A 93521-nucleotide genomic window follows, 5' to 3' on the forward strand; every position below is an offset into this window, starting at 1 on the left:
ACAAGCGCAGGACGCGACCGGCTCACCACGGCAGCACGCGGCTCAGAGGCCCGCGCAACATACTCCTCGATCACAACATGCGCGTTCGAGCCGCCGAACCCGAACGAGCTGACGCCGGCACGTCGTGGCAGGTCGCGGCCCTCTTCGTCCTGCACCGGCCGCCAGGCCTGTTGCTCCTGAACGACATAGAACGGGCTCTCGTCCAGTTGGAGGTACGGGTTCAACTCCTCCGCGTGCAGGCTCTTCACCAGCGTCTTGTGCTGAAGCTGCAACAACACCTTGATCAGCCCTGCAACCCCGGCAGCAAGCTCCAGGTGACCGATGTTGCTCTTCACCGTACCCAGGCCGCAATACGCACGCCCTGCCGCCGAGCCTCCGCTCGCCTCGAGCAACTCCCCGAACGCACTCTTCAGCCCGTTGATCTCGATCGGATCGCCAAGCTCCGTTCCGGTGCCATGTGTCTCGATATAGCCGACCGTCCGCGGATCGATCCCGGCCTGGCTGTAGACCGCCTTGAGCAGCTCCGCCTGCGCCTTCGGATTCGGCGCCGTCGGCGATTGCGCCCGGCCGCCGTGGTTCTCCGCGCTGCTCCGGATCACCCCATAGATGTGATCCCCGTCCCGCTCCGCTGCGGAGAGCTTCTTCAGCACCAGCATGCCAATGCCTTCCGCTCGCACAAAGCCATTGGCATGCCGTGAGAAAGTCTTGCAGCGGCCGTCGACGCTCAGCATTCCCATCTGGCCGAGACTGATGTGCATGTCCGGCGTCACCAGCGTGTTGACACCGCCGGCAATCGCCATCTCGCAGCTGTCGTTCCTCAGCGCCTGAACCGCGCGGTGCACCGCCACCAGTGAGCTCGAACAGGCAGTCTCGATCGGCTCGCTCGGACCATGCCAATCCAGGAAATAGCTCATCCGGTTCGGACCGAATGACGGCGTCAGCCCTGTCGTGCTATAACTGTCGAGCCCAACACCTGCCCGCGCAACCAGGCGACCATAGGTGCTGTTCCCGGTTGCCACCAGGATCGCCGCCCGGCTACCCGCGAGGCTGGCCGCCGAATAGCCGGCATCCTCGATCGCCTTCCAGATGTAGATCATCAAGAGCCGCTGCTGCGGATCCATCAACTCCGCTTCACGCGGCGAGATGCCGAAGAACAACGGATCAAACTCGTCGATCCCATCGACGAAGCCGCCCCATTTGACATTGGTCTTGCCGGCCTCCATGAGCGGGTCGCCATAAACCTCCCGCCAGTCCCAACGCGCCTTGGGAATCTCGACGATGCAGTCCCGCTCGTCGATCAGGTTACGCCACAGCGCCGCCACGTCCTCCGCCATCGGAAAGCGGCCACTCATCCCGATCACCGCGATGCCATCGACTTCGACCATCGCTGGTTCGGTGTTCTGGTCGGCCACGCGCCTTACCGCAGCCGACCGTTCTCGCCGCATCCGGCGCGGACGCGCTCGCAGCGGGGCGGCATCCACATCCCTCGCTTCGGGCATCGCCGGCTCGGCGCCAGCGGGGGAAAATCTTGCGGCAAAAACTGTGCGATGGTGCTTCACCAAATAGCGGGCGAGATCACCCAGCGTCAGATGCTCGAAGAAGATCGCCGGCGTCAGCTCAAGCCCATAGAACTGGTTGAGCTGATGCGATAGCGCCGTGAAGCTGATCGAATCAAATCCGTACTCGCTCAGCTCGCTGTCGACATCGAGCGCCTCCGCCTTGACCTTGATGAGGTCTGATACAACCCGAAGCAGCGAGGCCTGGACTTTCTTGAGGAGCTCCCCTTCCTCATCGATCGACAGGTTGCGCAAGGTAGAACTTGCGGAATCCGTGCGCTTTGCCGGCACCGGCCGCTCGCCTCCGGTCAGACGCGCACGTGCTTGCGTGGTTCTTTGCCGAACCACCCCGTCGCTTTCCGCTATGACAATCTGCTGCCCAAGCGCACGCCCCGCCATCGCCGGATAGGAGATCGATCGCAACCCCTCCTGCTCCAAAGCCCTGCGCCAACCTTCTTCAGACAGGCACGGACTGCCTGGCAGCCGCAATGTTCCGTCCGTGTACAACCACCATCCGTCCAGGAGCCCAAAGGTTAAATGGGTGAGCAAGCTCTTGCTGGTGATCTCGTTGAGCAACAGCAGCCCGTTGGTCCGGAGTGCCGCTTTGACGTTGCGCAGCGTTCGACGGATGCTCCGCGTCGCATGCAGCACATTCGTCGCAATCACGACATCGTAGCTGCCCGCATCGATGCCTTGTCCCGCGAGCGGCTTCTCGATATCGAAGATGCCATAGTCGAGATAAGGGTGCTCCGGCCCATAGACCTCTCGCGCATGCTTCAGGAATGCCTGCGACAGATCTGTGTAACGATACTCCTCGATGTTCTCCCCATATGGCTTCAACCGCGCCAACACCCGTGCGCTGGTGCCGCCGGTCCCAGCTCCGACCTCGAGAATGCGAAGCCGCGCCGAGGGTTCATGCTTCAACCGCTCCTCGACAAGGGCCACGACCTTCCCGGCAAGCGCCTCGTTGAAGTAGTCCGCAACCGGATTGTCCTTGTAGATCCCCTCCACCAAGGCCAGCGAACCATTCGGGAACATCACGTCCGTCGCACGCACCGCGCCACCGAGAATACCTGCAAGTGCGCGCAGCGTGGTCTCGACCAGCCTCACCTGGGTCGCGATGGCAGGATCCGTCAGCCACTCAACCTTGCGTATCTCCCATTCGCGCCAGCCCGCTTCGGCCGCAGGCGCGGTGCCCCCGACCGGGACGTACCACTCATCGTCCTGCCTGAGATGGCCGTGCGCGGTGAGAATGCTCAAGCTCTCATCCAGCCAGCGATCATAGGAAGCTCGCAGCCCAAGCCCGGCCCTGATCGCTGCGATGTCGGTCCGCGAGCTCAAGGGAAAGCCCGCGGCAATCAGCTGGGTCCATAGCAACCGGCCGGCCAGCACCTCCATCTCCTGCAACGACGCGCGCCCTTCAAACAGCTCGCTCCCTGCTGGCTGCGTCGGGTGCGCCTGCAATTCGGCAGAAATTGACGGCAGCTCCGATCGGTAGACGCGAAGCACTTCATCCGGCACCACGAAGTCTTTCAACAGCCTCGGCGCGCCAACCGTCTTCACAAAGGCCAGCTGGTCTTGCGGCGCGCCAAGCAGCACGTCCAAAGCCGCCATGCCTTCGTCGGTCTCGATCGAACCCAGTCCCGACCGCGCCATCCGCGCCCGATACTCTGCCGTCGCGGCAATCCCGATGTTGCCCCAATAACCCCAGTTCATCACCTTGACCGGGCACGACCAGGCCCGCGCCAGGGCATGAGCAAAAGCGTCCTTGAAGCTACAGCCTGCCGCGTAGTTGCCCTGCCCGGCCGGCATCTCGAAACTCATCGCGGACGAGAAGAACAGCACGAAGTCCGGCTGATCCTCGCGGAACAGCTGTGCCAGCCGAACACTGACATCCACCTTGGCGGAAAGCACCGCGCAGAAGTCCGCCTCCTCCATCCGTGCGAGGCTCCTGTCGCGCAAGACAAGTGCGGAATGAACCACACCGTGGACTTGCGCGTGCTCCCGCTTGATCCGCCCATAGGCTCGCTCCAACGCCCGACGATCGGTCGCATCCGCCTCGATATAGAGGGGAGCGGGGCCAAGCTTCGCCAGTCGATCCTGTTCGGCCTGGATCGACGCGTCGTGCGGCCGCCGGCCGATCCATACGATCCGCGCCTGATAGTGGCGGATCATGGACTCGCTCCATGCCGCGCCGATGCCACCAGCACCACCGATCACCACATAGACGCCTTCCCGCCGGTACAAGGCTCCTTTCGTCCCAGACAGATCGCTCGGCAGCAGAACGCGGCGATGCCATTCTCCACTCCGGTATCCCCAGCCCTTGCCTTGCGCATCCGCCGGCAGCTGCAAGACCTCGTCCAGCGGACAGTCCTCGCCGGATGGGACGTCCACAAGCCGCACCCGCCAGTTCGGATGTTCCTTGGCTAGCGAACCAATCAGGCCATGCACGCTCGCATGCGTGGGATCGATCGCTTCGCCACGATGGATCGCCTGGCTTTGCGTGGTGATCACCGTAAGGCCCAGCACCCTGCCGCCGTAGCCCAGGCCCAGCACCGCCTTGATCAAACGGAAGCACTGCACGACACCGAGCTGCTGGTCCTCAATGATCTTGTCATCCGATATCGATTCCAATCGTCGCTCGGGCGCCAGCCACACGACGTGATCGATCGGGCCCAACGCGCGCAGCTGTTCGCCGATCGTCTCCGCCGTAGCCTCAGGCGCGATCTCCAACTGATGTCCGTCAGGATAATGCTGGCGCAATGCCGCCCGCCGCGCCGGCGTACCGCCGACAATCACCACACCATCCGTTGGCAACGGCCAGCTCGTATCTGCCGCTACCGCAACCGCCTCCCACACCGGCGTCAACGTCACCAAGCGGCTCCCGGCTTCGGCATCCGCTTCCGCCCCGGCCAGCTCGCAGGTCGCAGACCGCGTGCTGAACCCACGCAGTTGGACGCAAACACGCCCCGCTTCGTCGCACACGTCGATGTCCAGCCTGTCGGAGCCCTCATCCTCCCGGCGAACCCAGGCAAAGCCTCGCGCCGGACAAGCCGACACGATCAGAACCTCTTCCAGCGCAAACCGCAGCAATGGCTGCCCAACCGCGGCTTCATCTCTCGCACGCAGGCCCACGCCGGACTGCAGCGCCGCATCCATGATACCGGGATGCAGCACATAGTCGTCCAACGTCTCTTCGAAACTTGGCGGCAGCTCGAGCCGCACCAAAATCTGCGCCCCTCCCGCCTCGTCCAGCCCCGCCAAATCCACATCCGCGATACTGCCGACCGCCTCCACGACGGCGCGACCCTGACTGTGGATCACCCGTTCTTCGCCACCGCCTCGCACCGCTCCGCTGTAAATCTCGTAGTCGATGCTGCCATCTTCTGCCGCGAACAACTCGATATGCAGATCAAGGCCATCCGGCCCCACCACCACAGGCCGCAGCCACGCCACCCGCTGCAGCCGCCTCCCCTGTGGCCCGGCCGCGCCGGCTGCAGCCTCGACCGCCGCTCGCGCCATCTCCAGATGGGCAACTTCCGGCAGAACCAGCGCACCATCCACCATGCGCAGATAGGGTTCATGCCCGATCAGCTTCGTGCTGAATCGCTGCGCCGAGATATCCGACGTGTTCCGGTGCAGCAACGGATGCAGCACCGCTCCGCCTGTGCCATTTGCCGCCCTTGCAGGATTTGTCGACGTTGCAGCCTGCGTCCTCTGCTCGATCCAGTGCCTGTCCTTGGCAAACGGATAGGTCGGCAGCGAGATCCGGCGCGGCCGGGTCTCGCCGTACAGACGTTCCCAGCCGAACGACGGCCCCTTGACCCATAGCTCGAGCAGCTTGGTGTACCGGCCTTGTTCAATCCACGTTGCGGCGATCTGCGCCATGTCCTCGTCGGCAAAGACCGCAAGCGTGTCCTTCTCCCGCCGCACCTTGCCCTGATAAAGCTCCTCGATCCTGCTCTCGCCAGCCAGATAGGCCTTCAGCCTCGACACCAGTTCCGCCATCGAGGCCGCCGTCAGCGCCAGACGGCTATCCATCGCATCGCGCCCCACTTGCAGCGTGTAGGCCACATCGGCGAGGTCATCGTCGCCAAGCGAACGCTGCGCGATATCGGCAAGCAGCTGCTCCGCCTGCGCCTTCAACCGCTCCTCGTCCTTCGCCGACAGCACTATCAGCGCCGGCCGTGATGGACTCACCGCGATGCGAGGACGCTCTTCGGCCCGCGGCAGGTATTCCTCGATCACAACATGTGCGTTCGAGCCGCCAGCCCCAAACGATGACACCCCGGCCCGCCGCGGCAAATCACGGCCCTCTCCATCCTGCAGGGCACGCCAGACCTGCTGCTCCCGCACGATGTAGAACGGGCTTTCCTCCAGCTGGAGGTACGGGTTCAACTCCTCGCAATGCAGGCTCTTCACGAGCGTCTTGTGCTTGAGCTGCAGCAGCACCTTGATCAAGCCAACAACACCGGCCGCGAGCTCGAGATGCCCGATGTTGCTCTTCACTGTTCCGAGGCCGCAATAGGCCGAACTGACCGCAGAACTCCCGCTCGCCGCCAGCAAGTCGCGGAACGCACTGTTCAGCCCGTTAATCTCGATGGGATCGCCCAGCGCCGTCCCGGTGCCGTGCGCCTCGATATAGCCGACCGTCCGCGGATCGATGCCCGCGCGCTCATAGGCCGCTTTCAGCAACTCCGCCTGCGCTTTCGGATTGGGCGCTGTCAGCGATTGGGCCCGGCCGCCATGGTTCTCCGCGCTGCCACGGATCACACCATAAATGTGATCCCCGTCGCGCTCCGCCGCGGAGAGCTTCTTGAGCACCACCATGCCGACGCCTTCGGCGCGCACATAACCGTTGGCATGGCGTGAGAAAGTCTTGCAGCGGCCGTCGACGCTCAGCATTCCCGCCTTGCCAAGGCTGATGTGCATGTCCGGCGTCAGCAGCGTGTTCACCCCGCCGGCAACAGCCAGCCCGCAGCTGTCGTTCGCCAGCGCCTGAACCGCCCTATGCACCGCCACAAGAGAGCTCGAGCAGGCTGTCTCGATCGACTCGCTCGGACCATGCCAATCCAGGAAATAGCTCATCCGGTTCGGACCGAACGACGGCAGCAATCCTGTTACGCCATACTCATCGATCGCCGCACCCGCCCCCGCGATCAGCCGGCCGTAACCGTTATTCCCGATCCCCGCCAGGATCGCGGTCCGGCTGCCCGCGAGGCTCGCCGCCGAGTAGCCGGCATCCTCGATCGCCTTCCAGATGTGGGTCATCATCAGCCGCTGCTGCGGATCCATCAGCTCCGCTTCGCGCGGCGAGATGCCGAAGAACAGCGGATCGAACTCGTCGATCCCATCGATGAAGCCGCCCCATTTGATATTGGTCCTGCCGGCCTCCTTGAGCGGATCGCCATGGAGCGCACGCCAGTCCCAGCGCGCCCTCGGAATCTCGACGATACAGTCGCGCCCCTCGACCAGGTTGCGCCACAGCGCCGCCACGTCGTCCGCCATCGGGAAGCGCCCGCTCATCCCGATCACCGCAACACCGTCGAGGCTGGCCGTCGCCGGCTCTTCGCCCGTCTCGCCGTCCACAAGCCTGACCTCGGCGAACCGCCCTCGCCGCTTGCGGCGCGGCTGCGCTTCTGCCAGGTCCGGGGCATCTGTCTCCCTGGCCTCGATCACAGCCGGTTTCACGGCGGGCGCGAACCTTGCAGAGAGCACCGCGTGCTGCTGTTGCACCAAGTAGCGCGCAAAATCTCCCAGCGTCGGATACTCGAAGAAGATCGTCGGCATCAGCCCGAGCCCGTAAAGCTGGTTCAGCTGATGCGACAGCGCCGTGAAGCTGATCGAATCAAAGCCGTACTCACTCAGCTCACTGTCAAGATCGACATCCTCGACCTTCACCTTGATGAGATCGGATACGGACTGCAGCAGCGACGCCTGTACCTTCCGAAGAAGATCTGCCTTCTCATCGATTGATTGCTTGAGCGGAGTTGAGCGAGCGATCGAAGCCACGCGCGGTGGCGATGCAGCCTGTTCAACTGGCGTCCGCGACGGACGCGGCTGCTCGCTGATTTGCCGAACCACCCCATCGCTTTCCGCGACGATGATCTGCTGTCCCAGCGCATGCGCGTCCGCCGCCGGATAATCGATCGAGCGGAACCCCTCCTGCTCCAAAACCCTGCGCCACATCTCCGCAGTCAGGCACGGGCTGCCCGGAAGCCGAAGCGCCACATCCTCGGACAGCCACCATCCATTCAGAAGCCCGAAGGTCACGTGGGTGAACAGGGTCTTGTCGATGATCTCATTGAGAAACAGCAGACCATTGGTCCGCAGTGTCGCCTTGACGTTGCGCAGCGTGCCGCGGATGTTCCGCGTCGCGTGCAGCACATTCGTCGCAATCGCGACATCGCAGCTGCCCGCCTCGATGCCCTGCCCCGCGATCGGCTTCTCGACATCAAAGATGCCGTAGCCCAGATAGGGATGCTCCGGCCCATAGGTCTCTCGCGCATGCGTCAGAAACGCCTGCGACAGATCCGTGTAACGATACTCTTCGATGTTCTCCCGGTAGGACTTCAACCGCGCCAGCACCCGTGCGCTGGTGCCTCCGGTCCCAGCTCCGACCTCGAGCAGCCGAATCCGCGCCGATGGTGCCTGCTTCAACCGTTCCTCGACAAAGCCCGCCACCTTGCCGGCAAGCGCCTCGTTGAAGTAGTCCGCCACCGGATTGTCCTTGTAGATCCCCTCCACCAAGGCCAGCGAGCCGCTCGGGAACATCACGTCCGTCGCACGCACTGCGCCACCGAGGATGCCGGGAAGCGCGCGCAGCGTCGTCTCAACCAGCTTCACCTGCGCCGCGATGGCAGGATCCATCAGCCATTCACCCTTGCGGACCTCCCACTCCTGCCAGCTCGCCTCTGATGCGGGCACCGCCTCCTCAACCCGGGCATACCATTCACCGTCCTGCCTGAGACAGCCGTGCGCGGTGAGAATGCTCAAACTCTCTTCCAGCCAGCGATCGTAGGAATCTCGCAGCCCCAGCCCGGCCTTGATTGCCGCGATGGTCGTCCGCTCATCTGTTGGAAAGCCCGCGGCCAGCAGCTGAGTCCACAGCAATCGGCCGGCCAGCACCTCCATCTCCTGCAACGCCGCACGCCCGTCCAACAGCTCGCCTCCTGCAGGCGGTGTCAGGTGAAGCCGCAAGGCGGCAGAAATTGACGGAATCTCCGACCCGTGAACGCGAAGTCGCTCTGAGCCCGGGTCTTTCCAAGCGCCAAGCGAGCCCGTCGTCTTGATAAACGCCAGTTGGTTCTGAGGCGCCCCAAGCAGCACGTCCAAAGCCGCCATGCCCTCCTCGGCCTCGATCGAGCCCAGCCCCGATCGCGCCATCCGCGCCCGATAATCCGCCGTCGCGGCAATCCCGATATTGCCCCAGTAACCCCAGTTCATCACCTTGACCGGGCATGGCCAAGCCAGGCCCAGCGCATGCGCAAAGGCGTCCTTGAAAGTGCACCCGGCCGCGTAGTTGCTCTGCCCGGCCGGCGTTTCGAAACCTAGCACGGACGAGAAGAACAGCACGAAATCCAGAGGATCTTCGCAAAACACCTGCGCCAGTCGCACGCTCACGTCCACCTTGGCCGCAAGTGCCGCGCAGAAGGAAGCCTCCTCCATCCGCGCGAGACTCCTGTCGTGCAAAACAAGCGCGGAATGAATCACGCCGTGAACTTGCGCGTGCTGCTGCTTGATCCGCGCATAGGCTCGCTCCAGCGCCCAACGATCGGTCGCATCCGCCTCGATATAAAGGGGCGCGGGACCAAGCTTCGCCAATCGATCCTGCTTGCTCTGGATCTCGGCGTCATGCGGTCGCCGCCCGATCCACACGATCCGCGCCTGATAGCGGCGGATCATGGACTCTGTCCACGCCTCGCCGATGCCGCCAGCACCGCCGATCGCTACATAGACTCCGCCCTTGCGGTATAAAATGCCCTTAGCGTCCGGCAGATCGCTGGACAGCAGAACATGGCGGTACCATTTCCCGTTCCGATAGCCCCATCCCTTGCCTTGCGCATCCGCCGGCAGTTGCAAGACCTCGCCAAGCGGCCAGTCCTGGCCCGATGGCAGGTCCACAAGCCGCACGCGCCAGTTCGGATGTTCCTTGGCAACCGAACCGATCAGGCCATGCACGCCCGCATGTGTCGGATCGATCGCTTCGTCACGATGGATCGCCTGGCTTTGCGTGGTGATCACCGTAAGGCCCAGCACCTTGCCGCCATAACTCAGCCCGAGCAGCGCCTTGACCAGACGGAAGCACTGCAGGACGCCGCGTTGTTGATCCTCGATAATCCGATTGTCTGAGAGAAATTCCGTTTGCGGCTCGGGTCCCAGCCACACCAGGTGGTCGATCGGGCCCAACGCGCTCAGCTGTTCGCCGATCACCTCCGCTACCGCCTCGGGCGCGATCTCGAGCTGATGCGCGTCACGATAATGCCGGCGTAATGCCTCCCGCTGCGTCGCCGTCCCGCCGACAATCACCACACGATGCGTGGACCGCGGCCAGCTTGCATCCGCCTTGACCGCCACCACCTCCCACACCGGCGTCAACGTGACCAGGCTGCTCTCGGCTTCTCCCTCCGCTTCCGCCCCGGCCGGATCACCGGTCGCCGTCCGGCTGCTGAACCCGCGAAGCTGGACGCAGATGCGACCCGCTTCGTCGCACACATCAATGTCCAGCTTGCCAAGCCCTTCGCCTTCTCGGCGTACCCAGGCAAATCCCCGCGCCGGACAGCCTGAGACAATCACCACCTCCTCCAGTGCAAACGGCAGCGAAGGCTGTCCCGGCGCTTCACCTCGCGCGTCCAAGCTCGCACTGGCCTGCAGCGCCGCATCCATCACGCTTGGATGCAACACATAGTCCCCCAGCGTTTCGGCCACGCAGGACGGAAGCGCGAGCCGCGCGAGAACCTGCGCCTGCCCCCCTCCATCCACCCCCGCCGACAAACCAAGGACCCCGTGAAACGACGGACCGTAATTCAATCCCTGCGCAGCAAACCGCGCGTAACAATCCTCTGCGGAAACGCGTTGATCACACCTCGCCTGTACCCGCGCCAGATCAACCTCACCGACACTGCCGATCGCACCGACGACCGCGCGCCCCTGGCTGTGGATCACCCGCGCGGCGTCATCGCCTCCCACGACCCCGCTGAAAATCTCGTAGTCGATGCAGCCGTCATCGTCCGACGTGAACAATTCGATATGCAGATCGAGGCCATCCGGCCCGACCACGACGGGCCGCAACCACACCACCTGCTGCAATCGAATGCCATGCTGCCCGTGCGCACCGACCGCAGCCGCAACCGCCGCTCGCGCCATCTCCAGATGCGCCACGCCCGGCAGAACCCGCGATCCCGATACCACGTGATCCCGCAGGTGCAACTCGTCCCCGCTCAGCCGCGTACTGAACCGCTGTGCCGAAAAATCCGAGGTGTTCCGATGCAACAACGGATGCAGCAGGAAACTGCCGGATCCGCTCGCAGCCGCGGTCGCGGGCGGCCCGCGATCTCCAGGACTCTCCTCGATCCAATACCGCTCCTTCTCGAAAGGATAGGTTGGCAGATTGATCCGGCGTGGCTTCGCTCCCTGGTACAAGCCGTGCCAGTCGAATGACAGTCCCCTGACCCAGAGCTCCAGAAGCTTGCGGTGCTTGCCAAGCACCATCCAGCTCGCCACAACATCCTTGAGCTCTTCATCTTCGGCGAAGATCGCAATGGCATCTCTGTTCTGCTTAACTTGACCCAGATAAAGATCGTCGATCCCGGTGGTGCCAGCCAGATATTCCCGCAGCTTCGCCTGCAGCACCACAATCGAGCTCGCTATCACACCGAGCCGGATCTCCATCGCGTCGCGGCCAACCTGGAGCGTGTAAGCAAGATCCTCGAGATCGGCGTCTTGAAGGCTGTATTGATCGATGGCCGCAACAAGCCGCTCGGCTTGCGCCTTCAAACGGCTCTCATTCCGTGCCGACAACACGACGAGCACAGGATGGGGGACATTCGCGAGGCTCGGCGCATCATGCCGCGGCGCCACGTATTCCTCGACGATGACATGCGCATTGGTACCGCCAGAACCAAAGCTGCTGACACCGGCGCGCCGGACTTGCTGCCCATCCCGCAGCTCCCAGGCGCGCTCCTTTTCGGCTACGTAGAAGGGGCCCGCCGCCAGTGAGATGTGCGGATTCAACTCGCTGAAGTTCAAAGACGCAGGAATCTTCCTGTGTCGAATACAGAGAAGAGCCTTGAGCAGCCCTGCCAGCCCCGCGGCCGCCTCGAGATGACCGATATTGGTCTTGACCGAGCCCAGGCCGCAATACGGCCCTTCATCCTTGTCGCCGCCTGCAATGGAAGATCGAGCAAACGCCTCCATCAAGCCACGCACCTCAATGGGATCTCCCAATGACGTGCCCGTACCATGAGCCTCGACGTAGCCGATTGATCGCGCATCGACGTGTGCCGTCTTGAGCGCCTGTTCAATCAGATCCGCCTGACGGGCAGGATTTGGAACCGTCAGCCCCGCGGCGCGGCCTCCGTGATTGGTTGCAGAGCCTTTTATGATTCCATGGATCCGATTGCCTTCGCGCACGGCGCTATGAAGCGGCTTAAGCAATACTGCGATCGCCCCTTCGCCGCGGACATACCCGTTTGCGGAGCTGTCGAAGGTCTTGCATTTGCCGTCGGGCGCCAGCATTCCCGCCTTGTAATAAGCGATGCTGTTCGCCGGATGGCACATGATGTTGATGCCGGCGACCAAGGCCTGGCTGCATTGCCCAGTCGTGATGGACCTTGCGGCCTCGTGGAGAGCGACCAGCGAACTGGAACAGGCCCCATCAATCTGGATGCTGGGACCGTTCAGGTCATAGAAATAGGAAAGTCGATTGGCCAGGATGGCCATCGACGTCGCCAGGCCGAAATGTCCGTCGATGTGCTCCTGCGCGTTCGACAGCCGGAGCTGATAGTCTGAGCCGCTCGCGCCGACGAAGACTCCCGTCTTCGTGCCCGCGATCGACTGCGGCGCCTGCCCCGCATCCTCCAGACATGCCCAGGATAATTGCAGCAGGACTCGTTGCTGCGGATCCATCAGCGCCGCATCCCGGGGAGAGATCCGGAAGAAAGCAGCATCGAACTTGTCGATATCCTGCGCGAAGCCGCCGATATCGATGCCCTGGTGCGGCCCTTGCGGGTCGATACTCGACGGCCATGTCCAGCGCCAGGAAGGCAGCCGGCTGATCGCGTCGCGTCCCTCGTCCATGAGTTGCCAGAACTGCTCCGGGTCGGTGATGCCGCCGGGCAGCAGGCACGCCATCCCGACCACGGCGATGTCATAGGCTCCATCATCGGTCGAACGATGGTCGAATTGCGCGATCTCAGCCTCGCTTGTCCTGACGAATGCTTCATCCGGCTCTGCGACAATGGCCTGTTTCGCAGCATCCACTCTTTCAGCGTTGCCCGACCGAGCGCGCACGAGCTCATTGACCCGCGAAATGATCCGCTCGCACGTGTTGTGTTCAAAGAAAAACGCAGCGTCCAGCGCGATGCCAAAGCGGGCCCCGATGCGTTCATTGAGATCCAGCAGGTCGGCTGAATCGAGCCCGAGCTCGAACAGCGGCTGAGCCGGTTCGATCTGGTCTGGTGCATCCTTCTGCAGAATTGACGTCACCGCTTTGACGACGAAGGCGCCCACATCCTCGGCGGCCGCGGCCGGGTTCGTGACGTGCTCGACTTTTGCCTCGTTGCGGCGCCGCCGATGGATATCGTAGGTGACCAGGACGCCCGATCCCAGGTTTACGGTGTCCGACGGACGGTAATCCGCGACAACATCCACGATCGTCGCGCCGTGCTGTTCGTGGAATCGCAAGACGGTGTCGACGAGCCGCCCGCGCTCGTTTCTCAGGGCGACGTATTGGTCCAGCGGAACTTCGGCGTGCTTGGCGTAGTCTTTGCACCGCGTGATGCCGACGACCGTGTCGACCCCCGGCAAGACGGCGCAATATTGCAGCATGAACTCAAGCAGCTGATCGCCATAGCTCTGATATTGCGCTTCCGGCAGAACATTGATCGCGAGCAGTTGAACGATCGAGCCGCTCTGCTGGTTGAGACGGTGGACGTCCAAGGCCGTCGTGCCCCTGAAGTCCGTCGTCTGAACACGCTGGGAATAGACGACCCCCAGCACATCGCCATCGGCTTGCAGGGCCAACTGTCCTTCCCGGAACGTCGTCAGACGTCTCCTCAGGATATCGGTCGGCATTTGCAGCCCATGCGGCCAGCATGCCGTCTCGAGCTGAATCAGAGTCGGCAAGTCGCTTTCATCGGCAAACCTCACGCGATAGCCGCGCGCCTTGAACCGACCCAACGTCAGATCGGCAGCCGCCTGAGACTTCGGATAGCGATGAAACGAATCCGGTTCGGGAACCAAACCGCCTTGCGCCAACGACATCAGAAAGCGATCTGCGGGAGGGAGCGCGCGGGAGAGGCCGGCCGACGCTTCCGCAGTCGCGTGCAATCCCGAAATGATCACACCGTGCTTTCGGACCAACCCCAGCCAGTCCCGGGTACGATTGAGCAGGGATTCTACCACGGCGGAAATATCCGCTTCATCGCGGTCGACGTTCGCAAATCTGGCCTCGCCCTCAGTCGGCCACGCGGCGAGGACGTAGAGTGCGTTTTCGGGATCATCGATTGCACACGTCCGTAGCGCCGCGACGATCTGCTCCGGCTCGTGGACTGCGCCTTCCAAGAGCAGCAGGTCGATATCTTGTCCATCGACAGCCGCATCTTCCGGCTGGCCACGGCTCCCGCAGATCCCCACCACCCTTAATGGGGCAGCGTCGAGCATTCGACCGCGCAACGTCTTCTTGACGACATCCTGCCATCTCTTCAGCGCGCGGCCGTCGTCACAGGCGAGATCCACGATATATTTGGGTTGATCAGAGACCGGCCCGGTGTCGAAAATCGACAGGATGACCCGCTCCAGATCAGACAGATAGTCGTCGATTTCCGCAGGATTGATCATCGGCTCCGGTCCCGGAGGCGCGCGCTTGCAGACACGCGAACGCCAATTGCGACCAGCACGACATTCGCGTCATTTCGCGCGGTATCTCGTGCTGACGCTACGCTATTGGTTGGGAGGCTCGCCTGCGTGGCATCAGCCAAGGCCTGCGACGATTGGACGGAAAGGACGCACATGTGGTCGATGGCTCAACCGACTTGGGAACACCAGACATGAGTTGCGTGTGCGAGGCGGTTTAAGGCGGATAGCAGCCACATGGCCCGTCAATGACGGGCCATCGGGGCGCAGCGTGACGCCCGGCGTCGATGAAGTCCCCAAACTTGCGTCCGTTGCGGCATCTTCTGACACCGAAATGAATTGCGGGAGCCGGTTCTGTAGGATCGACTCGCCACCGTGTCCCAGTCGATGTTCGGTCGCCAGACCGGGCCGGCGCGTTCTCATTCCTGGCTTTCTTGCGCAGGATGCATCGAGATGCGCGCGGGCACCATGCGCGAGCCGGGACGAATTCAGGAGGCCGGCTTTCTAACTGACCTTGCACACAACAGCAGCCAACGCGGACCGCTACTAACGGCTCTTGCACAGCCTTGCACGAAACTTCGATCACACGCTTCACCGCAGCCATTTGCGAACATCGATGAATACAACCAATATGTGCAATCTTTCTCTAGGCGTCAATTCGTTTTCATACACGTTTAACGATAGTGTGGCTTTCGCGTTCGGTGCGCACAAACTATGAGCGACGAACTCCGCAAATCATTTGTTCGCGCGCACGACAAATTTCGGCTCTTTCGCGCCGACAGCCTGGCGGCGCGACAGCCGTCAGGCGCAATTCAACACATCCGCGACAGGCGCAGGCGCCGGTTCCCGAACCCAGCGCGACAGCAACCATTAGTTGTATTTAAGTCGACCTAGCTGAGATTCTTTCGGGTCATACGGCACGGCGCTCCATCGACGTCACCCCTGGCAGAATTTCTCGGACACAACGATCAATCGTAGTCGAACCGGTCCACTGGTGCGGATAGCCAAGCGAAACCTCCTCGAACCGAACACCATCGCGATAAGATGTGGAGCGGATATGCAGGTGTCCGGACACGACAACGATCGCATTGAAGCGCAAGTGCCAATCTTCGGTGCGACGAGTTCCGCACCAGAGCGAGAAGCGGGGTATTCGCGGGAGGGTCGCCAGGTCCGCGCGCAACGGGAAGTGATTGATCAACACTGTTGGCAGATCGTTCCTGAAGGCTTGCAGCCGCGCCTCCGTCAACTCGCAGCGTGCATGACACCACTCGACGATCCCGGCATAGGGATCTGGGTGCAAGAACACCTCGTCGGCGCAGACTATTCCGGCTTCGTTGGCCCATTCCAGCGCGGCCTCCCTCGGAACATCGGGTGGACGAAAACTATAGTCATAGAGCAGGAAGAGCGGCGCAATGCGCACCTGCCTCCCGCCAAATGCGACGATGGGATAGGGGTCCTCCGGGGTGAGCACGCGATATGACCGACACAGGCCAACGAGTTCCTCGTATTTGGATCGACCCCGTGCAGTCTCTTTGGGCAGTGTCCACAATTCATGATTGCCCGGAACCCACACCAACTGCGCAAAGCGGGGCCGGAGCGACTTGAAAGCCAATTCAAGCTGGGTGGCGGTTTCACCGACGTCGCCGGCGAGTATGAGCCAATCGTCGGGACGGCTTATGATATTCGACAGTGCTTGTCGGTTGACTGTATGTCCCAGGTGCAGATCGCTTATTGCAAACAACCTCATATCAGCGACAACTCATGCAATGCCGGGCTCATTGGCAAGTCCCGGCACCAAACCGCCCGGCTGTCCATCGCCCGCTAAGCTTGGAACGGTCCAACGCAGACAAACAGAGGGTTCTGTATCGCGCGGTGCGGCGACTGCGATGGCCATCCTGTGTTCGGGCGTTGGGGCATACCGATGGAAACGCCACCGCTCCGGGATGTCGGGACAGCGATCCGTAACGTTGAGGCGCGGAGACAAACCATTGAGGTCAAACCAGAATGCATCGAGCGGAAGGGACAACCCCATGCCTCGCCCTTTGATGTAGGCCTCCTTGAGAGTCCAGTAAGAGTAAAAGCGCTCACGCCGATCTCCCGGCGGGCTCTGACGGACGTCTGCCAATTCCGCAGAAGCAAAGACGGCGGGCGCCAAAGCATCGATGTCCAAGGACCGCATGATATTCTCGACATCGATTCCGATGTCACAGTCTTTTCCGATCGCACACGCGACCAAACCGGTCGTGTTCGACAAATTGAACAGAATGGCGCGCGCCGCCAGCGGCTGCGAAACGTGGGGGCGACCATAGCGGTTGGTTTCAAATTCCCACGCATATTCCGGCACTTCAGCATATCTCGACAGCGTCGTACGGACCAACGCCCGGGAAACGAGATATTGAAGCTGCGCATCCTTTGCGACGAACCGTTTCCACTTCGCTCGCTCCGGTTCGCTTAGCAATTGCAGATACGCCAGCTTCAAGTCCGCGCTGACGCCGTGCAGACTGGTCAGCCAAACATCGATCTGTCCGGCCCCAAGACGAAGGAGCCCACCACTGGTCAATTCCCGTCTCCGACAAAAGTCCGCAGATCTTCGCAGGCAGCAGTCTTGTTGGTTAGACGCCAGCATTAGAGCGATCGGGTGAAATGTTGGCAACAACTATCTTAGGGTGAAACAACAACAGATTGTTTTTTTGCGATAGACTATCTTTCGTGATAGCCTCATAAACGTGGCCGGTTCACGGCAATCGAATGGGACGTTGCAATGCTCGAAGAAAACCCTGCGCAAATCGACCAAAGACAGAGATAAAAAAAGCGCATCCTGGGAAGAGCAGCAGATGTCCAGCCGTCGCGTCGTCTTCATGTTCTCCGGCCAAGGTTCTCAATACTACCAGATGGGCCGGGTCTTCTTTGACGGGAACGCCGCGTTCCGGCGCCGTTTCCTGGAACTGGACGACGTCGCAAAACCGCGACTGGGCCGCTCCATTGTTGATGTCTTGTACAATGACGGTCGAACGAAGGATGAGCTGTTCGACAACATTCAACTGACAAGCGCAGCGATATTCATGGTGGAGTATGCGCTTGCCGGTGCCTTGATCGATGATGGTATCAAGCCCGACCACCTTCTCGCATCCAGCCTGGGGATCTATGCGGCGGCGGTCGTCGCAGCAGCCCTCGATCCAAAAGAGGCTCTCGAGTCCCTCATCGAGTTGGCGAAAAATTACGAGGCGAAATGTCGAAAAGGCTGCATGATTGCCGTTTTGGGTTCTCCCCGGTTGCACCACGACTTGAAAGTGCTGAACAATAATTCGGACATGGCCGCCGTCAATTTTGCATCTCACTTCGTCATTTCGACGACGGAGGAACACTTCGATGAGATACAGGCCGCACTTCTTGATGAAAATGTTGCCTTCCAGAAACTCCCTGTCACGTGGCCGTTCCATTCGCGATGGATTGATCAGGGAAGGGAAGCAGTCTTGGGCGTTCTTGAAAAATTGCGCTACCGGCAGCCCGCCATTCCGCTGATCTGCTGCGCAGAAGCAGGCGCTCTAGAGGCCGTGACGCCCGAAAGCCTTTGGAATTCGGTACGCAAGCCGATCGAATTCGAGCGAACCATTACCGAGTTCGAAACACGCGGGCCCTGGCACTATGTCGACGTGGGTCCGGCCGGTACGCTTGCCACCATGCTGAAATATGCATTGCCTTCCAGGTCTGGCTCCCGGGCATATCCGATACTGACCCCGTTCGGAGGAGAGCTTAGGAATTACCAGAGGCTGGGTTCTGAACCGGGTTTGCGCGGAAATTCGTTCGCGGACACGGAGCAACGGAACTTGCGCGCATGAGCCGCCGCGCGTTTCACGACACGGAGCGGCTGTATCCTCGTCAATGAGATGGTCGGAATCAGACCGACTGCTCAAGCTAGTTGAATACAGTGCAGGGAGAGCATCAGATGCAGGTCTTCGTGTTTCCGGGACAGGGCTCGCAAAGGAAGGGGATGGGCCAGGATCTATTCGACAAGGTTCCGGAGTTTCTCGCCGTCGAACGAGACGCAGACGCCTTGCTGGGCTACTCGGTCCGGGAATTATGCCTGGAAGATGCGAGCAAGCAGCTCAGCCAAACCCAGTACACACAGCCATCCTTGTTCGTGGTCAACGCCCTCCACTACTACAAGGCAAAGGCCGAGGGAAAGCAGCCCAGCTATCTCGCTGGTCACAGTCTCGGGGAATACAATGCGTTGATGGCCGCGGGCGCCTTCGATTTCATCACCGGGCTTCGCCTGGTCCAGAAGCGCGGGGAACTGATGGCGATGGCCAAGAACGGGGCGATGGCCGCCGTCATTGGCCTCACCCCTGAAAAGCTTATGCGGCTTCTCGCCGAGCATCGACTGACGACCTTGGACGTGGCCAACTACAATTCTCCGCTACAGACGGTGATATCGGGCCAGGAAGCAGACATTCAGCGGGCAGGCCCGATCTTCGAGAAGGCGGGAGCCAAACTATACATGCCTCTGCCGGTCAGCGCCGCCTTCCACTCGCGTTATATGGCCGGGGCGGCCGAGGCTTTCGATAAATTCCTCAGCACGTTCAAGTTTGGCAACTTGACGGTGCCGGTGGTCTCGAACGTAACGGGGCAAGCCTATCTGTCCGACGATACGGGCCAGTCTGTCAGATCGCTGCTGGTCAAGCAGATCGTCAGACCCGTCCTATGGACGCATAGTATTCGCTTCCTGCTCGGCAAAGGTGCTTCGCTTTTCACCGAGGTGGGTCCTGGTGATGTGCTGACCCGCCTGGTCGGCCAGATACGGGAAGCCGATAGCAGCGCGCTCCGAGCAAGGGTCTGAGATCGACCATGCGGATGGCGGACCAACCATAGCGCGTCGCCATCGCCTCATTGCGCGCGATGTAGGATCACCAGGGTGACCCATGCTGCAGACTGAAGCCCACCACGAGGCCGCGGCTCAGGTACGGATCAGCGCCGCCCGCCTTGGCAGCGAACAATTCAAAAGCGCGTACGGGATCAAATATGCCTATCTCGCAGGCGCCATGTACAAGGGCATCGCTTCAAAAGAAGTTGTGGTTGCCATGGCAAAAGCCGGCCTGATGGGCTACCTCGGCACCGGCGGACTGCGATTAGACCGGATTGAATCGGACATTCGATCCATTCAATCACAATTGCCGACCGACGGCCGGTACGGCATGAACTTGCTCAGCGACCTCTCGCAGCCTGAGCTCGAGCAGCGCACCGTGGAGCTTCTGCTCAGGTGCGGTGTCCGCTTCGTCGAAGCCGCAGCCTACATGCAGGTCAGTCCCAGCCTCGTTCGATACCGGTCGAAGGGGCTGAAGCGGCGGCCCGATGGTCGTATCGAGGCCCCCCATCGCGTCATGGCAAAAATCTCGCGGCCCGAAGTCGCCACCGCCTTCATGCAGCCGGCGCCGGAAGCGATCATTCGCCAACTGGTGCAAGCCGGCCATCTCAGCGTGGAAGAAGCAGACCTTAGTCGCCTGCTGCCGGTCGCCAGCGAAATCTGCGTCGAAGCCGATTCCGGCGGTCATACGGACCGCGGAGTGGCCCATGTGCTCATGCCGGTCATGTTGTCTCTCAGGGACGAGATGATGGCCCAGCATGGATACGCCGAAACAATTCATGTCGGAGCAGCGGGGGGTATCGGAACCCCGGAGGCCGCCGCAGCCGCCTTCGTCATGGGAGCCGATTTCATTCTGACCGGTTCGATAAACCAATGCACCGTGGAAGCTGGAACGAGCGTTGCCGTAAAGGACATGCTGGAAACGGCCGGCCCGCAAGATACGGCCTATGCCCCGGCGGGCGATATGTTTGAGCTGGGGGCCAAGGTGCAGGTTTTCAAGAAGGGAATCTTCTTTCCGGCGCGGGCGAATAAATTATACGAGCTCTACTCGCGTTACAATTCGCTCGACGAGATCGATCTCAAGACCAGGCGTCAAATCGAGGAGAAGTATTTCAGGCGCTCCTTTGACGACATCTGGCAGGAAACGAAATCGTACTATCTGGATGCCGGCCGCGGCAAGCTGGAAGAGCTGGAGCGCTCGCCGAAGCTGAAGATGGCGCTGATTTTTCGCTGGTACTTTGTTCATACCACCAGACTTGCGATGAACGGCGACGAGCAGCAGAAGCTCGACTATCAAATTCACTGCGGACCGGCTCTCGGGGCGTTCAACCGGTGGGTCAAGGGTACGGCGCTGGAGTCATGGCGCAACAGGCATGTGGCCGATATCGCGGAGCGGCTGCTCAACGCCACCGCCGATCGACTGAATGAACGGTTCGCGCAGCTGACCGGCGGGCTCGCATAGGAGATCGATGCGTGGCGAGCACGACGGGGCTGCAAGTTGCAACCAATCAGGCGGACGTGGTTGCCGCCGCGCCAACAATCGATGCCGCCGCCGCCAGGCGGCAGCGGCTGCTCGAAGGCCCGATCCTTGGCACGATACTCCGCCTGGCGGCCCCGACCCTCGTCGGCTCGCTCGCGCAGATTATCGCCGGCATTGTCCAGATGCACTTCGTGGGCCTCCTTGGCGTTGATGCGCTGGCCGGCGTCACGCTGGTGTTCCCATGCCTCACCTTGATGCAGCTGGTCGCAAGCGGAGGGATCGGCGCCGGTGTTGCCTCTGCGATCGCGCGCAGCCTCGGCGCCGGACGCAAGGCGGACGCGGAAGCGCTGCTGCTGAATGCAGTCTTCCTGGCAATTATTTTCGGCATCGCGTTTACCGCAGTGGAGCTGCTGCTCGGACCGATCCTGTACCGGCTGCTTGGCGGAACTGGCTCCGTCCTCGCTGCGAGCCTCGACTATTCCAACCGGGTCTTTGCCGTATCCATTTTCGTTTGGCTCCTGAGCCTGTTGATCAGCGCACTCGTCGGCTGCGGCAACACGACGATTCCTCAAATCGTCGCGGTGCTGGCCCTCGTCATCGTCGTCCCCCTGTCACCCATGCTGATGTTCGGGTGGGGGCCGATGCCGCCTCTGGGTGTCGCCGGGGCCGGCCTGGCGTTCGCGTGCTATTACCTCATCGGGGCGGCAGCGTTGCTCTGCTATTTTCGCTCACGGCACGCTCCGCTGAGACTATCGCTCGACATTCGGCTCATCGAGCGGCGCCATCTGCGTGATATTCTGAAGGTGGGCGGACTGTCCTCGCTAAGCGCGGCCATTCCCACCCTCAACGTCACGCTGATCACGGCTGCCATCGCGCGCTTCGGTACGGAAACCGTTGCCGGATACGGCCTAGCCGTGCGGGCGGACTATTTGCTGCTGCCGTTGTATATCGGGATCTGTGTCGGCGTCCTGCCCATGGTCGGAGTAAGTGTCGGCGCGGCACAGTTTCGACGCGCCCGACAGATTGCATGGACGGGCGCGCTCGTCGCCGGAAGCATCGGCGCCATCGCCGCGCTGTTCCTGGCATTGGTCCCGTCGGCGTGGGTCGGTCTTTTCAACCATGATCCAGCGGTGGTGGCTTCGAGCTCGCTCTATTTCCGCATTGTCGGGATTCAGTTTCCGCTTTCGGCAGCCGCCGTCGTGCTCGGCGCAGCTGCCCAGGGCGCCGGTCGTCCATTCTGGCCTTTCGTCGCTGTCATCACTCGCCTCATCATCGCCGCCGGCGGCAGCTGGCTCGTCGTGGCAGGCATGGATGGCAGCATTTTGGTGTTGTACGCGGTCCTGGCCATGGGCGGCATCTGCTATTTTGGCGTCATGATCGCTGCGCATCTTTCAGGACGGATCATTCCTCCGCCCTTGCCGGACCCGGGCGAGCGAACGACGGATCGGCCGGCGTCCGCTGGCGGCTCCTGACGTCCGACAGCGCCCGTCAGGACGGGCACAGTCTCGAGCCCGTCCGCTGCTCCACCCATGCCAGATAGTCCTCCGATCGCGCGATCACCTGCGCTCGCGAAAGTCCGAACTGCTCCAGCGTGTAGACGTGCTTGTATTTGCGGGTCGCGGCCCCCGTTGCCAAATGGCTGTGCAAGCTGCTGTCGAATTCAGGCGTGAACGGGTAGCCAAACCTGGTGTAAATTCGTTGGATCGTTGCCATCGGATTTTTGGTCAGGTCATCGAACAAGACGTCGATGAAATGCTCTGAGCTGACCTCCCTGTCGATCTTCATCATGTCCTGCATGGATTCGCAGAACAGATCGAGCATCTGTTTCCCGAGCTGGTGGAAATCGATGCGGGGGGCATACGGTATTTGCAGATGTGCGATGAGACTGGCGAGCGCGGGAATGATCTGGCACGGATCTCTGTGCAGCCGGACGATCCGCGCGTCGGGAAAGATTTGAAACAGCACCGGAAAATAATGTGCATGAGTGAGCGATTTGCTGACCCAGTGTGCTCCGCGATGGAATAGCTGCAGGTGCTGAACCTGTAATTTGTAGTATGCGTAGAGCACATGAAGCTCGGGCGAGCTCAAATTGCGAAACCATCGCCAGTAGGCGGACGATTGGAGCCCAAGCGTGACATGCTGCGCACCATGCCACATCATGTTCTGGCATTCCTCGGGCGCCCGCGCGTCGGACTCGTGGATTCTTCCAAGACCCGGCATCACAACCGTCTGGAAACTGAGTTGCATTTCAAGCCGGCGAATTCGCGGGTCCGTCTCATATGTTTCCGGCCGGGGCGGCGGCGATGATTCCTGCAATTCCCATAGCCGCGGCGCCCGCGCGTTGGGGTCGCGTGCCAGCAGATGATGCAGGAATGTGCTGCCGGTCCTCCCGAAGCCCACGAGAAACAGTGGCTTCGAAACGGGGACACCGGAAATCTCCGGAAAGTTGGCCAGATCCCGCTCGAACTGAACGTATCTCTGGATCCAGTTGTAGACGTAACGGTTGGCCATGCGCCTGCCGACGTCGTCATAGTGAGAACTTTGCCGAACGGATTCGGCCAGGCTCCTCATGCCATCGAGATGAAGCCTGCTGTGAGCGCTCAATGCGACCGGTCCCAATCGATTTTGGGCAAGCTCCAGCAGCTGATCGACATCCAGCTCTCTTGGGCCAAGGTCCCGGTCCAGCGAGATCAGCATGGTCAGATATTTTTCAACCTTGGGCGAACGTTCCTGAGGTGCGACGACCACCGTCTCGTCGCCACCAACACCTGAACCGTTCATGGTCTCCCTTTCCTGGTTACGCAGGACTGCAAGGCTGGTCGGCGACACGGGACCATTTGAGGAACAGATGATCGAGGTCCGCCATCAAGGGCGCGATCGCCGTTTTGAAGGCGTGTCCCTTCTTCACGTTTTCCGCGACGTCGACGATTTGGGATGCGCTCAGGCAGACCCGGAGTGCATCGTGCTGTCCGACTGGAACGGGCTGGCCGACGTGGAAAACGCCCTTCGATATTTCGGCCGCGGGATCGTCGGGCAGCGGCAGCCGCAGCGCGCGATAAATGGCATCACACGCCGGCAGTGCCCCGGACCGGGCCGCTGTGACGATTGGAAATATTGTTGGATACGGTTGAAGGACATCGGCGAGGCCGGGATCAATCAGTTCAAGATCGGCGTGTTCACGAACGTGCCGATCGACCGCACTTCCGAACGCCGTGACCACGCTCTCTCGAAACTGCACCGGCAAGGCAAACAGCGCCTCGAGCTCGGCCAGGGCCGCCTCCCACCTCAGTCCCGCGCCCACATTTTCGGTGACCGCAAATGGCCGGCTGATCTTCCTGCGCAAGGCGGCCGGCCAGTCTTCCGCTGAGGCATAAGCGAGCAAGCCGGGCGGCAGGTCGAGCGTTGCAAGCTGGCCCATGATCAGCGGCGGCAGCAGCATGGCCCCCGCAAATGGCGGTCCCGCGGCAAACTTCGAGCCGGTGATCATCACCATGAAGCCGGCGCGCAGATCGGCCCGGATCTGCTCGGGCGAACAGCGCAATTGACAGCTATCGACGACCACCAGCACCTGGCCGGGGTATCGCTCCAGCAGCGCGGATGCGGTCGATCTCCGAGGTCCGCCACGGCCGGTTTTCGAGCAGTCGAGCAAATGGACCAGGGCACATCGGCCATTCGCGACGCCGGCTTCGACCTTTCGAACGACTTCGGCGTCGACACTCTCGGACGATTTGAGGCCACCGGCTTCGTCGCGGATTTCAATGGTCTCGATACTGGATCTGGAGGTTTCAAATCCTTCGACCCATGAGCCGTGTTCCCTGGTCTCACCGAAGGGGGACGACCCCAGGAAATGCCGACCGGAGGCCGCAAGCAGCACGCCCCTGCCGGTTTCGCCGGGCGCAACCACCACATTCGTCAAGGGGCCATGCAGCGCGTTTCGTGCCAGAAACAGCGCGATAAGCTCCAGCTCCGTGCCGGAGCCTGACAGGATCACCTCTGTGCCGGGGATCCCGAACAGCGCCGACAATCGGGTACGGGTTTGATCGAGCCAGGTGGGAATGGACCTGGCGCGGCCCGGGCGCACCGCAGAAAGATACGCGTCGCGCGCCGCATCATAGCCGCGCGCGGATATTGCGGTGGCGGTGGACGACGAAAACCAGGTCTCGCCATGTGCCAATCCCCGGGGCGTCCCATAGCGATTGCGACCGGTGCGTGGATCAATCGCGATGCGCTCATCGCCGCCGCTGGTGAGCAATCTCTCGAAATCGAGCGTGGCTCCCTCGGGCAGGGTTTCATCGCCTAAGAGCGCCACTCACCACCCCCAGGTGCGCCCTAGCCTCGCGCCGCAGATTTTTCACGCCTGACTTCCAAGCATTACAATGGCAGAGAACCACATTGGTCGTATGACACAGATACAACCTTCGCTAGAATTGCGTCCTCTCGATGGTGGCGTCAAGAAAAATTCGTTTCATGGCAGATCGACGCTGCCCCGTGCACCAACCAGCTGAGCGCGCCGACCCCAGCGCCCGCGAGGTCAAGACGGCCGATCCCGCGAACACGTCGCAGACACGCCTTCGCATTCTCGCGGCTGATTTCGCCCGAGCTTTGCTTCGTCGCTCCACCCTCAAGCCAAGAGGGCGCAGGGAAGGCCGGGTGCCGGCTGGCACCCGCGGTCCGCTGCGCGAAAAGCACACGCAGGAAAACCGCACAGCAGCATACAGGTGTAGCCAATCACTCGGCCCTCCCTGCGCGATGGTCGGACGGCTTATGCCGTGCTCTCCCGGGAGCCGAACTTTCCCTCTGGCCTCCCTCACCCCGCGAATTGACGATGCCGTCTGCCCGGTTGGGCTCGCGCGCATCTTCGCAGACAGCTTGACCGTAGCAACGACGGCCAGGACCACACGGTTTTGCCGTACGCACGGCCCGCCATTTCGCCGCAGTTTTCCCAACCCCGTCGACAGAGCCGGAAACTTACAAACGAGACGAAGCCTGGCAGCGCCGCTCGTCGCACGCGGTTTCGAGCTCACAGGGACTACCCGCCCTGCCCGCACCCTTTCGTGCCGACGCTGCCGCGTCCACCGCATCCCCGGCTCGCGAAAATGACGACCTCACGATCGCCCCTCAAGGATGAGCCGGGATGAGCGAGGTGTACGACATTTCCGAATTTCGGTAAAGTGGAATATTTTTGCGGGGAGGGGTTGACGGGGTGGCGAAACGGCGTCGACTCTCGCACTTAGAGGGAGAGGTGTTCTTCCGGGCCAAAGCCAAGTCACCGCTCGTGCACCGCCAAACGCATTCGACTTGCGGATGCAGAATGCCTGCTATATGTTATTTAGATTGAGTAAATAAATTATTCAGTCGGTAGTTGGCCATGTCGACACTCATCCTTCTTCTCATTGGAGCGATCCTAATTTGGTGGCTGTGTCGCAGCTTGATGATGATCTTCCGCGGAGGATGGGGCATCCTCCTGGGTATCGTTTCGCTCACCGTTGAGATTGGTTCGATTTGGTTCGTTCTGAATGTCGTCGGCACTCCGATAGCAGTAACGGGATGAATTCGTTTTGACCCAACTTCCTAGCGCTGAAATCATAGATGCTCAGCTTAAGGGCTTCGTCCAGATCGGCAGCTGGATCAATACTCTTATTCTTCTCGGTGCCGGACTGTCCCTGACGGTTTCAGTAATGAAGCTCTCAGGCGGCGGTAAATTCAAAGTCGGCCAGCTCGAGTTTCCGTTGGCGCAGTTTGTTTATGTGGCTGCTGCGCTAACCGCTGCGCACGCCTTCTTGACAGTGATCCTTTTTCAGAGAGTCGCGGCAATAAAGTCTCTTGACCAATCTTCGATGCATCTCGCATGGGAGCAACTTGTTAATTCTGGTGGGTTTGTTTTCTACAACATGCGGCCACGTGTCGAAGACCAGAGAGTATGGCATACCTTGCACATCTACCGGGCTGAAATAGCAGATACCGCCATATGGTTTACGATCATCCTCGCTCTATCCTTGGCCGCGTCGGTCATCCTGACTTGGCGGAGCGATGCCCATCTCGATAGTACTGATAAGCAGATCACTGCATGGGGTGATCGCCTCGCGATCGGTCTTGGTTTGGCAGTGGTAAATTGGATCATCGGATCGCAATGGGCAATTGCTGTCTCCGTTCTCAAGCTTGCTTCATGAAGGCCTCTCACGGCGGAAGTTCGTAGGATGGTTCGAGCGAAGCGAAACCAACGATCGAGCGGTGAAGCGTGTCTAACCATCCTAACACTGCCAACGATCCCGACCGTCACAATCAAAATGGGGATTGAGGTGAATGCTGGCGTTTATGAGTTACCAGACTGCCGACCGCGAAATCGCTGCGGGTGTCGCTCAGCTTCTCGACACTCTCGGCGTTCAGTCCTTTATGGCCCACGAGCATATTGAAGTTTCGGTCGAGTGGCGCGGCGAGATTCTTCGGCAGCTTAGCTTGGCCGATCTCTTTGTACCGATATTAAGCCAGCGGTACTACGCGTCGATTTGGTGCAAACAGGAGTCCGGGATAGCGGCCTTTAGGCGGATGACGCTGATCCCGCTCTCCATAGACGGTTCCATCCCGGAAGGCTTTATCAGTCACGTTCAGTCATCGCTCCTTCAAGGCGGCCAAGCCACTTATCATCAACTAATGCGCGGCGTAGCCTCTGCGAACATCGGGTTTGCAATCGATGCGGGTATTCGGCTTATCGCTGGTGCACGCAGCTTCAGACAGGCAGAATATCACTTCGAAGCCGTTCGCTCCCATCTCAACGGCGCGACGGACCAGCAGATCATTCAGCTGCTGACAGTCTCGGCTCAAAATGGACAGGTGTGTCACGCCAGCCTGTGCGCGCGCGAATACTTGCCGCCACTCATGCAATCGCACGGGCACTTATTGCCACCGGATGTGCGCGAGGGGCTTGTCCAGGTTTTGGCTCAATACGCAAACCCTCCCCCGATCCCGCGTTAGCAGGTGCCGATGAGTGATTTTCTCGATGTCGATCCGTACGAAGATTTGCTGGATGATCCGGGAGTTACGGGGCAGCACACTTAGTTGGGCCGCCTCCTTTCTGGGGGCCTCTTAGATGACGGAAACCAGGACCAAACCTCAGAGCTAGAACGACGGCGATGGCGAGCGAGTTAAGTGCAGCAGTGTTACCGTAATTCCAATTATCGGAATCTGCCCAAAAATGAGTAATGATCAGGTCTACACTTGGGAGCAATTCAAACTTGAAGCTGCGCGGCTACGGGAAGAGGCTTTCCCCTTATCGCCAATTCTGTTTCGCGGACAGGCTAACGCCGACTGGGATTTGGATACAACGCTCGAACGAAGCGGCCACAACGAAGCCGTCTCGGACTACTACCGGCTGATATTCCGAATTAAGTCCGAGGTGGAGATAGCTACTCGCAGTAAATGGGATGACGAACCATCAGCATTCGATCTCGATCAACTTTCGCGCGACTACGACGGTTTTAGTCGATCGTTGGCTAACCTCCCGCACTACGCGTATATGGCCTACCTCCGTCATCATGGCTTCCCGAGTCCGCTCTTGGATTGGTCGAGATCGCCATTTGTGGCGGCTTATTTTGCCTTTCGGACTGACCAAGACGCCGATGTTGCGATCTATGCCTATGCGGATCGAACCACGGCAATCAAGACATCGTCTTCAGACGACGCCCAAATCCACCGACTTGGTCCATACGTCGCAGCTCACAAGCGTCATTTTTCACAACAGTCTGAGTACACCGTCTGCGTAAGATACCTTCCGCATCGGTGGAGCTTTGTTCCTCATTCAAGCGTTTTCAGTGTGCACGCTGGAGGCGCGTCCCAGGATGTCCTGAAAAAATTTGTACTAAAGGCGAACGAACGACAAAGAATTCTACGGGAGTTGAACGACTACAATCTCAACGCATACTCGTTGTTCGGCTCCGAAGAAGGCCTCATGGAAAGCTTATCTATTCGGGAAGAGACTAGAACAACCTAGAACCCCAATCTACTTGTCCCAAGTTTACCGATAGTCGTCGTCTTGGAAGCTAAGGACGCCTACCCAGTTCATCATTCATTTCTTTTATCTCCGCCAATTTTGCTTCGATCATTTTGGCGTTAGACTCGAGCAGTTTCTCCACACTCAATCTATCGGTCGTCACCGCACGACCAACCCGCAAATCCTCTGAATACTTCTGGGTGCTAATAATCAGTCGATCTGCAACCTGGATGGCCTCAACCAAATCGGCCTTCGTCATGTTGGAGAATCTGTTGGTCATTTATTTCTCCAAGAGAAAAATGGATGGGCCCTTTGACTACGTCAAATGATGTTTCAGGCGGCGCGGGGAAATTATTTCAGAAGTATTTGGTAGCGGGAGAGGGACTCGAACCCCCGACCCCAGGATTATGATTCCCGTGCTCTAACCAGCTGAGCTACCCCGCCACAGGGTCGCGAACGGCTGTTACGGCCGATCTCGCGAACGCGCGGCATATAAGGAAGGGGGCGGCGGGAAGTCAAGCAAGGTGGGGGCGATTGGCGGGGTGAATTCGGGGTCGGAATCGCGCCTTTTCAGGTGCCAGACTCGCGGATGGTCCCCCTCACCCGAAATCCGCGCTTTGCGCGGATTTCGGCCTCTCCCCGCAGGCGGGGAGAGGCGAAGAAGCGCTATTTCGGGCGCACGGTCGGGTCGCCGCCGGGGCTGCCGGGGGGTGGGATGACCGGGGTGTTGCCGCCGGTGTCGGGGGCCGGGGCGTGCATGTCGGGGTCGACGCCGGAGGGCGGGCAGAGCACGCCGTCGGATTTTGCCAGTCTGTCGCCGAGCGGTTCCCGGGACTGGCCGGTGGTGGTGCCGTCGGGGGTCGTGGTCAACCGGTCCGAGGGGGCGCAGCCGGGGCTGCGTTGCGGCGATGGCGGCGCGGTCGCTTGCGGCGGCGTCGCGGGAGCGGGCGGGGCCTGCGCGATCGCAGTTCCGGAGGCGGCGATCAGGAGGCTGGCCAGGATGATGTTTGATGTGGTGCGCATGGGAGGGAAACGCGCGGGTTGGGGGCGATGTTCCAGGCCAAAATGCGATGTGATCGGGGTTTGGATGGCGCCCGCCCGCGGCGCATCCTTCGAGACGCCCGCCTCTGGCGGGCCCTCAGGATGAGGTCTCGTTTCGCTGCGACAGCGGTAAATCGCGCTTACGATTTATGGTAGCGGATCAGCGAAAAATGGCCCATCGGCGGCATCGGGCGGCGCTCGGCCAGCGTGACGCCGCCGTGTTTGGCGGCCCAGTTGACGAGGCGGGCCCACGGGAATTCCGGGCGCCAGCCGAGGCGGCGGGCCAGCGGCGCGAAGGCCAGCTCGGAGAGTTTGCGGAAGCCGCTTTCCGCGCCGATGTGGTTGACGAGGATCAACTCGCCGCCGGGCTTGAGCACGCGCACGAACTCGTCGAGCGTGCCTTCGGGATCGGGCACGGCGGTGATGACGTATTGCGCAACCACCGCGTCGAAGAAGTTTGCGGGGAAGGCGAGGTTTTTCGCATCCATCACCGAGAGCACTTCGACATTGCTCAAGCGCAAGCTCCGCACGCGCGATTGCGCCTTGCGCAGCATCGGCTCGGAGATGTCGACGCCGCAGATCTTCGTGGTGCGCGAATAGTCGGAGAGCGAGAGCCCGGTGCCGACGCCGACGTCGAGGATGCGGCCGCCGATGCGGTCGGCCTCGGCGATGGTCGACTGCCGTCCGGCGTCGAACACCTTGCCGAACACGAGGTCATAGACCGGCGCCCAGCGGCCATAGGCCTTCTCGACCCCGGCCCGCGAGATGTCTGCTGCCATGCCCCCTGCCCTGATTAGATTCTTATGTTGCGCATGATCTTGTCGGAAAACCGCTTCACACTTTTCCGGATCATGCGCTAGCCGCGGACCGCTTCTGCGAGCGGCCTCGCCGTGTCGCTCGCGACCTTCGCCGCTGCGCTTTGAATGAAGCCGCCGCCGAGCACGCGCGCCTGGCCCGATGCCGCGTCGTAGAACACGCAGGCTTGGCCCGGCGAGACGCCCTCTTCGCCGGCGACGAGTTCGACCTCGTAATGGCCATCGCTGCCGCGCAGCCATGCGGGCTGGGGCGCGCGGGTCGAGCGCACGCGCACGAACAGCTCGAGGCCAGAACCAATGGCGCGGTCGATGTCGCCGCCGCCGATCCAGTTGACGTCGCGAAGTGCGATGCGGTGCATCTTCAGCGCATCGCGCGGGCCGACGACGACGCGGCGGTTGGCGGCCTCCAGCCGCACCACGAACAGCGGCGCACTCGCGGCGATGCCGAGGCCGCGGCGCTGGCCGATGGTGAAATTGGCAATGCCGTGATGCTGACCGAGCACGCGTCCCTCGAGATCGACGATGTCGCCGGGCTCCATCGCGTTCGGACGCAGGCGGGTGATGATGTCGGTGTAGCGCCCCGTCGGCACGAAGCAGATATCCTGGCTGTCGTGCTTGTCGGCAACGCTGAGGCCGTAGCGGCGCGCGAGCTCGCGCGTCTCCGGCTTGGTCATGTCGCCGAGCGGGAAGCGCAGGAAATCGAGCTGCTGCTGCGTGGTCGCGAACAGGAAATAGCTCTGGTCGCGGTCGCTGTCGGCGGCGCAAACCAGCGCGCGCGAGCCGTCGTCGCGGCGGCGCGAGGCGACGTAATGGCCGGTGGCGAGCGCCTGCGCGCCGAGCTCACGCGCGGTCTTCAGGAGGTCGCGGAATTTGACGGAGCGGTTGCACTCGATGCACGGCACCGGCGTCTCGCCGAGCGCGTAGCTGTCGGCGAAGACGTCGATGACGGACTCGCGGAAGCGGTCCTCGTAGTCGAGCACGTAATGGGGAATGCCGAGTTTTGCCGCGACGTCGCGGGCGTCGTGGATGTCCTGGCCGGCGCAGCAGGCGCCCTTGCGATGGGTCGCCGCGCCATGGTCGTAAAGCTGCAGCGTGATGCCGACGACGTCATAGCCTTCAGCCTTGAGCAGCGCAGCCGTCGTCGAGGAATCGACGCCGCCCGACATGGCAACGACGACCCTGGTATCCTCAGGACGGCCTTCGAGATCAAGACTGTTGAGCATGGCTTTCAAGGTGTGACGGCGGCGTTTTGCGATCCGCGATTTTGATGCTTCCGGCAGGACATCGGCGATCCCCGGGAACCCTGGTTCCCCCGGAGGACGATCTGCCCGGTCGAAAGCGGCTGAGAGCTGCCTCTTTAATATAGGCGGCCTTCCGGTGAAGCAATCGGGCTGGCCTCCGGCTTAGGGCAATTCTTGCCGGGGCGGCAGAAATGGCGGGGTTTTGGCAGCCCTCGCGGCGGGGGTGAAAATCAATCAATGCATTGATTTTACTTGCTAAAATCGCAAATCACGGGGCTGGCCCGCTCCTTGCTACCCCTTATGCCGAAGATGTTTCCAAGGGGTATGCCGTGGTTGGTCGGACGTCAGATGTAGCGGCAAACGTGCCTGTCCAGAGCGCGCAGCAAAAGCCTGCCCGGTCGCAGAGCTCGAAAGACACGTCCACCAGCGACTCCTTCGGCTCACTGGTCGACAGCAACACCCAGGCGATCAGCAACAATGCGTCGTCGCAGGATAGCGCGCCGCGCCGGACCGATTCGTCGTCATCCAGCTCGGACAAGAGTTCGCGCGATACCTCCGCCAACGACCCCTCCTCGCAGAGCAAGGCGAGCGACAACACCGACAATTCCGCGCCCGCCAAGAACGATAAGACGGCCGATCCGGCCAAGGATGCATCCAAGGATACATCCAAGGCTGACGGCAAGACCAAGTCCGATGCCTCCGACGCCAAATCCGACAAGACCAAGGATGGCAAGACCAAGGACGGCAAGACCGACGGCACCGACGGGCTTGCCGCCGCCGTCGATGGCGCCGCGACCGCGCAAGTCGACGCGACCCAGACCGCTGTGCCGGATCCGAATGCGATTGCGGTTGCCGCACCTGTGGTGCCGGTCGATCCGAATGCGGCCGCCAGCCAGGCCGCAACCTCCTCGCCGCTGACGATCGCCGCTGCCGGCATCGCCGCCAGCACATCCACCGCCGCGCAGATCGCTGGCGGCAAGACCGATACCGCGACGGCCGGTGACAAGAGCGCCAAGACCGCCGCCGCCAAGGTCGACGCGAGCACCACGACGGCCCTTGGCGATGCCGCCACCGGCACGACCGATGCGACCGCGACCGATGCCAAGACCAATGGCGGATTGGTCGCCGCGGTCGACCAGGGCACGCCAAAAACGTCGTTCAAGGCCGCCGTCGCCGCGCAAGGCGGCAGCGACGTCTCCAATATCGGCCAGGATTCCGGCAAGGCGAACGCCGCCGCAGCACAGACGCCCGCAACGGCCGCCAACGCCGCCGCGCATCCGCAAGACGCCAAGCCGCAAGTCGACGCCGGCACGGCCGACGCCAAGACTGCGGCCTCCGACCGCGCCGATGCGACGCCGGCAACACCGCACGCGCATGCGGATACGCAGGCCACCATCGCCACGACCGACACCAGTGCGCAGGCAGCCTCCGCCATCCAGGCGCCGGTGACCAATACTTCGGCCGCGACCGCTTCCACCGCAACGCTCACCGCGACCGCGGCGAATGCCAATGCCGTGCCGATCAGCGGCGTGCCGATCGAGATCGCCGCCGCCGTCCGCGCGGGCAAGACGCGCTTCGACATCAGCCTCGATCCGCTCGATCTCGGCCGCATCGACGTCCGCGTCAATGTCGACCGCAACGGCCAGGTCACCTCGCATCTCACGGTGGAGAAGCCGGAGACGCTGGCGATGCTGAAGCAGGACGCGCCGCAATTGCAGCGCGCGCTCGACGATGCAGGCTTCAAGACCGGCAGCAACGGGCTCTCGTTCAGCCTGCGCGACCAGAATTCATCGGGCCAGCAGTCCGGCCAGAACAACGACAATGGCGGCAATTCCCGCCGGCTGATCATCAGCGAGGACGACACCGTTGCTGCTGCGCCCGCCGGGCGCGGCTACGGCCGCATGCTCGGATCGAGCAGCGGCGTCGACATCAGAGTGTGAGGAGTATTCGACCATGACCACCACGAATGCCGCCACTGCGCCGACACCCGTCTCCGGGACGACCCCGACGTCATCGTCGTCGTCCTCCTCGTCGAGCGCGCTGGGCTCGTCCACCGGCGCGACGCTCGCCGGCAATTTCCAGACCTTCCTGACGCTGCTGACGACACAGCTGCAGAACCAGAACCCGCTCTCCCCGCTCGACACCAACCAGTTCACCCAGCAGCTGGTACAATTCGCCGGCGTCGAGCAGCAGCTCAAGACCAACGATGCGCTAACCCAGCTCGTCACCCTCCAGAAGACCACGCAGGCGACGCAGGCGCTGGACTTCGTCGGCAAGACCGCGCTGGTCGACGGCTCGACCGCGACCATGACGAAGTCGACGGCCACCTGGCATCTCAACGTGCCCAGCGACGCGACCGTGGACATCAGCGTGGCCAATGCCAGCGGCCAGACCGTGTTCACCGGCAAATATACCGCCGGCGCCGGCGCCGATGTTCCCTTCACCTGGAACGGCCAGGGCAATGACGGCTCGCAATGGCCGGACGGCAAGTACACGATCACGGCGACCGGCAAGGACGCTTCGGGCAACAATGTCGGCGTCGCGGCGCAGGTGCAGGGCACAGTGTCGTCGGTCGACCTGACCCAGTCGCCGCCGCTGCTCACGATCGACGGCAACAGCTACACGCTGAACCAGGTGAAGAGCATCATCGCCGCGAGCAGCAGCTAAGGCTCGCGCAGCGCCCGATGTGCCCTGATTGTTAGTAAAGTATTTACGAAGACCCGCTCGGCCGGCTCGGATCATGGTGTCCAGCCCTCCGGGGCGCTCGCGTTCCAGCCATTTTCAACGAGAATTGTATTGAAGCCTTAGGCTTAGCGGATTTTTAAGCCGCCGCGCGTAGGGTTTCAATGTGAGTTCAGTGGTTGAGAGTTTGTGAGTACGCCATGACAGAACCCCATCGCCCGAGGGTAAAATACGTCATCGGGCCGGACGGCAGTCCGCTGACGATTGCAGATCTGCCCGCGCCCGGCACCAAACGCTGGGTCATCCGCCGCAAGGCCGAAGTCGTCGCCGCTGTGCGTGGCGGACTTCTCTCCCTCGAGGAGGCCTGCAGCCGTTATACCCTGACGGTTGACGAATTCCTTTCCTGGCAGTTTTCCATCGACCAGCACGGTCTGGCGGGTCTTCGCACCACCCGCATTCAGCAATATCGCCAGTAGGCGATCCGGAAATCTGCGGCTTTTGACGAAAATCGGCCCCGCTTTGCGAGGCCGATTTTTTTCATGTTTCGTTTTGGCGCTACTTTTGTCCGAGCTCTTAACCTTCGTTAACCATATCGAAACCATCACCTAGGCAATAATTGCCCACTCGGCCTTTCCAGTGAAAGCAGCCGAATCTGTCGGGGCGGTTGCTTGCAAGGTCTTGGAGACTTTCTGAAGGGTATCGGCGCCGCCCGGTTCGGGGCGATGATCGCGGTCACCGCCGCGCTCATCGGCTTTTTCGCGTTCGTCATCATGCGCGTCACCACGCCGCAGATGACCACGCTGTTCACCGACCTCTCGGTCGAGGATTCTTCCGGCATTATCAAGGACTTGGAGCGCCAGGGCATCCAGTTCGAGATCCGCAATGAGGGCAGCATCATCATGGTGCCCAAGGACAAGGTCACCCGCCTCAGGATGAAGCTCGCCGAGGGCGGCCTGCCCAAGGGCGGCGGCGTCGGCTACGAGGTGTTCGACAAGTCGGATGCGCTCGGCACCACCTCTTTCGTCCAGAACATCAATCATCTGCGCGCGCTGGAAGGCGAGCTCGCCCGCACCATCCGCGCCATCGACCGCATCCAGGCCGCCCGCGTCCACCTCGTCCTGCCCGAGCGCCCGCTGTTCTCGCGCGAGGCGCCGGAACCTTCGGCCTCGATCGTGGTCCGGGTCCGCGGCGCGCTCGAAGCGGGGCAGATCAGGGCCATCCGCCACCTCGTCGCCTCCGCCGTCAACGGGCTGAAGCCGCAGCGGGTCTCGATCGTCGACGAATCGGGCCAGCTCCTCGCCGACGGTGCCGCGACCGATGCGGACCAGGTGGTCGGTGACGAGCGCCGCACCACCTACGAGAAGCGGATACGCAAGCAGGTCGAGGATATCGTCTCCTCAGTGGTCGGCTCGGGCCGGGCCCGCGTCCAGCTCTCCGCGGATTTCGACTTCAACAAGGTGACGCAGACCTCGGACAAGTTCGACCCCGAGGGCCGCGTGCTGCGCTCGAGCCAGACCCGCGAAGAGAGCAGCATGACCGCCGACAACAACGGCCAGGTCACCGTCAACAACGAGCTCCCCGGCCAGCAGCAGAACAGCGGCGCAGCGGCCAAGGACCAGAGCAAGAAGACCGAGGAGACCAACAATTACGAGATCTCCCGCACCACCAAGACCGAGGTGACCGAGGCCGGCCGGGTCAACCGCATCTCGGTCGCGGTGCTGGTCGACGGCATCTACACCAAGAATGACAAGGGCGAGCTCGCCTACACCGACCGCACCAAGGAGCAGCTCGACCGCATCGCCGCCCTGGTCCGCTCGGCGATCGGCTTCGACCAGAAGCGCGGCGACCAGGTCGAGGTCGTCAATCTCCGCTTTGCCGACGCGCCCTCCACTGCCCCGATCGCCGAGCCTTCCGGCTTCCTCGGCATGCTTCAGTTCACCAAGGACGACGTCATGTACTTCGTCGAGCTCGGTGTGATGATGCTGCTCGGCCTCGTCGTGCTGTTCATGGTGATCCGCCCGCTGGTCAAGCGCATCCTCGCCTCCGACGAAGTCGTCGCCGCCATCTCCGGCGTCCTCTCCGGCCCGTCCGCCTCCGACGAATCCGCGCCGTCCCCCAACGGCCAGCCGCTGCTGCCGGGCGCCGCCGCCAGCGCAATCGACGTCGCCACCGTCCAGGGCCAGGTCCACGCCCAGTCCGTTCATCGTGTCGGCGAACTCGCCGAGCGCAACCCCAACGAAACCGTCGCCATCATCCGCCAATGGCTGACCGAACCCGTGAAATGATTCGAGAAGTGATCTGACATGGCCGCTGCCCTGCAAAATGCCAACTCCAACGACATCACCAGCGTGATCTCCACGCTCGGTCAGCGTGCCGGCAGCCGTGGAGGCGCCAAGATCGAGGCGGTGGCGGGGCCGAAGCGCGCCGCGATCCTGATGCTGGCGCTCGGGGAGCAATATGGCGGCAAGATCTGGGGACTGCTCGACGACGACGAGGTGCGCCAGCTCTCGCTGGAAATGTCGACGCTCGGCACCGTCGAGGTCGACACCGTCGAGGACATGCTGCTCGAATTCGTCTCGCGCATGTCGGCCTCGGGCGCGCTGATGGGCAATTTCGACGCCACCGAGCGGCTGCTCCAGCAGTATCTGGCGCCGGAGCGCGTCAACGGCATCATGGACGAGATCCGCGGGCCCGCAGGCCGCAACATGTGGGAGAAGCTCTCCAACGTGCAGGAAGAGGTGCTCGCCAACTATCTCAAGAACGAATATCCGCAGACCATCGCGGTGGTGCTGTCGAAGCTGAAGTCGGAACACGCCGCCCGCGTGCTCGGAATCTTCCCCGAGGACCTCGCGCTCGACGTCGTCAACCGCATGCTGAAGATGGAGGCGGTCCAGAAGGAGGTGATCGAGAGCGTGGAGAAGACGCTGCGCACCGAATTCATGTCCAATCTGTCGCAGACCCGTCGCCGCGACGCCCATGAGGTGATGGCGGAAATCTTCAACAATTTCGACCGCCAGACCGAAACCCGCTTCATCACTTCGCTGGAAGAGGACAACCGCGAATCGGCCGAGCGCATCAAGGCGCTGATGTTCACCTTCGACGATTTGGTGAAGCTGGATTCCGGCTCGGCCCAGACCCTGATGCGCAACGTCGACAAGGACAAGCTCGGCGTCGCGCTCAAGAGCGCCAACGAGGACGTCCGCAACTTCTTCTTCGGCAACATGTCCTCCCGCGCGGCCAAGATGCTCCAGGACGACATGGGGGCGATGGGACCGGTGCGCCTGCGCGACGTCGATGAGGCCCAGGCGCTGCTGGTCAACCTCGCAAAAGACCTCGCCGCCAAGGGCGAGATCATGCTGACCAAGAACCGCGCCGACGACGAGCTGGTGTATTGATGGGCGCTCCGGCCAAATTCCTGTTCGACACCGACTTCGCGACGCCCGAGCGGTCGCCGCGCGAGAAGGCTGCGACCGCGGCCGAGATCGCCCAGAAGGTCGCGGAAGCCGAGGCACGCGCCTATCAGGACGGCTTTGCCGCCGGCCAGCACGAAGCCAAGGCCGAGAGCGACCGCCGCGTTGCGCTCGCCATGGAAGAGATCAACATCGGCGTCCGGGGCATTGCGTCCGGCATCGGCAACATCGAGTCCAAGATGGAGACCGAGGCGGTTGATGTCGCGGTCGCGGTGGCACGCAAGCTGTGCGCCGATCTGGTCGCCGCCGAGCCGCTCGGCGAGATCATGGCGCTGGTCAAGGACTGCTTCGCGCACCTGGTCGCCACCCCGCATCTCGTCGTCCGCATTAATGACGCGCTCTACGACAGCGCGCGCGAGAAGATCGAGCGGCTCGCCAAGCAGAGCGGCTTCGAGAGCCGGCTGGTGATCCTGGCCGAGCCTGAAATCGCCACCGGTGACTGCCGGATCGAATGGGCCGATGGCGGCGTCGTGCTGGAGCGCGGCGCCATTGCAACCAAGATCGACGAAATGGTCGGACGCTATATCGCGTCCCGGAGGGGGAGCTAAGCCATGAGCGACACCGACGGACAGGTCCCGCTGCCAGATCTCAACGGCCCGATGCCGCCGACCGGTTCGGACGTCGGCTACACCGAGGACGAATATGCGGCGCGCGCCGCCGCCGACCTGGAAGCCGTGTTCGACGTGCCGGTGCAGGTCTCGGCCGTGCTCGGCCGCTCCAAGATGGATGTCAGCGAGCTGCTGAAGCTCGGGCCCGGCACCGTGCTCGAGCTCGACCGGCGCGTCGGCGAGGCCATCGACATCTACGTCAACAACAAGCTGGTCGCCCGCGGCGAAGTCGTCCTGGTCGAGGACAAGCTCGGCGTGACCATGACCGAAATCATCAAGACCGAACGCGCGTAAAAGCGACACAGGGAATGACGCGCGGCAGCGCGACCAGACGGACAGGAGACTGACATGCGGCTTCTCATCGTTGGCACATTGAAGGGCCAGCTCACCACCGCCACCAAGATCGCGATGGACAACGGCGCCACCGTGACCCACGCCGAGGATCACGATCAGGCGATGCGCGTGCTGCGCGGCGGCAAGGGCGCCGACCTCCTGCTGGTCGACGTCGCCCTCGACATCCGCGACTTGGTGATGCGGCTCGAGGCCGAGCACATCCACGCCCCGATCGTCGCCTGCGGCATCACCAACGACGCCCGCGCCGCGGTCGCCGCGATCCACGCCGGCGCCAAGGAATACATCCCGCTGCCGCCGGACCCGGAGCTGATCGCCGCGGTGCTCGCAGCCGTCGCCAACGATTCCCGCGAGCTGATCTATCGCGACGAGGCGATGGCGAAGGTCGTCAAGCTCGCCCAGCAGATCGCGGGCTCGGACGCCTCGGTGATGGTCACCGGCGAATCCGGCACCGGCAAGGAAGTGCTGGCCCGCTACGTCCACACCCGCTCGGCGCGCGCCAAGCGTCCGTTCATCTCGATCAACTGCGCCGCGATCCCCGAGCATCTGCTCGAATCCGAACTGTTCGGCCACGAGAAGGGCGCCTTCACCGGCGCGATCGCCCGCCGCATCGGCAAGTTCGAGGAAGCCACCGGCGGCACGCTGCTGCTGGACGAAATCTCGGAAATGGATGTCCGCCTGCAGTCAAAACTGCTGCGCGCCATCCAGGAGCGCGTGATCGACCGCGTCGGCGGCACCAAGCCGGTGCCCGTCGACATCCGCATCATCGCGACCTCGAACCGCAATCTGGTCGAAGCCGTGCGCGAAGGCACGTTCCGCGAGGATCTGCTGTTCCGCCTCAACGTCGTGAATTTGAAGATCCCGCCGCTGCGCGAACGTCCCCTCGACATCCTCGAGCTCGCCCAGCACTTCGTGAAGAAATATGCCGAGGCCAATGGCGTGCCGATACGCCCCGTCTCGGCAGACGCCCGCCGCGTGCTCTCGACCAACCGCTGGCAGGGCAACGTCCGCGAGCTCGAAAACACCATGCACCGCGCGGTGCTGATGGCGCAGGGCGACGAGATCGGCCCCGACGCGATCCTCACGCCGGACGGCGACCGCCTCGACCTCGCCAAGACCGCGCCGGCCGTGGCGCATGCCACGATGGCCGCCGAGCAGGTCACGCGGGCGCTGGTCGGCCGCACCGTAGCGGACGTCGAACGCGATCTGATCCTCGAGACGCTAAAGCACTGCCTCGGCAACCGGACCCATGCCGCGAACATCCTCGGCATCTCGATCCGCACGCTGCGCAACAAGCTGAACGAATATTCCGACGGCGGCATTCCGATTACGCCGGCGGGCATGCCGGGCGAATATCCGCGGATGCCGATGGTGGGGGCGTAGTCGGCTTCCACGCTGATCGAGAGAATGCAAATGCCCGGGCTGGTCCCGGGCATTTTCGTTTGAGCGAGGCATTGTTCGTCGACACGCGACGGTCTCGTAGCCCGCATGAGCGCAGCGACATGCGGGGTGCTCTTGGCGAGACCGCTCCCGGATATCGCTTCGCTCATCCGGGCTACGGGACCTATCACATGGCGGCACCGCATTCGGCGACTAGGTCGCGCCTGCGCAACGCCCTATAACCCCGCGTGAGAACCACTGAGGGTAAACATGTCTGAAGCTCAAATCACGGACTGGCTGGCGTCGCAACGGCAGGCGATGATCGATCTCTTGCGCGACGTCGTGAACATCGATTCCGGGTCCTATGACAAGGAAGGCGTCGATGCGGTCGGGGCGCGGTTCGAGCGGCATTTTGCCGAGCATGGCATTCCGTTCCGGCGCGAGAGCGATTCCACGTTCGGCGACGCGATCCACGCCGAGGTCGCAAAGCCCGGCAGCAACGAGAAGCCCGTGCTGTTGATGGGGCATCGCGACACCGTGTTCGGCAAAGGCGAGGCCGGACGGCGTCCGTTCACGATCCGCGACGGACGCGCCTATGGTCCCGGCGTTGCCGACATGAAGTCCGGTGTCGTCATGAACATCTTCGTGGCAACCGCCTTCCATAAATTCGGCGGCAGCCCGCATCCGATCAAGCTGCTGATCACCTCCGACGAGGAGATCGGCTCGCCCTCCTCCCGCCCCGTCATCGAGCGCGAGGGACGCACCGCGCGCGCCGTGTTCAATTCCGAGCCGGGCCGCCCCACGGGCAACGTCGTGACGGGGCGCAAGGGCGGCATCTTCATGCACATGTCCATCACCGGCAAGGCCGCACATTCCGGCGCCAACTTTGCCGCCGGTGTCAGCGCGATCGGCGAGCTCGCGCACAAGATCGTCAAAATCCATGCGCTGACCGATCTCGACAAGGGCATCACGCTCAATGTCGGCCTGGTCTCGGGCGGGCAGTCCGTCAACACCACGGCGCCCGCAGCCGAGGGCCAGATCGACCTGCGCTATGTCGATCCGGCGGATCGTGCGAGGGTGATGGCCGCGATCGAGACAATCGTCGCGACGTCCTATGTGCCGGGCACGAACGCAACGCTGACGATCAAGGGCGAGTTCGTGCCGGTGGTGCAGAGCGCGGCCTCGAAGGCGCTGTTCGAAAGCTATCAGGCGGCGGCAAAGCAGGCCGGCCTCACCACGCTCCAGGGCGAGTTCTCCGGCGGCTGCGCCGATTCCGGCTTCACCGCCGCTGTGGGCACGCCGACCATCTGCGGCCTCGGACCGGTCGGCGGGCTCGCGCACACGCCGGAGGAATATCTCGATATCGACAGCATCGTGCCGCGCGCACAGGCATTGGCGCTGGCGATTTTGCGGGGGTGAGTGCGGGTGCGGTAGGGTGGGCAAAGCGAAGCGTGCCCACCGCTTCGGTCATTGCGGAGAGATGGTGGGCACGGCGCAAGCGCGCCTTTGCCCACCCTACGAGACCGAGCAAGTTCTACGAATAACTCGGCGCGTCCGGCTTGCGAAAAATGTGGATGGGGTCGCCGGGGATGATCACGGGCTGGCCGCTGAACATCGCATAGGCGAAGAGCGCGAGATAGGCGATCGCCAGCGCGCCAACGGCATAGAAGGCCCAGGTCGCCGCGCGCTTCATTCGTACCGCTCCATTGCTGTCCCGGATGGGAAGGGTCGAGGGGCTTCTAGAGCGGTGACGGGGAAAAGGCTAGCCCGCGGGCCGGCGATCAAACGCCGCGCCGGCTGTGCGTGGGAAGGCTGACTTCCGCGAGCCTGGCCGCGTCCTCGTCCTGATCGACCGCAACGTACTGGCCGTGCCAATAGGCCAGCGCGGCGTTGCGGGTCGAATTCCTGATGTCCCTGACGCGGCCGATGACGATGCCGTGCGAGTGGCGTTCGACGATCTCCTCGACCTCGCAATCGACGGCGGACAATGCGCCGACCAGCAACGGAACGCCCGAGACTGACGTCACCCATTGGCTGCCTGCAAAGCGAGCGGCGCCCTTCAGCCCGCCCTTGCCGGCAAAGCGCTCGGCGACATCGAGCTGGTCGGCCGCCAGGATGTTCACGCCGAAAGCACCGTAGCGGCGGATCAGCGGGAACGACGAGGCATCGCGATTGATGCTGACCAGCAGCGTCGGCGGCTCGACCGACAGCGAGGTTACGGACGTCACCGTCATGCCGGTGATGTCCTTGCCCCGCCCGGCGGTGATGACGCTGACCCCGCCGGTGAGGTGGCGCATGGCGCCGCGGAAATCGGCGGGCAAAATGGGAGTTTCGGTCATGAGCTCGCGGGGCACTACATTCATGGCTTGCTCCCCGAAGCGGGGGTCCCTTCTATTTAGGTACGATCATCCGCCGACAAAAGGTGGCTCAGGATCGAGCCTTCCAGGGCGGCAAGCTCGGCCGAGCCGCGTTCGCGTGGCCGGGCCGTGTTAACCACGACATCATGGGCAATCCGTCCCTCGTCGATCACCAGCACCCGGTCTGCCAGCGCGACCGCCTCGGCGACATCGTGGGTGACCAGGATCGCGGTAAAGCCCTGGTCGCGCCAGACGCGCTCCAGGAGCCGCTGCATCGAGATGCGGGTCAGCGCGTCCAGCGCGCCGAGCGGCTCGTCGAAGGCGAGCACGCGCGGCCGGGAGACCAGCGCGCGGCCCAGCGCGACGCGCTGCTTCTGGCCGCCCGACAGCACCGAAGGCCACTGATCGCGCTTGTCGGCAAGCCCAACCTCGGTCAGCGCTTTCTCGGCACGCGCATGCGCATCTTTCGAAGCACGATCGCGGCCGAGACCCACTTCTACATTCGAAAGCACACGCGCCCAAGGCAGCAGCCGCGGCTCCTGAAACATCACGCGGATGTCCTCCGTTCGGACTTCGTCACCAAAACTGATGCTGCCGGAATCGATCTTGTCCAAGCCGGCGATCAGACGCAACAGCGTGCTCTTGCCGCAACCGCTCTTGCCGACGATGGCGACGAACTGGCCAGCGGGGATGTGCAGATCGATGCCGCGCAGCACCTCGTTGTCGCCGAAGGATTTTCGCAGGCCGCTGATGCTCAGCGGCAGGCCGATGGTTTGCGCGGGGCGCTCCTCGCGCACCACCCGGGCGTGAGGCGCGAAATTGGCGCGGCTGGCGAGCTCGGTTTCGGGAAGGGAGGTACGAAGCGCTGTCTGCATGTGACTCTCAACGTTTCTGGAAGGCGGGGTGCCAGGAGAGCGTCGCCCGCTCCAGCACGCGGGAGGCGCTGTCGGCGAGCTTGCCGAGCAGGGCGTAGATCAGGATCGAGAGCACGACGACGTCGATCAGCATGAACTCGCGCGCCTGCATCGCCATGTAGCCGAGCCCTGAGGACGCCGCGATGGTCTCGGCGACGATCAGCGTCAGCCACATGATGCCGAGCGCAAAGCGGATGCCGACGAAGATCGAGGGCAATGCGCCCGGAAAGATCACGCGGCGGAAGAGCTCGCTGTCGGTCATGCCGTAGATGCGGCCCATCTCGATCAACTGGGGATCGACGGTGCGGATGCCGTGCAGCGTGTTGAGGTAGATCGGGAAGAACACCCCGAGCGCGACGAGAAAGAGCTTCGCGCTCTCGTCGATGCCGAACCACAGGATGACCAGCGGGATCAGCGCCAGATGCGGCACGTTGCGCACCATCTGCAGTGTGGTGTCGGTCAGCTTTGCCGAGAGCTGCGACAGGCCGTTGGCGAGCCCGAAAGCGAAGCCGACGCTGCCGCCGATCAAAAAGCCGATCGAGGCACGCCAGAACGAGACCCAGATGTTGCGGACGAGCTCGCCGGAGAGCAGCAGCTTCCAGCCGGCGAGCGCGACATCGCTCGGCGCCGGCAGCACGCGCGTCGGCACGAAGCCGGTGACGCTTGCGACCTGCCAGATCGCGATGATGGCAAGCGGCACGATCCACTGGATCAGGCCGTCGACGCGCGGCAGGCGAAAACTGCGCGGGAAGGAGATGCTGTCGATGAGGCTCATGATTGCGACACCCGATGTTGCGGACGGTAGTCGCTGCCAACCGTCTCGCCGAAGGGGCCACCGTTAAGGTGGAGCTTGGTCACGTTGCTCGGCTGCTCCAGCGAGAGCAGCGGGAACACCAACTCGGCGAAGCGATAGGCTTCCTCCAGATGCGGGTAGCCTGACATGATGAAGGTATCGATGCCGATGTCCTGGTATTCCCTGATGCGGGCCGCGACGGTCTGGGCGTCGCCGACCAGCGCCGTGCCTGCACCGCCGCGCACGAGGCCGACACCGGCCCACAGGTTCGGGGCGATCTCGAGCTTGTCGCGCTGGCCGCCATGAAGCTGCGCCATGCGTTGCTGGCCGACCGAATCCATGCGGGAAAAATTCTTTTGCGCCGTCGCAATCGTCTCGTCGCTGACATGCTTGATCAGCTCATTCGCCGCGCGCCAGGCCTCTTCATTGGTCTCGCGGACGATCACATGAAGGCGGATACCGAAGGAGAGCTTTCGGCCACGCGACGCGGCGACCTCCCTCACCTTCGCGATCTTCTCGGCGACCAGAGCCGGCGGCTCGCCCCAGGTGAGATATTTGTCAACGGCGTCGACGGCGACATCGATGCCGGCATCCGACGAGCCGCCGAAATAGAGCGGCGGCCGCGGCGACTGCACCGGCGGGAACAGCAGCTTGCTGCCCTCGACATGGATATGCCTGCCCTCGACATCGACGGTCTTGCCGGCGAGCAGCTCGCTATAGACGCTGAGGAACTCGCGCGTGACCTCGTAGCGCTCGTCATGCCCAAGGAAGATACCGTCGCCCTTGTTCTCGACGGGATCGCCGCCGGTGACGACGTTGACGAGCAGCCGGCCATTGGTGATGCGGTCGAGCGTCGCGGTCATGCGCGCGGCGACGCTCGGCGATTGCAGGCCGGGGCGAACAGCGACGAGGTAGCGCAGTCGCTCGGTGAACGGCGCGACGCTGGAGGCGACGATCCAGGAATCCTCGCAGGATCGCCCGGTCGGCAGCAGCACGCCGAAATAGCCGAGCTGGTCGGCGGCCTGCGCCACCTGACGCAAATAGTTGAAATTGACCTCGCGGCCGCCGATGCCGGTGCCGAGATAGCGGCCGTCGCCGTGGGTCGGCAGGAACCAGAGGATATTGCTTTTGGATTGGCTCATGGATGTGCTCCGACGACTAGCCGTAGGATGTGCCGACTGCGGCAGCGACGATGCCGATCGACATGACGATGGCCGCGATCACGCGTTGAACGATGCGCCTCATGTTTGGACCTCTTGATGTGGGAAGATCGGTGGGCACGATCAGGCCGCCGGGTTGCGCCAGACGATGTCACGAATGACGATCGGCTTCGGGATCAGGCCGAGCTTGTGGAAGCGGTCGGCGACGCCCTGCTGAGTCACGATGATGTCGTCGGTGACGGGGCCGACCACGAAGTTCGCGCGATTGGCAGCGACGGTCTGGATGTCCAGCGGGACGCCGGTGATCGCGGCAAGCGATTTGGCGACCTCGTCGCGGTGCTGTTCGGCCCATGTGCCCGCCGCGGTCGTCACGTCGACGATCTGTCGCAGGATCGCGCTGTGGTTCTTCGCGAAATCGCGGTTGGCGATATAGAAGGAATTGGTCTTGGTGACCTCGCGCGCATTGATCAGGATGCGGCCGCTCTGCTTGGTCTCGCCGATCGCGAAGTAAGGATCCCAGATTGCCCAGGCCTCGATGCTGCCATTGGCAAAGGCGGGACCCGCGTCCGGCGGCGTCAGATAGACCGGCGTGATGTCGGCATAGGTGAGGCCGGCCTTCTCCAGCGTCTGCACCACGACGTTGTGGGCGCTGGAACCCTTGGTGAAGCCGACGCGCTTGCCCTTCAAGTCAGCAATGGAGCGGATCGGCGAATCCTTCGGCACCAGAATGCCCTGGCCGTTGGTGATGGGCTGGCCGGCGGCATAGACGATCGCCGCTCCGGCGGCCTGGGCGAACACCGGCGGGGAATCGCCGACCGCGCCGAAATCGATGCTGCCGACGTTCATCGCCTCCATCATCGGCGGTCCCGAGGAGAACTCGACCCATTTCACCTCGATGCCTTGCGGCGTGAAATGCTTTTCCAGGAATGCCTGCTGTCGCGCGATAACCAGCACGCCGGTCTTCTGGTAGCCGATACGAATTTCCTTCACCGCACCTTGCGCATTGGCGCGCGATGCGAACGCAGCCGCGGCTGCGGTTCCAACGGACAGTTTCAAGAAGTCCCGACGCTGCATTCCACACTCCCGGCCGCATGCGGCCGTCATTATTCACGCTTCGACAAATGATGGTGCGGGTCGGCGGAGCTGTCGAGACGCGCGGAAAAATAGCGATGCGAGCACTGCGCGTGTGGCGGAGCGCATGATTAATCTTTCAAGCGGTCGCGCGAATGAAGATGGAATTTTTCTGCACGCGGATGTGAAGGGCGAGCGGATTCGATCTCAGGACTCACGGCCGGAACCCAAAACCGCGAAAACAACCCCATGCACAGTAGCCGGGGCGTGCGAAAACAACGACCTACGAATTATCCGAAATTAGTTTGACACGTCGGGCAAAACAGGAGCATGATGGCATGATGGCGGCGTTCGGAATGGACGAGCCTTTGACCGGCTAATGCAACCATTTCACCGGCAGATTCTGCAAGCCCCTGAACGCCCAGCCGCCGATCCGCACCGGCTCGTCATCGGCGATCTCGATCCGCCTGGCACGCGTAAACAATGTTGGCAGCGCGACGTCGGCGATCATGGCGCGCGAGGCCCAGGCGCCGGCGCAGAAATGCGGGCCGGCGCCGAAGGCAACGCTCTTGGCCGTATCACGCCGCACGTCGAATTCATCGGCGCGCTCGAAATGTTTCTCGTCGCGGTTGGCGGAGCCGAACATCAGGAACACGCGCTCGTCGGTTTCGAAGGCGACGTCGCGGATGCTCCACGGTTTTGCTATGCGCCGCGGCGACATGCCGATCGGCGAGATCCAGCGGGCGTATTCCTCGAACGCCTCAAGCCAGGTTACCTCGCCCTTGCGCACGAGATCGAGCTGCTCGGGATGGCTCAGCAGTGCCCACACGGTGCCGGCGATCGCCTTGCGCGGCTCGTTCTGGCCGCCTGAAATCGCAAGTTTTACATTTGCGCGCACGCTCTCCATCGGCATGCCGGAGGCGAGGAGCACGCCGAGGATGCTTTGATCAGGGGTCTTGCGCATGACCGGCAGGATGTCGTCGATCGCGGCATCGATGCCTGACGTCGCGGCGTGGCAGCGCGCTTCGACCGCGGGATCGCCGGCGTAATTGGCGATGCCTTCGATCATGCCCTGCGACCACGCATCCATGTCGCCAAAGCCGATATTGGTGAGGCCGGTGATCGACTTCAGGCATTCGCCGGAAAACGGCAACGCAAAGTCGCGCATGAAATCGATCCGGCTTCCGGGTTCGATCCCGTCGATGATGCGGTCGGCATGGGCCTGGAACAGCGCGGTCCAGTGCGCCTTCACCGTCTTCGGCGACACCGTCGGAAACATCGCGCGCCGCTCGACCTGATGCGCCTCGCCGTCCTTGCGCATCATGTTATGGCCCATCAGCCGGTTCATCAGGCCGGCGGGCTGGTGCGAGGAGAACACGTCGATCTGCTTTTCGGAGATCGAGATGTCGTCGCGGCAGCTGAGAAGCGTCGAGCCGAGCTGCGGCACGAAGGCGATCGGCGCCTCCTTCCGGAGCTTCGCAAGCATCGGATAGGGATCGGCCCAGAACGCAGCAAGGTCGATGTCGATACGCGGCGCGGTGCTCAAGGCGATCTCCCCGGGTTTCGTTCGGGCGAGACTATCGAACTCCATCGCCTGCGTCTGTCCCTAGCGATAGGGACAGACGCAGGCGGGGCGTGTGTTCATAAGTCGCCTCGTCACCTGCTCTTCGGTCTGATGGCGTCGACAGTTCCCTGGATGAAGGCCTGGAGCTTCGCGATGTCCCCTTCCTTCAACTTGCCGCTGAAATCAGGCATGCCCTGATCGCGGAATGGACCGTGGAATACGATAGTCCTGAGATTGGTAATCACCTCAGTGCCGACATAGCCGAGATTGACGATGTTGCCGCCGCGGTCGACGCCGGGCACGCCGTGGCAGGCGATGCAAGCCGCCGTGACATAGATGTCCGCGCCTTCCCTTATATCCTTCGGATCGTATTTCACGCCCTGCAGCAGATTTTCGGTCTGATATTTGACGAATGCCGGCAGCTTCGCCGTGCCGCCAAGAGCGTATGTATAGATCGTTCCCGGGTTCTGGTATTCGGTCGCGCGATGGGCAAGGCCGTAAGAGCCGCCCCAGCCGACCGCAATCGAGATGTATTGCTTGTCATCGACCATGTAGGTGGCGGCAGCCGCCACCGCGCCGGTCCCGGTTGCGATTTCCCACAGCTTGGCTCCTGTTGCTGCGTCATAAGCGACGAAGCGGCCATCCGCCGTCCCCTGGAAAACCAGATTGCCCGCGGTGGTCAGCGTACCGCCGTTCCACGGTGACACGTGCTCGACGCGCCAGACTTCTTTTTGATGCACCGGATCCCAAGCAAGCAGACGTCCGAATGGGGTCGACTTCGGAGACGGATTGAAAGAGAAGCCGAGATTGGCGCCCAATATGCCGCCGATCTTGCCCGGCGCAGCGACATTCTGCTTGAATGATTTTTCCGGCGTCAAATTGACCGGTAAGTGCTGCGCCGGAATGTAGACGAGGCCGGTCAGGGGATTGAACGACATCGGCTGCCAGTTGTGAGCTCCGTCTGGTCCGGGAATGGATTCGTAGGGCTCTTCGCCGCGTGCAGCCGGCAGCTCGATAGGCCGTCCGTTGGCGTCGTATCCGGTCGCCCAATTCACATCGACAAAGTTCTTCGCCGAGATGAACTTGCCGTTGGTGCGATCGATGACGAAGAAGAAGCCGTTTTTCGGCGCGTGCAGGATCACCTTGCGCGGCACACCGTCGATCTCAATGTCGGCCAGGATCATCGGCTGGGTCGACGTGTAGTCCCAATTGTCGCCGGGCGTCTCCTGATAGTGCCAGATATACTGGCCTGTGTCGGCGTTGAGCGCGACGATGGAGGCGAGATAAAGATTGTCGCCGCCCGACGGACTGCGAAGCTTGCGATTCCAGGGGCCGCCGTTTCCGGTGCCGACATAGACCATGTTGAGGTCGGGATCGAATGTGATCGTGTCCCACGGCGTGCCACCGCCGCCGTTGATCCAATATTTGCCTGAGGGATCCCAGGTCTTCGCCGCGGCTGCCATCGAAGCGTCCTCGAATGGCTTCGATGGATCGCCGGGCACAGTGAACCAGCGCCAGAGTTGATTGCCCGTCTCGCTGTCGTAGGCCGTGATATAACCGCGCGCACCGTATTCGGCCCCGCTCTGGCCGATCACGACCTTGCCCTTGAAGACACGAGGCGCGCCGGTGATCGTGTAGGAATGCTGGTGATCGATCAGCGTGTCCTTTTCCCAGACCTTGGCTCCGGTCGCGGCATCGAGCGCAATCAAGCGTCCATCATAGGCGGCGACGAAGACCTTGCCGTTGTAAAGGGCGAGACCGCGGCTGACAGCATCGCAGCACCCGCGATAGCCCTTTGACCGGTCAACACCGGGATCGAACGACCAGATTTTTGTCCCGGTCCGCGCGTCAATGGCATGGACCACGCTCCAGGGGGCCGACTGATACATGATGCCGTCGACGACGAGGGGGGTTGCCTCGATCCCGCGCGATGATTCAAGATTGTAACTCCAGACCAGCCCAAGAGTCCCGACGTTGTCGGCGTTGATCTGATTGAGCTTGCTGAACCGCGTTTCGGCGTAGTCGAGGCCGACGGTCGGCCAATCCCAGGATGTCGTCGTATTTGCTTTGATGAACTCGCTGTCGACTCTCGCGATATTCGCCTTGATGCCGTCCGGCTTCGCGTCGGTCCCGGTCTGCGCCCATGCACTGGAAGGGAGAGAAAGCCCCAGGAGGGCAAGAGCGACGCTGATCTTACGGATGGCAATCTGAATCCTGGACCGATCGCCCGATCTTTTTTCAGGCCATTGGCACTCTGCGCTGGATCGTCCCATGACTCACCTTCCTCCGCGCACGTCGAGATCACGATGCGTGCGCATGCTTCAGTCGATATGAAGCGTCGAACCTCCCTCGACGGTGCTACTGAAGTATTTCAATCCTGACCTGCCCGATTGCAGCTGTAAGCAAGCGTCCCGCGCCAAACACAAGGGCGCGTCACATCACCAAGCGCAGCAAATTGCGGGGCGGCTTGATGTGTCTCCTTCTCCTCGGTTGCGGACCGAGGACGGAGGACCGAGTTACTGGACCTCGGCGATCTTCGGCCCAGATGACGGCATCTGCGCGTTAGCTGCCAAGGGCCGCTTCGACGGCGATGCCGGGTCCGGCAATCGGAAGGCGGCGTCTGGCGGCGTGCCCTGGGATGGACGACGGGCAGCATTTGCCGGAAGCACGATCACTTTCGCTCCGATCTTCACCCGCTCATAGAGGTCGGTCACGTCCTCATTGGTCAGCCGGATACAGCCGGACGAAACCCGCTTCCCGATCGTATCAGGGTTGTTGGTGCCGTGAATGCGATATTCGGTCTCGCCGAGATACATCGCCCGGGCGCCGAGCGGGTTGCCGGGACCGCCTGCCATGAACCGCGGCAGATAAGGCTGACGCCCAACCATCTCCGCAGGCGGATGCCAATCCGGCCATTCTGCTTTCCGAGCCACGGTCTGTTCGCCCGACCACGTGAAACCTTCGCGGCCGACACCGATGCCGTAACGCATCGCCTGCCTGTCGTTCAGAACGAAATAAAGGAATGTGTTTCCGGTATCGATGATCACGGTGCCCGGCGCCTGGCGGCTGGCGTAGTCAATGACCTGCCGAACAAATGCTCCGGGACCGTCAGCGGCCTTTGGTGGTTCGACCAGAGGCGCCGGGGCCGGAATCGGAGCCGGAGCCGGCGCTGCTGCATGAACTGGAGTTGCAACGTAAACCGGTGTTGACGATGCCTGGGCTTCGTGCACGGAGGGTTTTCGTACCGGTTGCACGCTCGCCGGGCGAGACAGCAAACCGTACCCCACGACGGCGACGGCCACGGCGCCAATTGCGACTCTCGCGGCCATCGGCACTGCGAGCGTCTCTGCCTTTCGACGTTTGGCCCGCTTACTCATATCTTTCCCCAGGTCACCATGCCCAAGAGAGGTATCCAGCAACATTTAAGAAACTTCGAAGCGATCTCGCCCAGATGGGAACTGGTGGGGATGGTTAACGCCGAACTCTTGTTCGGCGGCATGAAAATCGGGCGCATTGCTTGATATGTGCGGGTAGCAACCCGGACGACGCGCTTCTCATCGCGGAACGAGCGAGGTCTGAATCGCCCCGGCGGAGCGGGCACGCTCCGACCTTTCGTTAACGGCGGCTTCGGGTCACAAGCTCAAGTGAAGATCGGCCGCGGCCCTAGTTCGGTCCACCCCTGAAAAGCAGATGATGGTTAGAGGGTCGGCTAAGCCAGCTATGGGCCAGTTGGTGTCATGGTATCCGGAGGTGCAGGTGATCGAGTCAGAGACCGACGCTTTCCGATGTTCTCGTCGAGCAGCAGAGCGAAACCATAACCGAATCCAGCCAAAGCCGCGTACATCGAACCCGTCAAAAGGAGCGTTATCCAGCCCCGAAGGTCGTGAGGACTACTCAGCGGCAACTGAATCGCCTCCGCGCATGAGTCTGTCCGTACTGCGAATTGCGCGCTCGAAAGTTTCGATGCCTCAGTGCCGGCTGGACCCAATCGATAAGGGTCTACCCTGCAATGCACCTCACCTCCAGAGCTTGGTCGATCATAGTCGAGGGTGGCCAGAATGTATCTGGAGCCCTTTGTTCCGGAAACTACGCGGAAGTTTGAGAAAAACCCAACGACATGGGGGCGTTTCTCTATGTTTAGCGTCCGGATACCCGCGTACGGAAGCACCCCAAGAAAGAATATCGCCAGCCACATCGCTAGCGCAGTCAGGGTCGAAATGCGGATCGTCTTCATTGCGGCACCTTGGTAGTCGTGCCGCGTTTCCTCTACCTTAATTAGATACGAAGAAATTGCCGGTAGGGGTCACAAGCTGACTCTCGTCAGCCCTCGACATTGAAGCTCAAGCCAGCATGATCGACAAGCCGATTGATCCTCAAGGCGACGGTCCCGGAGGGCGGACCGCCTGTCCGCTTTGCTCTCGGAAGCAGGTAACGCGAACTTAGAGTCCCCCCTCAGTTCAGGCCGCGCGGTGCTGCCAGCAAGCCCAGCACGATCGAGAACAATTCGTTCTGCGAGGAGATGCCGAGCCGCTCATAGGCGCGTTTGCGGTAGGTCAGCGTCGAATGCAGGCTGATGCCGAGCGCTTGCGAGATTGCCTCGGAGCTGAAGCCGAGCAAGATGTGTCGGCACACCTCCTGCTCGCGCGGCGTCAGCACGGAGAGTGGCGCGCGTGTCGCAAACAGCATGGCGAGGGACTGGTCGGGCGTCGCGGTAGCCACCTGCTGGAAATGACGCGCGACGCTGGCGCCGATCGCAGGCGCGATCGCCTGCAAGCGCGCACGCTCGGCATCACCGAAGCGGCCCTGGGACGTGACGCGATAGAAATTGACATAGAAGCAGGTGTCATCCACCCAGATCGCGGTGGCGCATTTGTCGACGATGTCGGAGTCGTTGAAGAATATCTTCCGGTAGCGCGCGCCATACATGCGCGGCGCAAAGGACGGCAGCGCGATCGGCGCGCTGTCTTCACCCTCGAACAGCGCATCGCGGTTGGGATCGGATTCGTGGAACTGCCCGGCATAGGCCGCGCCGAGATCGCCGCCGGTCGGGATGTTGCCGGCATCGAGCAGGCACTGAGTGGCACCAGCGCGCGTCAGCGCAAACACCATGCAATGGCCGACGCCGGCCTGCCGGCGCAGCGTGTCGATCAGCACTTTTGGGAAATCCGGGCGGCCGATCGCGAGCACCGCGGGCGTGATGTCGGCAGCCGCTGGAGTTGAGGCCATCGCGTGGGGCCGCATGGGTATCCTCCGCCCAGATGTTATTTTGCGAGAGGATAGCAGCAAGGACAGCGCGCAGGAAGCAGGCCCCTACCTCGCAGCGCAGGACAATCGCGTATGGGAGCGATTCCCCTGTGGCCATCCTTCGAGACGCCCGCCGTTGGCGGGCCCTCAGGATGAGGACCGAGTGTGTGGCCGTCGTTTTAACGAGCACCGACGCCGCTTAGCCTCATCCTGAGGAGACCGCGAAGCGGTCGTCTCGAAGGGCGAGGCGCGCGCTCAGGTCGCGCAAAATGCGATATGCGATTGCTCTACCCCGCCGCCTTCGCCGGCGCGACGTTGACCGCGAGCTTGCCGTAGCGGTCGGAGAAAGCTTGCGTGTCGATCTCCTCCAGCTTGATCTCGCCGCTCATCACGCCCTGCTTCCACGCCGCCTGCGCCGGATCGTTCTGGAACTCCGGCATCACCTCGCGGCCGAACAGCTCCAGCGATTCGCAGATGTGCTCGTGGCTGTTCTTGCCGGCTTGATTCAGCAGGATGACCTGGTCGATATGCGACGACTGGAAGCGCTTCAGCTTCTTGCGGATCGTCTCGGGCGAGCCGATCAGGCCGCCGCGCAAGGCCGCCTCCTGCGCTTCCGGATTGTCGCGCTTCCACTTGTTGTACTCGTCCCACATGTTGACGGTGTAGGGCGCAGGCCGCTGGCGGTTCTGCGAGGCGCCGTAGAAGCGCAGCGCGAACTGGAAGAAGGTGGCGCCGTCGGCACGCGCGCGGGCCTCTTCATCGGTCTTGGCGCAAATGAAGAACGACACCAGCGCCATGTTCGGGTTGATCTCGTAGTCGGCAAGCTTGTTCAGCCGCTTGGTCATCGCGTTGTAATAGGCGTGCACCCAGGCATGCGCCGCATCCGCACTGACGAACTGGAAGCCGAGCGCGCCAAAGCCGTGACGGCCGGCGCGTTCGATGGTCGGCAGTTGCGAGCAGGCCATCCACAGCGGCGGATGCGGCTTCTGCACCGGCTTCGGCACGACATTGCGCAAGGGGATGTCGAAATACTTGCCGTGGTGCTCGCTGCCGGCGTCCTTGAACATCGGGAAGATCGCGGCGACGGCCTCCTCGAACACGTCCTTCTTGGTCTCCATGTCGCGGCCGAACGGCGTCAGCTCGGTGATCGAGGCGCTCTCGCCCATGCCGAATTCGCAGCGGCCGTTGGACAGCAGGTCGAGCACCGCGACGCGCTCGGCAACGCGGGCCGGATGATTGGTGGTGAGCTGGAGGATGCCGTGGCCGAGCCGGATGTTTTTGGTGCGCTGGCTGGCCGCCGCGAGGAAGGATTCCGGCGAGGGCGAGTGCGAATATTCTTCGAGGAAGTGATGCTCGACGACCCAGGCGTGGTCGTAATTGAGCTTGTCGGCGAGCTCCAGCTGCGAGAGCGCATTCTGGTAGAGGTTGAGCTCGTCGCCGGCCACCCAGGGCCGCGGCAGTTGCAGCTCGTAAAAGATGCCGAACTTCATGACGCTTCTCCCGCTTATTTTTGTTGCGGGCATCTTAGTATGTGAGGCGGCGCTGTCTACGCAGTCGCAATTCCGCCTTGCGGGAGAACACGCTTTTCGGCGCGGCCGCCATTCAGGACCGCACCGATGAAGGTGAAGCGCACCAACAGATGATAGCTCGCCAGCATCGGCGGAATCGCGACGATGAGGATCACGGCGAACTTGATCAGCCCCGGCCAATTCAGTTGCGACAGCGCGACCTGCAGCGCCATCACGATCGGCAAGTGAATCAGATAGAGCCAGTAGGACGCATCGGCGAGATAGCGCCAGGTCCGGCTGAAGCCGGACATGAAGCGAAGCGCGAGACCGATCGCCGCGAAGGTCGATATCCATATCGCGGGTGCATAGAGGACAACAGAGACAAGCCTGAGCGTGGCGAAGCTGTATGGCAGTTTCGGCGCACCCGGGGCGGAAAACATCACGCCCGAGAGCACGAAGCTTATCAGGATCAGGACGATCGCGAGCAACAAATGCGGAAGCCAGCGCCGCTCGAGGGTTCGCAACAGATCGATCTGCCGATGCAACAGCCAGCCGACGCCGAAGGCGGTGCCGAAACAGATCCAGGCCTGCGCGTTGGTGATGAGCGATTGATCCGGCGTTCTCACACCCGTCAAATTGACCCATCTTTGGTCGAGACAGAAAGCAATGCCGATCGGGATCGCCAAGACCAGAGGAGCCATCGGATTGCGGATGATCCGCGCAAAGAGGCGGTCAATGAATGTTCGCAGCTTGCCCGACGCATCGAGCCAGACGATCGCGCCGCGCAGCAGCAGCATGGCGACATAGAGTTCCAGCAGAACGTAGAGAAACCAGAGATGGGTCAGGCGGAAATTCGGCAGTGCGGGCCAGCCGGACGTCCATTGGACCGAGCCGCCATTCGGAAAGTTCGCGGCCCAAATGATCACCAGCGCCACGGACGTGAACACGAGCGGCCACACGATCACGAGCGGCAGGGCGATCCGCTGCAACCTATCCTTGACGAAGCCCCAGCTCCCACGGCGATGAAAGCTCATGCGGGCGAAGAAACCGGCCATCAGGAAGAAGGTCGTCATCCGAAAGACATGGATGGCGAAAGACAGCAGGCTCAGGACGAGGCTTGGATGGGTGTCCTGGATGATCCAGAACCGGGGTGAAGCCAGCACAAACGACAATGTCGCGTGCAGGACGATGCCAAGCAGCAACGCGATGCCCCTGAGCGCATCGAGCGCGTGGAGCCGTTCGGGTGCAGGGGCGGTGGCGGTCGACTGGAACATGGATGGGCTCGCGCTGGCTGGATAGGGCTTTCTGCCGCACAGTCTGCCCAATCGGGGCAAGTCTCTCTCGCCTGATCCAGAAATCGGCTAGCCGATTTCTCGACGCGGTTGGCTTATTTCAGCCATGTCCGGCCGGCTCAGCGCCTCGCGCCGGAATTCGGTCGGGGTCATGCCGGTTTCAGCCTTGAAGGCGCGATTGAAGGGTCCGATCGACTGGAAGCCTGCATCCATCGCGATGGTCAGCACAGGGACCTCCCGTTGCGTCACATCGGACAGCGCCAATTTGGCATCCCCGATGCGATAGCGATTGAGGAACGCATTGAAGTTCCGGTAGCCGAGCCCTTCGTTGATGGCCTGGCGAAGCCGATGCTCGGGAACGTCGAGCCGAGCCGCAAGCGCCCCGATCGCAAGACCTTCCTGCCGGTAGGTTCGCTCCACCGTCATCAGATGGTCGAGACGCCGCAGCAGGATCGGGTCGACAACGACCCGTCCCGCCGCGGCACGATCCGCGCTCTCGGCTGCCCTCCGCACATCTCCGGATGCGATCGCGGCCGTGGCGCCGTTGAGGGCCGCCGCCGGTGCGCTGAACAGGCCGAGGCCGGCAAGCGTTGCCACCACGAACAGGCTGAGCGCGGTCGGCAGGCTGCCGGAGGCGCCGGGCGCAGCAACAGGAATATCGGCGAAGCCCGCGACAGCGACGAGTCCGATGGTCACGACATTGATGGCGAGCATCGCCAGCCGCAGCCGCCGCCGCCGCATCACCAGATCGACACGCCAGGTCTTGACCGTCTGGACCGCGGCGGCCAGGGCCAACACCAGGGCCACGGCCGCCAGGACCTTGCCGCCGCCCTTGGCCAAAGCGGGCCATCGCGGCCAAGCGAGCGACACTGCAAATCCCCAAGCCACGATCGCCAGCCAAAGGGCGCCATGCCAGCGCCTGAGCACGAAATCGTCGTCGAACGCCGCGCGCGCCCACAGCCAGAACATGGCCGGCAGCGCGGACAGGATCGGCGACGTCCACCACCATGATGCCTTGGGAAAGTACGGTGCGGTCACGATTGCATAGAAGGCGCCGCCGGCGCACATGGCGATGCCCAGAAAAGCGTTCTGATTGGCGGCACGGCGCTGAAGCGCCACGAGGACGATCAACAGGAACACGCCGCTCGCCGCGCCGCGAAGCCCGAGATCGATCGCCGCGAGCCCCATCCCGTTCACAATTGGCCGTCTCCGTTCGAGAGCTCAACTCTCGCATCGCCTTCGCGCGTGCACAATCCAAAATTGCGCTTGTGGCCGTGGCAGCAACCATCATCGCAACGCGACAGCTTGATCCAGATCAACGCGTCAGCTGCCCTTCTGCACCAAAAGTGGAGCAAGGCAACGGCCCGGATGCCGTCCCGATTCCCCCATACCAGTTCAAAGAGACCGAATATGTCGGCCCCTGACGACACGATTTCGCGCGTGCGCCGTAAGCGCATGGAGATTTTTGCGTTCCTGTTCCTGACCGCGGTCGTGATGCCCGTCCTCGCGGTCGGAACGGTCGGCTCTTACGGGCTCGGCGTCTGGGTCTACCAGATGTTCGCCGGCCCGCCGGGCCCACCGACCTCCCCGCATTAAATCCCAAAGCGAAAGACAGGCATCATGGCCCACACCACACTCAACCGCCGTGCATTGATCACGGGACGGGTGCTCAGCACCGAGCGCATCGTCCCGCCGCCGGGCTACGAGATCGCCAGCATCATCGTGCAGGCGCGCCCCGAGCGGCTCGACGCGCTGGAAGCCGCGATCACAGCCCTTCCCGGCTGCGAGATTCACGCCCGCGACACGCGCGGCAAGCTCGTCGTCGTGACCGAAGCGCCTGACGCCGGCAGCCTCGGCACCATGCTCAACACCATCCAGTCGCTGCCGGACGTCTATTCCGCGGCGCTCGTCTTCCACGCCATCGAAACCGCCTGAGTCAGGAAGAGCCATCATGACATCGCCGAAGCTCGACCGCCGCCAGATGCTGAAGCTCGAGGCCGCCGCCATCGCGATGGCCGCCGCGGGCATGCCGCGACCTTCGCTCGCCGCCAATCTGGTCACTGAGCGCGACACATCCGAATTGAAATGGGACAAGGCTGCCTGCCGCTTCTGCGGCACCGGCTGCTCGGTGATGGTCGCGACCAAGGACAACCGCGTCGTCGCCACCCATGGCGACATCAAGTCCGAGGTCAATCGCGGCCTCAACTGCGTCAAGGGCTACTTTCTTTCCAAGATCATGTACGGCCACGACCGCCTGACGCAGCCGATGCTGCGCAAGACCAACGGCCAATACGACAAGAACGGCGAGTTCACCCCCGTGTCCTGGACCGAAGCCTTCGACATCATGGAGGTGAAGTGGAAGGACGCCATGAAAAAGCGCGGGCCAAACGGCGTCGCCATGTTCGGCTCCGGCCAGTGGACGATCTGGGAAGGCTATGCGGCCTCAAAGCTGTTCAAGGCCGGCTTCCGCACCAACAACATCGACCCCAATGCGCGCCACTGCATGGCATCCGCCGTCGCCGGCATGATGCGCACCTTCGGCATCGACGAGCCGGCCGGCTGCTATGACGACATCGAGGCCACGGATGCGTTCGTGCTGTGGGGCTCCAACATGGCGGAGATGCATCCGATCCTGTGGACGCGCGTGGCCGACCGCAGGCTCTCCGCGCCGCATGTCCGCGTCGCCGTGCTCTCGACCTTCGAGCATCGCTCGTACGACCTCGCCGACATCGGCATGGTGTTCAAGCCGCAGACCGATCTCTACATCCTCAACGCGATCGCCCACCACATCATCAAGACCGGGCGGGTCAACAAGGATTTTGTCGCCGCGCATACCATTTTCAGGCGCGGCCAGACCGACATTGGCTATGGCCTGCGGCCCGAGCACCCGCTGCAGAAAAAGGCGACCGGCGCGGCCAAGGCCAACGATTCCACCGAGATGAGCTACGACGAATACATCAAGTTTGTCTCGGACTACACGCTGGAGAAGGCGGCCGAAATGTCCGGCGTACCGCTCAACCGGCTGGAGGCGCTCGCCGAGCTCTACGCCGATCCAAAAACAAAAGTGGTCTCGTTCTGGACCATGGGCTTCAACCAGCACACCCGCGGCGTCTGGTGCAACAACCTCGTCTACAACATCCATCTTCTGACCGGAAAGATCTCATCGCCCGGCAATAGCCCGTTCTCGCTGACCGGCCAGCCCTCGGCCTGCGGCACCGCGCGCGAGGTCGGCACCTTCTCGCACCGCCTGCCCGCCGACATGGTCGTGACCAACAAGGAACATCGCACCAAGGCCGAGCATCTCTGGCTGCTGCCCGAGGGCACCATTCCCGACAAGCCCGGCGCGCACGCCGTGCTGCAAAGCCGGATGTTGAAGGACGGCCTGATCAACGCCTATTGGGTGCAGGTCAACAACAATCTGCAAGCCGGCCCCAACGCCAACGAGGAGACTTATCCGGGTTTCCGCAATCCCGACAATTTCATCGTGGTCTCCGATGCCTATCCGTCGGTGACGGCGCTGGCGGCCGATTTGATCCTGCCGACCGCGATGTGGGTCGAGAAGGAAGGCGCTTACGGCAATGCCGAGCGTCGCACACAGTTCTGGCATCAGCTCGTCAAGGCACCCGGCGAAGCGCAGTCCGACCTGTGGCAGCTCATGGAATTTTCAAAACGCTTCAAGATCGAGGAGGTCTGGCCGGAGGAGCTGATCGCCAAGAAGCCCGAGGTTCGCGGCAAGACGCTGTTCGACGTGCTCTACCGGAACGGCCAGGTCGACAAGTTTCCGACCTCGGAGATCGAGGAGGGCTATTCCAACGAGGAATCCAAGGCGTTCGGCTTCTACGTGCAGAAGGGACTGTTCGAGGAATACGCCTCGTTCGGCCGCGGCCATGGTCACGACCTCGCGCCGTTCGAGAGCTATCACCGCGAGCGCGGCCTGCGCTGGCCCGTCGTCAACGGCCAAGAGACAAAGTGGCGTTTCCGCGAGGGCAGCGATCCCTACGTCAAGCAGGGCGCGGACGTGCAGTTCTACGGCTATCCCGACGGCAAGGCGCGCATCTTCGCGCTGCCTTTCGAGCCCGCCGCGGAATCGCCCGACACTGAATATCCGTTCTGGCTCTCGACCGGCCGCGTGCTGGAGCACTGGCATTCCGGCACCATGACGCGCCGCGTGCCCGAGCTCTACAAGGCGTTCCCCGAGGCCGTCTGCTTCATGCATCCCGACGACGCGTCGGAGGCAAAGATCCGGCGCGGGGATGAGGTGAAGGTCGTCTCCCGCCGCGGCTTCATCCGCGTCCGTGTCGAGACGCGCGGCCGCGACCGGCCGCCGCGTGGCCTGGTGTTCGTGCCGTGGTTCGACGAATCCAAGCTGATCAACAAGGTGACGCTGGACGCCACCGATCCGATCTCGTTGCAGACCGACTACAAGAAATGCGCCGTGCGCATTGAGCGGGTGAACCTGTCATGATGAAACGATTTGCAATCGCCCTGCTCGCGGTCGCGATCGCCGCGGGCGCAAGTTCGCTGACCGCGCAGACCGTCAATTCAGGTCTGCGCGGCCCGACGCCGCTCAATGACGAAGGCCCGGCGCCGCCGATGCTGCCGAACCGCAACACGTCGGAACGGGAGGTGCGCAACTATCCGGAGCAGCCGCCGGTGATCCCGCACACGATCGACGGCTACCAGATCGATCTCAACGGCAACAAATGCCTGTCGTGCCATGCGCGGGCACGCATTGCGGAATCGCAGGCGCCGATGGTCTCGATCACGCATTTCATGGACCGTGACGGCCAGTTCCTGGCCTCGATCTCGCCGCGGCGCTTCTTCTGCACGGAATGCCACGTGCCGCAGAACACGGCGACGCCGCCCGTGAGCAACGATTTTACGGACATCGACACGCTGCTGTCGCGCGCAAGCCCCGGTGGCCGCCGATGACGACCGCCGACGAACCCCAGGAAAACCTGAAGCACAAGCGCAGCTTCATCCTGCGCTGCTGGGATTTCGCGCGCGATCTCTGGCAGGTGCTGATCCGGCCGAGCTCGGTGTTCGGGCTCGGCGTGCTGGTGCTCGCGGGTTTTGCCGCCGGCGTGATCTTCTGGGGCGGCTTCAACACCGCGCTGGAATTGACCAACACCGAAAAGTTCTGCACCGGCTGTCACGAGATGCGCGAAAACGTTTTCGCCGAGCTGAAGTCGACCATCCATTTCAGCAACCGCTCCGGCGTGCGCGCGACCTGCCCGGACTGCCACGTGCCGCATAACTGGACCGACAAGATCGCGCGCAAGATGCAGGCCTCCAAGGAGGTCTGGGGCAAGCTTTTCGGCACGATCGACACCCGCGAGAAATTCCAGGATCACCGGCTCGAGCTCGCCGCGCATGAATGGGCCCGCTTCAAGGCCAACGATTCGCTGGAATGTCGTAACTGCCACAGCGCCGATTCCATGGACATCACAAAGCAGTCGCCGCGGGCCTCGGTGGCGCACCAGCGCTTCCTGTTCACCAAGGAAAAGACCTGCATCGACTGCCACAAGGGCATCGCCCACCATCTGCCCGACATGCGCGGCGTTCCCGGCTGGCAATAGGCGGGGATTGAGCAAGCGCCTCGTCCTTCGAGACGGCTGCTTCGCAGCCTCCTCAGGATGAGGCTAACGGGCATCCTAACCTGCGAAACTACCGCCGCGCACTCCCGTCCTCATCCTGAGGGCCCGCCGAAGGCGGGCGTCTCGAAGGATGGCCGCAGGGGAAGCGACCTTGAATTGCGATTACCATGCGCTTGAACCGGCGGGGCGAATGGTTAGTTTTGGGGTTGGCGAATCGCTCCGTTTCGCCCTTCCTCAAAGCAGACATGGCCACATTCACTCCGCATCAGGATGCCGCGCTAAAAGCCGTTGGCGACTGGCTGAAAGCAAAACCCGGCCGGAACGGCACGCCGCCGGTGTTCCGGCTGTTCGGCTTTGCCGGCACCGGCAAGACCACGCTGGCGCGGCACATCGCCGACGGCGTCGACGGCGAGGTGAAATTCGCCGCCTTCACCGGCAAGGCTGCGCTGGTCATGCGCAACAAGGGCTGCGACGAGGCCTCCACCATCCATTCGCTGATCTACCGCGCCCGCGAATCCGGCGAGGAGCAGCCGAGTTTTGAGCTCTGGGACGACGCTCCGGCTTCGAAGGCCAAGCTGATCGTGATCGACGAATGCTCGATGGTCGATGCCGAACTGGGGCGCGACCTGATGTCGTTCGACTGTCCGCTGCTGGTGCTTGGCGATCCCGCACAGCTGCCGCCGATCCAGGGCGCCGGCTTCTTCACCAACACCGAGCCCGACGCGATGCTGACCGAGGTGCACCGCCAGGCCCAGGACGATCCGATCGTGCGGATGTCGATGGACGTCCGCGAGGGCCGCGAGCTCGACATCGGCCGCTATGGCGAGAGCGAGGTGGTGTCGCGCAAGGAGCTCGACCCCGATCGCGTCATGAGCGCCGATCAGGTGCTGGTCGGCCGCAACAACACCCGACGCGCCTACAACATGCGCGTGCGCCAGCGGCAGAACATCGAGGATGTCTTTCCGGTCGCCGGCGACAAGCTGGTCTGCCTGCGCAACAACCGCAAGAAGGGCCTGTTCAACGGCGGCCTCTGGCGCGTGAAGTCGCGCAACACCACGCGCGCGAAATCGCGCATCCTCTCTATGCGGCTATCGCCGGACGAGGATCTTGGCCACAAGGTGACGAAGGTGTCGGTGCGCGCCGATTGCTTCGAGGGCGGCGTCGAGGCGATCGCCTGGGAGCAGCGCAAGCCCTATGACGAGTTCGACTACGGCTACGTGCTGACCGTGCACAAATCGCAGGGCTCGCAATGGGACGACGTCGTGCTGTTCGACGAGAGTTTTGCGTTTGGAGAGAGCCGGGCCAGGTGGCTGTATACGGGGATTACGCGCGCGGCGAAAAGGTTGAGTATCGTCGTGTGACGCTGCCGTAGCCCGGATGAGCGCAGCGATATCCGGGATGGAAAGACCCGCATGTCGCTACGCTCATGCGGGCTACGATCCCGGCAAGCGCCTCACTTCCCCACCACAAAATAAAAATCCTCCCTGCCCGGCGGCGAGCCGTATGAAAACGGCTGCTGCTCGTGCTTGGTCACGGACCAGACGTCGTCGCGGACGATGTCGAACAGCTTTCGGATCTCGACCTTGGGCGTCTTGATCTCGCGGGCGAGCGCCGTCGAGAACGGGCTGTCGGCGCCGCCGTCGCCGTCCATCGCCGTCTCGCCGTGCTTGGCGGCGTAGACCACCATGAAGCCGGCGCCGGGCTCGATGTTGGAAAAGCCCTTGTCGACCAGTTTCAGCGACAGAGTGTGCTGCATGGTCGGCGCGAACGGATTGTCGCGGCAGGCATCCAGTATCACCAGCCGTACTTTTCGCGCGGCGCCGACGGCGGCGATCACCTGCTCCAGCGCAACCGCCTGAGCCTCGGCGTCCCTGTCGGCGGCAAGCTTGGCGTCGACAGGGACGAGATAATTCACCCCGCCGATCTCGAAACCATGGCCGGCGTAATAAACCACCGCCCAGTCGGCCTTTTCCGCCTCCTCGGCAAAGGTCTTCAGCGCCTCGAAGAACTTGTCGCGGGTGAGGTCGCTGACCGAGATCACGGTCTGGAAACCGACATCATGCAGCACACTTGCGATCAATTTGGCATCGCGCGGCGGATTGGGCAGTGCGTGCACGTTCTTGTAGGCGCCGTTGCCGATCACCAGCGCGACACGGCGGCCGGTGGGCGCGCCCGCCGGCGTTTGCGGCGTCAGCGCGGCGAGCCGCTCCTGCGCGACGGCGCGGGCGCGCGCGACGTCGAGCTCGTCGAACTTGGTCAGCGAATAGGCCGCCGCGCGATAGTCGGCGCGGGCCTGGGCGAGATCCTTCTTCCGCTCGTAGATCTGGCCGCGGCCTGAATGGGCCCGGACATTGTTCGGGTTGATCTGGATGGCCGTGTTGTAGTCCTTCAGCGCGGCGTCGAGGTCGCCCTTCATCATATAGACGTCGGCGCGGTTGTTGATCGCGTAGGTGTTCTTCGGCTGCTTCTCGATCAGGCCGTTGCAATCGGCCAAGCCCTGGTCGAACTTGCCCATCATCCCGTAGGTGATGCAGCGGTTGCTGGCGATCTGCTGCGCGGCCGGATCGATCTTCTCGGCCTCGGCGAAATCGGCGAGCGCCCCGTCGTAGTTCTTCATCAGCGTGCGCACGCGGGCGCGGTTGGTCCAGCCGAGGATGAATTTGGGCGTGTATTTGATCGACAGGCTGAAATCGTCGAGCGCGCTTTGCAGCGCGCCCCTGCGCAGCTGGATGACGCCGCGGTTGTTGTAGGGCACGCCGTAGGTCGGGCGCTTCTGGAGCGCGAGGTTGTAGTCGGCCATCGCGAGGTCGTCCTGGCCCGTGCGCTCATAGGCGATGCCGCGCAGGTTGAGCGTGATGACATACTCGGGATCGAGGTCGACGGCCATGGACAGGGTCTCGATGGCGCGGCCATAGTCGCGCTTGTTGATCAGGGTGTTGCCGCGCACGGACAGCGCGATGGCCTTGTCCTTGCCGGTGAGGCGGTCGGCGTTGAGCAGATTGTCGCAGGCGGTCGCACGTGCCTGGGGCTCCGCCTGCCGGTCACGGCAAAGGGTGAGATCGTCGCCAAGCTGCGGCTCGGCCGCGGCAATCGCGGCGCCGGAGATGAGGATCACGAGGGTCAGGGAAACGACGCGCAGCATGTTGTCAGGTCAGCTCCAGCCACCACTTCTTAAGTCGGTCGTCGATCGCGCGGGTTCATCTATTGTTTGAACATGATCTTTGCGGAAAACCGCTTCACACTTTTCCGGATCATGCTCTTAGCGCGGAGTTCCTGATCCCGCCAAGCCGGCTGTCTCAGGCCGCGGTCTTTCACAGACTCGTGTCCGTCCGGGCGTAACAATCGGTAGCTGTACCCGTATCTCGAGTGATGCGAAAATGCGGCCGGGCAGGCTGTTCGCCCGGCGCCAACCGACCTAGAATATCCCCACCTTCCGGAAAGAGGCCCTGCCATGCGCCGTCCCGCCCTCCTGACCCTGCTCGCCGCGACCACCGCCCTGACGCTGGCCTTTGCCGTGCCGTCCCGGGCCGCCGAGGATGCGGTGGTGATCCCCGCCCCGACCGTGGACGCGACGGCGGCGAGCGGCATCCAGACCGCCGTCATCGCCGGCGGCTGCTTCTGGGGCGTGCAGGGCGTGTTCCAGCACACCGCAGGCGTCGTCAACGCGGTCTCCGGCTATGCCGGCGGCGCCAAGGCGACAGCCAACTACAACACCGTCTCGTCTGGCACGACCGGCCATGCGGAATCGGTCGAGATCAAGTACGACCCGAAGAAGATCTCCTATGGAAAGATCCTCCAGATCTACTTCTCGGTGGCGCACGACCCGACCCAGCTCAACCGCCAGGGACCCGACTCCGGCACGCAATATCGCTCGGCGATCTTCACCACCTCCGACGAGCAGAAGAAGGTTGCGGACGCCTATATCGCCCAGCTCAACGGTGCCAAGGTGTTCAACAAGCCGATCGTGACCAAGGTCGGCGCGCTCGAGGCGTTCTATCCGGCGGAGGCCTATCACCAGGACTATCTGACGCTGCATCCGAGCCAGCCCTACATCGCCTATAACGACCTTCCCAAGGTCGAGAACCTGAAAAAGCTGTTCGCGGATAACTATATTGAAAAGCCGACGCTGGTGAGTGCCAGCAAGGCCACCAACTGATCGCGAGATCGCACAAAGCAAGATCACTAAAGAAACGGGAGATCCATGCCCGACACCAAGACGAAAACCACAGACGACCAAACCACTGACAACAAGGTCATCAAGAGCGAAGAGCAGTGGCGCAGCGAGCTGTCGCCGATGCAATACGCAGTGCTGCGGGAGAAGGCGACCGAGCGTCCCTTCTCCGGCGAGTATGAGCACGACGACCGCGCCGGCACCTATGTCTGCGCCGGCTGCGGCAACGTGCTGTTCGAATCCGATGCCAAGTTCGATTCCGGCTGCGGCTGGCCGAGCTTCACCGCGCCTGCCGCCGACAGCCATGTCGACGAGGAACGGGACGTCAGCCACGGCATGATCCGCACCGAGGTGCTCTGCTCCAAATGCAGCGGCCATCTCGGCCATGTCTTCCCGGACGGTCCGGGGCCGACCGGCCTGCGCTACTGCATCAACTCGGCTTCGCTGAAGCTCGAGCCAAAATAACATTTCGCGGCGCCGGGTTCCGCCATGGAACCCGGCGCCGCGATGTGCTTTTCTTGTCTGGCGGTGTGGCCGATGCGTGCAGTCCGGCGGCCGCCAGGGAGGACGCCAATGTCACTCGGGACCATTCTGATCATCCTGGTGATCATCTACCTGCTGGGCGGCATGTCCGGCCGGATCGGCGGTTATGGCTATGGCATGGGCCATTCCGGCATAGGGATCGGCGGCCTCGTGCTGGTGGTGCTGGTCGTGCTGTTGCTTCTCGGCAAGCTGTAAACTATCCAACGCATTGAAATTACTTGGTTTATAGCCCTTGCGGGGCTGCCATGCGCGGATTCATCATCTCCCATCGCAGGGGTCGCAATTTTGTCAAAACAGCCTATATTGGGGGGCGAAAGTGATGTGCAGCGGGACCACCCGATCGTGGCCTCCGCACTCCCAAACCCCACGCGCTTAAAGCCCCAGACAAGATCACGAGGTCTTTGACCATGCGTCCACTGCGTCCGTTCAACTTCAACACCTCCGCCGAACTCTTCCCCGCCGCGATCCGCAAGAAGAAGCGCGCGGGCTTCACCTATCGGCGGTTCGGCACCGCGGCCGAGGCCGTGCAGTTCGCGATGGAGCAGTTGCCGACGGATTCGCTGAACGGGGCCTATCTCCAGGTCGAGGAAGCACGCTTCGACCAGAACGGCATCCGGTCGCTGTATGAGAGCGAAGCGTTCCCGCTGGAGCGCCATCGCAAGCCCGAGCCGGTCGAGAGCGCCGACGCCGACGCGGCGTAAGCTTTTTCGCAAAGCCAGATGTGCGCAAAAGGCGCGACGGCCGAAGGCCGTCGCGCCTTTTGCGTTTTGGGGCGGACCTCAGATACGCGGCTGCTTGTCGAGCCAGCGGCGGAGCAGGCGCACATTGCGCATGTTGGCGCGGAACATGACGTCGAAGGCGTCGCCCACGAACGGCACGATGCCGACCACGCCGTCGACGGCGACATTGCCGAGCATGCGCGCGGTGATGTACCAGGGCGCCCCCAGCGCCCGCGCCTCGCGCACCAGCCACAGCGAGATCGCGGTGGTGATGATGTCGCCGACGATCGGGATCAGGCCGATCAGCCCGTCGATGCCGTAGCGGATCTTGGTGCCGGGCAGGACGAAGGCGACGTCGAGCAGTTTTGCGATCGCCTCGATCCGCGCGATCCGCTGCTCCCGCGTGAGATTGGCGAACGGATTACCTTGACCGAAGTCGAAGCGAAACTCCTGAAATCCCTGCTGCAGCGTTTCGGAGCGGATCTCATGGCCGTCCTGGTCGATGATCGGCCCGCGCGCCTCGGTGCCCGAGAAGGGCGCGTGCGAGCGGCCCCCGGAACGGGGCCGGCGCGGAGCAAGAATATCGTCGTCAGACATGGTCATGGCCTGAAGGAAACGCGCCAAAATGGCGGAGGTTGCAGCGCTGCGCCCGAACGTCGCGCGATCAGGTCGAGGCCGCCGCGGCTTGCGGCTCCTCGATATATCTATGCACGAACCAGGACGAAATCACCGCCGGCACGAAGCCGACGAGGCCATACAGGATGAACTGCACCGCGCCCGAATCCGGCCCGCGCGAGCTGTAGGTCAGCGACGCCAGGACGAAGGCGAACAGCCCGACCAGCAGCATCCGCAAGCCCGGGCCGACCCGCCTGACATGCATCAGGATGTCGTCGACCGCGCCGATCATGAGCGACGGCAGGAAGCCGAACAGATAGCTGTATTGCAGGGTCTTGAAGAACACTGCGAATAGCTTGCCGACCTCGCCGAGGTTGGTCTGGGCCCAATAGCCGGACTGATAGGTCGTCGTCAGCAGCAGCAGGAACCCGCCGACGAACGGCCCGACCAGCGCAAACACCAGATAGCGTTTCATCAAAAGCCCTCACATATCGGCCCTTTTATAGCAGCGCGGCAGGAAGCTTGGATAGCGGGGTTCCCAGCCGCCGGCCGTCCGGAGGGCGGGAACAAGTGGCAAGGCGACGCGTTTTGACAGGACTTTGAAATTCGTACCCGTCATTAAATTGGAGTCGTGTCGATGTTCCGCAAATCCGTGCTCTCCGCGACGCTCGTCCTGGCAACCCTGACCGGCGCGTCGATGACGCCGGTTCTCGCGCAAGGCCATATGGGAACGTCGCAGGAGCAGAATGCCTGTTCGCGGGACGCCTCACGTTTCTGCCGTAAGGATCTCGGCAATGACGGTGCGGTGCAAGGCTGCCTGCAAGCCAACCGCGCAAAACTGTCGAGGTCTTGCAGCAAGGTGTTCGAGAGCCATGGTGTGTAAGATCGGCATGTAAGATCGGCATATGAGTGCGGAGGCGTATTGTGCGTGACGTAGGCGCAACAATTGCGAATTCATTCGCGCCGCCCATTGCAGCGCTTTGACAATGGCGCATACTTCACTCGGGCGGCGCAGCACTTTTCGATTCGAACATCATGAAATCGAGCGACCACATGCGGGACCAATGGTCCCGGCGTGAAGGCTGAGACATGCGGCAAATCAAGCCGCGTGCGGCGCCCCAAAACCAAGTGGCTCAAGCCAACGGAACTCGGGGACGCATTCTTCATGACACGCTGCAAGACCATCACAACTCTCTTCGCCCTCGCCACCACCGCCATCGCACTCCAGACATCGCCCAGCCTCGCCTTCTCGTCCGAAGCGCAGCAGATGTGCTCGGGTGATGCGATGCGGCTGTGCTCCAGTGAAATCCCCGACATCCCCCGGATCAGGGCCTGCATGGTGCAGAAGAAGGCGCAGGTCAGCCCCGGCTGCCGCGCCGTCATGGACCGCGAGGCGGCCGCCGCAACGGCGCCGCGCAAGCGGGAAGCGGCTGCGCAGTAGCGCCTATCTGGATGTCATTCCAGGCTCGCGCTCCGGACTGACGATAAGGGCTAGTGTCGCCCTAATCGCCCCACTGCGCGAAGGCGTCGTTGAAGGCGCGTTCGCCGGGGGCGCCCTTCTCGATCGCGATGATGGCGCGGCGCTGGTTGGTGTAGACCATCGGCATGTCGAACCACGAGCGCTCTTTCAGCAACTGGATGTTGCGGGAGCGATCGGCGTCGACATTCGACAATCCGACCAGGAAGAGGGTCGAGATGCCGGTCGGACCCTTCAGCGGATCCGTCACCTTCGAATCCGTGACCTTCACGGCATATCCTGCAAGCGGCGTACCGCGGGCCTGCTCGTTCGACTTCATCAGGACGCCCGGCACATTGGCGATGCCGCCGCCCGCGAAATCCGTGGGAACGGTGAAGTTCAATTCGATGGTGTGGCTCGCCGGCAGCGATGCATCGGTGTTGCGCACGAACGACATCGTCATCTTGAACTTTCGGTCGGGAATCTCGATGTCGGCGCGCACGGCGACGTCGGCCTTCTGGGTGCCCGAGGCCTTGATCGGCTCGAGCCGCCACACCACCGAGCCGACATATTGCTTGCCCTTCGGATCGGCCGGATCCTCGTCATAGAGCACGACCTTCTGCGCCACCGGCGCGACCGGCTGGTCGCTCGCCGAGGGCTGGCCGACGCGATCGGGGATCTTCGGCTTGCTCTGCGGCTGCGATGGATCTTTCGGCGCCTCCGCCACCTGGGTCGGTGAGGACTTGAACAAGCCGCTCACGGTCTGGACCAACGACCTGCCCCAGAGGATGCCGGCGCCAACCAGAATCAGCACGATGCCGACGGCAATCGCGCTCTTGAACGGGAAGATCGAGCCGCTGCGCTTGGGCTTCCTGGCATTGCGGTCGAGGACTGGAATGTGCGGGCGCCCCGACGGCGGCCGCGGCGCATAGCGCTCGGCCTCCTCGATCGACTCGTCATAGGAATAGGGCGCCTCGCCCTCGCCAACGCGATTTTCCAGGCTCGGCTCCAGCCGGTCGAATTCCGGCGAGGGCGAGGGTACGTTGGCATAGGTGCGGCGCGCGGCGCGGTTGGCCTGCGCGGCGGCGCCGCCGAGATCGTTGGCATCGGCCGTGATGTCGCGGAAGCCGCGCACACCCGGGGCCGACGGCAATGCCGGCGCCGGTCCGACGTCCGCCGGACGGCGCGGAGCTGCGCGATCGCGTCCGGCCGGCGGTGGAGCCGGAGGCTCCGGCATCGGCGGCGCGGACGGACCGGGCGCGGACGGACCGGGTTGGCGGGACCCGTCGAAACGCGGCGCGCGCGGCGGACGCTGGGCATCGCCCTGGTCATCGACGTTGAAGGACGGGCGGTCGGCGCGCGGCGGCGGCGGCGCCGGACGGGTCCGGGGCGGACCAGGTGGGGCGGCAGCCGGGTTGCCCTCGGCGGCACGGGTGCTGGCCCTGCGGAACGCATCGCCGCTGCCACTGGGGCGAGCACCACCACCGGGACGCGAGGCGTCGCGGGCGCGCTGGGCGGCTTCCGATTCAACCTTGCGGACGGCCTCTTCCAGCGACAGCCGTTCGCGGGTGATCTCGGATTCGGAGAGCGGCGGCTGAACGCTGCGAAGCTGCGCGATCAGCGCCGTACGCGCCCGTTCATAGAGCGCGCGACGGCTTTCGCCGGGAGCGTTGGGGTCCAGGGCGGCAATAGCGCGGGCGATCAGCGGATAGTAATCAGCCATTTCTACTCAATGATACGCGCGTCCCGGTAAGACATCGTTAAGCCTCAAACGGATTTTGCACCAGGATAGTATCCTCGCGTTCGGGGCTGGTGGAAAGCAGCGCCACCGGGCACCCCACCAATTCCTCGATCCGGCGGACATATTTGATGGCCTGGGCCGGCAATTGGGCCCACGACCGGGCGTTGGCCGTCGGCTCCTTCCAGCCCTCGATGGTCTCGTAGATCGGCTCGACCCGGGCCTGAGCGCCCTCGCCGGCCGGGAAATAATCGATCTCCTTGCCGTCGAGCTTGTAGCCGACACAGACCTCGATCGAATCGAAGCCGTCGAGAATGTCGAGCTTGGTCAGCGCCAAACCGGTGATGCCGCAGGTGCGGACGGTCTGTCTTACCAGCACGGCATCGAACCAGCCGCAGCGGCGCTTGCGTCCGGTATTGACCCCGAACTCGCGTCCGCGGCGGCCGATCTCTTCGCCGATCTCGTTCAGCAGCTCGGTCGGGAACGGACCCTGGCCGACCCGGGTCGTGTAGGCCTTGCAGATGCCGAGCACATAGCCGACCGCGCCCGGACCCATGCCGGTGCCGGTCGCCGCCTGCGCTGCCACCGTGTTGGACGAGGTGACGTAGGGATAGGTGCCGTGGTCGACGTCGAGCAACGCGCCCTGCGCGCCTTCGAACAGGATGCGCTTGCCGGCGCGACGCTCCTGATCGAGCAGACGCCACACGGTCTCGGCATAGGGCAGCAGCTGCGGCGCGAACGCGGTCAGTTCGGCCAGAATCTCCTTGCCGTCGAACTCCGGAAGGTTGAGGCCGCGGCGCAACGCGTTGTGATGCGCCAGCAGCCGGTCGATCTTGTGCGGGAGCGTGTCGAGGTCGGCGAGGTCCATCAGCCGAATGGCGCGGCGGCCGACCTTGTCTTCGTAAGCCGGCCCGATGCCGCGACGGGTGGTGCCGATCGCGGTCGCCGAGTTGGACGATTCGCGAAGCGCGTCGAGCTCGCGATGCAGCGGCAGGATCAGCGTGACGTTTTCGGCAACGCGCAGATTGTCCGGGCTGATAGCAACGCCCTGGCCCTTGAGTTTGGCGACCTCGTCGAGGAAGGCCTGCGGATCGAACACCACGCCGTTGCCGATCACGGCGAGCTTCGATGGCCGCAGCACGCCCGAAGGCAACAGCGCGAGCTTGTAGGTCTCGCCGTTGATGACCAGCGTGTGGCCGGCGTTATGGCCGCCCTGAAAGCGTGCGACGATGTCCGCCTGCTCCGACAACCAGTCGACGATCTTGCCCTTCCCTTCGTCGCCCCATTGGGCGCCGACGACGACAACGTTGGCCATTCGCGGGTAATCCCTTCGAAGATTTTTCTTTAGTGCGCATGATCCTACCGGAAAACCGGTACCCACTTTTCCGGGATCATGCCTGCGCCCAGCCCAATTCACGGCCGGGGCCGCTCGCACGCAAGGCAGCCAACCGGATAAAGGAAGCAGCCCCTCTAGGCAAGCAAGAACGGGGCTTTTTCGAGGCTCAGCGGGCGCTTCAAGCCCTTGATATCCCCTAAAAATCCGGCTCGTTTGGCGCCGCTTATGCGCTTCAGGCCCGGATGCGACCGTCGACCACTTCGATGATGCGGTCGCAGCGCCGCGCCAGGTCCATGTTGTGGGTGACCAGCAGGAAGCTCGTGCCGCTGTCGCGGTTGACCTGCCGCATCAGGTCGAACACGGCATCCGCCGACTTGGTGTCGAGATTGCCGGTTGGCTCGTCGGCCAGCACGAGATCCGGGCTCATGGCGAGCGCGCGCGCCACAGCCACCCGCTGCTGCTGGCCGCCCGACATGTTGTTGGCGAGGTTGCCGGCGAATTTTTCCAGCCCCACCTGGGCCAGCAGCCGGTCCGCCCGCGCCTCGAGGTCCGCACCGGGAAAACCGCGGTCGACCAGCATCGGCATCATGACATTCTCCCGCGCCGTAAAGGCCGAGATCAAGAGATGATACTGGAACACGAATCCGATCGTGTGGCCGCGCAGGCGGGTGATCTCGGCGTCGTCGAGCGCGGCCGTATCCTGTCCCTTGATCAGAAGACGGCCCGAAGTCGGCCGGTCGAGCAGGCCGACGATGTTGAGCAGCGTGCTCTTGCCAGAACCCGACGGCCCGATGAGTGCCAGGAACTCGCCATGGTCGAGCTTGAGGTCGATGTCGTGCAGTACTTCGGTCTCGGTCGGGAGGCCGACATTGTAGGCCTTGCACACACGCTCGAGCTTCAGGATCTCGCTAGCCACGGATTGCCACCACCGGATCGAGTTTCGCAGCCCGCACCGCTGGCGCCATCGCTGCCAGGATGCCTGTGACGGTGGCAAGCAGTGCCGTGTAGACGAACAGCGACCGCTCCAGGATCAGCGGGAATAATTCAGTGCCGTCGGCCTGGCGCGCCACCGAGTGCCAATAGACCAGTGCGAACGCGCCCATCGCCGCGCCCAGCAGCGAGCCGACGAAGCCGAGCAGCCCGCCCTGCAACAGGAACACGCGCAGGATCTGGCCGCGCGAGCTGCCCATCGCGCGCAGGATGCCGATGTCCTTGGAGCGCTGGATCACCGAAACCACCAGCACCGCCGCGATGCCGAAGGCAACGGAGAGACCGACGAACAGGCGGATCAGGGTGTTGGTGTTCTGCTGGGCCTGCACTGCGGTGAAGAACTGCGCGTTGGTCTTGATCCAGCTGTCGGCCTCGACCACGTTGGCCGCCTGGATGCGCTGGGCGATCTCTTCGGCCGCATAGATGTCGGTGACCGTCATGTCGATGGTGGTGACGCCCCCGATCATGCCGAGCAGCGACTGCGCGGTGCGCAGCGCCGCATAACTGACGCGCTGGTTGACGCTCTTGTTGCCGAGGTCGACGAGGCCGGAGACCGTGAGCACGCGGGTCGCGCCCGACGCCGCGCGAACGTTGAGCTTGTCGCCGACGGTGGCGCCCAGATCCTTGGCGAGCTCGATGCCGATGATGATGTCCTCGCTGGTCAAGCGAGGCTCGCCGGCGACGATATAGTCGGGGACCTTGACGATCTTGAAATAGGAGTCCGGCTCGATGCCCGTCAGGTTCACGGAGCGGCTGGCATCGCCGCGCACCGCGAGCACCGAACCCAGGATCGTCGGCGACACCGCAATGACTTCCGGCATTGCCAGCATCTGGTTCCTGATCTTCGGCCATTGATCGATCGAGATCACACGCTGGCTCGGACGCTGCACCACCGCATCCTCGATCTCGCTTGCGCCGTTGCGCAAGGGACGCGCGACCTGGTCAGGCGATAGCAGCTGGATCTGCGGCTGCGAGGTCAGCACGCGCTTGATGAAGTTGGCCTGCAGTCCCGCAAGCATCGCCGACATGAAAACGATGACGCCGACGCCGATCGAAATCCCGCCGATGATGAAAATCGTCTGCAGGCGGCCTTCGCGCAGGAAGCGCACCGCCGCGGTCCATTCGAACGGCAGCCAGCGGTTCATTGCAGGACGGGCCGAATGCGCTGGCCGGTCAGAACGCCGGAACTCTGCGGGATCGCGACGTCGCCGGCGGCAAGGCCCTCGACGATCTCGACATGGCTGTTGCCGTGCAGGCCGACCCCAACCGGGCGCTTGATGGCGCGGCCGTCCTTGAGGCCGATCACCCAGGGCTGGCCAGAGAGGATATCGTGCACCGAACGCGTCGGCAGCACCAGGGCGCCGTCCTTTGCCGCGACCTCGACATCGACCGAGACCGTCATGTCCTGGCGCAGATAGTCGGGCGGATCGGCCACCGTCAGCTTGACCTCGACCGAGGCGCGGGAAATGTCGATGCCGGGATTGATATAGCTGATCACGGCGGCAAAACGCCGGTCGGGATAGGCGTCCGCGGACGCGAGCGCCGTCTGCCCAAGCGCGATCTTGCCGAGATTGCGCTCGTCGATCTGCAACACCAGTTGCAGCTCGCCAGTCGGCGCGAGCACCAGCAGCGCCTTGCCCGGCTGCACCACCGTGCCGCGCTCGACGCTGCGCGTGATCAAGACGCCGTCGCGGGGGGCCGCGATCGTGGCATAGCCGAGCCGGGAGTCTGCGGTGTCGAGATTGGCGCGCGCCTGGTTGAGCAGGGTCTGCGCCATGACGTAGTCGCTGCCGCCGGCGCTCGCGGTATACACCTGAAACTCGGCCGATCGCATCTGGGCGCGCGCGACGTCGAGCGTCTTCTGGGCATCATCGAGCGCAGCGCGCGTCGCATATCCGTTGTGTTCAAGCTGCGCGGTGCGGTCGTAAGTCTGCTGGGCGTTGAGCGACGTCGCCTTGGCCTGGGTCAGGGCCTCCCTGGCCGATGGCAGCGTCAATTCCTCGAGCTGCCTGATCCGCGCCTCGGACTGCGCAACGGCGCCTTGCGCCTGCACCCGGCTCGCTTTCAACTCACGCGATTCCAGCGAGATCAGGGGCTGGCCCTTGGTGACCTTCTCGCCTTGCTGCACCAGCACCTCCTCCACCGTGCCGGTGAGCTGGCTGCCGATCTCGACCCGATAGGGCGTCTCGACATGACCGCTTGCCACCACAGTCTCGGCCAGGTGCCCGGTCTTGACCTGGTCGACCACGACCGCGGGCCCGAGGATCAGCCGCGTGCCCTGCCAGACGCCGAGTCCGAGCAGAACGATGACCGCGAGGATGAACCATTTATGACTGAGAAATCCCGTCCACAGCGCCGCCGACGTGAACCCACTCCTGCGCGGCAGGACCATTGCTTGCTCGACCATGACCACGCCATGCGAATCGCGCCGGATTTGCCGGCGGATCCGTCGTCCTCTTGATTTTGGTTGCGGGCCGGCAACAGCCGGGGTTGATTGGCCGCGAAGCTAGCGCGCCGTCGCGATTCCAAATTGCGGTAGGTCAACAGGTTACGCCGAATTTAGCGGCATTTGCGCCCGACAAGACGCCTTCAAACGGGAGCATCGCTTGCCGAAAAATCCAACGCGCGCCGACGACCATTTTTGGCGTATGTCACCGGCCGAGCTGTGCGGCCAGCTTGGCTGCTCCCCGCAGGGCCTGACTGCGGCCGAAGCCGCCGAACGCCTCGACCGTTTCGGGCCGAACAGCGACGCGCCGCCGCGGATCGAAGGAGCGGCGCGCGCGATCCTGCGCCGGCTGCTGGAGCCGCTGTCGCTGATCCTGCTGGTCGCCGGCATCGTCTCGATGCTGACCGGCGACGACATCGGCGGGCTCATCATCGTGCTGATTCTCGCACTTTCGATCGGGCTCGACACCGTCCAGGAAGGCCATGCGGTTCGTGCCGCGGAAATCCTCCGCCGCTCTGTCGCGCTCAAGGCCGAGGTCGGGCGCGACGGCGCCTTCCGCGAGATCGAGGTGGACAAGGTCGTTCCCGGCGATCTCCTGCGCGTCCGCGCCGGCGACATCATCCCCGCGGACGCACTCGTGCTGGAGAGCACCGCCTTTACCGCGGGCGAAGCGGCACTCACCGGCGAGCCCTATCCGGTACAGAAGCGTGCCGGCGCCGCCAGCGATCCTGACGACACGTCGAATGCGCTGTTCCGCGGTGCCGTGGCGCAGACCGGCGAGGCGATCGCGCTGGTCGTCAGGACCGGCCGCGACACCGTGTTCGGCGCGGCGGCCTCCGCGCTGGCCGAGACGCAGGCGCCCTCCCCGTTCGAGCGCGATTTGCGCGAATTCGGCCTCGTGGTCGCACGCGCGACGCTCGCGCTGGTGCTGGTCGTGCTCACCGTCCGCGTCGTGTTCGGCCGCGAGGTGCTCGATTCGCTGCTGTTCGCGGTCGCGCTCGCGGTTGGGCTGACGCCGGAGCTGCTGCCGATGATCACCACGGTGACGCTGTCGCGCGGCGCGTTGCGCATGGCGGGCCGCAAGGTGATCGTGAAGCGCCTCGCCGCGATCCACGATCTCGGCGCCATGACGGTGCTGTGCACGGACAAGACGGGTACGCTGACCTCGGCCGAGATCACCCTCGCCCGGAGCATCAATGCCGAGGGCAAGGACGATTCCCGCGCCGCGCAGCTCGGTGCCATCGCAGCCTCGCTCGGCGGCGACCGCGGTGCGCTCGATGCCGCGCTCGTCGCCGGCCGGCCGGACGCAGCAGAAGGCTGGACGCTGGCCGGGCGGCAGGCGTTCGACTTCTCGCGCCGGCTGGGATCGGTGCTCGCGACCGGCCCGGAAGGCGAGCTGCTCATCGTCAAGGGCGCGCCGGAAACCGTGCTCCCATTGTGCACGATGGACGAGAGCGCACGCAGCGCTGCGCTGGCACGCGTGCGTGAGCTCGCCGGCGATGGCCTGCGCACCATCGCAATTGCCTCGCGGGCGTGGAATGGCACGCTGCGCGAGGTCGAGACGGATGACGAGACCGATCTCGTCTTCGAAGGTTTCTGCGCCTTCGCCGATCCGCCGAAGCCGACCGCCGCGGCCGCCATTGCGCGGCTCGCCGCAAGCGGCATCAGCCTGAAGATCCTGTCGGGCGACGACCCTGTCGTGGTGAAGCGGCTTGCGAGCCTGGTCGGGCTGAACCCTGAGCGCGTGCTGTCGGGCGCGGACATTGCCGAACTCAGCGACGATGCGCTCGTCGTGCAGGTGCGCTCCGCCGATGCATTCGGACGGCTCGCGCCGGACCAGAAGTCGCGCATCGTGAAGGCGCTTCAGGCGGGCGGCGAGGTGGTCGGTTTCCTCGGCGACGGCATCAACGACGCACCGGCCCTGAAAGTGGCGGACGTCGGACTATCGGTCGACGGCGCAACCGGCGTGGCGCAGGCCGCGGCCGACATGATCCTGCTTGCTTCCGATCTCGAAGTCGTGGCCGACGGCGTCGAGGAAGGACGGCGCACCTTCGCCAACATCCTCAAATACGTCCGCATGGGCGCAAGCTCGAATTTCGGCAACATGCTGTCGATGGCGGCCGCCTCGCTCGCGCTGCCGTTCCTGCCGATGCTGCCGACGCAGATCCTGCTCAACAATCTGCTCTACGATCTCTCCGAGCTCGGCATTCCCTTCGACCGCGTCTCGGCACAGGCAACGTCGCAGCCGCAGGTGTGGAGCATGTCGCGCCTGGTGCGTTTCGCCGCGATCATGGGGCTGCTGTCGTCGGTGTTCGACGCGCTGACCTTCGTCGCGCTGCTGTATCTGTTCAAGGCCTCGCCGGCTGAATTCCGCACCGCCTGGTTCGTCGAATCGATGGCGACGCAGATTCTCGTGATCTTCATCATCCGCACCAACGGACGTCCCTGGCGCAACTGGCCCGATCCCGCGCTCGCGGTGTCCTCGCTGACCGCGCTGGTGGTCGCGATGGTACTGCCGTTCACGCCGCTCGGAGCCTGGTTCGGCTTCGTCGCGCCGCCGCCGATCGTGCTGGCCGCCATCGCGCTGCTCGTCGTCGTCTATCTCGCCTGCGCCGAACTCTTGAAACCGCTTGCGATCCGCAGCGGACGGAAGGATTGAGGGTTCCGGCCGTATCGCCCGCGCATGGAGGCGATGCGCCTCGCCCCATTGATATCAGGCGGATTTCCGTGTCTCTGGGCGGCGCCGGGCTATCAGCCGGCCCTGATATCGCAGGGCCGGGGCCTTGGCGCATGACGCGGGGCCATAACAATCACAATGTCCGCCACCGGCCAGACCACGAGCACCGATACATCCGGTCACAACTGGATCGCCAACCAGCCTTATCTGCTGCTCTGCATCACCGCGCTGTGCTGGGCCGGCAACGCCATCGTCGGACGGCTCGCCGCCGGCCACATCCCGCCGGTCACGCTGTCGTTCCTGCGCTGGACTTTCGCCTTCCTGTTGGTGCTGCCGTTCGCCTGGAAGCATCTTGCCCAGGACTGGCCCGCGATCCGCAGCAAGCTCGGCCTGATGATCACACTGTCGATCATCGGCATCGGCGCCTTCAACACGCTGCAATACTGGGCGCTGGAACATACGCAGGCGCTGAACACGCTGCTGCTGCAGTCGGCCGCGCCGCTGATCGTGGCGCTGTGGTCGCTGGCCATTCTCGGCATCCGGCTCACCACCGCACAGGCATTCGGCGTGCTGTTGTCGATGTGCGGCGTGCTGACGATCCTGCTGCATGGCGATTTCACCACGCTGTCGAACATCGAGTTCAACAAGGGCGACCTCATCTTCATCGTCGCGCTGATCTTTTTCGCGCTGTATTCGGTACTGAGCCTGAAACGCCCGCCGATGCACGGCCTGTCGTTCCTCGCCTTCACCTTCGGCGCCGGCGCGGCCTGCCTCATCCCGCTGGAGATCTGGGAGCTGTATGCGCGCCCGGTGATGAAGTTTGATGTGCCGAACCTGCTCACTTTATTCTATGTCGCGGTGTTCCCGTCCACGCTCGCCTATCTCTGCTTCAATCGCGGCGTGCGCCTGATCGGCGCCAATCGCGCCGCGCCGTTCTTCCACGTGGTGCCGGTGTTCGGCTCGATCATGGCGATGGTGTTCCTGGGTGAAAACCCGCAAGCCTTCCACTTCATCGGTTTTGCGCTGGTGCTGTCGGGCGTGTTCGCAGCGTCAAGGAAGCAGGCGACGTGAGCAAACGTCAGCCGATCCTGAACTTGCTGTACGCCTCGCTCGTCGCAATGATCACATGTTCGGCGCAGCCGTTGACGCGATGTGGATCGGCTTCACGCTCGTAGGACTCTGACGTCATCATGTCGAGAAAAGCCGCAACATTGGGGTAATAGACCAGCGCGACGAAATCCCAGTCGTTGCCGTCGTGCGGGCCGAGCGCAACGGTCTTGGCCTCGCCGGTCCAGAGCAGCGTGCCGCCGCGTGCCCTGATCATGGGCACTGTGATCGAACTGTAACGCAGATAAGCGTCCCACCCGGAGCCATCGCCGTCACGCGAGCGATCGTAAAAGCGCATCAGGTTCAGCATCACCACCGGCGCCTGCTGGTCGAGCTGCTCCAGGCCCTCGATGTTCAACATATTAACCGCCAATGGCACCTCCTCTGGTCGAGCCTGCATTGTAGCATTGCGGCGGCGTGACTTGTGTCACGACGGCAATCCGGCGCAAGGTCGTATGTGACGCCAATGACGATTGCTCCGCCCGCGCCGAAGGCCTCGAATCCGGCCAGCTGGCTCAACAACCAGCCTTATCTGCTGCTCAGCCTGAGCTCGCTGTTCTGGGCGGCCAACATCGTGCTCGCGCGCCATGTCGGCGCGCATGTGCCGCCGCTGACGGTGACCACGATCCGCTGGTTCGGCGTGTTCCTGATCCTGCTGCCGTTCTCCTGGCCGCATCTGAAACGCGACTGGCCGGCTCTGCGCAAAAGCCTGCCCTTGATGCTGTTCCTGTCGCTGGTCGGCTTCGCCTTCAACAACGCGGTCTCGTACTGGGCGCTGCAATACACGGAGGCGCTGAATGCGCTGCTGATCCAGTCGGCCGGGCCGCTGTTCGTGGCGTTGTGGTCGCTGGTGCTGTTCGGCGTGCGGCTGACGGGCGGACAGCTCGCCGGCATCGGGATCTCGCTTCTCGGCGTGCTGATCATCATCCTGCGCGGCGATCTCGCGACGCTCGCGAGCATCAGCTTCAACAGGGGCGACATCATGTTCGGCTCCTCGCTGGTGGCGTTCGGAATCTACTCCGCCTTCATTCCGCGGCGGCCAAAGGTTCATCAGCTCTCCTTTCTCTCCTTCACCACCTGCTGTGGCGGGATCATGCTGCTGCCCACCGCAATCTGGGAAGCGTGGAGCGGCAAAGTCCTGCAATTCGACACGGTGACGCTGGCAACGCTGGCCTACATCCTGATCTTCCCCTCGACGCTCGCCTATCTCTTCTTCAACCGCGGCGTGGCGTTGATCGGTCCGAACCGGGCCGCACCGTTCTTCCATCTGGTGCCGGTGTTCGGCTCGGCGATGGCGATCCTGCTGCTCGGCGAAAAGCTCCAGCCGTTTCATTTGATCGGCTACGCGCTGGTGCTCGCCGGCGTCGTGATCGCCTCGCGCCGGGGCGCTGCGGCGAAGTAATTCCGCGGCGCGGACGCGAGATCTCGTGTCCCGGACAAGATGCATCGCCGAGCCGGGACCCAGATTGCCGCAAGCGTGGGCCCCGGCTCTACAGCGCACCGCTGCACCGGACGATGCTTCGCATCGCCGGGCGAGCGCTGCGCTGCGTCCGGGGCACGAAACTCCCGCCTTCCGATTTTAGCGAAGAGAAGCTAGGTTCCCCGCCAACGAAAAAGAGGGAACGACCAACACATGCTGTCATCACTGATCCGCGCCCTGCGCACCGCCGGCGCGGCCGCGCTTTGCCTTGCCGCCGCATCCGCCGCGCAAGCCGACAATTGGCCGAGCCGCAACATCACGCTGGTGCTGCCGTTTGCGGCCGGGAGCGGCACCGACACCACGACGCGGCTGATCTCGCATCATTTGTCGCAGGCGCTCGGCGTCGGCATCGTGATCGAGAACAAGGCCGGCGCCAACGGCATGATCGCGGCGACCTATGTCGCGCGCTCGGCGCCCGACGGCTACACGCTGCTGGTGACGACCAACACCACGCATTCGGCCAACCCCTATCTGCTCAAGAGCCTGACCTACGATCCCGTCAAGGATTTCACTCCGATCGCGCGCACCGGCGATCTGCCCTTCATGCTGGTGATCCATCCCGAAGTGCCGGCCAAGACCGTCGGCGAGCTGGTCGCCTATGGCAAGGCCAATCCGGGCAAGCTCAGCTACGCCTCGGGCTCGTCCTCGGCGATCGTGTCGGGGGCGACCTTCGCGCACAATGCCGGGCTCGACCTCCTGCACGTGCCCTACAAGAGCTCGCCGCCGGCGCTTAACGACGTCATGGGCGGCCGCGTCTCGATGATGTTCGTGGACATCCTGACCGGCCTGCCGCATGTGCAGGGCAACGCGCTCCGCGCGCTCGCCGTCACCACCAAGGACCGCACGCCGGTGGTGCCGAACCTGCCCTCGATGCAGGAGGCCGGCGTGCCTGATTTCGACATCTCGTCCTGGCAGGGCTATTTCGGCCCGGCCGGCATGCCGAAGGACATCGTGACGCGGCTCAACGCCGAAATCCGCAAGATCGTCGAGAAGCCGGAGATCAAGGCCCAGCTCGCCACGCTCGGCATGGACGCGTTTTCCGGCACGCCGGAGGAGCTCGGCAAATTCGTGAACGAGCAGTTGGTGCTGTGGGAGCGGCTGATCCGCGACGCGGGGATCGAGAAGCAGTAAGGCAATCTCGTGTCCCGGACGCGGCGCGGCATGAAATGACGCCACGCAGAGCCGGGACCCAGCTGTGGGCCCCGGTTCAGCAGCGCATCACTTGCGTGCTGCGCTGCGCCCGGGGCACGAGACCTGATACTGGCTTACGCCGCGCGGACCTTGGCGAGGAAGCCGTCGACCGCGCTGCGCAGCGCGCCGGACTGGCTGTCCAGCTCGCGGGCGTTGGTGAGCACGTCGCTGGCCGCCGTGCCGGTCGCTTCCGCGGCCGAGGTGACGCTGCCGATATTGGCGTTGATCTCGCTCGAGCCGGCGGCGACCGACTGGATGTTACGGGCGATCTCGCGGGTGGCCTCGCCCTGCTGCTCGATCGACGAGGAAATGCCCGCCGTGATCTCGCTCATTTCCGCAATGGTTCGGGTAATGCCGCCGATCGCCGCGACCGCATCGCTGGTCGAGGTCTGCATCGCCGCGACCTGGGCGGAGATTTCCTCGGTGGCCTTGGCGGTCTGGTTGGCGAGCGCCTTGACCTCGGAGGCGACAACGGCGAAGCCGCGGCCGGATTCGCCGGCACGCGCCGCCTCGATGGTGGCGTTGAGTGCGAGCAGATTGGTCTGTGCCGCGATCGAATGAATGAGCTTGACCACCTCGCCGATCTTCTCGGCGCCGGTGGAGAGCTCCTGCACCGTGGCGTTGGTGCGCTCGGCGTCGCTGACGGCACGGCTTGCAACTTCGGTCGAGCGCGTCACCTGGCGGGAGATTTCCGCAACCGAGCTCGACAGCTCTTCGGCGGCGGCAGCAACCGTGCCGACATTGCCGGACGCCCTCGACGAGGCTGCACCGACGGTGGCGGCGCGCGAGCTGGCGTCGCTGGCGGTCGCGGTCATCGACTGCGCCGTGGCCTGCATGCCCGTCGCGGCCGAGGAGACCGAGCGGACGATGCCGTTGACGCTGCGTTCGAAGTCGCTGGCGATACCCTCCATTGCACTGCGACGTTCCGCTGCGGCACGATCCTTGGCATCGGCCTCAGTCTTCTCGAGGCCGCGGATACGGACCGAATTGTCCTTGAAGATCTGGACGGTCGAAGCCATCGCGCCGACCTCGTCGCCGCGGCCGACGCCGGGGATGTCGCCCTCGAGCTTGCCGTCGGCGAGATCCTTCATGCGGGTGCCGAGCAGCGCCAGCGGACGGCTGATGCCGCGACCGATCATCCAGGCGACGCCGCCGGCGACGATGACGATGGCAAGCATGGCGAAGCCGAGCGACCAGTAGACCGGGCCCATCTTGGCGTCGATGTCGTCGATATAGCCGCCTGTGCCGAGATACATGTCGAAGCCGGGGACGGCAGCCGCATAGCCGACCTTGCGGATCGGCTTTTCCTGGCCCGGTTTCATGAACTCATAATACAACAGCATCGAGCCATTGGCCTTGACGCCGTCCATCCATTCCCTGGAGAGATTGCGGCCGTTGGTCAGAGAGTCCATGCGGTTCTGGCCGATCTGCTTCGGATCGGGCGAAAGCTGCGTGATGCCGTCATAGGACGTGCCGAACAGGTAGCCGGAACCGTTGTCGTAGGTCATCGCATTGCCATAGCGGCGGAACTCGGCCATGGCCGCGTCCTTCGTCATCTCGCCGGCATCGACGCGCTTCTTCAGATTGCCCGCGAAACTGCGGGCCACGTCCACGATGGACTTGGTCTGGTCGATGCGCGCGTTGATCATTTCGCGCTTCATCAAATATCCGGCGAGAACCCCGGAGATGCACAGGCCGAACAAGGTGACGCCGACAAGGATGCCGAGCTTGGGCGCGATCTTCATATTGCTCAACTTCACGATGGGCTCCTCAAATAGCGACTGGAAAGGTGGGCGGCGCTGACGCGCCTTTTTTGCCCACCCTACGAATTCAGCATTCAGACCTACGCCGCGCGCACCTTGGCGAGGAAGCCGTCGACCGCGCTGCGCAGCGCGCCGGACTGGTTGTCCAGCTCGCGGGCGTTGGTGAGCACATCAGTTGCCGCCGTGCCGGTCGCTTCCGCGGCCGACGTGACGCTGCCGATATTGGCGTTGATCTCGTTTGAACCGGCCGCAACCGACTGAATGTTGCGGGCGATCTCGCGGGTGGCCTCGCCCTGCTGCTCGATCGATGAGGAGATGCCCGCGGTGATCTCGCTCATCTCGGCGATGGTCCGGGTGATGCCGCTGATGGCCGTGACCGCGTCGCTGGTCGAGGTCTGCATTGCCGCAACCTGGGCCGAGATTTCCTCGGTGGCCTTGGCGGTCTGGTTGGCGAGCGCCTTGACCTCGGAGGCGACCACGGCGAAGCCGCGGCCGGATTCACCGGCGCGGGCCGCCTCGATGGTGGCGTTGAGCGCCAGCAGATTGGTCTGTGCCGCGATCGAGTGGATCAGCTTGACGACCTCGCCGATCTTCTCGGCGCCGGTCGAGAGCGCCTGCACGGTGGCATTGGTGCGTTCGGCATCGCTGACCGCGCGGCTCGCCACTTCGGTCGAACGCGTGACCTGGCGAGAGATTTCCGTAACCGAGCTCGACAGCTCCTCGGCGGCGGCAGCGACCGTGCCGACATTGCCGGAGGCCCTCGACGAGGCAGCACCGACGGTCGCCGCACGCGAGCTGGCGTCGCTGGCGGTCGCGGTCATCGACTGCGCCGTGGCCTGCATGCCCGTCGCGGCCGAGGAGACCGAGCGGACGATGCCGTTGACGCTGCGCTCGAAGTCGTTGGCGATGTCCTCCATCGCACTGCGACGATCCGCCGCGGCGCGCTCCTTCGCGACAGCCTCGGTCTTTTCGAGATCGCGAATGCGGACAGCATTGTCCTTGAAGATCTGGACGGTCGAAGCCATCGCGCCGACCTCATCGCCGCGGCCGACGCCGGGGATGTCGCCTTCGAGCTTGCCGTCGGCGAGATCCTTCATGCGGGTGCCGAGCAGCGCCAGCGGACGGCTGATGCTGCGGCCGATCATCCAGGCAACGCTGCCGGCGACGATGACGATGCCGAGCATGGCGAAGCCGAGCAGCCAGTAGACCGGGCCCATCTTCTGGTCGATGTCGGTGAGGTAGGCGCCGGTGCCGATATACATGTCGAAGCCGGGCACCGCGACGGCATAGCCGATCTTGCTGATCGGCGTTTCCTGGCCGGGCTTCACGTAGTCATAGTAGAGCAGGATCGAACCGTTGGCCTTGACGCCGTCCATCAGCTCGACGGATAGCTTGCGGCCGTTGGTCACGACATCCATGCGGTTGGCGCCGATCTGCTTCGGATCGGGCGCGAGCTGCGTGATGCCGTCATAGGACGTGCCGAACAGATAGCCCGAGCCGTTGTCGTAGGTCATCGCATTGCCGTAGCGGCGAAGATCGGCCATCGCCGCATCCTTCGTCAGCTCGCCGGCATCGACGCGCTTCTTCAGCGCGGCCGCATAGTTGCGTCCCAGGTCGACGATCGACTTGGTCTGGTCAATGCGTGCATTCACCATCTCGCGCTTCATCAGATAGCCGGCGAGAACTCCGGAGATGCACAGGCCGAACAGAGTGACGCCGACAAGAATGCCCAGCTTGGGGGCGATCTTCAGATTGCTCAACATCACGGGATGGCTCCGGCAAAAAAAGGGATACGGGCACGCGAGTGAATCGTTCGAAATTAAATCAACTTTTAGTGTGAGACCCCTTAGCAACCTGTTACGGGGGACTCCGTAGAAGCCCGGTAGAAACGTCCGAACCGCCGAACAAATCGCCGCAACGACAACCGACGATTGTACGCACACGCATCGATTTCGCGTAAAAGACGCAAAGGCCCGCCAAGAAGGCCGGGCCCGCAACAAGAACCGACAAACCAAATCGGGAGCAGGAAATGCCGAAATACAGGGTGGTGACGCCGAAGGGCGCGAGCTTCACGGTCGCGGGCAGCGATTATTCCTACGAGCGCGAGGCGCTCGATCCGATCGATGCCGAGATCGTCGAGGCGCCGGCCAACGAGGCGGAGTTCATCGCCGCCGCCAAGAATGCCGACGCGATCTACGCCAAGGGCATCCCGATCTCCAAGACCATCATCGACGCGTTGGAGAGCTGCAAGGTCATCACGCTCGGCTCGGTCGGCGTCGACAGTGTCGATGTGAAGGCCGCGACCGCGCGCGGCATTCCCGTCACCAACATCCCCGACACCTTCATCGAGGAGGTCGCCGACCACGCCATGATGCTGCTGCTTGCCGGCTTCCGCCGCCTGGTCGAGCAGGACAAGATGGTGCGCACGGGACGCTGGGCCGAAGGCCGGCCGGCGCTGCTGAAAGTCCCGCGGCTGATGGGCCAGACGCTCGGCTTCGTCTCGTTCGGCCGCGTCGCGCGTGCCGTTGCGAAGCGCGCCGCACCGTTCGGCCTGCGCATGATGGCCTATGATCCCTTCATCCAGGAAACGCTGATGTCCGACCACGGCGTCATCCCGGCGACGCTGAACGAGGTGCTGTCGCAATCCGACTTCGTCTCGATGCACGCGCCTGCAAGGCCCGAAGTACATCACATGCTCACCGAGAAGCATTTTCGGCAGATGAAAAAGAGCGCGGTGTTCATCAATACCGGCCGCGGCGCCACCGTGGACGAGGAAAGCCTGATCAAGGCGCTGCAAGAGGGCTGGATCGCGCACGCCGCCCTCGACGTGCTGGAGAAGGAGCCGCCCTCGCACAACAATCCCATCCTCAGCATGGAGAACGTGACCCTGACCGCCCATGTCGCCTCGGCCTCGGCACGGTTCGACGAGGCGCGCAAGCGCCGGGTGGGCTACGAATTGTCACTGGTGCTTCAGGGCATGTGGCCGGTAAGCTGCGTCAATCCGTCGGTGCTGCAAGACACCGCGCTCCGCCGCTGGCAACCCGTCAGCATGGACCGCGGCCCGAACAGCTAGGCGGCCGGCGCAAGACGCGCCGAGATACCGAAACGGCCCTTCACCGGCGATCAACGCCGGGAAGGGAGACATCATAGGGAGGAACTGATGAGGAACGACATCACACGTCGTGATGCCTTGGTGCTGGGCCTGTCCGCTACGGCGCTCGCCGCCACCGGTGTTGCAGCGCACGCTCAATCCGCGATCAAGGCCGCGGACGTCCCGGCCCCGAAACTACCGATCGAGAAAGGCGCGACGCTCCGCATGCTGCGGCCGGTGCGCTTCGTCCAGGCCGACGAAGACGTCTTCCGCGCCAATGCGGCAAAATTCACCAAGGAAACCGGGGTCGAGGTCAAGGTCGACTTCGTCGGCTGGGAGGACATCAACCAGCAGACGGCGGTCACCGCCAATTCCGGCGCCGGCCCCGACATCATCATCGGCTTCTCCGATGCGCCGCACATCTATATCGACAAGCTGATCGAGCTGACCGACGTCGCCGACTATGTCGGCAAGCGTTATGGCGGCTGGCTGCCGCTGGCGCAGCGTTACGGCAAGAAGAACAAGAGCGACGCCTGGATCGGACTGCCGTTCGGCGCCACCGCGGGTCCGCTGATCTACCGCAAATCGATCCTGCAATCGGTCGGCTTCGACAAGGTACCGGAAGACCATGCCGGTATCCTCGACCTCTGCCAGAAGCTGCAGAAGGCCGGCAAGCCGGCCGGCTTCGCACTCGGCAACGCCAAGGGCGACGGCAATGGCTTTGCGAGCTGGGCGCTGTGGTCGCACAACGCCGCCCTGCTCGATGAAGAAGGCAACGTCGTCATCAACAGCAAGGAGACGATCGCCGCGCTGAACTGGGTCAAGCAGCTCTACCCGACCTTCATCGCCGGCACGACCTCGTGGAACGACGTCAGCAACAACCGCGCCTACGCCGCGCAGGAAATCGCGCTGACCGCCAACGGCGTCTCGCTGTATTTCTCGCTGAAGAACGATCCGGCGACCAAGGCGATTGCTGACGACAGCGAGCATCAGCTGCTGCCGAAGGGCGTCGCCAAGGTCTCGCCGATGGCGGGCCTGACGCTGAACGCCATGGTGTTCAAGCACAGCCAGTATCCCAATGCCGCAAAGGCCTTCCTGCAATACATGCTGGAAAAGGATCAGTACGAGCCGTGGCTCAACGCCAACTCCGGCTACTGGGCCCAGCCGCTGGCGGCTTACGCCGAGGCCGCGGTGTGGTCGCAGGATCCCAAGGTGAAGCTGTTCAAGGACACCATGAACAGCACCTATTATGACGGCTATGCGGGCCCGATCTCGACCGCGACAGGCGCCGTCAGCGCCGACTACGTGCTGATCCAGATGTTCGCGTCCGTTGCGACCGGCTCTGCGACGCCGGAAGCGGCGGCCGCGGAAGCCGAGCAGCGCAGCAAGCGGTATTTCCGGCGGCAGAAGTAAGATCGTCATTGCGAGGAGCGAAACGACGAAGCAATCCAGACTGTAACTGCGGAGACAGACTGGATTGCTTCGCTTCGCTCGCAATGACGAGTGTGGTGACTTTCACAGACAGGACAACAAACTGATGTCCGTAACCACGCTTTCGTCCCCTGTACCAGTACACCGGCAGCAGTCCTGGCTGGTCCGGCTGTTCGACTACAAGCCGTTCCTGGTCGTGATGTGCCTTGCGCCTGCGATCGGGCTGCTCGGGGTGTTCCTGACTTATCCGCTCGGCCTCGGCATCTGGCTCGCCTTCACCGACACCACCATCGGCCGCAAGGGCGTCTTCGTCGGCCTGGAGAATTTCCAGTACCTGCTGACCGACTCCCTGTGGTGGAACGCGGTGTTCTACAGCGTGGTCTATACCGGGATTGCGACCTTCGGAAAATTCGCGCTCGGTTTCTGGCTGGCGCTGCTGCTCAACAACCATTTTCCGTTCAAGAGCCTGCTGCGCGCGATCATCCTGCTGCCGTGGATCGTGCCGACGGTGCTGTCGGCGCTGGCGTTCTGGTGGATCTACGATCCGCAATTCTCGATCATCTCCTATCTGCTGGTCGACGTTCTGCATTGGCGCACGAGCAATGTCGACTTCCTCGGCACGCCCTGGCCGGCGCGATTCTCGCTGATCGCCGCCAACATCTGGCGCGGCATCCCTTTCGTCGCGATCTCGCTGCTGGCGGGCTTGCAGACCATCTCGCCCTCGCTCTACGAAGCCGCGATGCTGGATGGGGCCAGCGCCTGGCAGCGCTTCCGCTACATCACTTTCCCGATGATGATGCCGATCCTCGCCATCGTCATGACCTTCTCGATCATCTTCACTTTCACCGACTTCCAGCTGGTCTATGCCATCACCCGTGGCGGTCCCGGCAACTCGACTCATCTGCTGGCGACGCTGGCCTTCCAGCGCGGCATTGCCGGCGGCGAGCTCGGCGAAGGTGCGGCGATTGCGGTGTCGATGATCCCGTTCCTGGTGTTCGCGACGCTGTTTTCCTATTTCGGCCTGGCGCGCCGCAAATGGCAGCAGGGAGAGAGCAATGACTGACACCGTCGCGCAAGCTGTCGCCGACGCCAAAGCGGCGCCCGACACCATGGCCTGGGATTCCGGGCTGCGGCGGCTGATGATGATCTACCTGCCGCTCGGCTGCTTCGTTTTGATCCTGCTGTTTCCGTTCTACTGGATGGCGATCACGTCGTTCAAGCCGAACGCGGAGCTGATGAATTACAAGGAGCACAACCCGTTCTGGATCACATCGCCGACGCTGGCGCATATCAAGCATCTGTTGTTCGATACCGCTTATCCGCGCTGGCTGTGGACGACGATGCTGGTCGCGATCGGCTCGACCACGCTGTCACTGATCGCGAGCACGCTGGCCGCCTACGCCATCGAGCGCCTGCGCTTCCGCGGTAGTCCCTATGTCGGCCTCGGCATCTATATGGCCTATCTCGTGCCGCCGTCGATCCTGTTCATTCCGCTGGCGACCGTCGTGGTGCAGTTCGGCCTGTTCGACTCGCCGTTGGCGCTGATTTTGGTTTATCCGACCTTCCTGGTGCCGTTCTGCACCTGGCTGTTGATCGGCTATTTCAAGTCGATCCCCTACGAGCTCGAGGAATGCGCGCTGGTTGATGGCGCCACGCGCCTCCAGATCCTGCGCCGGATCACGCTGCCGCTGGCGGTGCCCGGCCTGATCTCGGCCGGCATCTTCTCCTTCACACTGTCCTGGAACGAGTTTATCTATGCGCTCGCCTTCATCCAGAGCGGCGCCAACAAGACCGTGCCGGTCGCGATCCTGACCGAGCTCGTCACCGGCGACGTCTACCAATGGGGTGCACTGATGGCGGGATCGCTGCTCGGCTCGCTGCCGGTTGCGATCTTCTACTCGCTGTTCGTGGACTATTACGTGTCCTCGCTGACAGGCGCGGTGAAGGAATAACAGTTTCGTGCGATCACGGTGGATCGTGCACTCCTGATAGACCCCGTGCGTCCTTGGTCCCACCTTGCCGCACCAACGGCGGGGCGACTGTTTGTGCCATCGATACCCGCTCCAGAAAGCGAGAATCGCATGGGATCGCCCAAACTCCCCTCATTGTCCCGACGAGGCTTTTGCCTGTGCTGCGTCGGCGGCGCGTTTGCTGCCACTGCGGGCTGGCTCTCACCGAGGCAGGCCTACGCAGAGGCGCGCGGCCTCGTCAGCCTGATCAAGGACAGCGCGGCGATGTCACCGATCAAAACCTACAAGCTGCGCAACAATATCAGCGTGCTCGAAGGATCCGGCGGCAACATTGCCGTTCTCACCGGACCGGACGGCAAGGTTCTCATCGATGCCGGAATCGGCGTCTCGCGCCCCCAGCTCAGCAAGGCGCTCGCCGAGCTCGGCAGCGAGCCGATCACGCATCTCGTCAATACGCACTGGCATTTCGACCATGCCGACGGCAATGAATGGCTGCACGCGGCAGGCGCGAAAATCATCGCCCACGAAAACACCCGCAAGCATCTCGCCGGCATCCAGCGGGTCGAAGACTGGGACTACAATTTCCTGCCCCCGCCAGCAGACGCATTGCCCGCCGAGGTTTTCACCGAAGACCGCGGCCTGAAGCTCAACGGCGCGTCGGTGGCCCTGAGACATTACGGGCCCGCGCATACCGACAGCGATATTTCGGTGATGTTCACTGAAGCCAACGTAATTCATGTCGGCGACACGTTCTGGAACGGCATCTATCCCTTCATCGATTATTCGACCGGCGGCAGCATCGACGGCATGATCTCGGCGTCCGACGCCAATCTGGCCGTGGCCAAGAGCGACACCATCATCATTCCCGGCCACGGCAAGCCCGTCAGCAACAAGGCCGAGCTTCAGGGATTCCGCGACATGCTGGTCGCCATCCGCGACAATGTCGGCAATCTCAAGAAGCAGGGAAAAACGCGGGACGAAGCGGTGGCCGCCAAGCCTACCGCTGCGTTCGACGCGAAATTTGGCCAATTCGTCATCGATCCCGGCTTTTTCACCAGGCTGGTCTATGAAGGTGTGTGAGACGCCGCGTGCGGCTGCGGCGTTTGGCCCGATTTCACAAAACTGCAACATGCGATCCGCATAAGACGGCCTCCGCTAACAGGAGACGCACATGCGCGCGACTTTTCTCAGCACCGTCGCAACGATCATTCTCACCGCGAGCACGGCGCTCGCCCAGAGCGAAGGCGAATTCCCGGCCAAGCTCGCCGGCCACGTGGTGATGCCGGCCGCGACCTTCATCGACGCGCCGGCCGACGCCCCCGCCGATCTCAAGACCTCGGGCAAATACACCACCGGCAAGCGCGTCGATGCGCTCGGCACCGTGATGGGCAAGTCCTTTGAGCGCCCGACCGGCGTCTCGCTGCCGTTCAAGGGCCAGCCGCTGCAGGGCCATTCCGGCATCAAGCACATGCCCGACGGCAGCTACTGGGTCATCACCGACAACGGCATGGGCGCGCGCGCCAACTCGCCGGATTCGATGCTGTATCTGAACCGCTACAAGATGGATTGGGCGAACGGCAAGATCGAGCGCCAGGAGACCATCTTCCTGCACGATCCCGACAAGAAGGTGCCGTTCCGCATCGTCCATGAGGACACCGAGAGGCGCTACCTCACCGGCTCGGATTTCGACACCGAGGGTTTCCAGATCATCGGCGACACCTTCTGGATCGGCGACGAGTTCGGCCCCTACATCCTGAAGGCCGACAAGACCGGGAAAATCCTGGCCGTGTTCGAGACCATCGCTGACGGCAAGCCGGTGCGCTCGCCCGACCATTGGGCGGTGGGAACGCCGGGCGCTCCGGGCGCGACCTACACCAACGTCAACCTCCGCCGCTCCAAGGGCTTTGAGGGCTTTGCGTCCTCCAAGGACGGCAAATTCCTCTACGGCCTGCTCGAAGGACCGCTGTGGGATGCGGACAAGAAGGATTGGGAGCGGGTCGACGGCAAGGAAGCCTCCCGCATCCTCGAATTCGACGTCGCTGCGGAAAAATTCACTGGCCGCTACTGGCAGTATGTGTTCGAGCAGAACGGCAACGCCATCGGCGACTTCAACATGATCGATCCGGCCTCCGGCCTCATCATCGAGCGCGACAACGGCGAAGGCACCGCAGACAAGGCCTGCCCGCAAGGCACCCGCGGCGAAAACTGCTTCCCTGATGTGGCCAAGTTCAAGCGCGTCTACAAGATCGAGCTGACCGACGCCAATGTCGGCAAGCCCGTCCGTAAGATCGGCTATATCGACCTGTTGAAGATCCAGGACCCCGACAAGAAGGCGCGCAAAGCCCTCAATGACGGCGTCTACACCTTCCCGTTCTTCACCATCGAGAACGTCGATCGCGTCGACGATACCCACATCATCGTCGGCAACGACAACAATTTGCCGTTCTCGTCCAGCCGCGATCCCAACAAGGCCGACGACAACGAGTTCATGCTGCTCGACGTCGCGGACTTTCTGAAGGCGAAGTGAGCGACGCTCTCTCCTCTCCCTCTCCCCGTTCTTACGGGGAGAGGGCTGGGGTGAGGGGCTCTATCCTCGAAGACGGTGAGAGTGCGACTCGCGGAGACAGCCCCTCACCCCACCCTCTCCCCGTAAGAACGCAGGGCTGTCCGGGGAATGATTCACTATGCCGCGGAGCATGCCCGGTTTAACCGGCATGAAGCCGGTACTTTCTGGTTGTCGAGACTCAGAAA

At 63.2% G+C, this 93521-nt stretch carries 71 protein-coding genes and 1 tRNA gene; 38 read left to right on the forward strand and 34 right to left on the reverse strand.

Annotation, left to right across the window (positions count from 1 at the left end; genetic code table 11):
* The 3 genes from BMW89_RS34495 to BMW89_RS34505 all read right to left on the reverse strand — a co-directional run.
* A partial coding sequence (locus BMW89_RS34495; protein ID WP_143062880.1) for an SDR family NAD(P)-dependent oxidoreductase occupies positions 1–14615 on the reverse strand: 14615 nt, incomplete at its 3' end.
* Between the two features lie 925 nt (positions 14616–15540).
* Entirely contained in the window at positions 15541–16377 is an 837-nt protein-coding gene (locus tag BMW89_RS34500; RefSeq protein ID WP_092034805.1) for a metallophosphoesterase family protein, read from the reverse strand.
* A 12-nt stretch (positions 16378–16389) separates the two neighbouring features.
* Positions 16390–17190 carry a 4'-phosphopantetheinyl transferase family protein gene (locus BMW89_RS34505; RefSeq protein ID WP_177196534.1) on the reverse strand — a complete coding sequence of 267 codons (801 nt, stop codon included), beginning with the start codon at positions 17188–17190 and terminating at the stop codon, positions 16390–16392.
* A 166-nt stretch (positions 17191–17356) separates the two neighbouring features.
* On the opposite strand from BMW89_RS34505, the gene BMW89_RS34510 reads away from it, so the two are divergent.
* The 4 genes from BMW89_RS34510 to BMW89_RS34520 all read left to right on the forward strand — a co-directional run bounded on the left by BMW89_RS34510 (position 17357) and on the right by BMW89_RS34520 (position 22443).
* On the forward strand, positions 17357–18469 hold the full coding sequence (locus tag BMW89_RS34510; RefSeq protein WP_143062881.1) for an acyltransferase domain-containing protein: 1113 nt from the start codon (positions 17357–17359) through the stop codon (positions 18467–18469).
* A 107-nt stretch (positions 18470–18576) separates the two neighbouring features.
* Positions 18577–19467 (forward strand): ACP S-malonyltransferase, encoded by an 891-nt coding sequence (fabD, locus tag BMW89_RS38280; protein WP_210187588.1) that lies wholly within the window; start codon positions 18577–18579, stop codon positions 19465–19467.
* Positions 19468–19549: 82 nt separating this feature from the next.
* Positions 19550–20953 carry a PfaD family polyunsaturated fatty acid/polyketide biosynthesis protein gene (locus BMW89_RS38285; protein ID WP_210187589.1) on the forward strand — a complete coding sequence of 468 codons (1404 nt, stop codon included), beginning with the start codon at positions 19550–19552 and terminating at the stop codon, positions 20951–20953.
* 11 nt (positions 20954–20964) lie between these two features.
* Positions 20965–22443: an MATE family efflux transporter gene (locus BMW89_RS34520; protein WP_177196535.1), complete on the forward strand. Its 1479-nt coding sequence runs from the start codon at positions 20965–20967 to the stop codon at positions 22441–22443.
* Between the two features lie 16 nt (positions 22444–22459).
* Here BMW89_RS34520 and BMW89_RS34525 read toward each other — a convergent pair whose 3' ends face one another.
* Positions 22460–23752, reverse strand: a complete 1293-nt coding sequence (locus tag BMW89_RS34525) for a sulfotransferase family protein (protein WP_244547766.1) — start codon at positions 23750–23752, stop codon at positions 22460–22462.
* A 16-nt stretch (positions 23753–23768) separates the two neighbouring features.
* Complete coding sequence (locus tag BMW89_RS34530) at positions 23769–25280, reverse strand: hypothetical protein (protein ID WP_143062882.1); 1512 nt, start codon at positions 25278–25280, stop codon at positions 23769–23771.
* Between the two features lie 1249 nt (positions 25281–26529).
* On the opposite strand from BMW89_RS34530, the gene BMW89_RS34545 reads away from it, so the two are divergent.
* The 3 genes from BMW89_RS34545 (at position 26530) to BMW89_RS34555 (ending at position 28958) form a co-directional block, all read left to right on the forward strand.
* Positions 26530–27141 (forward strand): hypothetical protein, encoded by a 612-nt coding sequence (locus BMW89_RS34545; protein WP_092034811.1) that lies wholly within the window; start codon positions 26530–26532, stop codon positions 27139–27141.
* A 133-nt stretch (positions 27142–27274) separates the two neighbouring features.
* The gene (locus BMW89_RS34550) at positions 27275–27943 is read left to right on the forward strand and encodes a toll/interleukin-1 receptor domain-containing protein (RefSeq protein ID WP_092034812.1); all 669 of its coding nucleotides are present in this window, start codon (positions 27275–27277) and stop codon (positions 27941–27943) included.
* A gap of 220 nt (positions 27944–28163) precedes the next feature.
* Complete coding sequence (locus BMW89_RS34555; protein ID WP_092034813.1) at positions 28164–28958, forward strand: FRG domain-containing protein; 795 nt, start codon at positions 28164–28166, stop codon at positions 28956–28958.
* A gap of 49 nt (positions 28959–29007) precedes the next feature.
* Here the strand turns inward: BMW89_RS34555 and BMW89_RS34560 are convergent, their stop codons facing one another.
* From BMW89_RS34560 to mnmA, 5 genes are all read right to left on the reverse strand, one after another.
* Positions 29008–29238: a hypothetical protein gene (locus BMW89_RS34560; protein WP_092034814.1), complete on the reverse strand. Its 231-nt coding sequence runs from the start codon at positions 29236–29238 to the stop codon at positions 29008–29010.
* Between the two features lie 87 nt (positions 29239–29325).
* Positions 29326–29402 (reverse strand) — tRNA-Met (locus BMW89_RS34565).
* A gap of 222 nt (positions 29403–29624) precedes the next feature.
* Positions 29625–29981 (reverse strand): hypothetical protein, encoded by a 357-nt coding sequence (locus BMW89_RS34570; RefSeq protein ID WP_092034815.1) that lies wholly within the window; start codon positions 29979–29981, stop codon positions 29625–29627.
* 158 nt (positions 29982–30139) lie between these two features.
* On the reverse strand, positions 30140–30778 hold the full coding sequence (locus BMW89_RS34575) for a class I SAM-dependent methyltransferase (RefSeq protein ID WP_092034816.1): 639 nt from the start codon (positions 30776–30778) through the stop codon (positions 30140–30142).
* Positions 30779–30855: 77 nt separating this feature from the next.
* Positions 30856–32037 (reverse strand): tRNA 2-thiouridine(34) synthase MnmA, encoded by a 1182-nt coding sequence (gene mnmA / locus BMW89_RS34580; RefSeq protein ID WP_092034871.1) that lies wholly within the window; start codon positions 32035–32037, stop codon positions 30856–30858.
* 347 nt (positions 32038–32384) lie between these two features.
* Between mnmA and BMW89_RS34585 the strand changes: the two genes are divergently transcribed.
* From BMW89_RS34585 to BMW89_RS34625, 9 genes are all read left to right on the forward strand, one after another.
* Entirely contained in the window at positions 32385–33995 is a 1611-nt protein-coding gene (locus BMW89_RS34585; RefSeq protein WP_092034817.1) for a flagellar hook-length control protein FliK, read from the forward strand.
* 13 nt (positions 33996–34008) lie between these two features.
* A complete protein-coding gene (locus BMW89_RS34590) occupies positions 34009–34722 on the forward strand; it encodes a flagellar hook assembly protein FlgD (RefSeq protein ID WP_092034818.1) in 714 nt (237 codons plus the stop codon).
* Positions 34723–34937: 215 nt separating this feature from the next.
* Positions 34938–35213, forward strand: coding sequence for a CtrA inhibitor SciP (sciP, locus tag BMW89_RS34595; protein WP_002714638.1), 276 nt, complete (start codon positions 34938–34940; stop codon positions 35211–35213).
* 192 nt (positions 35214–35405) lie between these two features.
* Complete coding sequence (fliF, locus tag BMW89_RS34600) at positions 35406–37022, forward strand: flagellar basal-body MS-ring/collar protein FliF (RefSeq protein ID WP_092034819.1); 1617 nt, start codon at positions 35406–35408, stop codon at positions 37020–37022.
* A gap of 18 nt (positions 37023–37040) precedes the next feature.
* Entirely contained in the window at positions 37041–38132 is a 1092-nt protein-coding gene (gene fliG, locus BMW89_RS34605; protein WP_092034820.1) for a flagellar motor switch protein FliG, read from the forward strand.
* On the forward strand, positions 38132–38755 hold the full coding sequence (locus tag BMW89_RS34610) for a FliH/SctL family protein (RefSeq protein ID WP_092034821.1): 624 nt from the start codon (positions 38132–38134) through the stop codon (positions 38753–38755). The genes fliG and BMW89_RS34610 overlap by 1 nt, the downstream gene beginning before the upstream one ends.
* 3 nt (positions 38756–38758) lie before the next feature.
* Positions 38759–39109, forward strand: a complete 351-nt coding sequence (gene fliN / locus BMW89_RS34615; RefSeq protein WP_092034822.1) for a flagellar motor switch protein FliN — start codon at positions 38759–38761, stop codon at positions 39107–39109.
* A 54-nt stretch (positions 39110–39163) separates the two neighbouring features.
* Positions 39164–40549, forward strand: a complete 1386-nt coding sequence (gene flbD / locus BMW89_RS34620; protein WP_092034823.1) for a sigma-54-dependent transcriptional regulator FlbD — start codon at positions 39164–39166, stop codon at positions 40547–40549.
* A 267-nt stretch (positions 40550–40816) separates the two neighbouring features.
* Positions 40817–41965, forward strand: coding sequence for a M20 family metallopeptidase (locus BMW89_RS34625; protein ID WP_092034824.1), 1149 nt, complete (start codon positions 40817–40819; stop codon positions 41963–41965).
* Positions 41966–42080: 115 nt separating this feature from the next.
* Here the strand turns inward: BMW89_RS34625 and BMW89_RS38240 are convergent, their stop codons facing one another.
* The 13 genes from BMW89_RS38240 to BMW89_RS34685 all read right to left on the reverse strand — a co-directional run bounded on the left by BMW89_RS38240 (position 42081) and on the right by BMW89_RS34685 (position 57637).
* Positions 42081–42239 carry a hypothetical protein gene (locus BMW89_RS38240; RefSeq protein WP_177196536.1) on the reverse strand — a complete coding sequence of 53 codons (159 nt, stop codon included), beginning with the start codon at positions 42237–42239 and terminating at the stop codon, positions 42081–42083.
* Between the two features lie 88 nt (positions 42240–42327).
* Positions 42328–42909 carry a flavin reductase family protein gene (locus tag BMW89_RS34630; RefSeq protein WP_092034825.1) on the reverse strand — a complete coding sequence of 194 codons (582 nt, stop codon included), beginning with the start codon at positions 42907–42909 and terminating at the stop codon, positions 42328–42330.
* A 32-nt stretch (positions 42910–42941) separates the two neighbouring features.
* The gene (locus BMW89_RS34635) at positions 42942–43778 is read right to left on the reverse strand and encodes an ATP-binding cassette domain-containing protein (RefSeq protein WP_092034826.1); all 837 of its coding nucleotides are present in this window, start codon (positions 43776–43778) and stop codon (positions 42942–42944) included.
* 7 nt (positions 43779–43785) lie between these two features.
* On the reverse strand, positions 43786–44592 hold the full coding sequence (gene ssuC / locus BMW89_RS34640; RefSeq protein ID WP_092034827.1) for an aliphatic sulfonate ABC transporter permease SsuC: 807 nt from the start codon (positions 44590–44592) through the stop codon (positions 43786–43788).
* The gene (gene ssuD / locus BMW89_RS34645; RefSeq protein WP_092034828.1) at positions 44589–45752 is read right to left on the reverse strand and encodes an FMNH2-dependent alkanesulfonate monooxygenase; all 1164 of its coding nucleotides are present in this window, start codon (positions 45750–45752) and stop codon (positions 44589–44591) included. Before ssuD ends, ssuC begins: the two co-directional genes overlap by 4 nt.
* A gap of 141 nt (positions 45753–45893) precedes the next feature.
* Positions 45894–46844, reverse strand: a complete 951-nt coding sequence (locus tag BMW89_RS34650; protein ID WP_092034829.1) for a sulfonate ABC transporter substrate-binding protein — start codon at positions 46842–46844, stop codon at positions 45894–45896.
* 373 nt (positions 46845–47217) lie between these two features.
* Positions 47218–48387, reverse strand: a complete 1170-nt coding sequence (locus tag BMW89_RS34655; protein WP_177196537.1) for a cytochrome P450 — start codon at positions 48385–48387, stop codon at positions 47218–47220.
* Between the two features lie 110 nt (positions 48388–48497).
* Positions 48498–50678, reverse strand: coding sequence for a PQQ-dependent dehydrogenase, methanol/ethanol family (locus BMW89_RS34660; RefSeq protein WP_092034831.1), 2181 nt, complete (start codon positions 50676–50678; stop codon positions 48498–48500).
* A 243-nt stretch (positions 50679–50921) separates the two neighbouring features.
* Positions 50922–51782, reverse strand: coding sequence for a L,D-transpeptidase (locus tag BMW89_RS34665; RefSeq protein ID WP_177196538.1), 861 nt, complete (start codon positions 51780–51782; stop codon positions 50922–50924).
* A gap of 1075 nt (positions 51783–52857) precedes the next feature.
* Positions 52858–53646: a helix-turn-helix transcriptional regulator gene (locus BMW89_RS34670; protein ID WP_092034833.1), complete on the reverse strand. Its 789-nt coding sequence runs from the start codon at positions 53644–53646 to the stop codon at positions 52858–52860.
* A gap of 290 nt (positions 53647–53936) precedes the next feature.
* Positions 53937–55139, reverse strand: coding sequence for an LLM class flavin-dependent oxidoreductase (locus tag BMW89_RS34675; RefSeq protein WP_092034834.1), 1203 nt, complete (start codon positions 55137–55139; stop codon positions 53937–53939).
* Between the two features lie 56 nt (positions 55140–55195).
* On the reverse strand, positions 55196–56431 hold the full coding sequence (locus BMW89_RS34680; RefSeq protein ID WP_092034835.1) for an acyltransferase family protein: 1236 nt from the start codon (positions 56429–56431) through the stop codon (positions 55196–55198).
* An 87-nt stretch (positions 56432–56518) separates the two neighbouring features.
* Positions 56519–57637, reverse strand: a complete 1119-nt coding sequence (locus BMW89_RS34685; protein ID WP_092034836.1) for an AraC family transcriptional regulator — start codon at positions 57635–57637, stop codon at positions 56519–56521.
* A 222-nt stretch (positions 57638–57859) separates the two neighbouring features.
* Here BMW89_RS34685 and napE point away from each other — a divergent pair, with 222 nt between their 5' ends.
* The 6 genes from napE to BMW89_RS34715 all read left to right on the forward strand — a co-directional run bounded on the left by napE (position 57860) and on the right by BMW89_RS34715 (position 63407).
* Positions 57860–58045 carry a periplasmic nitrate reductase, NapE protein gene (napE, locus tag BMW89_RS34690; protein ID WP_092034837.1) on the forward strand — a complete coding sequence of 62 codons (186 nt, stop codon included), beginning with the start codon at positions 57860–57862 and terminating at the stop codon, positions 58043–58045.
* A 24-nt stretch (positions 58046–58069) separates the two neighbouring features.
* Positions 58070–58384: a chaperone NapD gene (locus tag BMW89_RS34695; protein WP_092034838.1), complete on the forward strand. Its 315-nt coding sequence runs from the start codon at positions 58070–58072 to the stop codon at positions 58382–58384.
* A gap of 16 nt (positions 58385–58400) precedes the next feature.
* Entirely contained in the window at positions 58401–60914 is a 2514-nt protein-coding gene (gene napA, locus BMW89_RS34700; protein WP_092034839.1) for a nitrate reductase catalytic subunit NapA, read from the forward strand.
* Positions 60911–61381, forward strand: coding sequence for a nitrate reductase cytochrome c-type subunit (locus BMW89_RS34705; protein WP_092034840.1), 471 nt, complete (start codon positions 60911–60913; stop codon positions 61379–61381). Before napA ends, BMW89_RS34705 begins: the two co-directional genes overlap by 4 nt.
* Positions 61378–62028: a NapC/NirT family cytochrome c gene (locus BMW89_RS34710; protein ID WP_092034841.1), complete on the forward strand. Its 651-nt coding sequence runs from the start codon at positions 61378–61380 to the stop codon at positions 62026–62028. The genes BMW89_RS34705 and BMW89_RS34710 overlap by 4 nt, the downstream gene beginning before the upstream one ends.
* A gap of 263 nt (positions 62029–62291) precedes the next feature.
* Complete coding sequence (locus tag BMW89_RS34715; RefSeq protein ID WP_092034842.1) at positions 62292–63407, forward strand: ATP-dependent DNA helicase; 1116 nt, start codon at positions 62292–62294, stop codon at positions 63405–63407.
* Positions 63408–63499: 92 nt separating this feature from the next.
* Here the strand turns inward: BMW89_RS34715 and BMW89_RS34720 are convergent, their stop codons facing one another.
* On the reverse strand, positions 63500–65188 hold the full coding sequence (locus tag BMW89_RS34720; RefSeq protein ID WP_092034843.1) for a caspase family protein: 1689 nt from the start codon (positions 65186–65188) through the stop codon (positions 63500–63502).
* A 309-nt stretch (positions 65189–65497) separates the two neighbouring features.
* Here BMW89_RS34720 and msrA point away from each other — a divergent pair, with 309 nt between their 5' ends.
* The 4 genes from msrA (at position 65498) to BMW89_RS34740 (ending at position 67461) form a co-directional block, all read left to right on the forward strand.
* Positions 65498–66202, forward strand: coding sequence for a peptide-methionine (S)-S-oxide reductase MsrA (gene msrA, locus BMW89_RS34725; protein ID WP_092034844.1), 705 nt, complete (start codon positions 65498–65500; stop codon positions 66200–66202).
* A gap of 45 nt (positions 66203–66247) precedes the next feature.
* Complete coding sequence (msrB, locus tag BMW89_RS34730; RefSeq protein ID WP_092034845.1) at positions 66248–66682, forward strand: peptide-methionine (R)-S-oxide reductase MsrB; 435 nt, start codon at positions 66248–66250, stop codon at positions 66680–66682.
* 108 nt (positions 66683–66790) lie between these two features.
* Positions 66791–66955 carry a DUF3309 family protein gene (locus tag BMW89_RS34735; RefSeq protein WP_092034846.1) on the forward strand — a complete coding sequence of 55 codons (165 nt, stop codon included), beginning with the start codon at positions 66791–66793 and terminating at the stop codon, positions 66953–66955.
* Positions 66956–67167: 212 nt separating this feature from the next.
* The gene (locus BMW89_RS34740; protein ID WP_092034847.1) at positions 67168–67461 is read left to right on the forward strand and encodes a hypothetical protein; all 294 of its coding nucleotides are present in this window, start codon (positions 67168–67170) and stop codon (positions 67459–67461) included.
* 78 nt (positions 67462–67539) lie between these two features.
* On the opposite strand, the gene BMW89_RS34745 is transcribed toward BMW89_RS34740, so the two are convergent.
* Both BMW89_RS34745 and BMW89_RS34750 read right to left on the reverse strand, forming a co-directional pair.
* Positions 67540–68082 (reverse strand): DUF4112 domain-containing protein, encoded by a 543-nt coding sequence (locus BMW89_RS34745; RefSeq protein ID WP_092034848.1) that lies wholly within the window; start codon positions 68080–68082, stop codon positions 67540–67542.
* Between the two features lie 61 nt (positions 68083–68143).
* Positions 68144–68569, reverse strand: coding sequence for a DUF5413 family protein (locus BMW89_RS34750; RefSeq protein ID WP_092034849.1), 426 nt, complete (start codon positions 68567–68569; stop codon positions 68144–68146).
* Between the two features lie 162 nt (positions 68570–68731).
* Between BMW89_RS34750 and BMW89_RS34755 the strand changes: the two genes are divergently transcribed.
* Positions 68732–68977 carry a hypothetical protein gene (locus BMW89_RS34755; RefSeq protein WP_092034850.1) on the forward strand — a complete coding sequence of 82 codons (246 nt, stop codon included), beginning with the start codon at positions 68732–68734 and terminating at the stop codon, positions 68975–68977.
* A 282-nt stretch (positions 68978–69259) separates the two neighbouring features.
* Complete coding sequence (locus BMW89_RS34760) at positions 69260–69535, forward strand: hypothetical protein (RefSeq protein ID WP_502686413.1); 276 nt, start codon at positions 69260–69262, stop codon at positions 69533–69535.
* A gap of 61 nt (positions 69536–69596) precedes the next feature.
* On the opposite strand, the gene BMW89_RS34765 is transcribed toward BMW89_RS34760, so the two are convergent.
* The 5 genes from BMW89_RS34765 to BMW89_RS34785 all read right to left on the reverse strand — a co-directional run bounded on the left by BMW89_RS34765 (position 69597) and on the right by BMW89_RS34785 (position 76021).
* Positions 69597–71273 carry a hypothetical protein gene (locus BMW89_RS34765; protein WP_092034852.1) on the reverse strand — a complete coding sequence of 559 codons (1677 nt, stop codon included), beginning with the start codon at positions 71271–71273 and terminating at the stop codon, positions 69597–69599.
* Between the two features lie 37 nt (positions 71274–71310).
* Positions 71311–72603, reverse strand: a complete 1293-nt coding sequence (locus BMW89_RS34770) for an adenylosuccinate synthase (RefSeq protein WP_092034853.1) — start codon at positions 72601–72603, stop codon at positions 71311–71313.
* 253 nt (positions 72604–72856) lie between these two features.
* Positions 72857–73540: an ABC transporter ATP-binding protein gene (locus tag BMW89_RS34775; protein ID WP_092034854.1), complete on the reverse strand. Its 684-nt coding sequence runs from the start codon at positions 73538–73540 to the stop codon at positions 72857–72859.
* Positions 73533–74759 carry an ABC transporter permease gene (locus BMW89_RS34780; protein WP_092034855.1) on the reverse strand — a complete coding sequence of 409 codons (1227 nt, stop codon included), beginning with the start codon at positions 74757–74759 and terminating at the stop codon, positions 73533–73535. Before BMW89_RS34780 ends, BMW89_RS34775 begins: the two co-directional genes overlap by 8 nt.
* Complete coding sequence (locus BMW89_RS34785) at positions 74756–76021, reverse strand: efflux RND transporter periplasmic adaptor subunit (protein WP_092034856.1); 1266 nt, start codon at positions 76019–76021, stop codon at positions 74756–74758. The genes BMW89_RS34780 and BMW89_RS34785 overlap by 4 nt, the downstream gene beginning before the upstream one ends.
* 241 nt (positions 76022–76262) lie before the next feature.
* Here BMW89_RS34785 and mgtA point away from each other — a divergent pair, with 241 nt between their 5' ends.
* Positions 76263–78719: a magnesium-translocating P-type ATPase gene (mgtA, locus tag BMW89_RS34790; protein WP_092034857.1), complete on the forward strand. Its 2457-nt coding sequence runs from the start codon at positions 76263–76265 to the stop codon at positions 78717–78719.
* Positions 78720–78875: 156 nt separating this feature from the next.
* On the forward strand, positions 78876–79808 hold the full coding sequence (locus BMW89_RS34795; protein WP_092034858.1) for a DMT family transporter: 933 nt from the start codon (positions 78876–78878) through the stop codon (positions 79806–79808).
* 7 nt (positions 79809–79815) lie between these two features.
* Here the strand turns inward: BMW89_RS34795 and BMW89_RS34800 are convergent, their stop codons facing one another.
* Positions 79816–80205 (reverse strand): DUF1330 domain-containing protein, encoded by a 390-nt coding sequence (locus BMW89_RS34800; protein ID WP_177196539.1) that lies wholly within the window; start codon positions 80203–80205, stop codon positions 79816–79818.
* A 105-nt stretch (positions 80206–80310) separates the two neighbouring features.
* On the opposite strand from BMW89_RS34800, the gene BMW89_RS34805 reads away from it, so the two are divergent.
* Both BMW89_RS34805 and BMW89_RS34810 read left to right on the forward strand, forming a co-directional pair.
* Positions 80311–81246, forward strand: coding sequence for a DMT family transporter (locus BMW89_RS34805; protein WP_177196540.1), 936 nt, complete (start codon positions 80311–80313; stop codon positions 81244–81246).
* Between the two features lie 231 nt (positions 81247–81477).
* Positions 81478–82455: a Bug family tripartite tricarboxylate transporter substrate binding protein gene (locus BMW89_RS34810; protein ID WP_092034861.1), complete on the forward strand. Its 978-nt coding sequence runs from the start codon at positions 81478–81480 to the stop codon at positions 82453–82455.
* A gap of 134 nt (positions 82456–82589) precedes the next feature.
* Here the strand turns inward: BMW89_RS34810 and BMW89_RS34815 are convergent, their stop codons facing one another.
* Both BMW89_RS34815 and BMW89_RS34820 read right to left on the reverse strand, forming a co-directional pair.
* Positions 82590–84275 (reverse strand): methyl-accepting chemotaxis protein, encoded by a 1686-nt coding sequence (locus BMW89_RS34815; protein WP_092034862.1) that lies wholly within the window; start codon positions 84273–84275, stop codon positions 82590–82592.
* 83 nt (positions 84276–84358) lie between these two features.
* Positions 84359–86044, reverse strand: coding sequence for a methyl-accepting chemotaxis protein (locus BMW89_RS34820; RefSeq protein WP_092034863.1), 1686 nt, complete (start codon positions 86042–86044; stop codon positions 84359–84361).
* Positions 86045–86307: 263 nt separating this feature from the next.
* Here BMW89_RS34820 and BMW89_RS34825 point away from each other — a divergent pair, with 263 nt between their 5' ends.
* The 6 genes from BMW89_RS34825 (at position 86308) to BMW89_RS34850 (ending at position 93297) form a co-directional block, all read left to right on the forward strand.
* Positions 86308–87351, forward strand: a complete 1044-nt coding sequence (locus BMW89_RS34825) for a C-terminal binding protein (protein WP_092034864.1) — start codon at positions 86308–86310, stop codon at positions 87349–87351.
* An 87-nt stretch (positions 87352–87438) separates the two neighbouring features.
* Complete coding sequence (locus BMW89_RS34830) at positions 87439–88782, forward strand: ABC transporter substrate-binding protein (RefSeq protein ID WP_092034865.1); 1344 nt, start codon at positions 87439–87441, stop codon at positions 88780–88782.
* Between the two features lie 124 nt (positions 88783–88906).
* Complete coding sequence (locus BMW89_RS34835) at positions 88907–89863, forward strand: carbohydrate ABC transporter permease (RefSeq protein WP_092034866.1); 957 nt, start codon at positions 88907–88909, stop codon at positions 89861–89863.
* Positions 89856–90752, forward strand: a complete 897-nt coding sequence (locus BMW89_RS34840) for a carbohydrate ABC transporter permease (protein WP_092034867.1) — start codon at positions 89856–89858, stop codon at positions 90750–90752. Before BMW89_RS34835 ends, BMW89_RS34840 begins: the two co-directional genes overlap by 8 nt.
* A 129-nt stretch (positions 90753–90881) precedes the next feature.
* Positions 90882–91850 (forward strand): MBL fold metallo-hydrolase, encoded by a 969-nt coding sequence (locus tag BMW89_RS34845; protein ID WP_092034868.1) that lies wholly within the window; start codon positions 90882–90884, stop codon positions 91848–91850.
* 91 nt (positions 91851–91941) lie between these two features.
* Complete coding sequence (locus tag BMW89_RS34850; RefSeq protein ID WP_092034869.1) at positions 91942–93297, forward strand: esterase-like activity of phytase family protein; 1356 nt, start codon at positions 91942–91944, stop codon at positions 93295–93297.
* Positions 93298–93521 lie beyond the last annotated feature (224 nt).

This window comes from Bradyrhizobium sp. OK095 (assembly GCF_900109945.1).
GTDB lineage: Bacteria > Pseudomonadota > Alphaproteobacteria > Rhizobiales > Xanthobacteraceae > Bradyrhizobium.

Excerpts from the sequence above, each read along its gene's own strand:
- BMW89_RS34850 (WP_092034869.1), top strand. The coding sequence starts at position 91,942 with ATGCGCGCGACTTTTCTCAGCACCGTCGCAACGATCATTCTCACCGCG.
- BMW89_RS34735 (WP_092034846.1), top strand. The coding sequence starts at position 66,791 with ATGTCACTCGGGACCATTCTGATCATCCTGGTGATCATCTACCTGCTG.
- BMW89_RS34765 (WP_092034852.1), bottom strand. The coding sequence starts at position 71,273 with ATGGCTGATTACTATCCGCTGATCGCCCGCGCTATTGCCGCCCTGGAC.
- BMW89_RS34630 (WP_092034825.1), bottom strand. The coding sequence starts at position 42,909 with ATGAATGTAGTGCCCCGCGAGCTCATGACCGAAACTCCCATTTTGCCC.
- BMW89_RS34840 (WP_092034867.1), top strand. The coding sequence starts at position 89,856 with ATGACTGACACCGTCGCGCAAGCTGTCGCCGACGCCAAAGCGGCGCCC.
- BMW89_RS34780 (WP_092034855.1), bottom strand. The coding sequence starts at position 74,759 with ATGAACCGCTGGCTGCCGTTCGAATGGACCGCGGCGGTGCGCTTCCTG.
- BMW89_RS34770 (WP_092034853.1), bottom strand. The coding sequence starts at position 72,603 with ATGGCCAACGTTGTCGTCGTCGGCGCCCAATGGGGCGACGAAGGGAAG.
- BMW89_RS34810 (WP_092034861.1), top strand. The coding sequence starts at position 81,478 with ATGCTGTCATCACTGATCCGCGCCCTGCGCACCGCCGGCGCGGCCGCG.
- BMW89_RS34635 (WP_092034826.1), bottom strand. The coding sequence starts at position 43,778 with ATGCAGACAGCGCTTCGTACCTCCCTTCCCGAAACCGAGCTCGCCAGC.
- BMW89_RS34745 (WP_092034848.1), bottom strand. The coding sequence starts at position 68,082 with ATGACCATGTCTGACGACGATATTCTTGCTCCGCGCCGGCCCCGTTCC.
- sciP (WP_002714638.1), top strand. The coding sequence starts at position 34,938 with ATGACAGAACCCCATCGCCCGAGGGTAAAATACGTCATCGGGCCGGAC.
- BMW89_RS34550 (WP_092034812.1), top strand. The coding sequence starts at position 27,275 with ATGCTGGCGTTTATGAGTTACCAGACTGCCGACCGCGAAATCGCTGCG.
- BMW89_RS34625 (WP_092034824.1), top strand. The coding sequence starts at position 40,817 with ATGTCTGAAGCTCAAATCACGGACTGGCTGGCGTCGCAACGGCAGGCG.
- BMW89_RS34680 (WP_092034835.1), bottom strand. The coding sequence starts at position 56,431 with ATGTTCCAGTCGACCGCCACCGCCCCTGCACCCGAACGGCTCCACGCG.
- ssuC (WP_092034827.1), bottom strand. The coding sequence starts at position 44,592 with ATGAGCCTCATCGACAGCATCTCCTTCCCGCGCAGTTTTCGCCTGCCG.
- ssuD (WP_092034828.1), bottom strand. The coding sequence starts at position 45,752 with ATGAGCCAATCCAAAAGCAATATCCTCTGGTTCCTGCCGACCCACGGC.
- BMW89_RS34590 (WP_092034818.1), top strand. The coding sequence starts at position 34,009 with ATGACCACCACGAATGCCGCCACTGCGCCGACACCCGTCTCCGGGACG.
- napE (WP_092034837.1), top strand. The coding sequence starts at position 57,860 with ATGTCGGCCCCTGACGACACGATTTCGCGCGTGCGCCGTAAGCGCATG.
- BMW89_RS34720 (WP_092034843.1), bottom strand. The coding sequence starts at position 65,188 with ATGCTGCGCGTCGTTTCCCTGACCCTCGTGATCCTCATCTCCGGCGCC.
- BMW89_RS34830 (WP_092034865.1), top strand. The coding sequence starts at position 87,439 with ATGAGGAACGACATCACACGTCGTGATGCCTTGGTGCTGGGCCTGTCC.
- BMW89_RS34575 (WP_092034816.1), bottom strand. The coding sequence starts at position 30,778 with ATGGCAGCAGACATCTCGCGGGCCGGGGTCGAGAAGGCCTATGGCCGC.
- fliG (WP_092034820.1), top strand. The coding sequence starts at position 37,041 with ATGGCCGCTGCCCTGCAAAATGCCAACTCCAACGACATCACCAGCGTG.
- BMW89_RS34785 (WP_092034856.1), bottom strand. The coding sequence starts at position 76,021 with ATGGTCGAGCAAGCAATGGTCCTGCCGCGCAGGAGTGGGTTCACGTCG.
- flbD (WP_092034823.1), top strand. The coding sequence starts at position 39,164 with ATGCGGCTTCTCATCGTTGGCACATTGAAGGGCCAGCTCACCACCGCC.
- BMW89_RS34500 (WP_092034805.1), bottom strand. The coding sequence starts at position 16,377 with ATGAGGTTGTTTGCAATAAGCGATCTGCACCTGGGACATACAGTCAAC.
- BMW89_RS38240 (WP_177196536.1), bottom strand. The coding sequence starts at position 42,239 with ATGAAGCGCGCGGCGACCTGGGCCTTCTATGCCGTTGGCGCGCTGGCG.
- BMW89_RS34525 (WP_244547766.1), bottom strand. The coding sequence starts at position 23,752 with ATGAACGGTTCAGGTGTTGGTGGCGACGAGACGGTGGTCGTCGCACCT.
- BMW89_RS34800 (WP_177196539.1), bottom strand. The coding sequence starts at position 80,205 with ATGTTGAACATCGAGGGCCTGGAGCAGCTCGACCAGCAGGCGCCGGTG.
- BMW89_RS34740 (WP_092034847.1), top strand. The coding sequence starts at position 67,168 with ATGCGTCCACTGCGTCCGTTCAACTTCAACACCTCCGCCGAACTCTTC.
- fliN (WP_092034822.1), top strand. The coding sequence starts at position 38,759 with ATGAGCGACACCGACGGACAGGTCCCGCTGCCAGATCTCAACGGCCCG.
- BMW89_RS34705 (WP_092034840.1), top strand. The coding sequence starts at position 60,911 with ATGATGAAACGATTTGCAATCGCCCTGCTCGCGGTCGCGATCGCCGCG.
- mnmA (WP_092034871.1), bottom strand. The coding sequence starts at position 32,037 with ATGCTCAACAGTCTTGATCTCGAAGGCCGTCCTGAGGATACCAGGGTC.
- BMW89_RS34695 (WP_092034838.1), top strand. The coding sequence starts at position 58,070 with ATGGCCCACACCACACTCAACCGCCGTGCATTGATCACGGGACGGGTG.
- BMW89_RS34560 (WP_092034814.1), bottom strand. The coding sequence starts at position 29,238 with ATGACCAACAGATTCTCCAACATGACGAAGGCCGATTTGGTTGAGGCC.
- BMW89_RS34660 (WP_092034831.1), bottom strand. The coding sequence starts at position 50,678 with ATGGGACGATCCAGCGCAGAGTGCCAATGGCCTGAAAAAAGATCGGGC.
- BMW89_RS34675 (WP_092034834.1), bottom strand. The coding sequence starts at position 55,139 with ATGAAGTTCGGCATCTTTTACGAGCTGCAACTGCCGCGGCCCTGGGTG.
- BMW89_RS34755 (WP_092034850.1), top strand. The coding sequence starts at position 68,732 with ATGTTCCGCAAATCCGTGCTCTCCGCGACGCTCGTCCTGGCAACCCTG.
- mgtA (WP_092034857.1), top strand. The coding sequence starts at position 76,263 with ATGTCACCGGCCGAGCTGTGCGGCCAGCTTGGCTGCTCCCCGCAGGGC.
- BMW89_RS34570 (WP_092034815.1), bottom strand. The coding sequence starts at position 29,981 with ATGCGCACCACATCAAACATCATCCTGGCCAGCCTCCTGATCGCCGCC.
- BMW89_RS34665 (WP_177196538.1), bottom strand. The coding sequence starts at position 51,782 with ATGAGTAAGCGGGCCAAACGTCGAAAGGCAGAGACGCTCGCAGTGCCG.
- BMW89_RS34685 (WP_092034836.1), bottom strand. The coding sequence starts at position 57,637 with ATGGGGCTCGCGGCGATCGATCTCGGGCTTCGCGGCGCGGCGAGCGGC.
- BMW89_RS34715 (WP_092034842.1), top strand. The coding sequence starts at position 62,292 with ATGGCCACATTCACTCCGCATCAGGATGCCGCGCTAAAAGCCGTTGGC.
- BMW89_RS34750 (WP_092034849.1), bottom strand. The coding sequence starts at position 68,569 with ATGAAACGCTATCTGGTGTTTGCGCTGGTCGGGCCGTTCGTCGGCGGG.
- BMW89_RS34805 (WP_177196540.1), top strand. The coding sequence starts at position 80,311 with ATGACGATTGCTCCGCCCGCGCCGAAGGCCTCGAATCCGGCCAGCTGG.
- BMW89_RS34650 (WP_092034829.1), bottom strand. The coding sequence starts at position 46,844 with ATGCAGCGTCGGGACTTCTTGAAACTGTCCGTTGGAACCGCAGCCGCG.
- BMW89_RS34670 (WP_092034833.1), bottom strand. The coding sequence starts at position 53,646 with ATGCGGCCCCACGCGATGGCCTCAACTCCAGCGGCTGCCGACATCACG.
- BMW89_RS34845 (WP_092034868.1), top strand. The coding sequence starts at position 90,882 with ATGGGATCGCCCAAACTCCCCTCATTGTCCCGACGAGGCTTTTGCCTG.
- BMW89_RS34760 (WP_502686413.1), top strand. The coding sequence starts at position 69,260 with ATGACACGCTGCAAGACCATCACAACTCTCTTCGCCCTCGCCACCACC.
- BMW89_RS34710 (WP_092034841.1), top strand. The coding sequence starts at position 61,378 with ATGACGACCGCCGACGAACCCCAGGAAAACCTGAAGCACAAGCGCAGC.
- BMW89_RS34835 (WP_092034866.1), top strand. The coding sequence starts at position 88,907 with ATGTCCGTAACCACGCTTTCGTCCCCTGTACCAGTACACCGGCAGCAG.
- fabD (WP_210187588.1), top strand. The coding sequence starts at position 18,577 with ATGCAGGTCTTCGTGTTTCCGGGACAGGGCTCGCAAAGGAAGGGGATG.
- msrA (WP_092034844.1), top strand. The coding sequence starts at position 65,498 with ATGCGCCGTCCCGCCCTCCTGACCCTGCTCGCCGCGACCACCGCCCTG.
- BMW89_RS34555 (WP_092034813.1), top strand. The coding sequence starts at position 28,164 with ATGAGTAATGATCAGGTCTACACTTGGGAGCAATTCAAACTTGAAGCT.
- BMW89_RS34795 (WP_092034858.1), top strand. The coding sequence starts at position 78,876 with ATGTCCGCCACCGGCCAGACCACGAGCACCGATACATCCGGTCACAAC.
- BMW89_RS34610 (WP_092034821.1), top strand. The coding sequence starts at position 38,132 with ATGGGCGCTCCGGCCAAATTCCTGTTCGACACCGACTTCGCGACGCCC.
- msrB (WP_092034845.1), top strand. The coding sequence starts at position 66,248 with ATGCCCGACACCAAGACGAAAACCACAGACGACCAAACCACTGACAAC.
- BMW89_RS34825 (WP_092034864.1), top strand. The coding sequence starts at position 86,308 with ATGCCGAAATACAGGGTGGTGACGCCGAAGGGCGCGAGCTTCACGGTC.
- napA (WP_092034839.1), top strand. The coding sequence starts at position 58,401 with ATGACATCGCCGAAGCTCGACCGCCGCCAGATGCTGAAGCTCGAGGCC.
- BMW89_RS38285 (WP_210187589.1), top strand. The coding sequence starts at position 19,550 with ATGCTGCAGACTGAAGCCCACCACGAGGCCGCGGCTCAGGTACGGATC.